Below are 87171 nucleotides of genomic sequence, written 5' to 3'. Positions count from 1 at the left end.
ACGTGTACGAATGCAGCGGATGTAGTCCGATGCAGGCGAACGCGTGTTGTGAGAGCAAGCAAACAACGATATGTGAAAATAGAGGAAGGCGGTCTCTTTCACTTCCGGACCTTTATTCGTTCCGTCCTATAATTGCAATTTTCTATCACCTTCCGGTAAAACAGAATCGTCAGAGCTGTTGCCGCGAACCATCCAAACGGCCATGCCATCCAGATTCCGATACTTCCAAACTTTGGTGTCAGCAAATGCGCAAACCCGATCCGCAAAATCAGGTCCGGAACCGTTGCCGCTACAAAATAGGCCATGGCCCCGGAGCCGCGGATAATACCATCTGTCATCAGCTTTATGGAAATCATAAAATACAGCGGCGATACGATCCGCAAAAATGACATTCCGGCATGGATTGCCTCTTCACTCTCCGCATTCAGGAACAATCCCATCATTCCCCGGCTGAACACAAAATACAGGATCACGAAAGGCAGCGCTGCAAATTCCGCCAGCTTTATCCCGGTTCGAAAGCCCAGGGACAGACGTGCCGGTTTTCCTGCGCCCAGATTCTGCGCCGTGTAGCTGGAAAGGCAGGAGCCAAGCGTCATGAAGGTGTTGATGGCAAAGGTATTTAACTTGATAGCTCCGGAGTACCCGGCTACTACAGCGGATCCATAGCTGTTCACGATTTCCTGCACAAACAGGTTTCCTACGCTTAACACACTCTGCTGCATAATGCTCGGCACTGCAATAGCAATGATCCGCCAGAGCAGACTTCTGTCAAACAGCGGTTGTCTCTCCAGTTCCCTGGTATATGCTGCAAGCCTGCGCCACAGCGTCAAAAATGCCAGCACAGCCGATAGGCCCTGCGCCAGGAAAGTGGCCCATGCCACACCGGCTACGCCCCACTGAAACTGTGCCACAAACAGATAATCCAGAAAAATATTTCCCAGAGAAGAACCGATCAAAAAATACAGCGGCGTTTTCGAATCACCAAGCGCGGTAAATATGCCGGTGCACACATTGTAAAACAGCAGAAAGCTCAGACCGTACACATAAACCTTCAGATACAGAACACCGTCTGCCATAATGTCTTCCGGTGTATGGATCCAGCGCATCATGGCTCCGCTGCAGAAATATCCAAATACACTGAGTACCACACTCAGCACAAGCACGGAAATAAATGCAGTCGATACCGCACGCCTGAGCCCTGCCTTATCTCCGGCTCCAAACAATCTGGAAATCACCACCGAAGCACCCAGATTCATGCCCACCGCAAAGGCCATGTAGATGATCGTAATCGGGTAGGATGCTCCCACCGCCCCAAGTGCCGATTCCCCCGCAAATTTTCCCGCGATCATGCTGTCCGCGATATTATAAAACTGCTGGAAGATCACACTGATCATCAGCGGCAGCAAAAAACGCCAGAGAATCTTATCCGGATGTTCCTTTGTCAAATCTGTGATCATTTGTATCCCTCCATCTCCTGGTTACTATTTACTTACATCATACCATACTATGCGCTCTGTTTCATTTGACATTTTGCCTTTATCCGATATAATAATTTCATTACATAACCATCGAGCGTAATCAATAAGGAGTGACATCATGGAATTACTGCAATTACGATACTTTCTGGTGGCGGCCCAGTATCAGCATATCACAAAAGCCGCCGAACATCTGCGTATCGCGCAGCCGGCTCTTTCCCAGTCAATCCACCGGCTGGAGGCAGAGCTTGGGGTTCCGCTTTTCACACGTCAGAACCGGAGCATTGAATTAAACGAAGAAGGTCGTTTTCTCCAGCAGCGGCTCATCCCCATCTTACACAGTCTGGACCTGATCCCGGAGGAACTTCAAAAGGGCAAATACCAGATGAACCACACCATCCATCTGCGCCTGCTGTCTGCTTCTTCCCTGATCACCAGCCGCATCATTGCCTACCGCAGTCTTCATCCGGAAGTAAGCTTCCAGCTCTATCAGAATCCGGATCAGGATGATAACTTTGATCTTTGCGTATCTGCACGGAGGGCTGATACTGTTTCAGAGCACAGTGCCCACAATGACTTTGCAGACGATGTCATGGTCATGCTGGAGGAGGAGCTCTACCTTGCCGTTCCAACTCATTCAGATTTTGGTCAGAAAACAACAATCCGCCTCTCTGAGACCAGAGACGCGGATTATATCTGCCTTGCCGGTTCCCGCCCTATCAGGCAGATTACCAACAGCTATTTTGAAGAGGAGGGATTTTCTCCTCATATTGTATTTGAAAGTGACACCACGGAATCGGTACGCAACCTGATCGCGGCCGGCATGGGAATCGGGTTCTGGCCCCAGCACTCCTGGGGTACCATCCCGGAAAAGCTGGCAGACTCCCCGGAACAGTTTCCGGTCCGGCTGCTTCATATTGAAGACCGCGTCTGCCGCCGCCAGATCACGCTGACCCGCTCTGAAAAAGGGCGGAACAATCCCGTTATCACGGATTTCTGTAATTTTCTTATGTGTCAGAAATAATCTGGGAACAGCTGCATTTTACAGCCCATTATAATGGCTGCCCTTCTGCTGGCTCGCTTTTAATCTGCTCAGGGCTCTCGCCATGGAGGCCCTGGACATATGGTACTCCCGGATGCTCTGCTTCTGACGGAGCTGTTCCTTTGCCCGCTCCAGTGCCTGGCGCGCCCGCACCTGATCGATGTCCTCGGGGCGCTCTGCCGTATCCACTACAACGGTCACACGGTTGTTGGCCACCTGGACAATGCCAAGTCCGACTACTGCCCGGTGCCAGTCTGTTTCCCCTGGAATGCGAAACCTAAGCTCGCCCTCCTGTGAAGCCAGAATCATCGCTTCCCGGTGCGGCAGGATGCCTACCTCTCCATCATGGGCCGGCACCACCAGTGCCTCACAGCTGCCATCATAAAATACATGGTCACTGGCTATGACCTTAAGCCAGAATGTCGACATGGCTTTTGCTCCCTTCTGTTTTGAACCGCCAGGATTCTTCCTGACGGTTTCTGTTCTGATTTCTGTTTTGGAATTTCATCTCATCCGTTTTCTGCGTTCTTTGCCATCTTATGCGCCTTCTCCACAACCTCATCAATGGTTCCGACATTGAAAAAGGCTGCTTCCGGATAGGCATCCATCTCTCCGGCAATGATGGCCTTAAAGCCGCGGACTGTTTCTTTTACCGGCACATATTTGCCCGGAATGCCGGTAAAGTTCTCAGCCACATGGAATGGCTGGGATAAGAATCTCTGAATTTTTCTGGCACGGCTTACTGTCAGCTTATCCTCATCCGAGAGCTCCTCCATACCCAGAATTGCGATGATATCCTGCAGCTCTTTGTATTTCTGAAGCATCTCCTTGACCTGGTTTGCTACCTGATAATGCTCTTTTCCTACAACATCCTCCTCCAGGATACGGGAAGAAGATTCCAGCGGATCCACGGCCGGATAGATACCCTGCTCCACAATCTTTCGGGAGAGTACCGTGGTGGCATCCAGATGCGCAAAGGTCGTTGCCGGAGCCGGATCCGTCAGATCATCGGCCGGTACATATACGGCCTGGACGGAAGTAACGGAACCATTTTTCGTGGAAGCGATCCGCTCCTGCAATTCGCCCAGATCAGTAGCCAGTGTCGGCTGGTATCCTACTGCGGACGGCATACGTCCAAGCAGTGCCGATACCTCGGAACCGGCCTGGATAAAACGGAAAATGTTATCAATGAACAGCAGTACATTCTGGTGCTCCACATCACGGAAATACTCTGCCATGGTAAGTCCGGTCTCAGCTACCCTCATTCTGGCACCCGGGGACTCATTCATCTGGCCGAATACCAGCGCGGTCTTTTTTAATACGCCAGATTCTCCCATCTCCGTCCACAGATCGTTTCCTTCACGGGAACGCTCACCGACACCGGTGAAAATGGAATAACCGCCATGCTCCGTTGCAATGTTGGTGATCAGCTCCTGGATCAGCACCGTCTTTCCGACACCGGCACCGCCAAACAGACCAATCTTACCGCCCTTGGCGTAGGGTGCCAGAAGATCAATGACCTTGATGCCGGTCTCCAGCATCTCCGCCACCGGACTCTGGTCCTCAAAAGAAGGCGGATCCCGGTGGATCACCCATTTCTGTTCTCCTTCCAGGCTTTCACCTCCATCAATGGTCTCGCCTAATACGTTAAACAGTCTTCCCAGTGTTTTCTCTCCCACCGGTACCTGAATACCGCTTCCGGTAGCCTCCACTTCCATATCACGGTGAAGTCCCTCGCTGGCGGAAAGCATCACACACCGGACCACATCTCCGCCGATGTGCTGGGCTACCTCCATCACGCAGCGCTTTCCCTGATTCTCTACGACCAGCGCATCCTGAATATGCGGAAGGTTTCCATCTTCAAAGGCCACATCTACCACAGGCCCCATGACCTGTATGATCTTTCCCTTGCTCATGACTTTCTCCTTATCTTATCCTGTTATCTCTTTTTCTTTCTCTGTGCCCTGGCACCTCCCACTACCTCGGTAATCTCCTGGGTAATGGCCGCCTGGCGCAGACGGTTATATTCCATAGACAGCTCTGAAAGCAGGGCCGCAGCATTGTCGCTTGCGGACTGCATTGCCATCATTCGTTCATTCTGTTCGCTGCAGAAGGACTCCACCAGCGCACCGAATATAAAACCTGTCACATAGTTCGGTACCACATGATCCATAACCGCCTCCGGTGAAGGTACCATGCGGATTTCCTCCTGATGAATGTCTGCCGGAATGGAAATGCCGCTGAAATTCTCTCTTTTTAACGGAAGAAGCTGTTCCATTCTGGTCTCCGTTTTCATACTGTTGATCATCTGGGTATACAGAATCCAGACCTCATCGACCCGGCCTTCCATGAAATCCTCAATCAGTGTGGACGCGATACAGCGTGCCCGGTGCATGGTCGGATTCTGGACCGTATAATGAAACTGCTCCTCAATCGGCAGCTGCCTGGATTCAAAATAAGCACGTCCAAGCTCACCCACCACATACAGGCGGTTGTTTTTCCCGGCTTCCATCCATTCCTGAGCCTGCTTTAACACATTATGGTTATAAGAACCGGCCAGGCCCTTATCTCCGGTTATGACCAGAAGACCGCGCACCCGCTTTTCCTTCGGAATTGTCTCCCGCGTGTCAAAATACGCATGCCGGGTATCCGGCATATGACGCAGGATCCTGTGGATCAGGCTCTGAAGTGTGTAAAAGTACGGCTCCGTATCTGCCAGAAGCTTTTTGCTCTTCTTCATCTTGGTGGAAGAGATCAGATACATGGCACTGGTGATCTTCCTGGTATCCTGAATACTCTTTATTCGGCTCTGGATCTCTCTTGCGTTTGCCATACTGCCTCCTTGAACTCTTTCGCAGCTGCAGTGATTTGCCCTGCAAGCTCATCACTCAAAGCCTTTTTCTCTTCCAGCTCTTTCCCGACCTCCGGATGATGGTTTGCAAACCATTCCAGCATGCTCATCTGAAACTCCTTGATCCGTTCTACAGCTACATCCAGCATCACGCGGTGGGTTGCCGCACAGAGGGTGATGACCTGCTCCTGCATAGACAGCGGACGTCCGAGTGGCTGCCTGAGCAGCTCCATCAGACGCTTTCCATAAGCCAGCTGTTCCTTGGTAGTTTCATCCAGATCTGAACTGAACTGGGTAAAGACCTCCATCTCACGGTACTGAGCCAGGTCAATACGGATACTTCCGCTGGCCTTCTTCATAGCCTTAGTCTGGGCCGCACCGCCCACACGGGATACAGACAATCCTACATTGACTGCCGGACGCTGACCGGAGAAGAACAGGTCACTTTCCAAAAAGATCTGTCCATCCGTGATGGAAATGACATTGGTCGGAATATACGCAGATACATCCCCCGCCTGTGTCTCAATGATCGGAAGCGCCGTAATGGAACCGCCGCCCAGTGCATCGCTTAAGCGACTGGACCGCTCCAGCAGTCTGGAGTGCAGATAAAACACATCACCCGGATATGCCTCACGTCCCGGAGAACGCTCCAGCAGCAGAGACAATGCACGGTAAGCAACTGCATGCTTGGACAGATCATCATAGACGATCAGCACATCTCTGCCCTGACGCATGAAAAACTCCGCCATGGCCGTACCTGCATACGGAGCAATATACTGAAGCGGTGCCGGATCACTGGCAGTAGACGCCATCACAATGGTGTAGTCCATGGCATCGTGTGTCTTTAAGGTATTGACCAGCTTGGCAATCGTGGAAGCCTTCTGGCCAATGGCCACATAGATGCAGATCACGCCCTTGCCCTTCTGGTTTAACATGGTGTCTACGGCAATGGACGTCTTACCGGTCTGACGGTCACCGATGATCAGCTCTCGCTGTCCGCGTCCGATCGGGAACATGGAATCAATCGCCAGAATACCGGTCTCCATCGGCTCGCTGACGGATTTGCGGTCTACAATACCGGGCGCTTCAGCCTCAACCGGAAGCCAGTCCTCCTCTTTCGCCGGTCCCAGACCATCGATCGGCTCACCCAGGGCATTGACCACACGCCCTAAAAACGCGTTTCCGACCGGAACACCGGCCCTCTTCTTCGTCCGGGTCACCCGGCTTCCCTCTACGATCTCCGTATCCTTTCCAAACAGGATGCAGCCGATCTCATTTTTCCGGATATCCTGTACCATGCCTTTTACGCCGCACTCGAATATCACGATTTCCCCGTACATGGCATGGTCGATGCCATAGACAATGGCAATGCCATCACCCACCCAGATGACGGTTCCGGTTTCCCGGATTTCCCCTGCGTGAGCGTCAAAATCTGCAATCTCTCCCTTTATGATGGAGATGATCTCCTGAGAACTGATTGTACTCATCTTCTGTCTCCTATCTATTTCCTTCGAACATCCGTCTGAGCTGTCCGCTCAGACTGTAGTCATATTCCACATCACCGGTCTGCAGCACAAAACCGCCGATCAGCTCTGGAGCCTCCTGCATGGACAGCTCCACGCTGTTCTTTCCGTATGTTTTGCACAGAAGCTCCTTCATGGCCTTGACTTCTGCCGCATCCGGTTCTGTCACATAGCGAAGCTTCGCGGAAAGAATCCCTGCCGCCTCGCGGCTCTTTTCATCCCGGATCCGGACCATACTCTCCATCTGGTCTATGCATCCGGCCTCACAGACTTTCTTTAGAAAATTCCGCATGATCCGGGAAAAGTCCGGGTTCTCAAACACCCGGTCAATGATGGTTTCCTTCCTGCTCTGCCGGATCACCGGACTTTCCAGAACCTGCGCAAGCTGCGGATTTTCCCTCAGAATGCATTCACACGTCCGGATCATAGTCTCCGGAAGCTTCAGCTCATACAACACGGTGCCGTAAAGTCTTGCCTGTTCAGTCATACTTTTCCCCCGTATCTGCCAGAAATGCAGCAAACCGTTTCCGGTCCGCTTCCTGGCCGCTGTTTTCCTTCAAAAGCTTCTCAGTCGCAGTCGCAGCCAGCTCCTTCGTCAGGCCCTGAAGCTCTCTTAACGTCTTTTCGCGCTCCAGACCGATCATCCGGTCAGCCTGCTCCAGTTTCTTTGCCGCATCGTCATCCGCCTGCCTCAGGATCTTTTCATATTCTGTTCTGCCCATCTTCTTCGCATCTTCCAGAATCCGGCCGGCCTGATCCTCTGCTTCCCGCAGGGAGCCTTCATACTGCTCTTTCAGCCGGATGGCCTCCTGCTTTTCACTTGCGGCATCATTTAAATCTGTTTCCACCTGTGCCTGCCGCTTTTCCATGATCTCCATCAACGGCTTCATAAGGAAATGTTTCAGGAACAGATACAGCACCAGAAGGTTGATGACCGTAAAGGCAATATTCCAAAAATTTATGTTTAACATAGTACCTGCCCTTCTCTGCTTCCGAATTTTTGATTATTTCAGGAAGAGAATGATCAGAAGGCCGATTACAAAGCCGTAAATTGCGGTAGCCTCTGCCAGCGCACAGCCAAGAAGAAGCGCCTTGGTGATCTTGCCGTCTGCCTCCGGCTGTCTTGCGATAGCGTCTACAGCCTTAGAGGTTGCAAGGCCGATTCCGATTCCTGCTCCGACACCTGTGATAACTGCTGCTGCTGCACCGATTGCGATTAATCCTGACATAATTCATTTCTCCTTTTCTCTCTCGTTTTAACCTTTTTACCAGCGGCCCGTTGCTTTTATGCTTATTCGACCGCCTCTTTTATATATAATGATGTGAGGAACACAAAGACGTAAGCCTGGATCACTCCATCAAATATATCGAAATATCCGCTGAACGGAAGCGGAACTACCACCGGAAGCAGATACTTGATCAGCGCCATGACAACAACGGCACCAAGCACGTTTCCGAACAACCGCATGCAAAGGGAAAGCGGCCGGATAAACAGCTCCAGTACATTGATCGGCGCAATGATCGGAATCGGCTCCGCAAAGCTTTTGAGCCATCCTTTTATGCCCCGTTTCCGGATTCCCGCTGCCTCCACCAGCACAATGCTCATCACTGCAAGGGAAGCCGTCACATTCAGATCCTTCGTCGGCGATTTGAAGCCCAGAAGCCCGATCATGTTCGCGATCGCAATATAAAGCATTACCGTGATCAGATACGGAATATACGCTTTTCCGTCTTCGCCGAGAAGATCCCCAAAGAAACGGTAGAGAAACGTAAAACCGCTTTCCAGAGCTGCCTGCTTCTTCCCGATGTTTCTCATCTTCAGGCCTTTCACCAGGATCAGCGAACCGATCATCATGATGGCCATAATGATCCAGGTAACCACCACTGATTCCAGCACCGGAATACCGCCAAACAAAGGAATGGTAAATACCGTGTTGCAGTTTAATTCCTCCATCAGGGATTCCACCAGCTTATCCATATACTCACACTCCTTTCTCTTTTGCTCTGTCCGTAATTATAAGCATCTATTTTTTTCTTATCAATTTTTATTTTCTTATCATCACATAACATTCACGTTATTAACTGAAATTTTGCACAATTTTCACATCCGCATGATGCAATATTGGGGATTTTTTCAAAAGATGTTTTGATTTCGTCAAAAAAACAGAAGCTGTATTTTCGCTCATTTTGAAAATACAGCTTCTGTTTTTCTATTTTTTGGTAATGTTTATCCCTTATGCTTCATCAATCGCGTGTCCGATATCATGGCGCATATATTTATTATCGAAATCAATCCACTCTGTCGCTTTATATGCATTGGCGCGGGCTTCTTTCAAGTTGGTGCCGGTTGCGGTCACGCCCAGCACGCGGCCGCCGTTTGTCACCACGCGGCCCTGCTCATCGAATTTGCTGCCTGCATGGAAGACATAGTAGCCATCCCTGTCTTTGAAGTTCTCCAGGCCACGGATCTCAAAGCCCTTCTCGTAATGCTCCGGATAGCCAGCGGATGCCAGAACAACACAGACTGCAGCGTTGTCCTCAAACTCCAGATCGATCTGATCCAGGGTACCGTCGATACAGGCCTCGAACAGATCCACCAGATCGTTCTTCATGCGCGGAAGCACAACCTGGGTCTCCGGGTCACCGAATCTTGCATTGTATTCCAGCACCTTCGGACCGTCTGCAGTCAGCATCAGACCAAAGAAGATGATGCCCTTGAACTCTCTTCCCTCTGTCTTCATGGCATCTACCGTCTTCTGGTAAATGTGTTCCCTGCAGAATGCATCCACCTGTGGAGTATAGAACGGACTTGGGGAGAAGGTTCCCATACCGCCGGTGTTCAGTCCCTGGTCGCCGTCCTTCGCGCGCTTGTGATCCTGGGCAGAGGTCATGATCTTGATGGTCTTTCCGTCTACGAAGGATAACACGGAAACTTCACGTCCGGTCATGAATTCCTCGATGACGATCTCATCCCCGGCAGAACCGAACTGCTTGTCCATCATCAGGGTCTTGACGCCTGCTTTTGCCTCTTCCAGATCCTTGCAGATCAGAACGCCCTTGCCCAGTGCCAGACCGTCTGCCTTTAATACGATCGGCATCTTTGCGGTTTCCAGATAAGCCAGTGCCTTTTCCGGGTCGTTGAAGGTCTCATATGCTGCGGTCGGAATGCCGTATTTTTTCATCAGGTCTTTAGAAAATGCCTTGGAACCCTCCAGAATTGCCGCGTTGGCTCTCGGACCAAAAGCACGCAGGCCTGCTGCCTCAAAGGCATCCACAGCGCCTGCTGCCAGCGGATCATCCGGCGCTACAACGGTTAAGTCGATCTCATGCTCTTTTGCGAATGCCACCAGTTTGTCAAATTCCATTACACCAATGTTTACACACTCTGCCACCTCTGCAATACCGGCATTGCCTGGTGCGCAGTACATTTTTTCCACCTTCGGACTCTTTGCCAGCTTCCATGCGATAGCGTGTTCTCTTCCGCCGCCGCCCACGATCAAAATTTTCATCTGCGTATTCCTCCTCACACCACAGACAGACCGGTATCTCGCCGGTCTGCCGTTATCGTTCTTTTTATTTTATCTTTTCATTCGCGATCAGGTCAATGGCCTGCGGAAGCAGCTTCCACTCTGCCTGCTCCATTACTCTGCGCTGCAGTGTCTCCGGAGTATCACCATCCTGTACTTCTACTGCTTTCTGCAGAAGGATAGGGCCGGTATCCATGCCACTGTCCACAAAATGAACCGTCGCGCCGGTTACCTTCACGCCGCGTGCCAATGCTGCCTCATGCACCTTCAGTCCATAATAACCCACGCCGCAGAAGGACGGGATCAGGGACGGATGGATATTGATGATCTTATGCTCATATTTCTCAATCATAGCTGCAGGGATCTTTACCAGAAAACCAGCCAGCACGATGAGATCTAAATGATATTCATCCACCTTTGCCAGAAATGCCTCGTTGAACGCATCGCGGCTCTCATAATCCTTCGGGGAAATGCACAGTGCCTCTACACCATGTTTTTTTGCCCGCTCCAGGGCATATGCGCCCGGATTGTTACTGATCACCACCGCAATTTCGGCATTGGTGATCTCGCCCGCATCTACCGCATCCAGAATTGCCTGCAGGTTGGTGCCGCCACCGGACACCATCACACCGACTCTTAACATAAGGTCACTCCCTTTTCCCCTGCCTCAATAGAACCGATCACATACGGCACATCGCCGGTAGCCTTAATCGCTTCCATGGTTTTTTCCACATCAGCCGGGTCCACGGCCACGATCATGCCAAGACCCATGTTAAAGGTATTGTACATCATCTCTTCTGCAATGTCGCCTTTCTCTGCCAGCATTTTGAAGATAGCCGGTACCTCATAGCTGTCCTTTTTGATCACTGCGCGGGTGCCTTCCTTTAACATACGCGGAACATTCTCATAGAAGCCGCCGCCGGTGATATGGCTGCATGCCTTCACGGTCACACCTGCGTTCTTGATACTCTTTAATGCCTTCACATAAATGCGGGTCGGAGCCAGAAGCGCCTCTCCCAGGGTCTTGCCCAGAGCGTCATAATAGGTATCCAGACCTTCTCTGGTCAGCTCTTTTTCAAATACCTTGCGCACCAGGGAAAATCCGTTGGAATGTACACCGGTGGAAGCCATGCCAATGAGTACATCGCCAGCCTGTAAATGCTCTCCGGTGATCATCTCTTTTTTATCGCAGACACCTACCGCAAATCCAGCCAGGTCGTAATCTTCCTCCGGCATCAGGCCCGGGTGCTCTGCAGTCTCTCCGCCAATGAGAGCAGCCTCAGACTGAAGGCAGCCTTCCGCAACGCCCTTTACGATATCCGCGATCTTCTCCGGATAGTTCTTGCCGCAGGCGATGTAATCCAGGAAGAATAACGGCTCGCCGCCTGCGCAGGCAATGTCGTTCACGCACATAGCAACGGCATCAATACCGATGGTGTCATGCTTATCCATGATGATGGCCAGCTTTACCTTCGTGCCGCAGCCATCGGTACCGGATAAAAGAACCGGCTCCTCCATGTTTTTGATCTTTGCCAGGGAGAACGCGCCGGAAAAACCGCCCAGTCCGCCTAACACTTCCTCACGCATGGTCTTTTTTACATGTTCCTTCATCAGTTCTACTGACTTGTATCCTGCCTCAATGTCTACTCCGGCTTTCTTGTAATCCATCTTTTTTTCCTCCGTGTATCAATCTTATTTCATCTGGGATAAATACTCTTTGTATCCGATGCTTTCCAGCTTGTCTGCCTTCTTCACCACATCATTTTTCATTTCTTCACTGTAGCTTTTCAGCTTTGCAAGCAGCTTTGCGTCTGAAGTTGCAAGGATCTTGGCTGCCAGAATGCCGGCATTGGCACCGCCGTTGATGGCTACCGTTGCAACCGGAATTCCGGACGGCATCTGCACGATGGAATAGAGAGAATCCACACCGCCCAGGTCAGAGGTCTTCATAGGAATGCCTACAACCGGCATCGGAAACAGCGCTGCGCACATTCCCGGCAGGTGTGCTGCCTTTCCGGCGCCTGCAATGATCACCTTGATTTCCTTTTCCTCTGCGCTCTTCGCCCACTCAAAAAAGATATCCGGCTCGCGGTGCGCGGAAATGATTGTCATCTCATAATCGATTCCGAATTTATCCAGAATCTCTGCTGCCTTTGCCATAACCGGCATGTCTGAATCACTGCCCATTACAATTCCTACTTTTGCCATTGTAAGATCTCCTTTATTTATCACTTTCTCTAATAAGTGCCACACGTATTAAAGCTGTTACTTATGAATATGATACTCGATTTTGTAAATGACGTCAATACGGAAATTTACCATAAAACAATCCTTATAAAAGCTGCTGCTTTGGTTGACTTTTTTCGGAAAATACGTTATTCTCGAATAGAAATAACGCTTGAGGGGGGATTTACAAATGATGAAAAGAAATCTTATGACAACACACATCTGCAGCAGTCAGACTGCATTTTATCACGAATTACAACAGCGCTTTCTTGCACTCTTACAGGAGCACAGCCTGCTGGGCGAGCAGGTATCACTATCCGCAAAAATGCTGAGTCCCGAGGAGGCAATCGGCATTCCGAAACGAAAAGATTTTCCGATCCTTTCAGGAAAGGATATCATGGTGCAGGCAGAATGTGCAGGCTGCCTCGGGCAGGCCTTTACAGACGCTCCGGCCGTATTTCACGGAACGCTGGAAGAGATCTGTGCACTGGATCTGATTCACAGCTCTCACAACCGCGGGATCTTTATCGCATCACTGAATGCAGTGATGAAGCATCTCGGCCTTGTGGAATGTACCGTACACTGTAAAAACGACACGCCGGAACTGTGTGCAGACGATGCACTACATTACATCAGGAGCCATTACGGGAATCCGAAGATTGCTCTGATCGGTTACCAGCCGGCGCTTCTTGAGCATCTGTCTGCTGCATTCCGGCTGCGCGCAGTCGACCTGAATCCGGAGCATATCGGTCAGACGCGCCATGAGATCCTGATCGAGGATGGAAACAGCGATGCCGTGCAGCAGGAGCTTTGTTCCTGGGCAGATCTGATCCTCTGCACCGGAAGCACAGTCTGTAACGGAACCATCATAAACTATCTGCCGCTACGGTCAAAAATCCTGTTTTACGGAACTTCCCTGGCCGGTGCGGCAAAGCTTATGGATCTGCCGCGTCTCTGCTTTGCAGACCGTTATCAGTAACCGGAGGCGTACACTACAGATCAGCCCTCCAGCTCTTCATTCAGTTTTTCTGTCCCCGCAGCCACAAACCGTCCGCTTTGGATCAGCGGAAGCTTCCGTCCGTCGCTGCACACTGCCGTGATATCGCCAAGCTCCGAATACGGAATGGTAATATCGGTGTGGCACCCGAAGTATGCCTTAGACACATCCTCTTTTCTTAAGAGAGAAATCTCATTATCTCTTGCAATGATTTCCTTACCATCCGGATTGTATACGGCAGAGTCTTCACTCCAGCTGTAGCAGGTATCTCCTACCGCAAAATGCGGACCGGTCTTCTCTGCAATCAGAATTGGGAATTTGTCCATGATGCCATACTTCTGTGCCACTGCGTAAGCCGTGGTATTGGTACCGATGGCAAATTCGCCCATAGGCAGGGTGTCATGGTTTTTTAAGATCTGCTGACGGATCAGCTTCCGTCCTTCCTCCGGATCTGCGAAATTATCACAGGAATAATCTGTGACCCTGCCATCCTTAAATTCCATGCGGAAGTTTTTAAACTGGAAATCTCCGATGTAAACCTGGCGCACATGGAGCAGGCCCTCGGTTCCGGCAAGCACCGGTGAAGTAAATACCTCTCCCACCGGAATATTCACATCTGCCACGCAGTTCTCAAAGTTTGTCTGCTTTTCCGGATCCGTCAGCGTATGCAGGAAAATCTTCATCTGTGTTTCATTGCCTGCCGCTGCGTTTCCGGTTACTGTCACATATTCTGCCTGATCCAGCACATCTACCAGATTCTGCTGGATTTTTTTGTACTCCTCATAATCCAGCGTATTGATACGGATGGTCTCGTGGAAGATTTCCGCAAAATCTCTGCCGATGGCCGGTACCGGGAAGGCAATGATGGTAAAGCTGGTCTCATCTCCGGGAATATACTGATTCACTACCGGCATGGCCTCGTTGGAATAGGCAATCTGCAGCTCCTCCTGCTTTTCGCTTAAGGAGTAAGCCTCCGGCTTGTTCAGCGGCTCAAAACCATCCTCGCCAAAGGTCTCCACCACTGCCGGTCCGGCATATTCTGCCGCCTGCTTCTTGCAGTTCTCGTAAGCGGTACGAAGCACAGCCAGTTTGCGCTCCTTGAATGCCTTATCCAGATAGATGGCCTGATCATAGCGGTGGTCGTAATCAAACTGCATATTGGCAGAAGTTCCGTGATAGCCAATCCTGCGGTTCGGACTCATAGTCACAGACCAGACCGCCGCGCGGTACAGGATCACCTCCAGTCCCATCTCCTCAAACTGACGGATGGCAGAGCGGATCATGCGCTCAAAGCCAAGCTCATAGCGGATGGACACCGTCTTTTTCTTTGAGAGATCGCGCCCCATCGTCTCAAACCCCTTACGGTAGCCTTCTGTATAGGTAGAAGCCATTTTCTCAATGGTTTCCTCCGGCAAGGAATTTAAGTAGGTAGCAATCTGTAACTCCGATTCGGAAATATACTCGCCAAACCGGTACAGATAACGCAGATCATTCAGATCAGACTCCTGAATGATATCCTTTGCAAAGCTTAATCCCGGATCGAGCTGCTCCCGGATACGGTAAGTCAGGGTCACATCGGTATAGTCGCTGAAGAACCAGTACAGCACATCCCGTACCGCGCGCGCCTGCGGCTCACCGTCCTCAAACATGTTGTAAATCTCGATCAGTGTTTCACACAGAATCGTAATATCGGTCAGCCTGCACTCGTACGCAAAGACAATTGCTGCCCGAAACTGTGCGTAAAAAGCAGAAAGCAGCGGACCAAGCTCTGCTCCCAGCATCCGCACCGCGTACGCCGGATCGGCATAGCTTTCTGCGTAATGCCCCGGCAGAATGTCTGCATAGAGATTGTGGTTTAACTGTTTCAGTTCTTCGAGGGTAAGTGCATCCAGATCCTCTCGCAGCTGTATTCTTGCCAGTTCCTCGATCTGGGAAGTAAATGCTGCCATCTGGTTAAAATAGCTGCGGTACGGCTCACCTACCCGCTCCTCGGACGGAATCTCCATGATCCGCTCTATGGCCAGATCATAGCGCTCCCTGATATTTGTATTTTCCTCATTCCATAATTCCTGATATTTCACCATATGTTATCACCTCTTTAAAACACACTCAGCACTCCAATCACCAGCATGCCCAGCCAGCAGAACAGTAAAATCCCGCTCACGATCGTCCCTGCACGCGCAAGAATGTAATTGACTTCCTTCATTTTCAGCGTTTTCACACCACAGATCACGGACTCCACAGAAAAAAGCAGGCTGGTCAGAGCCCAGGCTGCCACATCCGGTCCGCCGTTTCCCTGGTTCACAATACTTTTTCCCAGACTGAAGCCAAAACATACAAGCCCTACTGCAGCAAATCCCAGGCAGAAAAAGCTCTGCTTCGGCATCGGCTTACGAATATAGGATATGCGTTTTTTCTTATTTTTCATTTGCGTTTTCTCCTTCTGATCCGAACTTTCTGTACCATCCGGTGGGTGCAAAATCCCAGCATGCCGCCCAATGTATTCAAAAACAGGTCATCCACATCAAAGCTTCCCACCCGGAAGACCAACTGGGTCGTCTCAATGCACAGGCTCAGGCAGAAGCTGAACAAAAAGGTGTTATAAAACTTTTTACTCCTGCGACTGATGATCGGCAGAAAGAACCCGCACGGCATGAAGCCGACAACATTACCAACAATATTTAAAAGGAATGCTTCCACTCCCAGTTGTTTTCGATATTTATAAAAACGCCGTATTTCTTTGAACAGTTCCAGATTGTACGAGTACTCCCGCAGATCCGGATTGCGTCCAAAGGATTCCGCAAAAAACATAAAATAAACCAGCAAGGTCAGATAAGCAATAAAAAGCACCCAGCCCAGCTTCTGATTCCTGGTCGTATTTCTGATCATACTTTCCGACAAAACTCCTTTTTCCTCTAAGATGCTAATTAAGATCAAATCCGGCCCGCAACAACTCTGTTGCAAGCAAAGAGGCAGTCTCCGCCCGAAATTGTTGCAGAAACTGCCGCCCCCTGTATCTTTTCGTAATCCGTTTGCTCAGAGTGCCCGCAGTGCAGGCACTCTTTCGCTTTTTCAGTCTAAAATGTAATCTCACCCTTGCGCTTTAACAGCAGTCCGCCGCAGACAATGGACATAATCCCCACGGTCACACCGGTCACCAGAATGATGACACCAACTGCGATGCTGCACGCGCCGGTGCGCTGCATGGTTTTATAAACTTTTTCCATAAAGCTCTCCTTACTCTGCTGTGATACAGCACTGCAAAACCTGCTGATTACTTCTCTGCGCCATACTGCTCATAGTATGCGTCAATGGCTGCCTTTAAGGTATCATCGATGATGACTTTTCCTTTGTAAGGTTTGTTGTAAAGATGCTCTACGACATCTGCCATGGTTACGATGGCTGTGGTATGGAATCCGTATTTCTCCTCAATTTCCTTCAGTGCGGATTTGGTTCCCTTTCCGTGCTCCATACGGTCTACGGAAACAACCAGACCAAGCACGTTTACATCGCCCTGTGCTTTGATGATCGGCAGGGTCTCCTCGATAGAGGTGCCGGCTGTGGTTACATCCTCGATGATGACTACTTTATCTCCATCCTTGATCGGGCTGCCCAGCAAGATGCCCTTGTCTCCGTGATCTTTTACTTCCTTACGGTTAGAGCAGTAACGGATATCTGCGTCGTACAGCTCGCTGATGGACATGGTTGCTGCAACGGTTAACGGAATGCCCTTGTAAGCCGGTCCGAACAGTACATTGAAATCTGTGCCGAAGGTCTCTTTGATGGCACGCGCATAATACTGGCCGAGGCGGCGCAGCTGCGCGCCGGTGCGGTAGAAGCCGGTGTTTACGAAGAACGGGGTCTTACGACCGGATTTGGTTACAAAATCACCAAATTTCAGTACTTCGCAGTCAATCATAAATTCAATAAATTCTTTCTTGTAATCTTCCATGATTTCTCCTTCCAGGTCTGTCACTTACGGCAGAACCGTTCCCACATTTATTTTACACATCCGATCAGTTCGCGGATATCCTCTACCTTCTGCTTCTTCATGAAGTTTTCAATACCCTCCGTGATCTCCACGGTCGCATAAGGGTTGTAGAAGTTGGCGGTACCTACGGAAACCGCGGTTGCACCTGCCATGATAAACTCCAGCGCATCCTCTGCAGTCGCAATGCCGCCCATACCGATGATCGGAAGGCTCACAGCATTCGCCACCTGGTAAACCATACGGACAGCCACCGGCTTTACAGCCGGGCCGGACATGCCGCCGGTCTTATTGGCAATGGCAAAGGCCCTGCGGTTGATGTCGATCTTCATGCCGGTCAGGGTGTTGATGAGGGACAGTACATCCGCACCGCCTGCCTCCGCTGCCTTGGCCATAACGGTGATATCCGTTACGTTCGGGCTCAGCTTCATGATGACCGGCTGCTTTGCGTGCTTCTTTACTTCCCGGGTGATAGCCTCAACCGCTTTCGGATCCTGGCCAAAGGCAATGCCTCCTTCCTTGACGTTCGGACAGGAGATATTGATCTCTAACAGATCCACCGGCTCATCCGCCAGACGCTCCACCACTTCAATATAATCTTCCGTTGTCTTGCCGCAGACGTTCACGATGATCTTTGTGTCATACTGCTTTAAAAACGGGATATCTCGCTTTGCAAAGACATCAATGCCAGGGTTCTGCAGGCCGATGGCATTTAACATTCCACCGTATACTTCCGCGATACGCGGGGTCGGATTACCCGGCCACGGTACATTGGCCACACCCTTGGTCACAACTGCGCCAAGGCGGTTTAAATCTACAAACTCACTGTACTCGGCACCACTTCCGAAGGTTCCGGAGGCTGTCATGACCGGATTTTTTAATTCAACACCGGCAAGGTTCACTTTTGTGTTCATTACAGCTCCACCTCCTCTGCAGCAAAAACAGGGCCATCCTTGCAGATACGCTTATTGTGCACATGAGAATGCTCGTCAATGTCTTTGGACTTGCAGACACAGGCCAGGCACGCGCCGATTCCGCAGGCCATCTTTTCTTCCAGGGAAAGCCAGCACTCCATGCCGTGCTCAGCCGCATAAGCCTTTAAAGCACGCAGCATCGGGGTTGGTCCGCAGGCATAAATGATCTCGGCATCCAGTCCGTTTTCCCTGATGGCATCAATGACGTTGCCCTTCGTTCCGGCACTGCCGTCCTCGGTTGCTGCATACACCCTGCCGTACTGCTCAAATTCATCGTTTAAGAATAAAACATCACGGTAGCCCAGAACCATCTGTTTCTCACAGTTTAAGTTCTTTGCCAGTTCCAGCATCGGCGGGATACCAATACCGCCGCCGATAAGAAAAGCTTTCTTTTCCTTTAACGGGAAGCCGTTTCCGAGCGGTCCCATGATCTCGATATCATCTCCGGCCTGGTATGCGGAAAACTCTTTTGTTCCTGCACCCACCACACGGTATACGATGCGCAGTCTTCCCTGCTCTTTGTCTATCTCGCAAAGACTGATCGGGCGCGGAAGCACCTTGCTTTTGTCCTTCGTATATACAGAAATAAACTGCCCAGGCTTTGCAGCCTTCGCAATCTCATCTGCCTGGATCCACATGCTGCAGATATCGTCTGTCAAAGCTTCCTGGCTGACCACCTTTGCCGTAAGCTTTACCTTTTCCTTCTGAATCGTTTCCATACTCTTTCTTCTCTCTTTTCTGTTCTCTCTGCTCCCTTACAGTACGCTGTTGATATCAGCTACCATGTCGATGACAGCCTGTCTGGATGCCTCTGCGAAATGCTCTGCACCAAACTTTGCGTACTTCTCCTGGCGGTATGCCGCAATGATACCGCGGGAAGAGTTTACGACTGCGCCGAGTCCGTCCTCATTGAAGCAGTTCTTTAAGTCTTTTGCGGTGCCTCCCTGTGCGCCGTAGCCCGGTACCAGGAAGTAGGTCTTCGGCATGAGCTTTCTCAATACCGCACTCATCTCCGGATAGGTTGCACCAACCACTGCGCCTACATTGCTGTACGCGCCGTCCATGGAAGCCTCGCCCCACTCAACGACCTTGGCTGCTACATGCTCGTAAAGCGGTTTGCCGTCGATCAGTCTGTCCTGGAACTCTCCGCTGGACGGGTTTGAGGTCTTGACCAGCACGAAAATACCCTTGTCCTCTGCGTTGCAGACATCTACGAACGGCTTCACGCCATCGGTTCCCAGATACGGGTTTACGGTCAGGAAATCCGTATTGAATGCAGAGCAGATACTGTTTCCAACTTTTACCTTACCCAAATGCGCAGTTGCGTATGCGGCAGAGGTAGAGCCGATGTCGCCGCGCTTTGCATCGCCGATCACTACAAGTCCCTTCTCCTGGCAGTATTTCACAGTCTTGTCATACGCCTTCAGTCCCTCGATACCGAACTGCTCATACATGGCGATCTGCGGCTTCACGGACGGAATCAGATCCCAGGTGTGATCCACGATCTCCTTGTTGAAATTCCAGATGGCATCTGCCGCGCCCTCTAAGGTCTCTCCGAACTCTCCGAAGGACTTCTTTAAAATGTGCTCCGGGATATAATTTAACATTGGGTCCAATCCTACACAGATCGGTGCCTTTGTCTTCTGAATTTTCTCAATCAGTTTTTGAATCATGGATGGCTTCCTCCTTAAGTGTATGCGTAGCGCAATAATCTTTTGCTTCCTTTCAATATACCATATCCGCATAACCCTTTCAACCGAAAAACATGACTGGCCTCAAGATTTCTGCCTGCTTATGCAGGAAAGATACGCTCCAGCATGGCCTCAATCTTGTCGGCTTCGATCGGTTTAGACATGTGTCCGTTCATTCCGGCCGCAAGTGCCTTCTGTTTATCTTCCTCAAACGCGTTGGCTGTCATGGCTATGATCGGAATGTTGGCCTTACGGCTGTCTGCCAGGGTCCGGATCTCGCGGGTTGCCATATAACCATCCATCCTCGGCATCTGGATGTCCATAAAGATCAGGTCATACCGGCCGGCATCCGCCTGTTCCATGCGCATCACTGCGTCCGCTCCGTCTTCTACGGAATCTACGGTCAGGCCAAGCTCCTCCAGCATAACGGTAGCAATCTCACAGTTCAGCTCGTTATCCTCCACCAGAAGCACCCTTTTCCCCGCAAAACGCCGGTTTCTCTGAACGCTTTCTGGTTTTCTTTCTGTCCGGGACTGAGGGGCCAGCACAGCACGAAAATCTGACAAAAACAGCGGTTTGCTGACAAAGGCGGTCACTCCGGCCTCTCGCGCTTCGGTTTCAATATCTGCCCAGTCATAAACCGTCAGGATAATGATCGGAGCCTCGTTGCCGATCACGCGGCGGATACGGCGTACCGTTTCAATTCCATTCATGTCCGGCATCAGCCAGTCAATGATATAGACCTTAAAGGCCCGGGACTGCTCATATGCCTCTTTCGCACGCAGAACGGCTTCCCTGCCGGACGTGGTCCAGTCTGCCTCCAGCTCAATACTGCGCAGCATCTTGCTGATGCTCATGCAGGTATCTGTATCATCATCCACCACCAGGACCCGTGCTCCCTTCAGCTCCGGAAGCAGTTCACAGCGCACCGGCCTTCCGGACAGTCTGCACTCCAGTGTCACAGTAAACTCCGATCCCTTTCCCGGAGCACTTTTCAGCGTGATCGTACCACCCAGAAGATGAACGATATTCCGAGCAATGGCCATACCGAGACCGGTGCCCTGGATTCCGCTTTCCGTGGCAGTCCGTTCCCTTGAGAAGGAATCAAAAATGTGCTCCTGGAATTCCTTGGACATACCGATCCCGTTATCCCGGATGAAAAACTCATAGGTTGCCGTTTCCGCTTTCAGCCCCGGCTTTTCGCTGACGCGGATATTGATGATCCCGCCTGTCGGTGTAAATTTGATCGCGTTTCCGACAATATTTAACAGCACCTGATTCAGACGCAGCCTGTCGGTGATGATATCCTCGTGGATCACATCCTGGATATCGATGTAAAGCTCCAGCTGTTTTGCGTGAATACTGCCCTGGATGATGGAACGCAGGTCATGAAGAACATCCGGAAGATGGACCTCTGTCTGTTCGATCTTCACGCTTCCGCTCTCGATCCGGCTCATATCCAGTACATCATTGATAAGGCTTAACAGATGCTTTCCGGAGGTACTGATCTTCTTTAAGTAATCCTGTACCTGCGCCGTGTTATTGATGTGTGCTGCCGCCAATGCCGTAAATCCGATGATGGCATTCATCGGTGTGCGGATATCGTGGGACATATTGTTCAGGAATACCGTCTTCGCGCGGTTCGCATGCTCAGCTGCCGCCAGGGCGCTGCGGAGCGCCTGATCCTGCTCCCTGGCCTTTTCCTGCTCCTCCGTCACATCGCGCACTGCGACCAGAACAGCCGTGATCTGCCCCTGCCTGTCCCGTTTTTGAGGAACGATCAGAGTTAACAGCCAGGCTCCTTTTTCCGTCTGGGCTGTAAAGGACAGCGAAGCATGACCATCCAGCCGCGCTGCAACCGTAGCCATATCCGTAAATTCCAGGTAAGCTTTGCGGTATGGCTCCGCGATGAGCTCATTTACCTGTTCTGCACCCTTCAACACCTCAACGGTCTCTGTCCCCAGGTCCACCAGGGAAATGGAGGAATATGCCAGTCCCAGGGCATCAATGATCTGCAGACGCTTGTGCTCCCGTTCCAGATTTTCCTTCTCTGTATGGTTTTTACAGAGGACAAAAAACACATAAAGCAAAACCGCAAGCAGCACGTAGCCTCCGCAGACCACATTGCGTGCCATAAATGCCTGACCGGAAGGAATGAATACATAAAGCTCGTATTCACTTGTGTTCTGCCTGCTTCCGTACCACACCCGGCTGCCGGAATGCAGACAGACGATATTGCCGAAATCCGGCCGGTACTGCTCCCTGTAAAGCTCTCTGCATTCGCTTACCTGCTTTCCCAAAAGCTTTTCCACGTTTGTAGCCACGACCCTTGTCCTGTCACTGACTACAAGAGCTCCGTCCATCTGAAAATGAAAGCCTGCAAACAGGGTATCCATCGTCAGATCCCCGTTTTCCTGACTGATTTCTTCTTTCTCTATGTAAGTGATGAGCAGTCCCGGCGCATCCTGTCTGGCTACGGCAGCGAAATCATAAAGTATCCCCTCATTGCGCAAACGTGTGCTGTAGGTTTCCTCCGGATGCTTTAAGATATCACGCACATACGCCCCGCTGATCTGGTTTTCCCAGATTGGCATGGTATCTCCATTCTGGGAATTCTGCAGCACAACGCGCATATTTTCATCCAAAATCAGCACACCGCTCAGACGCTGGTCCTCCACATGCCGGTCCAGCTTTTCCTGATCCGGAATGCCCTCTGCCGCGATCACGCGGCTCAGCTCTGTGGATTTGTCAAGCAGGCGGATCAGGCTTTTTACCTTGTCATTGGTATTAAAATCCTCATAGCGCTGGATCCGGGCTCTGGCAAACGCAATGGTATTATCGACGGTGCACTGCAGCTTTCTCCTGTCCATGGCAGTAAGCAGGAAAAACAGCAGGATTCCGGTCACAGTCAGTACCAGGAACACAGCTCTTAAGACTCCTGTTATTTTCAGTTTTCTCATTTCCGTGCTCCTTTCCAGACTACTTTCGCTGCATCCAGTCCATATTTTTCCACGATCCTGGTAATGGTCCCGTCTGCTTCCATTGCTCTTAAGGTCTCTGTGAGTCTTTCTGCCAGGTCCTGATGTGTTCCTTTTTCAAAAGCCACGCCCAGTTCGGAAACATACGGACTTTCCTCCAGCAGACGGTAATTACCGTTTCCTCCCTTTACAAATGCCGTGATCATTGCCTCATGACCGGCGATCGCATCGACATATCCCTTTCGAAGTGCCGCAAACAATTCCTCCGTGGTAGAGAAACAGTTCACCTGTTTCAGCTGCGGGACTGGGGAATCGATTTCATGTAAAAACACTCCAGATGCCTTAGTGGTAGCCTGTGCTGCCGCGCGTTTTCCCTCCAGATCCTTCAGGGCATAGATCTGGCTGTCCGAGCGCACGGCCACCACCTGACGACTGTACAGATAAGGTCCCGCCCACTCATAGTCGTTCTCGCGTCCGTTCATGGTAAAGCAGCTCCACAGACAGTCCAGGCTTCCGTCTGCCAGAAGCCGTGCCTTCTCTTCCCACGGAATCATCTGAAACTCTGCCTGATATCCCATGCGGTTGAATGCCTCCGTTGCAAGTTCGATATCGATCCCGACATAATTTCCGTTTTCATCCACACTGGAATATGGTTCAAACGAATCGAATCCGATTTTCACAACCGCAGTTTTCTTTTCCGGTGTCAGACCATCCTTCCGTCTGCAGCTCTGCAAGGCTCCCGCCACAAGCAGCGCAAGAAGGCATGCCACAAGCAGCCATGCCGCTTTTTTATGTCCGGCCGGCCTTCCTCCGAATTCTTTCATTTTCTTTTTTCTTTCACGCATAGAACCGATCCCTTTCTTTGTCTTCCGGTCATACAGACACTATCACTCAAATTTCTGAGCTAAAAAAACAGCTTTCGGCATCTAAAACCACTCAGATGTCAAAAGCTGTATGATACTCTGCTTTATGGGCGATACAACGCTCATTATATCGGGATTTTATTTTTCTGTCCAGCATTTTTTACCATGTCAGATCAGTCCGGAAACCAACGGCACCACAATGACTGTCATGAGACCTGCCACAGCAATGGAAAGACTGCTCATTGCGCCCTCGACCTCGCCAAGCTCCAGAGCCTTGGCTGTTCCGATCGCGTGAGCGGAGGTTCCCAGTGCCAGGCCCCGGGCGATCGGCTCACGGATTTTCAGAATCTGAAAGAGCAGGTCTGCGATGATATTTCCGAAAATGCCCGTAATGATAATGCAGACTACTGTGATAGTCACAATACCACCAGCCTCTTCACTTACACCCATGCCGATTGCCGTGGTAATGGACTTCGGAAGGAAGGAAACATAGTGGATGTGTTCTACGCCAAACAGCGTACACAGGAGAAAAATGCTGCCTGCGCTGGCTGCCACACCCGAGGTAATGGCAACGATCACAGAAAGGAAATTCTTTTTTAACAGTTCCAGCTGTTTGTACAGGGGAATGGCCAGACAGACAGTGGACGGTGTCAGCAGATAGCTGATGTATTTTGCACTGTTATTATAGGAAGCATAATCCACATGCAAAAGCTTCAGCACCGCGATCACAATGACCACAGAAACCAGAAGCGGATTTAATATAGCCCATCCCACCTTCTTTTTGATCCATACACCTGCCAGGTATGCAGCCAGGCTGATCACAAAGCCAAAATAAAGAGATTCCTGTAAAAAGCTCATACTGTTTCCTCCTCTCCCGCACCTTTCGCGTCTTTCTTTTTCAGGACAGCAACCATCAGCTCAGTCACCTTTCCGGTCACACCCATGACCACCAGTGTAGAAACCAGGCAGGTCACGATCAGCGGAACCAGGATGGCCTTCATTTCATCGTAGCTCTCGATCAGTCCGACCGATGCCGGAATGAACAGGATCGGCATGATATCCAGAAGGAAATTACCGGTTGCCTCAATATCCTCCAGCTTTAGAAGTCCTGTACAGAGCAGGATCAGAAGCAGGAACAGTCCATATACACCGGCCGGAACCGGAAGCGGCAGGATTGCATTTAAAAATTCTCCGATCATCGTAATGCCAAAGATGATCGCTGATTCTTTGATATACTTCATGATTCATCCTTTCCGGTGATGCCAGCACTGCGTCACCGTCTTATAAATTTTCGTAAACAGTACTGTATTCTACCATCAGAAACAGAAAAGTCAATGCGCATTCTTGTATTCTTTATGTTTTTTTCCTATACTGGAGCTACAGACGATCAGAAGAAAAAATCTCATCAGGAGGTCTCTATGTACCCGAAGCTTTATATTAACTCAACCAATTTGCTCACCCAAAAGCAGCAGCAGGAAATCGCGGAGCTGACAACATTTTGCCGCCATCATGACGGCATTGACCTGTCCTATCCGTCAGAGGAAGAAGATCTCGCTCATTTTCTGGCCTATCTTCCGGACGGACATCTTGCTGCCTGTCTGGCCCTGATTCCCTACGAGGATGATCTGATGGAATGCAGCGCCTTCACCCATCCGGACGATCGGCAGCAGGGCTGTTTTACCAGGCTTCTTGAAGAAGCGCTCTCCCGGCATCCGGATACCGACCTGCTGTTTGCCGTCTCAGAAAATTGTCCGGATACCTTAAAAACGCTGGAGGCCCTGGATGCAGAGAAGGGTGCGGAAGAACACATCATGGAATGCAGCCTGAGCAGTTATCCCCACAATACTGCCAGCAACGGTCTCCGCAACCACCATCCATTTTCCATTACCCGGACTTCCGGCACGGAATATGCCCTTTCCTGTTCCGGTGTCCTCTGCGGCTTTGCCTCAGCTGAACCAGTCAGTGCCGACACGGTCTGCCTGCACCATGTGGAAATTGTCCCGGAATACCGCAACCGGGGATATGGAACAGCTTTTCTCCTGTTGCTCCTCCCGGCTCTTTCCAAAGAAAGCTTTCAGAAGGCTGTCCTCCAGGTATCCGGAGATAATGCCGCCGCCATTGCACTGTACAAAAAAACAGGGTTCTCTGTCACGAAAACCCTGTCCTACTACTTCTATTAAATGAAGAACAACTTACAGCTCCATGGCCTTTTCTGCAGCCAGATCAAACCAGTCTCTCTCCAGATACTCGATGGTGCCGTTGTCCACATGCTCGGCAACCTTCGGGTCGATCGGGAGTTTTGCCAGCACCGGAATGTTGTACTCCCTGGCAATTTCATCAATATGGCTTTCACCAAATACAGAAATCTTCTTGCCGCAGTCCGGGCACTCCAGGTAGCTCATGTTCTCTACCAGACCGATGATCGGAATGTTCATCTTCTGTGCCATCTTCACGGCCTTTGCCACGATCATGGAAACCAGCTCCTGCGGAGAGGTCACGATGATGATGCCATTCACCGGAAGGGACTGGAATACGGTTAACGGAACGTCACCGGTTCCCGGCGGCATATCCACAAACATATAGTCTACGTCTTCCCAGAGAGTCTCATTCCAGAACTGCTTCACTGCGCCTGCAATGACCGGACCTCTCCAGATGACCGGATCGGTATCATTGTCCAATAAGAGGTTGGCAGACATAATGTCGATACCCAGCGCAGAAGTTGCCGGAATCATCAGGTTGTCCTTGGTCATCATGACCATATTGTTATTCAGCCCAAACGCCTTGGGAATAGACGGACCGGTAATATCTGCATCCAGGATTGCTGTGTGTTTTCCCTTGCTGTTCATCTTCACTGCCATCATGGCAGTTACCAGGGATTTTCCTACACCGCCTTTACCGCTGACAACACCGATTACCTTCTTCACACTGCTTGCCGGGTTTAACGGCTCTAAAAAGCTTGTCTGCTCTGCTGTGCGGCTGCTGCAGGATTCGCCACAGGTACTGCAGTTATGGGTACAATTTTCGCTCATGTAAATTCCTCCAGTTTCTATACATTTAGTACATGTAAGCATACCACATTTCTCAGGAAAACAAAACCCTTGTATACAAAAATATCCTGTATCATGCAGCCTATATGATGTGCTTTCAAAAATATACCTTGTACGAGCATCAAAATCTGTTATAATATAGTTAATAATCTTACAATATTACACTGTTTTCAGAAATATCACACAAAAGCAACGAGGTATCTACGCAATGAATATGAATATGAACCCAAACAGTGAGCTGGTCCAGTCCGCTGTCAATGTCCCGAATCTCGTTCAGGTTCCGGACGCCCTCATCAGCCAGGCCAGAGAATTCCAGCAGGCCATGATGATGTACACCTGCGCCATCCGCGAGGTAAAAACCAAGCTGGAAGTTTTAAATGACGAGCTCTCCATAAAAAACCAGAGAAATCCCATCGAGATGATCAAATCCCGTGTCAAAAAGCCTATCAGCATCGTGGAAAAGCTGCAGAGGAGAAACCTTCCGGTCACTCTGGAATCCATGATGAACAATCTGGATGATGTAGCCGGTATCCGCGTCATCTGCTCCTTCGTCGATGACATCTATTCCGTTGCAAACATGCTGGTCAGCCAGGATGACATCACCGTCATTGCCATTAAGGACTATATCAAGAACCCAAAGCCCAACGGCTATCGCAGCTACCATCTCATCATTGAGATTCCGGTTTTCTTCTCCGAGGAGAAAAAGAATCTGCGGGTGGAGGTCCAGATTCGCACCATCGCCATGGATTTCTGGGCCAGCCTGGATCACCAGTTAAAATACAAAAAAGATATCGGAGCCGCTGCCGATGAGATCAGTGAGGATCTGCGCCAGTGCGCCGAAGTCATCGCCGCCACCGACCAGCACATGCTCCAGATCCGGAAGCGCATTGAGGAGCAAAGCATAAAACAAATAGCAATTATAGGACGGAACGAATAAAGGTCCGAAAGAGAAAGAGACCGCCTTCCTCTATTTTCCCATATCGTTGTTTGCTTGCTCTCACAACACGCGTTCGCCTGCATCGGACTGCATCCGTTGCATTCGTACACGTGTGTTCAAGATACAAACACCTGATATGCTGAAAATCCCGGAAAGCGGTCTCATTCACTTCCTACTGTATTGGCTCCACTACAAAAAAGTAACTGCAGCCCATATTAACTCTTTCATAAAAAGAAAACGCAGCCAGAACGCTACTATCAGATAAAAGCCGGATTACAGGCTTTTTATCATCAACGTTCTGGCTATGTTTATTAATGTAGAACAGCCAGTAAAGTAGAAGTTCCGGGGCGGTCATGCAGAACAAGCAGACACATTGGAATTTTCTTTGTGCGCGAGCATAGCGCCAGACCGGAGACCCTTGTCTGAGTGCGCAAAGCGCACGAGTTTGGGTCGCAGGTCTGGTAATAGGCGGCGGAGCGCACGAAGTACAAAATTCCACTCAGTGTCTGCGGTTCTGTATGACCGCCCCGGAACTTCGGACCTTATTTGGTTTTATGAATCAAATTTTTATTTCCGCACTTTCTGAATTTCTTCCCCCAGCTCCTTCGCGCTCTCTATCAGCCTGTCGAACGCGCCGTACTGGTACAGGTTCATCACAAAGATTCCAATCGGCACTGCGAGGATCATACCGGATATCCCGTGAATTTTAAAACCGATATACAAAAATACCAGTGTCCACAGCGGCGGCAGTCCCATAGAATCTCCTACGATTTTAGGCTGGATGATCTGGCGGGTGACCTGTGTCAGTACATAGAGAAGTGCCAATCCCGCAGCCAACGCATAATCTGCGGATAAAAGCTTGAAGACGGCCCATGGAATCAATATCGTTCCGGTTCCAAACAGAGGCAGGAAATCAAGGATTGCCACCAACACACCAAACAGGAACGCGTACCTGATCCCAAGTATCAGAAAACCAACGATCAGAATAGCTGCTACCACAAACATGATACGAAACTGTGCCAGAAAATATCCGCCGATCAGCTTCTTTACATCCGTTTTCAGATAATGCACATAGCCTTTTATACTGTCCGGGAGATGTTTTCTCCAGAATTCCATGATCTTATCCTGTTCCGCAATAAAAAAGTAAGACGAAAGAATCGTCACAACTACATTGACCAGTGCGTTCGGGATTCCTTTTGCAACATTTCCGGCTACTTCTACCGTCGGAGATGCAATTTTCTGTACAAGAAGGCTGGCTGCATGACCAATGTTTCCGGCCAGTTCCTGCCAGTTTGTCTGCACCTGTTCCGGCAGTCTGGAAAATAAGCTGGCAAAGCGGATGGAAATTTCCCGCAGATCTGCTGAAACCATGTCATACAATACCGGAAGATCTTTTGTCAGCTCCACAGCCTGTAAAATCAGCCTGGAGACAAGAAAATAACCGAGTCCGATAATCAAGGCCAGCACTGCGACCACAATCAGCACGGAGCTGTGTTTGCGTACCAGTTTCACCCGGCTTTCCAGAAAACGTACCAGCGGGTTGGCGATCATGGCAATGATCCAGCCGATCACAAAGGGCATGAAAAACTTTAAAAGCTTGGGCCCCAGCAGGCAGAGCAGCAGAATCTCCACCATCGGGATCACAATATTCAAAATCAAACGGGCATAACGTCTGTCCATACAATCACCTTCTTATTTCGTCCGTGACTGCTCTGCATTTTCATAATCACGGGCCAAAATCATGTCACACCGACTTTGTCGATGAGCTGATCGCTTTCATACTTTTCCCCGATATTTCCATTTTCATACCCAAAGATTGATCTACTCCGCCAGATATTTCTCCAGGAACGCAAACAGTGCTTCCATCTCCTCCCGCGTGCCAATGCTGATACGAAGATAATTAGAAAGCCTTGGCTGGTCAAAATAGCGCACATAAATCTGCTGCTGTTTCAGCGCCTCAAACAGCTTCTTTGCCGGAACCCGGTTATGAGAGGCAAAAATGAAGTTGGACATGGAGTCCGGGAAGGTAAATCCAAGCTCTGTCAGGCGGTTCTTTGACCATTCTCTGGTGTCGATAATCTTTTGGACCGTCTCCCGAAAATACGCGTCATCCTTCACGGTCTCCGTTCCCAGAATGATAGACGGCATATTCATGGTGTAGGAGTTATAGGAATATTTGACATCATTCAGCGCCTTGATCAGATCCGGATGACCGATGGCAAAGCCGATGCGCATACCGGCCATGGAACGGGATTTACTGAAGGTCTGTACCACCAGCAGGTTCTCGTACTTTGCAGTCAGTTCCAGAGCGGATTTTCCGCCAAAATCAATATATGCTTCATCTACGATCACCACCACGTCCTGATTGTGACGGATGATCTCCTCCACATTCTCTAACGATAACAGAAGACCGGTCGGTGCGTTCGGATTCGGGAAGATCACACCGCCATTTTCACGGTAATAGTCTTCCGGACGAATACAGAACTGTTTATCCAGAGCCGGAGTCTCAAAAGGAATGGCAAACAGATCAGCCCAGACCTTGTAGAAGGAATAGCTCACATCCGGGAATAACACCGGTTTATCGGAGTTAAAGAAGGTCAGAAAGCTCATCGCAATGACATCATCGGATCCAACTCCGACAAACACCTGATCATCGCCCACACCGTAATACTCTGCCAGCGCATGCACCAGATCGGATGCGGTCGGATCCGGATACTTGCGGAAGCGGTCGATATCCATATGTTTTAATGCCTCCGCCACCCCCGGCGCCGGCGGATATGGATTTTCATTGGTATTTAATTTAATCAGCCGGTCCCCCTTCGGTTGCTCTCCCGGTACATAAGGAACTACTTTACGAATATTACTCTCCCATGCTCTCATCTTCGTGTCCTCCTGTCTGTCGTTTTTCGTTCTTTAAAATCCGATTATTTCATCAGTCCATACTCTTTTGCCAACGCCTCAAATGCCGGCATGGAGCGCTCGATCTGCTCATATGATACGCAATAAGCAATACGAACGTAGCCCGGGCATGCAAAGGAGCTTCCCGGTACCAGAAGCAGATTGTGTTTCTGAGCCTGTGCACAGAACGCTTTATCATCCGCAACCGGAGCCTTCACAAACAGATAGAAAGCACCTTCCGGTCTGATACATTCAAAACCGTATTTCTTTAAGCTGTTATATAACAGATTCCTGTTTTTGTCATAAGCATCCAGATTCACAGCGGCCCCTTTCTCGATGCAGCGTTTGATCACCCGCTGGATCAGGGACGGAGCATTGACACATCCGATCACCCGGTTTGCGATGGTTGCCGCAGTAAAGACATCTCTGCTCTCTGTCAGCTCATCCGGGATGACCAGATAACCGATACGCTCGCCCGGAAGGGATAAAGACTTACTGTAAGAATAGCATACCACAGTGTTTGCGTAGTATTTTGTCACATATGGCACCACTGCCCCATCATAAGCCAGTTCCCGGTAAGGCTCATCGGAAATCAGCACGATCTCGGTTCCAAACTCCGCACTTTTTTCCCGAAGGATGTCTGCCAGTCTGGTCAGGGTTGCATCCGAATAAATAACACCGGTCGGATTATTTGGAGTATTGATGATGACAGCCTTGGTGCGTGCGGTAATCTTCCGGGCGAATTCTTCCAGATTCGGCTGGAAGTCCACAGTATTCGGAGATACCACTACCAGCTTTCCATCATAGTTGCGCACGTAGTTTCCATACTCAACAAAGTATGGAGCAAAGGTCATGACCTCATCTTCCGGATCCAGGATGGTCTTTAAGATAATATTCAGACCACTGGCAGCACCTACGGTCATCAGGATATTTCCCTGATGAAATTTTGTACCAAAACATCGGTTTAAATCGCAGGCGATGGTCTCGCGCACATCTTCATAACCGGAATTGCTCATATAACCGTGGATGAAGGTGGATTCCTCTTCCTTCAGTGTTTCGAGAATGGAATCTTCCACCTCCTGCGGCGCCGGTACGTTTGGGTTTCCAAGACTGAAATCATAAACATTTTCCGCACCGTAAATGGCTGCCAGGCGTTTTCCCTCTTCAAACATTACCCGGATCACAGAGTTATTCTGGACCAGCGGATTCATTTTTTTTGAAATCATTTCCATATCCTCCTCATCGCAGTATTTCATTTATATTACCAGCGGCTTGCCCGCAGATGGTAAAACAAAGCCATGATCCCGGTCAGGATCAGATAAAACCAGGTGGTCGTATTGGAAAACCAGGTGGTAAAAAAGGATAGCATCAGATATGCCGCAAACTGCGCATACAAAAGATATCCCAGTGGATTTCGCATCTCCCTAAGCTTCACGACCAGGATATAGGCAACAGCTCCCAGAATGCAGGAAAAAAGCAGCACTCCGATCCATCCAAAATCATAATAGGAATCGTAAAACAGAGTCAGAGTGGTCAGCTCGGTCTTATCCACATAAATCGGGAAATTGATCAGCTGCGGAAAGAAAAACTTCAGTCCGGACAATGCCCACAGCGGAAACAGTCCCTTCAGCCCAAAGCTGTGCCCGGGAAGTGCTTCCACCATGCAATTGAAATTGTCATAATTGTTTGCAATATAAATATATGGCTGACTGATAAAGATCGGCATGGATGCTCTCTTCATCTCAAAAATCCCGTTCAGATATTCAATATTGTGGCTTCTTGCCACAGTCAGGATCAGATAAAACGGAAGCAGCACCACGAAAAGTCCCAGAAGCCATCCCGGATGAAACAGTTTCTGCAGGGAAATATAGGTAAACGCCGCCAGCAGCACTGCAAATACCAGCTGAAAACGGGATACGCAGAGGATCGGGATCAGCAGGGAAATGCCCGTCATGACCAGTGCAGCGATGAGAAGCTTCTCACTGCCCCGTCCGTTTCGCATATGAATGTAGAGAACCGTCAGAGACGGGACCAGCACACAGGAGACTGTGAAATAATGAATTCCCGTGAGATGGAATTCCGAGTAGGCATGCGGAACTCCACGTAAAAGCAGCGGTACATAGCCCAGCACGACCGACTCTGTGATAAAGCAGACAAGTGAGACTGCAGTAAGAGCGCAGATCATGGTAAATACCGGCCTTGGATCTCCGGAGAAGCTTCTCCAGCGGCCATAACCATCGTATCCGGATCCATACGCCTGGACCAGAGCTTCAAACACCAGCCAGAAGCCTATGTACGCCAGGAACAGACAGAACCAGGTCATGCCTGACCAGTCCGTCTGTAAATTGCTCAGTTTCAGGCAAGCCAGTCCCTCGCCGCCCACCCAGAACAGAGAGAACAGACCACGCAGATGGATCAGATTCTTATATTTCCGGTAGTCCTCCATATAAAGCCAGATAGCCGATGCCAGAAGCAGAACGCCGGATACCAGATAGTGGTCAAACCGGGCAAGTATATAAGATGCCAGATAACAGATAAGATAAACTGCCATGATCGTCTCTCCTCATGTAAATGTGTTTTCTTCTTTTTATAAATGGCTGCCGCCCGCAATGCAGGTGACAGCCAGTAATTCTGATTTATGCCTGACCAGCCGCAAAGGCTTTCATGTACGCCTCAACCTCCGCTGCGGTTGCAAAGCTCATGGCCTTGTCTGCCACAGCCTGAAGCTCCTCAACGCTGTACCCGGTGATCAGCTTTCTGGAAAACAGGATTGCAGATGCACTCATGCTGAACTCATTCAGGCCAAAAGCCAGAAGCAGCGGAATCATCAGCGGATCACTTGCCGCTTCTCCGCACATGCCTACCATGATGCCGGCTTCTCGTCCGCAGGTGATAATGCGTTTGATGCTGCGCAGCACAGCCGGATTAAACGTGGAATACAGATAAGACACCTTATCATTTCCGCGATCCACGGACATGGTGTACTGGGTCAGGTCATTGGTTCCGATGCTGAAGAATGCTGCTTCCTTTGCAAATACATCTGCCATCAGGGATGCAGCCGCTGTCTCCACCATGATACCAACTTCTATATCTTTTTTATATGGGATGTTCTTTTCATCCAGTTCTTTCTTGATTTCTTCGATCAGAGCCTTTGCCTCGCGAAGCTCTTCGATACAGGTCACCATCGGCACCATGATCTTGATATTGCCATAAGCGCTGGCACGCAGCAGTGCGCGCAGCTGAGGTCTGTATACATCATCTTTGCGGTCCAGGCAGAAACGGATTGCACGGTAGCCCAGGAACGGATTTTCATCCCGGGTAAGACCCATATACGGAATTTCCTTGTCACCGCCGATGTCCAGCGTGCGGATGATAACCGGTTTTCCTTTCAGTCCTTCTGCCACCGCTTTATATGCCTCAAACTGCTCTTCCTCCGTCGGCATAGCCGTGCGGTCCATAAACAGAAATTCTGTACGGAACAGGCCTACACCCTCGCCGTCATACTGAAGAACCTTTTCCAGATCCTGTGGCTTTCCGATGTTGGCAACCAACTCAATGTGCACACCGTCCTTAGTCACGGTCGGCTTTCCAATGTACTGCTCCAGTTCCTTTTTCTCTTTCAGGAACTTTTCACGTTTGGCGGCAAACTCATCTACCACAGCCTGGTCCGGATCTACATAAACGATGCCTTCACTTCCATCTAATACGATCACATGACCATTCTCGACCTGGCTCATCAGATCTGGTACTGCTACTACTGCAGGAATCTCCAGCGCCCGGGCCAGGATCGCACTGTGGGAGGTCTTGCCCCCAAGTTCTGTGACAATGCCGGCTACATTTTCCGGTCTGATCCCTGCTGTCATGGACGGGGTAAGATCCTTCGCAACCAGGATGGTGCCTGCCGGAAGTGCTGCGATATCCACGCTCTCCAGGCCAAGCAGTTCCCGCTGCATACGCTCCTTGATATCACGCATGTCGGTTGCTCTCTGCTGCATCAGCTCGTCATCCATGGATGCAAACATATCCGCATAGGTGGTGCAGACCTGCTCGATCGCATATTCTGCGCAGATGCTTTCTCCGGTAATGGCCGTCTCAATCTCTCCGGTCAGCATCGGATCCATCAGAAGCATCATATGGCCCTGCATGATCTCTGCTTCCTTCTCCCCTACTCTGGTCGCAAGATCTGCCGCAAGCTCCTCGGTTTTCTTAAGCGTAGTGTCTAGCGCTCCCTTAAAACGCTCCACCTCGGCTGCTGCATCTGCTACAGCCTCCCGTCTGATCACCAGTTCTTTTTCTTCTACAATCACGGCGTTCCCAATGCCGATTCCGGAAGAAACATTTGTACCTTTTAACATGATACATCCTCCTTATTAATTATTGATTTGTATATGGAACCGCAGAACCAAATCTGCGGATCGCATCATTTTGATGTTCTTTTACTCCCCAAGACCGCTTTCGATCACACCAATGACCCCATCCAGGGCTTCCTGTTCATCCGGTCCGTCACAAATAAACTCCACCTCATCACCGCACTTGATGCAGGCACCCAGCACGCTGAGCACACTTTTCGCGTTAGATGTGGTGTTACCGGAATGAAATTTGATTGATGATTTGTACTTGATGGCTTCATTACATAATACCCCGGTCGGGCGAAGATGAAGTCCTGATACATTTTTGATAACAATTTTTCTGCTAACCATGTTATCCCTCTTTCTGTCAGCCGGCGTTTGCGCCGCTCGTCTCTGTGTCTTGTATTTTTGTATTGCTGTTTTCAGCAGCAGAATCTTCCTCATCTGCCTCTTCCTTATCTGCCGTTGTCTGCTCCAACTGGGCAGCAGGACCTCCCGCTGTCACTTCCACGCTGAATGCAGAAACCGACAGGAGTTTAAAGTTTTTGCCGAGACCACCCATATTCAGGGTGCCGGTATAGGTTCCCAGCTGCATGCCGGACAAATTCACCGTTGCCTTTAAGTCTGCCGGCTTGAGTGTGTTCAGATCTTCCTTCAATCCCTGAAGCTTCACTTCAATCCGCGCCGGAGACAGATGGTAATGATAATAATCTGCACCATTCTCCATGGAAATATCCGGCTCTCCCAGAGTTATGATCCTGGTGGTAAGCTGTTCGACCTTCAAACGAATGGTCACATTTGCATCATCTGTATTGGCCAGATTTACATCCTCCGGAAGATAATCGTTTAAATTAACGGTCACCACCTTATCCTGCGTTGCCCCGGCTACACTAAGTACCGAAGACGGTATCGTGATCTTATTAACGGATGCCAGGCTGTTCTTAAGCCCAAACACGGAAACACTCTTGATACTGCACTCCACACCCGTATACTGATAACCGGAAGCTGCTGTTCCTGTTACCTCGAAATCAAGCGGCAGATTCTTCACCTTGCTGACCTCCAGGCTGTACTGAATCTCTGCAGGACTTACGCGTACCCGGTCACTGACTGTAATCTCATTGCCGTTGGCATCATAAAATACCGGCTCAGCCGTTCCGTCTGTTCCACTTTCCAGTCCATTCACATTCAATTCGATCCCGACATGATTGATCAGGCCTACCTGAGAGGTTGGTCCCTCCACCATAACATGATCCGGAGTCAGGATTGCCTTATTGATCGCGTAATCCTCTGCCAGATTTCCGTAGGTATTCATGATCAGCGAAAACTGTTTGCTCTGCAGCTCTTCTGTCTGAATACGCACTACGCCCGGACGGCTCTCTGCGTTAGATATCAGTTCCTTGTTATTCAGTACTTCGATTTTGACCTGTACCGATCCGGTCACATCGTAAAGCTCAGCCAGATCTACATAGGCACGGAAATCGGAGGAACGGATCTTATATGCATCTTTGACGCGAACATCAAAATATACGGTCACCGTGTCTTTTCCGCCCAGTTCATAGGTTCTTCCTGCTTTGGTCAGCACCTGCTCGTTCACAATCTCCAGCGGGACCTCCTTGCTTCCGGTCACCTCCGGGTTTGAGACATTCACAACGACCAGCCACATAAAAAACGCCAGAAAACAGGAAAGAATCTTCAGTCCAAGATTATTTATCAGCTTTTCTTTCATTTCTGCGCTTTCCCTTCCAGATCTTTAACAGTGTTCCATTGGTTTCTTCCTGAGCTTCAGCCACTGCCAGTGCTTTTCGCAGCTCGTCTGCTGTCGCAACCTTTCTCAGTCCACCCTTTTCCACTACGGAAACTCGTCCGGTCTCCTCCGAAACTACTACAGTGATGCTGTCTGTCACCTCGCTGATACCGACTGCTGCACGGTGTCTGGTTCCCAGATCTTTGCTGATGGTCATATTGTCAGACAATGGCAGATAACAGGTTGCTGCCGTCACGCGGTTGCCGCGAATCACGACCGCACCATCATGAAGCGGAGTGTTATGTTCAAAAATATTGATCAGGAGCTGGCTGCTTACCAGTCCATTGATCTCAATGCCGGTACGTTCAATCTCTTTTAAGGAAACATTGCGCTCAATCACCATCAGGGCCCCCGTCTTTACCTTGGCCATCTCAAAGGTAGCCTTGACGATCTCATTGACCGTGCGGTCAGAAAAGCCCTGATTTTCCCGGTTGTCATCAAACGAAAACAGCTCAGAAATCAGATTCCGGCTTCCAAGCTGCTCCAGCGCCTTGCGCAGCTCCGGCTGGAATATGATCACCAGCGCCGTTACCGCGATACCGCCGGTTCTTCCAAGGATCCAGAGGATCGTGTCCCAGTGAAAGATTGCTGCCGCCACTGCAAACGCCATGATCATGGCAATGCCGCGCAGCAGATACCAGGCCTTGGTACTCTTGATCCATAAAAGCGCATAATAAACCAGGATCGTCAGGATGATGATCTCGGTAACATTTGAAAATGTAATTCTTGGCAAAAAGGAAATCCAGGAGCACATGCCCTGAAAAACCATCTCCAAATCCTGGAAAATGCCAGTCATACCTGGTCCTCTCTTTCTTAACTATATCCTCATCGTGTTCTGCCCACGACTCTGCGACAGTCCGCTGCGGCACTGCTGTATGCCGCCTGCCTACCTGCGCTCCTTGTAGTTTTCTGTTCCCCGGTCATGTCTGCCGCGCACGGGGTTGTTGATGCGCTGTACTTTTACATCTGTACGCGTAACTGCTACCTTGGGAACTGCTTTTACATAGTATACGTAATCATCATCCTCATATTGTACGTATTCTGTACGCGTGTAATCCACTGTGAACACAAAGAAATGATACAGCAGTGCCACCGCCAGGGAAAGCAGTGCTCCGATCAGAAGCTGCAGTACCGGCATGGATACATGAAACAGGAAATCTCCCACAAAGACTGCTGCCAGCTGTGCGATGGTTCCGGTCACAATGGCGATCTCCCATGCGTAATCCAGTGACATGTTGTGAAGCAGATACACGCAGAGGATCCCGACTGCGCACACCATGATCATGAGCATCATCTCCTGATTCAGCAGAAGATTTCGGATGATCTGCACAAATTTCTGGGTAATATCCACCGAGGTATCATTTGTCAGCAGGCCGGCATTCTGCTTGACATAGGAAATGATGAATGCGATCACCACTCCGCTTCCTACCGGTATCACAGTAAGAAGGCTTCCGGACAATCCTGCCAGAAGAGGCACTGCGAATGGGATTTTCAGTAAAAATGCCACAGGCGTCAGCACCAGCCAGAAGCTGTCCCCCGGCTGGAATCCGTAATACAGCAGGATCAGAATGATCAAGATGACTGCCGTAATAAGCGCAGTCTCCATAGATACGGCATAAATGTGCGCCAGCATGACTGCTCCCAGCATACACCCGATCGCACCATAGGGAAGAAACGCACTGAAAAGTGCCACCACTGCCATGGCCACGGGACCGGTAAGTTCTGTTTGGTAACCAATATTGCCATTCAGCAATGCCATAGCCACGAAGCTGTATATAAATTTGATAACACCGTTGACCGGTGTCGCGTATTTTCCGTAAAATGATTTCAGCCGTTCTTTAAGTACGAGAAATATCATCATAGCGGCTGCCCTCCTTTGTCAGTTCTCTGGTACGGTTCTGGACATCGTACCGTTTTTCCAGTCTTTTCAGCTTTGCAATATAAACCCGCATGCTGCGCCGTGCATATTCATAGCGCCTGCTGCTGACAAACCAGGTTATGATCAGATACAGGATCAGACCTGTCACATACAAAACAGCACCGGTTCTGACTGCAGCGATCACTGCATCCAGTTCCATCACATTCAGAAGCTGTTCCATGTTGGAAAGCACCCACATCATGGCACATAAAATGAAGCAGACCGTATAGGCAAAAAACGAGCGGAGCATCCGGCCGCTGATATAATCACTGCGGAAGTAGCGGCTTGCCGGAAAGATATGTTTCCTCTCATGTTTTTCAAACATGGCAATGCTTGTCATCAGTCTGATCTTGTCTTCATTCAGCATAAAGTCATTCTCCATCTTCTATCAAAACATAGTAACTTAGATTTTACCATAATTTTTCTGTCAATGCCACCATTCCATCTAGTTTTTTTCTGTATTTTCAGTATAACACAAAAATACCGCCATGTAAAACACGGCGGTATTCTGGTTCTTCATCTTGACTTGTAATTAACGATTTTATTCATCCACACTGTAGTTCGGAGCCTCTTTGGTGATGTGGATGTCATGCGGATGGCTCTCTTTCAGGGATGCTGCGGAAATCTTTACGAAACGTCCGGTCTCCTGTAAGGTCTGGATGTCTTTTGCTCCACAGTAGCCCATACCGGAACGGAGTCCACCAAGCATCTGGAATACGGTATCCTCTACCATGCCCTTGTATGCAACACGGCCCTCAACGCCTTCCGGAACCAGCTTCTTTGCATCAGACTGGAAATAGCGGTCCTTGCTGCCGTTCTCCATTGCTGCAATAGAGCCCATGCCACGGTATACTTTGTACTTTCTGCCCTGATACAGCTCGAAAGTTCCCGGGCTCTCGTCACATCCGGCAAACATGCTTCCCATCATGCAGACATTACCTCCAGCCGCAATGGCCTTTGTGATATCTCCGGAGTACTTAATACCGCCATCTGCGATGATCGGAATACCGTGCTCTTTTGCGACTGCATAACAGTCCATAACTGCAGTGATCTGCGGAACACCAATACCTGCAACCACACGGGTAGTACAGATTGAGCCAGGTCCGATACCAACCTTGACAGCATCCACGCCAGCCTCGATGAGAGCTTTGGTTGCTTCGCCGGTTGCTACATTACCTGCGATAACCTGCAGATCCGGATAAGCCTCCTTGATCATTCTGACACAGCGCAGTACATTCTCAGAATGTCCGTGAGCAGAATCGAGAACAACCACATCCACATGAGCCTTAACCAGTGCGCTGACACGTTCTAAAACATTTGCAGTAATACCAACGGCCGCGCCGCAGAGCAGGCGTCCCTGTTCGTCCTTTGCAGACAGCGGATATTTGATCTGTTTCTCGATATCCTTGATGGTGATAAGTCCCTTTAAATTGAAATCATCATCTACGATCGGAAGCTTCTCGACTCTTGCCTTTGCAAGAATGCGTTTTGCTTCGGTAAGGGTGATTCCCTCTTTCGCGGTAACCAGATGCTCAGAAGTCATACACTCCTTGATCTTTTTCGAGAAATCCTCCTCGAATTTCAAGTCACGGTTCGTGATAATACCAACCAGCTTGCGTCCCTCTGTGATCGGCACACCGGAGATGCGGAACTTTGCCATAAGCTCGTCTGCGTCTTTTAAGGTATGCTCCGGGGAGAGGAAAAACGGATCTGTGATGACACCATTCTCTGAACGTTTTACCTTATCTACTTCCTCTGCCTGTGCTTCAATTGACATGTTCTTGTGAATGATACCAATACCGCCCTGACGCGCCATGGCAATTGCCATACGGTGTTCTGTAACGGTATCCATACCCGCACTCATAAGTGGAATGTTCAGTTTGATTTTCTTGGTCAGATAGGTGGTTAAATCTACCTGATTCGGAATAACCTGTGAATAAGCCGGCACCAGGAGCACATCGTCAAACGTAATGCCCTCACCAATAATTGTACCCATTATTCGTTTCCTCTCTTTCTTTAGTTTTATGTTCATAAAGATTCCATGGCAATCGCATTTTTATTATTAGCTCAGCTAATATTTCATCGCTGTGGAATCTATTTGACTTATTAATTGCATATTGTAGCAAATTTCTGTCCGCTTGTCAAATACTTCTGCGAGGAAATTGTCCGCGTATATTTTTAGGCAAAAAAAGCAGGCGAAACCACCCCGATTGGAGTGATTCGCCTGTGCGTTTGTTGGATATTTCTTGCCAAAGATCCACTCGTGAACCCCGCGCTGACGCGCTCCATGTCTGCTGACGCAGACGGTTCACTCGTTAGTGGCGCATGAAAAATAAATGTCTGCTTCGCAGCCGCTTATTTTTCCTTTGCGCTCACTACATCATTCCGCCCATACCGCCGCCTGCCGGCATAGCCGGAGTCTCTTCCTTAATGTTAGCTACTACAGACTCAGTAGTCAGAAGGGTGGATGCCACGCTGGTTGCGTTCTGCAGTGCGCTTCTGGTTACCTTAGCCGGATCAAGGATACCGGCCTTTATCATGTCTACATACTCTTCCTTGTACGCATCAAAGCCAAAACCTACCGGAGACTCTTTTACCTTGTTAATGATAACAGAGCCCTCAAGACCTGCGTTTGCGGAGATATGGAACAGCGGAGCTTCCAGAGCTTTCAGGATAATCTTACCGCCGGTCTTCTCATCGCCCTCAAGAGCGTCTACTACAGACTTGATCTCCTGGGTTACATGTACATATGCAGAACCGCCGCCTGCGATGATACCTTCCTCAACTGCTGCTCTTGCTGCAGACAGCGCATCCTCCATACGGAGCTTTGCTTCCTTCATCTCAGTCTCGGTTGCAGCGCCAACGCGGATAACAGCTACACCGCCTGCCAGCTTTGCAAGACGCTCCTGCAGTTTTTCTTTATCGAACTCAGAAGTGGTCTCTGCGATCTGAGCACGGATCTGGGCAACTCTTGCAGCAATCTCTTCCTTGTTGCCGCAGCCGTCAACGATGATGGTGTTCTCCTTCTGTACTTTAACAGATTTCGCACGACCAAGCTGTTCCATGGTGGTATCTTTCAGTTCCAGACCAAGCTCCTCGGAGATAACAGTACCGCCGGTCAGGATAGCCAGGTCTTTTAACATCTCTTTTCTTCTGTCGCCATAGCCCGGTGCTTTCACACCCACAACAGTGAAGGTTCCTCTTAACTTGTTGACGATCAGGGTAGTCAGAGCCTCGCCCTCGATATCCTCTGCCACGATCAGCAGCTTGGAACCGGACTGTACAATCTGCTCCAGAATCGGAAGGATCTCCTGAATGTTGGAAATCTTCTTATCGGTAATCAGGATGTACGGGTCATCCAGATTTGCTTCCATCTTGTCCATATCGGTGCACATATAAGCGGACACATAACCACGGTCGAACTGCATACCTTCTACGAGGTCAAGCTCAGTCTTCATGGTCTTGGACTCCTCAATGGTGATAACGCCGTCCTTGGAAACCTTCTCCATAGCGTCTGCTACCATCTCGCCGACTTCATCGTCTGCTGCGGAAATAGATGCAACACGCGCGATGCTATCACGGCCGGAGATTGGCTGGCTCATCTTTGCGATTGCCTCAACAGCAGCCTCGGTTGCTTTCTTCATGCCCTTTCTTAATACGATCGGGTTAGCGCCTGCTGCCAGGTTCTTCATGCCTTCGTTGATCATAGCCTGAGCCAGAACGGTTGCGGTCGTGGTACCATCACCAGCTACATCGTTGGTCTTGGTAGCTACTTCCTTTACCAGCTGTGCACCCATGTTTTCAAATGGGTCTTCCAGCTCGATCTCTTTCGCGATGGTCACACCATCATTGGTGATGAGCGGAGCACCGAAAGACTTGTCAAGAACTACGTTTCTTCCTTTCGGTCCAAGGGTCACACGAACAGTATCTGCTAACTGATTTACGCCTGCTTCCAGAGCTTTTCTGGCTTCAACGCCATATTTAATCTGCTTTGCCATGATTCAAAATCCTCCAGTTTCTATCAATAATATATAGATATATCTTACTCGATTACTGCCAGAATATCATTCTGCTTTACAACAACGTACTTCTCATCATCAACCTCTACTTCGGTTCCGGAGTACTTGGAGTAGATAACCTTGTCACCTGCTTTTACCTGCATGGTGATCTCTTTTCCGTCAACCACACCGCCAGGTCCTACTGCTACAACCTCTGCCTGCTGCGGTTTCTCTTTTGCCTGGCCCGGAAGCACGATACCAGATTTGGTAGTCTCCTCTGCCACAAGCTGTTTTAATACAACCCGATCAAATAACGGTACTAATTTCATGGATAACTCCTCCTTACATCGAATCTATTTTTGTTGCGATCCACATATTGTGAACGAACGCTTTTCTTTTCGGGGACTCTTAAACCCCCTCTCTGATGTACATTACCATTTATAGCACGTGTTGTTAGCACTGTCAAGAGTTGAGTGCTAATTTTATCGAATTTTTATAACTTTCCCCTTTCTTTTTTATTCTCTTCGTATTAGAATTACTTTTATAAAGAATATTCGTAACTGGAGAGAAATGGAACCGGAACGAATGTTCAAAGAAAGGAGTACAGGGGTATGGCAAAAAAAGCTTTTGGAAAACTGGCAGCCCTCTTAACCATTGCAGGAGCTGCTGCAGCCGGCATTTCTTACCTGACGAAATACCGGTCTTTTAACAAGGAGCTGGATGAAGATTTCCACGATTTTGAGGATGAGGACGAAACCGAAGTGCCGGACAGTACCATGAGCCGCAACTATGTTTCCCTCCATGCAGATAAGGACGAGTTCCTGGTAGCCGCAGGCGACATGATGAACGCCGCCAAGGATGCTGCCAGTGCCGCAAAAAACATGGTAAAGGATGCTGCTGCTATCGTGGCCGATAACACCCGCGAGGCTGTCAGTGTTGCCAGAGACGGTGCGCAGAAAGCTGCCGCTTCAGCAGAAGATACCGTAGAAAAGGCTGAAAGCGCTGCTGAGGACGCTGTGATCAAAACTGCTGACGCCATGGAAAGTGCGGTGGAAGCCGTCTCCGATACCATGGAAGAAACCGCTGCAAAGCTGGAAGCCGCTGCTGATCAGGCAGAAGAGATTACTGTTGATGAGGAACCTGATGAAGAACCGGCTGAGAAACAGCCTGTTTCCGGCGAAGAGGTCTCTGCTACAACAGTCAGCGAAGACACAGAGGCTTAACATCATGCATAACGCAAGAAGCAGGACATGGAGTTTTCTTACTCTCCATATCCTGCTTCTTTTACATTTCTGAAAAATCTGCGTTCTGAATCCCCCAGCATGTTTTGAGAAGGTGTATGCCGTCTACGATCTGCTCCTCGCTCAGGCTTGCATACCCAAGCACCACAGTCGACGGGCGGTGGTTGTGTTCCGGGTGAATGAAATAGCTGTTCAGACCATAGACCCTGACTCCTGCTTCTGCCGCTTTCCGGATCAGTGCTTCCTCCGGCACGCCGTTTCTGGATGTCAGCAGAATATGAAGACCTGCATGCTCTCCACGTATCTCAAACTGTTTTCGCAGCGGTTCCACCTGCTCCAGCAAAAGATCATGCTTGGTTTTGTAGATCGCACGCATCCGGTTTAAATGCCGTTCAAAATGTCCTCCTGATAAAAACTGATACAAAATGTTCTGATCAATGCGTGACACCGTAGAAGCATAGAAAGAAGTCTGGCTGCGGTAACGGACTAAAAGTGAAAGCGGCAGTACCAGATAGCTGACACGGATAGCCGGCGCAATGCATTTGGAAAACGTGCCAAGATAAATCACCCTGCCATTCCGGTCCATGCCCTGAAGCGCCGGAATCGGCTTTCCGCGATACCGGAATTCACTGTCGTAATCATCCTCTATAATATAACGGTCCGGCGCCTCCTGGGCCCACTTTAAGAGCTCCTGTCTCCGCCCGACCGGCATAACGATTCCCGTCGGGAACTGATGAGATGGCATCACATAGGCCACATTTGCCCCGCATTCAGCCAAAAGCTCCGGCTCCATGCCATTTGCGTCCATCTCCACCGGGCAGACCTCATAGCCCAGGCTCTGGAAGACCCGGTAGGCCTGTTTGTAGGTCGGGTTTTCCATGGCGATCACGTGTCTTCCTTCGAGGATCTGGGACAGCAGCATCAGCAGATACTCACTTCCCGCACCTACAATAATCTGCTCCGGGCTGCAGTTGACACCGCGTGCCGAATGCAGATAGCTGCGTATTGCCTCCCGAAAGCCAGGTTCTCCCTGGTGATTTCCGGAATGAAACATCTCTTTGTTATCATCTACCAGAGTATTCCGGCTCAGCTTTCTCCACACATGGTATGGAAAGCTGTCCAGGTCAATGCCCCGCGGCGAAAAATCGACGCGCCAACCGGCATCCGGCTCTACGGTAGTCTCCATCTCGCCGGTGCCGGTTGCTCCGGTCTCCACCAGTTCCTCCAGATGACTGACAAAATAGCCGCGGCACGGCCGGGCTTCCATGTATCCCTCGGCAAGCAGCTGGTCATAGGCCATCTGCGTTGTGCTGCGGCTGACTTTCAAATGCTCCGCCAGCACCCGCGTGGATGGAAGCCGTTCCCCTGCTTTTAAGGAACCGTTTCGGATCTCCGCGCGGATGTGGGAGTATATCTGTTCATACAGTGGTTTTTTTGACCGGGAATCAAGCGGAATCAACAGTTCCATAATCCTATCCCCTAATCCAATCGATTATTTCTGAATCTTAAAGGAGCTCTTTAAGGAAACGATACGGTTAAACACCGGCTCGCCCGGCTTGCTGTCCTTGCAGTCCGCACAGAAGAAGCCATTGCGGACAAACTGGAAACTGTCATAAGCCTTTGCCTCTGCAAGAGCCGGCTCAACATAACAATTCTTTAAGATAGTCAGAGAGTTCGGGTTTAAGTTGAGGCTTCCATCCTCGTTTAACTTGCCCTTTTCCTCATCTACAATATTCTCATACAGGCGCACCTCAACCTGCTTTGCAGTCTCGGCTGCAACCCAGTGGATGGTGCCCTTTACCTTACGCTCACAGAAGCCGGAACCGCTCTTGGTAGCCGGATCGTAGGTTGCGTGTACGACCGTGATATTGCCGTTCTCATCCTTCTCAAAGCCTGTACAGGTTACAAAGTACGCACTCATAAGACGAACCTCATTGCCCGGGAACAGACGGAAGTATTTGCGCGGCGGTTCCTCCATAAAGTCCTCACGCTCAATATAGAGCTCTCTGCCGAACGGAACCATGCGGGAGCCAAGCTCCGGATTCTCCAGATTGTTCGGAACCTCGAGCATCTCTGTCTGGCCTTCCGGATAGTTGTCGATGACCAGCTTCACCGGATCCAGGATTGCCATCATGCGGGCCTTCTTTAATTTCAGATCCTCACGGATACAGTACTCCAGCATAGCATAGTCAACTGAGCTGTTTGCCTTGGATACGCCAACCAGGTCTACAAATTTGCGGATCGCTTCCGGAGTGTAGCCCCGTCTGCGCAGCGCAGCAATGGAAACCAGACGCGGATCATCCCAGCCGTCTACAATGCCGTCTTCAACAAGCTTCTTGATGTAACGCTTACCGGTGATCACGTTTGTCAGGTACAGCTTTGCAAACTCAATCTGACGCGGCGGATTCTCAAACTCACACTCGCGTACCACCCAGTCGTACAGCGGACGGTGGTCCTCAAACTCCAGGGTACAGATGGAATGGGTAATATGCTCAATGGCATCCTCGATCGGATGGGCAAAGTCATACATCGGGTAAATGCACCATGCATCGCCGGTGTTGTGGTGTGTCATACGGGCTACACGGTAGATGACCGGGTCTCTCATGTTGATATTCGGAGAAGCCATATCAATCTTGGCACGAAGCACCTTCTCACCATCCTGATACTTGCCCTCTTTCATTTCCTCAAAAAGCTTTAAGTTCTCCTCGATGCTGCGGTTGCGGTACGGGCTTTCCTTACCCGGGGTGGTGAAATCACCGCGATATTCCCGGATCTGATCCGCAGTCAGGTCACAGACGAAGGCTTTTCCTTTCTTTATAAGAAGAACCGCGCACTCGTACATCTGCTGGAAGTAGTTGGATGCGAAGAACAGTCTGTCTTCAAAGTCTGCGCCCAGCCACTTGACATCCGCCATGATAGACTCGACAAACTCGGTTTTTTCCTTGGTCGGGTTGGTATCATCAAATCTTAAGTTGAACTTGCCGCCGTATTTCTGGGCAAGACCGTAGTTTAATAAAATGGACTTTGCATGTCCGATATGCAGATAACCGTTCGGCTCCGGCGGGAAACGGGTCTGAACGTGATCGTAAACACCCTCCGCCAGATCTTTATCGATCTCCTGCTCAATAAAGTTCTTGGAAACAACATCTTTCTCTTCCGCTGTCTCTAAAACTTCTTTTTCTTTTTCCATCGTGAAGTCCTCCATACTGTTTGCGGGCGTCTTGCTTTATGCCGCATGATAATAACTTATCATAACACATTTCCCTGAAATGGGAAAGGGGGTAAATGGGTTCCAAATTTTTTTCATTTTTTTCAAAAATACTGTTGACATTCCGCAAATCCCATGCTATATTATACGAGGTTCGCTGCTGTGGCTCAGTCGGTAGAGCGTCGCATTGGTAGTGCGGAGGTCACGGGTCCGATTCCCGTCAGCAGCTCTCAAGAAGTCGAAGATCTTTGAAGTCAAAGATTTTCGACTTTTTTGTTTTTTTAAAAAAGGCTCTTATGCTGATTTTTATAAAATCTTTTTGCATAAGAGCCTTTTTCTCTTCCCTATTCCAGGATCTCATCCATCGTCAGGATTTCCATATCTGATTTTCCCTTCAGCTTAATACTGGTTCCCAGGGATGTTACACGGATACGTCCTTCCAGACAGTCTGCTACCTCGCGGGATATGAAAATCGTACGTGCCGGGGCATTTGCCTCCAGACGTGCCGAGGTATTGACCGTATCTCCGATGGCCGTGTAATCCATACGCTGCGGAGAACCGATATTTCCAACCACCGCATCTCCTACATGAACCCCGATGCCAAAGGATACGGTTCGCCCGTATTTTTCCATCAAGACTTTGGAAAGCTCATCGGAGCCCTGGCGCATATCTTCTGCCGCCCGGACAGCCTTCATCACATAGTCTTCCTGCGGAAGCGGAGCTCCCCAGAATGCCATGGCTGCATCGCCGATGAATTTGTCCAGTGTTCCTCCGTTTCGCATAATACAGTCCGCGATCAGAGTCAGATACTGATTTAAGATCTCTACCACCTCGGAAGGTATTAGTTTCTCAGACATGGTAGTAAAGCCGCGGATATCCACAAATAACACGGCAATGTTTACGACTCTCCCGCCTACCATCAGAGCCTCCGGATTGCCGCTGTCTAAAATCTCCTGCACGATCTGCGGTGCCACATACTTTTTGAACGTACTGGTCACCCGGTGCTTTTCGAGAGCTGCTATGATATAGCTACAAGTTTTCTATTTTTTTCGCGACAGATAATCCTCTATCTGCCCAACTATTGATATTAGCATAAAACAGCTGTAACATCAAATTATATTTTTCATTTTAAGTAACACTATCAGTCCTTTTCCCAACAGCGGCTTTTCCTAAACAGCCGGGTCAGCTCCGGATCCAGCTTTCCTTCTTTGTCTGCCATAATATCCAGGATTCCAAGTGCCTTTTCCACGGGCATGCCAGGCTTGTACGGCCGGTCATCTGCCACCAGCGCATCAAATATATCCAGGATCGTGATGATGCGCACCTCCATCGGGATCTGTTCTGCCATCAAATGCTTCGGATAACCGCTTCCGTTTAAAAGCTCGTGATGACTGACCGCCCATTCCCTTACATGGGACAGCTCTTTGGAGAAACGGATCTCAGAAAGCAGCTTGTCGGTGATGACCACATGACTTTCCATGACAGCACGTTCTTTTTCCGACAAAGTTCCCTTGCGGATCATAAGCATCTGAAATTCTTCCTCCTCAAGCCACGGCTTTTCGCTGCCATCCTCTTCCGTATAGGTTTTCTCACGGATTCGGCAGATCTCCTCCCGCAGATCGTCCGGGCAAAATCCGGCTGTATTGGCACGAAGAATGGTGTCCCCGGCCTGTTTTAATTCTTCCAGCCGCTTTTCCAGGGTTTCTCCGGAAATAGCTCCTTTTAAGCATGCAATCTGTGCCAGCAGGCGCATCTTCTCAAAGCGGTGCAGGATTTCGGACTTCTGCTCCGGCAGCAGTCTCGCCTCTTTATTCATGACCTCCAGCGGGATTACCAGCTTTCCGATATCGTGCAGCCAGACACTCATAAGAAGCTCGTGCCTGTGTTCCGCGTCAAACCATGGTTCCCTGCCCTCTGCTTTCGCCGTTTCATTGAGATGATCAATAAAATGACGTCCGTATTCCACCATATGGCGTGTATGACTTGCATTGTAAGGGGTTCTTTCGTCAACCGCGGAGGACATGACACGTACGAAGGATTCGAACAGCTCCTTGATGTTCTCAATATAAAGAACATTCTGAATGGTAATGGCTGCCTGGGAGGCTACAGATTCCACCGCCGGAATGATATCTGCCGGAAAAGCGCAGACATTCCCCGCTGCATCCATAGCGTTGATGAGCTGGATCACACCTAGACGCTCTCCCTGGCGGTTATGCATGGGAACTACCAGCATGGACTGGGTGTGATATCCGGTCATGGCATCATAACGGACCGGACCGGAGAAATCGTACTCCGTGGAGGTCCGCACATTTTCAATGCAGACAGTCCTGTTTTCCAGATAACACATGGCACAGACATTTTCCCTGCTCATCCTGACCGGAGGAAGATTTGGCTCCTTTCCATCCCCTCCCTCATAGGTGTGCATGGTATTGTTGCGCATGATCTTGAATCGCAGCACATCCCCGTCTGCCAGATAAAGAGTTCCGGCATCGGCATGGGTCAGTTCCATGATCCGGTTTAAGATCATCTCCAGCAGCCGGTTATAATCCTTTTCCGAAGAAATGGCTGTGCCGATCTCCAAAATGCTTTGCATTTCCTTTTGCGTCATAAGTAGCTCCTTCCGATTTTCAATTCAGGCTATTCTCCAAACCGTATTTTCGTCTTTCTATTGTCATCTGTCATTGCCATGTACCCTGAGAGCCATGCCTTCCCGCGCAAACAGACAGGCCGGATCCTGCGCCAGTGACATTTTCTCCTGCTCTCGCAGAAATGTATCCCGATAGCTCCGTTCATAATGCATGAAAAGCGCCTGCTGCGCTCCGCTTGCCTGACGCAGCTTCCGGCATCGTTCGATGGAACCATGTCCCCATCCCTGCCTGAGCATAAGCTCCGCCTCCGTGTAGCAGGCATCACAGATCAGCAGGTCACAGGCTGCGGCAAACTCTTTCAGCTTCTGAAGCATCGCATCGGTCAGCTCGCAGTCAAGCCCGTACACGACGCTGGCTGGCTCCGGCCCTTGCGTTGCCTCCTCCAGCCGGTATAAGATGCTCCCGCCCGGATGTACGCCACGGAGTGTCTGCACCCGGATCTGATCCTCCAGCAAAAATACATCTCCCGCCTGAATTTCATGAAACCGGACCAGAGCCGGAAGCTGATCTAACGGAAGCGGCCAGTAAGGCGGTCCAAACATCCGGCAGAGGCATTCTTTCAGACCTTTCTCTCCAAAACGTTCCCCATAAATATGGACTTCCATCTGCGGATCAAAAAGGAAGGAACAGCCATACAGCCCCATCAGATGATCCATATGGAAATGACTGAGCAGAAGATCCAGACGTCTGCGCTTTCCTTCTATCTGCCGCTTAAAGCTCCGGTCAAAATTTCCGATCCCGGTTCCGGCATCCAGGATCACCGTTTTGTCTTTTGTATGGACTGTCACGCAGGAGGTATTTCCCCCATATTCCTGATATTCCGGACCACATTCCGGCCCGGACCCGCGAACTCCCCAGACTCTCACCTGAAGTCCCATATCCGTTCTCCCTTCTGCCTTTCATACCGGCTTTCCATCCATATTCTTTCATTATAATCCATGATCCGTCCCAATGGAAGCCCGAAAACTTTATATTTTCCGGCACCGTGGGGCCTGCCGTTTCATACAGTACAGTAAAAAGCAATGAGGCGCAATATGGCTGAAAATGATACACATTACAATGGAACTTCTGATATAAGTGACAACGATGCGGCGGCTCCGCTTCCGGAGCTGGAAGAAGAAAAGGCAGTCTATCCAGACGATGCGGCAAACATCCCTGTGGCTCCGCTTCCGGATCCCGGTGAGGGCGGACCGGTCTATCCGGGAAACAGCACCCCTGGAGCCATCGGCGGAAACTGGGACTGGGACAATAACGGCAACAACCACTGGGGACATCACGGAAACAGCTGGGGCAACAGCTTCCTGCCTCTTACTCCCACGAACCCCGCAATTTCCCCGCGTTATTACGGACAGGTGCGGTTCTTAAATGCCTCCACCAACAGCTTTGCCGTCAACATCACCATTGATGGTACTGCGTATGCCATCAATTCCCGCTTCGGCACCATCTCGAACTATGACTGGATCTCAGATGGTTTCCATACGGTTACCGTTCGCCGTGCCTCCGGCATGCGTTCCGTGCTTCTTCGGCAGAACTTTCCGTTTACCGCTGGCAAAAAGGTAACTATGGTTCTGGTAGATTCTGCCTCCGGCGGTCTGGAAATGGTTCAGATTTCCGACACCGGCTGTAATACCCGTGCCTACAATACCGGCTGCTACCGCTTCGCCAACATGACCTACAGTGGCTCTCGGTATGATCTGCTGCTTTACGGCGGCGAAACCATATTCCGGAACGTGGCCTTCCAGACCGTTACCCCATATAAGCAGGCCATGGCCGGTACCTACCAGTTCTACGTAACAAGCTCAGGCAATTACTCCTTCCTGCGCGAGATTCCGATCATAGTCATTGGCTTTGGCGGCTCCGGCACCATTGCCGGAAACAATCAGGCAGAGGCACTGCTCTCCGCACAGATTGAAATTGTAGCCGGCCAGAATTATACCTCGTATCTGATCGGGAACACCTGGTCCGATATCGGTCTGCGGCTGCTGACCGTTGAGGATTCCTGATTTTTTTCACAAAAGAATGTGCCTTGGCACATCCTCGCGGAGCGTTTTTATATGATAGGACGTAATTTCCTATCATATGAAAAAGGCGCTCTGGCAGCAAATCACACTGCCAGAACGCCTTTTTCGCATTCTGTCTTCTATTATAGCCTTGCCAGCTTCTTTTCCATCAGCTCACCGTTGCTGCTGTAAATAACAGCATTTTCCCTGCTGATCTTTCCATCCTTAAACAGCTTTATGAGGCTGTTGTCCATGGTGATCATGCCTTCCTCCTGGGAGGTAGCGATGATATTGTCGATCTGGTGGATCTTGGACTCACGGATCAGGTTTCGGATCGCATTGTTAAAGAACATAACCTCAAAGGCAGGGACCACACCGCCCTCCACCTTCGGGATCAGCTGCTGGGAAACCACGGCCTGCATGACCATGGAGAGCTGTGCCCGCACCTGTTCCTGCTGTGCCGGCGGGAAACTGTCAATGATTCGGTCTATGGTGTTGGCCGCGCCGACTGTGTGCAGGGTAGAAATGACCAGATGACCGGTCTCTGCCGCAGTCAGTGCTGTCTTGATCGTTTCTTCATCGCGCATCTCACCAACCAGAATAACATCCGGTGCCTGACGGAGCGCTGCGCGAAGACCCGTCACGTAGCTTTCGGTATCCAGGCCGATCTCTCGCTGGGTAACAACACTCTGATTATGCCGGTGCAGGTACTCGATCGGATCCTCCAGCGTGATCACATGCACGTTGCGTGTCTTATTGATCTGGTCAATGATACAGGCCAACGTGGTACTCTTACCGCTTCCCGCAGGTCCCGTTACCAGAACAAAGCCCTTCGTCATACGGGAAATATCGATCACCACCTGAGGGATGTTCAGATTGCGAAAATCCGGCAAGTCAAATGTGATCACACGGATGATTGCAGCCAGAGAACCTCTCTGACGGAATACATTGACACGGAAACGAGAAACGCCCGGAAGTGCCATTGCAAAGTCATCGTCACCGCATTCCACAACATGATCCATGCTGCGGTTATTTGCCAGTGCGTAAATTTCCCGCACCATCTCTTCAATTTCTTTCGGAAAAATCTTTTCGTCACTCTGATACATGATCTTTCCGCCCACCTTCCAGGAAAGCGGCATGCCTGGGATCAGGAATATATCTGCCGCACCCTGTTCTACTGCATTGCGCAGTACATCTTCTGTAAACAAAGGCACTCCCTCCTGCTTTAATTGCCACTCCATACCGGAATGGACTGATCGATCTCATAGTCTTCCTGGTGATATACCTTCCAGGAAAGCACCTGATACGTTTTCTGTTCCCAGTCCAGCGCCAGTTCTACCCGGAGCGCCTGGCCTGCATTCATGGCCACATCGGTACAATAGGTGCCGGAAGCACTCTGCAGATATGGCATAAGACTGTCTTTGTCGCCCTTTAAGAGCGCCTGGTCTGCCAGCTGTAAAAATGCCTCTCCCGCTGCATCCGCGCGGTAGTATTCCTGCACCGAATCTGCGCTTCTGCGGGAAAGTGCGTCCTCCCGCTTTGCGTTGCCAAGGGACAATACACTGAATGTCACCAGGCAAAGCACAATAAAGATCAGGATCAGACTGGAACTTCCGATATTCGCTTTTCTTCTGATTTCCTGTTTTGCCATCTGTCTCATCCTCCGGATGTTTCCTGTGATCCTCCACCTGCTGTCCGGCCCGGTTCCTTGTTTTTCCCATTTGGCGTCCGCCTGGCTATGGTCTCACATATTTCGCTGCTTCCAGCACAAACAGTTCTTCGCCGCGTTCTCCGGCTTCCCGGATCACAATCTGAAGCTTTTGCATACCGGTATCCTGCACGGACTCTGTCAGGACACCCGTATAGACCGCCGCAGCAGGGTCTTGTGTCTCTTCCCAGTCTGCATTCCAGTAGCGGTCCTGCTTCCCATCCATGCGCTCATCTGAAAGCTTCCAGAGCTCTGTCTCCGACTGTGCCGCGCTGACAGCATGGTCACGCTCCCAGGCCAGACGGCTCATCCGGTCTGATTTTGCAAATGCAAGAATGCAGGTAGATGCGCAGAGCATAAAGAAAAATACGACTACCATCATTTCCATCAGGAAAATGCCGGAGCCGGAACCACTTCGTCTGTTCATTGCCCTGTCACCATCCTTCCGCTGCGCAGTGACAGCGTCAGGCTTGCGCCCCCTGTCCCAAGCGTTGTCACATGAAGCAGCCTGCCCTCCTGCGTTATCGTAAGGCCATCGCACTCGAGGATCTCAAGTCCGTCCGCCAGCCCAAGCCCGCTGTCTTCACAGGTAAACAGTTCCCGGATACTGCCTTCATAATAGTAGATCCAGGTAATGTAATCACCGCCCTCTATGGTTTCACGGATTTCAAGAACCGACTGTCCGTCTTCCGTTTTTACAGCCACTGCCTTATCCGCATCACCCTGGCGTACTTTGTTGGCCACATACTGGAGTGCTACACTGCCCGTGTAGGTCTGATCCATGCGGCTGCTGATATTTTCGTATACCTTGCTGCCTGCAAGCACCGTAAACAGCGCACACATAATGAAGACCAGAAACAGCAGCATGGTAAAGAGCACACTCATGGTCTGCCCGTCATTCCGATTACGGCTGCCATTCACTGTCTTCACCTCCTTTAGCAGGGATCACGGTGATATCCGGCATGATATTGGAAGCAAAACCACTGTAGAACACATTGTAGCGTTCCCGGTCGATCTGGATTCCATAATGCTCCTCCAGGTATTCCACGCTCGGCGGATAACGTCCTTCAATCGCATAACACTGTACAGAAGCCTGGCGGATCGCCTTGATCAGGGTATCAGAGCCCTCTGACCTTGCACGGCCCAGGAAGGAAAACACGCCGTTCACAAACAGGCCCATGACCGCGCCGAACACAATCACCGAGGCAATGCATCCGGCCAGGAACCGCTTATCCCATTTTTTTTTCATGTTCATCCCTCCGTCAGTCTCAGCCTACCCCCGCCAGGATTCCTGCCAGCGGAAGCATAACAGAAAGAAGGATCAGCCCGACTGCCACTGCCAGGACTGCCACCAGAGTAGGTTCCAGTCTTGCCACCATAGCATCAATGGAAGCATCTGCCTGCTGTTCATAGTCATCTGAAATTTCCTGCAGCACTTCGTCCATCTTACCGCTTCGCACACCTACTTTGATAAGCTGGATATGAAAGCTGCTGAACAGTCCGGATTCCTTCATGGCCTCATAATAGCCCTCACCCAGCTGCAGCTTTTCGCTGCAGACATCGATTTTTTCTGCCACCTTGCCATTGTCTACCAGCTCTCTTGCCAGCTCCATACCTTTATCCAGTTCCATACCGCTGCGAATGGTCAGTGCAAGCACTGCGGTGAAACGGCGGCCTGCAGCTGCCAGCGCTGTCTTGCTGTTTCGTTTCAGCCTCTCCATAAGCTTGTGGGCAATCGTCAATTCTTTTCCTGCGCCGGCCGCGATTGCCGCGATCAGGACTGCCACTGCCAGAAGTACAAACACCACCAGAGCTGCACCGCTTAAAATACCGCCAAGCCTGGAGGCCGCCTGGGAAAGCGGAGACATCTGTACACCAAGCTGTGCGTATACCTGCTCAAAAACCGGCATCACACGGGTGAACAGGACAAACAGTACAATCAGAAGCATGCCGACCATCATCACCGGATAGGTAATGGCATTGCGGATATTTTTCATCATGTAATATTCTTTTTCATAATAATCTGCCAGGGACTCCATCATCTGGTCCAGGGTACCACTCTGCTGTCCCAGCTTTGCCATGCGCACCACGTAGGGCGGAAATGCGCCGGTACGTTCCAGGGATTCAAAGAACGGATCCCCCAGCTCCACATCCTCACCCATGGTGTGAAGAAGCTTCTTTTCCTCTTCCGTCGGGGCATCCTCTGCCATCAGATAGAGCCCATCATCTAACGGGACTGCGGCCTTCAGCAGAATAGATATCTGAAGACAGAATGCCGACAGTTCCCGTCCGGAATAAACTTTCGCTGCCATCGTTCACTCCCCCTCTGTGTATCTTAATAGGTATATTTCGCCTGATAATTGGATCCGTTTCCAATGTACTGCCGGATAGACTCACTCTGTCCTCCTGAGGAAGCAAAGGTCGGGTCCATCAGAGACCAGTTGTGTCCGTCAAAGTAAATGAAGTTATCGACCCAGCCGATATTATCGATGTAAACATTGACCCATGCGTGATACAGCCCGCCGCTGTAGCCGATAACCAGTTTCGTCGGGATATCCTGAGAACGCAGCATTGCTGTCATCAGAGCTGCATAGTCAAAGCATATGCCTGTTTTCTGCGCCAGCACCTGGTCCACATTCGGAAGATAACCACTCTGTACCGAAGCAGCCTTGGCAGTGTCGTAGGTAATGTTGTTGATCACATAATTGTATACATTGGTGACCACGCCGATCGCATCTGCCGCAGAAGCCGCCAGCTCCGCGCCCTTGTTTACCGCAGCGCTTCCGTTTGAAAAGTTTACATACTGGTTCGGAGTTAAGAACGGTGCGAACTCATCCGCCAGACTGACCGATATATCCTGACTCATGACCTGGGCGTACTGGTTTCCGCTGACATTCTCAAAAATCTTGATCCTGTAGGTTCCGTTACCCTCTGTGAACGGGAACACCTCATAAGCATCCCGGGCATTCAGATCATAAGTATATGTGGTAGACTTGGCAATCTGGATCTTGATGCGGCTCTGTCCGCCGGTATACTTGATCATGACATAGCCATTGGAGGTATTGGAAGCATCGATCGTGGCACGGCCATTGCCATATGTCACACTGCCGCTTGCCACCGGAGTACGAACATCACTGCCGGCCGGCTTCTGATAAAGCGGTACTGCCTCGTCCTCAATGACTGCCAGTGTCTCTGCCGAATCCTCCACTCCCAAAGTTTCTGCTGCTTCCGAAGCGGAAGTTTCCTGCACCTTATCAGAATGCTCTGTGCCTGCCGGGGCACTGTTTCCTGCGCACCCGTAAAGCACTGCCGCAGTCAGAAGCACTGCAGTGCTGGTCCTGATGCTTTTTTTCTTCATCACAAACGCCTTCCTTTCCGGACTCCGTTTCTCAGTTCAGGCGCTGTCTCACAATCTCGTAAGCCAGCACACCGGCTGCCACCGAAGCATTTAAGGAGTCAATATCGCCTTTCATCGGAATGGATGCGATCATGTCACATTTTTCCCGGATCAGTTTGCCAACTCCGTTTCCTTCATTTCCAATGACCAGACCGATCGGTCCCTTCAGATTCAGACGGTACATGACTTCACCGCCCATATCCGCGCAGACAAACCAGAGGCCGCGTTTCTTTAAATCTTCCATGGTCTTGACCAGGTTCGTAACCTTTGCCACAGGTGTATAATTCAAAGCACCTGCGGAGGTCTTTGCTACTGTAGCGGTAAGACCTGCTGCCCGATGCTTCGGGATGATGACACCATGTGCGCCTGCCAGGTTCGCCGTACGGATGATCGCCCCAAGGTTATGCGGATCCTCAATGCCATCCAGCAGGAAGATAAACGGCGGTTCGCCCTTCTCCTCTGCTGCCTTTAAGATATCCTCCACCTCTGCGTACTCATAAGCTGCGGCATGGGCAATGACACCCTGATGCTTTCCGGTCTCGGACATCTGGTCCAGACGCTCTCTCGGCACAAAGCTGATGATGGTGTCTGCTTTTCTTGCTTCGCGGACAATGCTCTGGATGGGGCCATCCTTGCAGCCGTCCTGCACAAACAGCTTGTCAATGGTCTTTCCGGAACGGAATGCCTCCAGTACGGCATTCCTTCCTTCTATAGTCAGTTCTTCATATCTCATGAAAGTTCTCCAATCTTTTCGAGTCCGTCCCGGATCAGCTCCAGAAGACGGTTATGCTGTGCCTGCAGGTACAGATACCCTATCAGAGCTTCAAAGCCGGTAGCCATGCGGTAATCGATCATGGTAGCATGCTTGGCTGTAGTCGCGGACTTTGCGTTTCTTCCGCGTTTGTATACAGCCAGTTCCTCCTCCGTCAGATCATCCTGGATTGCTTTGATGATGTTGGCCTGGGTCTCTGCTTTTACCAGACTGGCACTTTTTTTATGCATCTTGTTGACCTGCATGCTGCCGTGGTTGATGACCTTCGTACGGATCAGCAGCTCATAGACTGCGTCTCCGATGTAGGCAAGTACTAACGGCGAGTAGGTCCGCGGATCCACCGTTTCCAGCTTCAGTGCCTTTGCGATGGCCTCCTCGATTTTTATGCTCTCTTCCATTTTACACCCTCTCTGGTATCTTCCAGCACGATGCCCATATCCAGAAGTTTCTGGCGGATCTCGTCGGCCAGGGCAAAATTCTTTTCTTTTCTCGCCTGCTGTCTTGCAGCGATCAGCTCCTCAACCTCGCTGTCAAGCACCTCCGCCTTGCGCTCTGTGATGATACCAAGAACATCGGAAAGTTTTTCGATGGTTCCTGCAAGCAGTTCTGCGTATGCCCTGGTGCTCTCCTCATTTGCTGTGCTGTTGGCCAGCTTTACCAGCTCAAAGATCGCGGAAACAGCATCTGCGGTATTGAAGTCATCATCCATAGCTGCCTCGAATTTTGCGACCAGCTCGTCCACGTTCTTCTTATTCTCCTGCTCTTCCTCAGTCAGCGCGTCGCCGGACACCTTGTTAAGAAGCTCTTTTAAGCGTTCTGCGCAGGTGATGATGCGCTCCAGTCCGTTTTTGGAAGCCTCCATAAGCTCTGCGCTGAAGTTGATCGGGCTGCGGTAATGCGCACTCAGCATGAAGAAGCGCAGCACCTGCAGATCATATTTCTCACCGATTTCACGGACGGTAAAGAAATTTCCGAGGGATTTGGACATCTTCTTGTTGTCGATATTTAAGAAGCCGTTGTGCATCCAGTAATTTGCGAAGGTCTTGCCGTTGGCTGCCTCAGACTGCGCGATCTCATTCTCGTGATGCGGGAAGATAAGGTCCTCACCGCCTGCATGGATATCGATCTGCTCACCCAGGTACTTCTTGGACATGACAGAGCACTCAATATGCCAGCCAGGACGGCCCTGGCACCATGGGGACTCCCAGTACGGCTCGCCTTCTTTTTTCGGCTTCCAGAGAACAAAATCGGACGGATCCTCCTTGTTTTCCTCACCGGTTACCTTCAGTTCACGAAAGCCTGACATCATTTCATCCAGGTTCTTATGGGAAAGCTTACCGTAGCCCTTGAAGGATTTTGTACGGAAATATACCGTACCGTCTGCTGCCACATAAGCATGCCCCTTGTCGATGAGGATCTGGATCATCTCCAGCATGCCGCCGATCTCCTGGGTTGCCTGTGGATGGGTGGTAGCCGGTTTTACGTTCATGTCGGCCATATCTTTTTTGCACTCTGCGATGTAGCGCTGGGAAATGGTGTCTGCATCTACCCCTTCCTCGATGGCTTTCTTGATGATCTTGTCATCCACGTCGGTGAAGTTGGAAACGTAATTAACATCGTAGCCTTTGTACTCAAAGTAACGGCGAACCGTATCAAAAATGATCATCGGACGCGCGTTTCCGATATGGATGAAGTTGTACACAGTCGGGCCGCATACATACATCTTTACCTTTCCAGGCTCTAACGGCACAAATTCTTCTTTTCTTCTGGTCAGTGTATTAAAAATCTTCATGTTATTCCTCCTTGTATTCCCCCCGTTCAGGGCTGTTTTCTTTCCTTTATGATTCTGCGTTTTTGCTGCCGCAACACCCCGGGCAGCCGCCGCAGCCGCCGCTGTAGGCGTCATCCCGGTACGCCATGCGGTCATCTGCCGCAAAGTCGCGCATGTGGGAAAGCAGGGTGATGGCCTGGGAAGAAATGCCCTCACCACTTCCGGTGAAGCCCAGCCCCTCCTCCGTAGTTGCCTTGACGCTCACCTGGTTTAACTCCAGATGCAGTGCCCCGGCAATATTTTCTGCCATCTGCGGCCGGTACGCCGCAAGCTTTGGCCGCTGGGCAATGATCGTGGCATCAATGTTCTCAATGACGTAACCCTCTGCCTCCAGAAGTGCTCCGACTTCCTTTAAGAGGGCTATACTGGATATTCCTTTATATTTTGGATCGGTATCCGGAAAATGCTGGCCGATATCTCCCAGCGCGGCTGCTCCCAGAAGGGCGTCCATAACTGCATGAACTAATACATCCGCGTCGGAATGCCCCAGAAGGCCCTTCTCATAAGGGACGGTAACTCCGCCCAGAATCAGATCACGTCCTTCTACCAGCTTATGGACATCGTATCCCTGTCCGATTCGCATAGTTGTTCTCTCCTTTATTAAGATCATTGCAGGATCATGCGGAGCTTTTTCTTGACACAGCGTACCCGCACTTCCTCCTGACAAAAACAGTTTTCTCCGTCCGCATGGACCGGCATCGGCTGGTCCACATGGATCACAGCCTCTTTGCAGCGATAAAAATGCACACCGCGCCGTCTGCCAAGATGTCCCCTGTAGGCATCAAACAAAACAGGGAACAGCCGAAGCTTGGAAGCTGTATGTGCCACGCAAAGTTCCAGTTCTCCATCATCACACACCGCCCTGGGAGCAAACAGGAAACCTCCGCCCTCACTGCCGTGATTATGCACGGAAACAAAATAAATATGGTTAAATTCTATACGCCGGACTCCGTCCAGGATCAGGTACCCACGCGAGGCCTTTGCGGTTACAAGCTGTTTGAGTCCCGCCAGGACATAGCGTCCTCTTCCAGGGATCTGTCGCAGACCTCCTCTTCCGTTCTTATCCAGAAGACGGTGGCAGACTGCAGCGTCAAACCCAATACCACTGCTGACCATAAAGCGGCTGTAAACCGGTTCCTCGTCCTCATAAGAAAGGATACCGTAATCCACCCTGCAGATCTCCGCAGGATTCAGGATGCGTTTCAGACACTTTCCGGGCTTTCCCGACAGCTTCAGCCCACGGGCCAGGTCATTGCCGTAACCAGTAGGAATATAGCCAAACGTCAGACGTTCACTGATGGCAAGGCCGTTTAAGACTTCATTCACGGTGCCGTCTCCCCCCACTGCCACGATCGTTGCCGGCTCCTGCATGTCTGCAGTCAGCGCAGCCGCTATACGTCTGGCATCGCCGGGTTCTTCCGTCTGGTAGGCCTCATACCGGATTCCGGATCTGATGATCTGGCGTTCCAGTTTTCTCCATATTTTTTCTCCCCGCCCGCCATGGGCGTTCGGGTTTACGATAAAATAGTACATGGGCACCTCCCGCATTTGTAACTGCAAAGCAGTTACCCATACATTATTACCTATAAGTATATCATAAAACCCAAAAATCTCCTACGGAATTTTGTATAAAAATAGATTCAATTCCGACAATCAAAAAAGAATGTGCCTTGGCACATTCTTTTTCATTTATTTTTTAACCGGTAACCTTCTGTCTTTCCGCTCTATGGCTAAGTACATAGGCATTGCCATATACAAACTGGTACATGACGTAAGCCAGCACCATGGCACCGGTGACATCGACCACCGAATGCTGTTTCAAAAATACAGTGGACATGCAGATAGCCACCATGATGATAAATGAGCTCCGGCGGACCCATTTGTGATTTCTCAGGCGTTCGCTGTTCATAACACTGATATGGACCCCTAACGAATTATATACATGAATGCTTGGAAATACATTGGCCGGTGTATCACTGTTATGGATCATCTGTACCAGATAGCAGAAAACATTCTTGTTCGGATCCACCTCCACACGCAGGTCTGTGCCATTCGGATAGAAGGTGCAGATCATCATGCTGATGGTCATACCGATAAACAGGAAGGTACACAACCGGAAATAATCCTGCTTATCTGTAAAAAAGAAATACAGAACTGCGCCGGAAACATAAAAAAACCAGATCATGTAAGGAACGATAAAGTACTCACTAAACGGAATCACATCGTCCAATGCCACATGCATGATCTTGTAATTGTCCGTGATCACGCTCTCCAGCCAGAAGAAATATGGAAGATACAAAAGAATGTAGCCGCAGACCCAGATATGTCCGTATTTTTTTAACAGTTTCTTCACTTGACTTTCCTTTCAAAACGTTTCATTCAGCTTTTTCGGATTATAACACACTCATTTTCAGGTTACAAGGGATTTTAGAAAAATTTAGTATATAAAAACAGATTCAGGAAAACAAAAAGAAGTTCCGGAAAATCCAGAACTTCAGTTAAAGTAGCGGAAGGGAGATTTGAACTCTCGACACCACGGGTATGAACCGTGTGCTCTAGCCAACTGAGCTATTCCGCCATATTCGGTTTATATGGGGCCTATAGGGCTCGAACCTATGACCCTCTGCTTGTAAGGCAGATGCTCTCCCAGCTGAGCTAAGACCCCATATTACGTCTCAAGATGTCTCACTTGCGACTGCTCCGATAGTTTACCTTGTTTTTTCCGATATGTCAAGCATTATTTTACATTTCTTTCTATTTTTTGCTTATATCATGGCGCGGTATTCACTTTTCCAGGTTTCCACCAGTTTCCGGGCAGCCTTTTCTCCATCCTCTGCCCCATTGCAAAACCAGGTTTCCACCTGCTTTACCTGGTCAGACTGTGCCGCTTTTTCCCTGGCAGCCAGGAACTGCTCCTCCCACGCATTCCGCTCCTCCTGCGTGATGACTGCACGGAAGCGCTCTCCTAACGCGATGCGGCTGTCCAGCTTTTCAATCCAGTAAAGGCTCCTCAAGCACTCACGGCTGCCGCTCCGGTTATAGGCCTTTTCATAGGCTTCGGCAGCTCTGGCAAACAGGAACATGCGGCCGTAGCAGGCACCCAGATTATTCCAGACAGCGGCAGCCAGCTCATCCGATCCCGTCTCCTCCTGCAGATCATCCAGGATTTCCTGATAAAGCCGGACTGCCTTTCCGTACTGGCGCATACCAAACAATGCGTCTGCCTTAAGCTTTTTCATCTCCGCAGGCAGCTGTTTCCGGTAGCCGCTTAAGGTCTGCCTGTACTCCGATATCTCGTTCTGGGAATAATAATCGCTTTCCTGAAGGAGAAAGATCAGCATTTCATCCGGATCTTCCCCGCTTTTTTTCCAGTTTTCCAGCTTCAGGGCCAGAAATCCCATATTCAGTTCCTCCCGCAGAAAATCCAGCAGGCGTTCATTGACCAGACAATCCATTACCAGAAGCGGATAATGGTAGATCACATAGGCCAGCTCCTGGGAAGAATACATATGCATTCCCAGAAAACTCACGTAATATGGATTTTTCACTTTTTCCGATCTGCATAATCTCAAACTCATAGCATAACCTCTTGTACAACTTTAGCTCCCGTAGCTGGGAACAATTCCCCGAAACCAAGATCGGTCAGAACGATCCGCATCGTCTTTTCATCCAGGAAGGAAACCTCCACCCGTACCCTCGTAGTCTTTTCCGGACGTTTCGGAAAATTCTCCAGCATCAGCGTGACCGTCCTCTTCTTTTTGGAATCAAACGGCGTGATTTCAAGTTCCACTGCATTCTGCTTCTCCGGGATCACCTCCAGCATACCTCCGCTCTCTCTCCAACTGTCTCCGGCAGCCGCCAGCGTTACCGCAGTGTCCTGGCCCTTATGCAGCACCTGCATGGTAACAGAAGCTTTCAGGTGTCCCTCACAGATCATCGCATACGGGTAGGAAGTCTGTGGACGGAGATGGTCTGCGGCGCACAGGGCTGCACCCTTGGCAAACACGGCTGTCTCCATATAGACACGGCGTTTTGTGCAGAGCAGCTTCATGAAATCTTCGGCCCACTCCCGCTTTTCAAACCCTTTTCCCATCAGAAAGACCGCAGAATACAGCTTCCGCTGCATCAGCCGTTCCGCACAGGTACAGAGAATCTTATCTCCCAGCTTTGCCCCGGACGGAGTTTCCAGGATATCCAGGCTGAAGCTTTCCTCTATCCGCTCAAACTCAGCTAAAACCGCATTCTGCTTCAACCCCCGCTGTACTTTCAGTTCATAGTAGCGCAGCTCCTGCTCGGACAGATCAAACAACCCGACGTTTCCGCTCCAGATTTCTTTTTTCTGGCTGAGCATATAGTAGATCAGACCTTCCGTATGCCCGATGACGCGTATACGGGCCCGGTCCACACCAAGCTTTTCTCCGCAGGAATACAGCGCCTCTGTCAGGCGTTCATCCAGGCTGCGCACGGTAAACACCAGCTCCTGAAAGCCGGCTTCCGTGCCCAGATTTTTCTGAACCTGCCAAAGTACCCGTTCCAGGAACCGTTCCAGAAGCTCCACAGCGGTATAGCGGATGCCTTCCAGTGTCGCAGTGCCTTCTTTTAAAACCAGCTTTACCAGTTTATCCGTCAGGCTTCCTTCGCCTCTTAAGGTCTGGGCATAAGCATCTTCCCCTACCGACCAGGTGCCGGAAACCTTGTGACGGCAGAGTACCGTGGGAAAGGTCCATGTTTTCTCTTCATCATTGCAGTTTACCTGCGTATATTCATCGCACAGGTCTATGCCTGCTACCAATTCATTCATATCGTTCCTCTATGTTAATGTAAACAGAGACTCCATGGCAGCATGATCCGTCATGTACTTCTCCATCTTTTCTTTAAGCTTCTGCCCATCTTTTTCAGCAAAACAGCGGCTCATGTCGTTAAGCGCCGCAAACCGGCTCAGCTGGCTGTTTGTCTGGGAACCGTCGTAGGAAAGCCGTCCCTCATCCGTCTTCTTTCCTCCGTCTGTTCCGTTTTCATATACCTCATATTCCAGCACCTCTCCCTCAAACAGAACATGCTGATGGATGTAAATGCCGGGATATACCTTCACAAACTCTGCGTTGTGGCTTGCCTCCTCTCCCGGAAGCACCCGGATTTTCAGCTGAGGCCTTATCTCCCTGCTGCCCCGGTACTCAATGGTGATCTGGTCCATCACGGAATCCGGCATCGGAATATGGCGTCCAAGCTGGTGAAAATATGCAAAGATCCGGCCTTCCTCCAGAAGCTCCTCCACCATGGCAGCGGCCAGTTCTTTTTGTTTTCCGGTCAGCGCCTCCTGCTGACTGTACCACAGGGTCAGCGCAAGCAGATAAATGGTAGGGATCCGTTTTTTATCCGCAGTTTCCTGAACTGCGTCTTCCAGATAGGTAAATACCAGATCCTTTGTCGGACGGTTTTTCAGGAAATAATCACAGGACTTCATAGTGAAATAAGCCCTGGACACCAGGTCACTGACCTGCTTTCCGCTCCTGTAGCAGTCATACACCGGATCCAGATATTCTGTCTCACCGCTAAACATCATCTGTGCCAGAAGACGCTCCGGAAGATCGTAAAGCTCCACATGCTCTGCCTCACTCTGCATGAGAAGTCTGTACATCTGCTCCGAAGTTCCGTTAAAGTGCTCGCACAGATAGTCCAGCACAGCTCCATCCCACTGATTCTCTGTAAAAAGCTCCCAGGAGAGCTTTAACAGGGTATCGTCCGATTCCGGCTGATGTTTTAAGATCATCTGACTGCACAGCTCCAGAAGCTCCTGTTCCTTTGCACCGCTCCAGCCAAATTCCTTTACTATGGAAAAGGCTTCCGGAACGTTTCCCGAAAGGATCAGCATACGGATCAGCTTTCCCCGTTTCTCCCGCGACAGCATTTCCGGCTTCAGCTGGTTCCGGTAATCCAGAACAGCTGCCGTATTCTCCTCCACGTTCTGACGCCGGCTGTCATAATCCAGCAGGCTTTCCAGCAGCTTTTCCCGGAATAAAGGATGCAGGTTCAGTTCCGTCAGCCCCCGCCTTAAAACGCGGCGGTCTGTCATGCTCTGCGGGTCATCCTTCACAATTGCGCTGCAGCGTTCCAGAAGAAGCATAGGCTGCTCCGGAGAGATATCGTAACAGCGTTCCTCCAGTTCTTTGCTGTTTTCCATCATAGCCTGCTGTTTCCGGTAGGAAACATCCGTATAACGATTTCCGTATTCATCCTGGAACAAAAGAACCGGATGACTGGAAAAAAGCGGCGCATAAGCCACGCTGTCCCTGACCACGAACACATCCTCACGGTCCAGTTCCTCATAGCATACCACAACATAACGGATTCTTTTGTCAGATACCGTAATCCGATAAGATTTTAGGATAGCCGGAAGCACCCGGGCCACCTGCTCATCGATCATTTCTTTATATAATACATGCTGATACAGCGTCACCAGACGGCTGTTCACACGGGAACGCAGAAGCTGTTCCATGGTAAACTGTTCGATGTCCCGCTCATACTGCCGGTACAGCGTAGATTCCGGATTCATAAATCTCACAATATTGCCGTACAGCACCTCACGGTTAGCCGTGTCCATGGATTTCTCGTAGGAGAAATATAAAAGCACCTCTTTCGGGAGCAGATACGGATAATCCTCAGGAAGCGCATACAGGTAATATTCGTACAGGCGGGTCAGGCTGATGCCCTCCTCCAGTGCTTTTTTATACCAGTGAAAATATTTTTTATCGCGGCAGTCCGCCTTGATCAGGATGCTGCAGACTGCGTTCAGGATCTCCGGTTCCGGATACTGCTGATACAGCATCATAAAGAATCGCAGGAGCAGCTTTCCTCCATACTTTTTTGAGGGGGCAAATCCTGCAGTCCTGCAGGCAAAAGCTTGATCCATCAGCTTCCGCTTCGCAGCAAACATCAGCACCTGCACTTCAAAATCAGAAAGTCCTGTGAGAAGCTCCGGACACTGCTGATACAGTTTCCACACCCTGACATACAGGTACGGACTACGGCTTCCGTTCTCAAATTCCAAACGGAGCTCTGCCAGATTCCCGTCCTCTTTTTCAGACTCCGCGTTCTGGTCTTCTTCACTCAGCTGGTTCAGCAGATAACGGTGAAGCTGCTCATATTCCGGGCGGTATTTCCGCACCGCTGCCGCCTCTTCCTGACTGCTTTTAAGGAGCTCCTTTGCGCCTTCTGCATCTCCCTCCAGAATCAGAAGATCTGCCTGATACAGACTCACCGCGAGGCTCTCGCCATACTGGCTGCGGATGACTTCCAGCTGTTGCTTCAGCTGATTCAGCATCAGTGCCTCCCCGTATAGTCCAAGCTCGTATTCCAGACGCAGCTCCAGATATTTGCCGACAGCTTCGCGCCGGCCATATCCCGCGCGGTTTTTCAGCTCTTCACCTGTCAGGACCTCCACCGGAACACAGATTCTCTGACGCATGGACGTGATCCAGACTGCTCCGAGATTTCGACCCTGATGAAGATGCATTCCGTCAATGCGGTAAAGGATCTCACAATGGTCATCCTGAAAATCTGCTTCTGTAAATACCGTCTGCGGCAGATTGATAAAATCTCCGTCCGCATGCACCTCAAACCGCACATGTCCCCAGGTACTGCGATCCACGCGGATAACACCGCCCGTGCCTGTCTGTGGGTTTTCCAGGCTGCGCACCGCGGTGTCTATCTTTAATTCCACCGGCTTTTTCACGTTCATGCCGATCAGAAACTCTTCCAGTTCACACTGACGGTCCGGCCTTCCCTTTAAGCCATCATACAGCGCCCGGACATGAAGATCCTGTAAAAACGGCGCTTCCGTAAAATCCCGGTACTCAAACAGACGTTTTGCAAACTCTCCGTCAGCCTGCACCAGCCTTGCAAAATCTTCCGGCTGCTTTAGCCCTGCCAGGATCTTTCCTACCGGATCCGGCTCCACGGCAAAAGAATATGGCAGCTTTTTTTCGCCGCCATTGGTCACCAGCTCAAATACTCCCTCGATTTTATCTCCGTCTGACAAGGTACGGCAGTCCACCTCATAAAAGATACGGTTCCGGTTTCCCCCGAAAGAATTTCCCAGCACCCGCACACACGGATGAGAGGAATATACCAGACCTTTCACAAAGCAGCCATAACGGTCTGCCACATAAAGTTCTTTTCTGCATACCTGCCCGGCTGTCACCGTGCCCTCACAGGTTTCCGGAAGGATAAGGATCTCCGGAACTTCCGCATCCACGATGCCTTTTGCCAGTCGGTTAATTTTTTCTCTCATAGTACCCTCTTATTTTTTGTCATACATGGCATTAGTTTAGCATAATTTCACTTGATTTAAAAGGTTTAAATTGGTATGATTAATAAAAACTTGTAGAATGAAAGAGGTCCGTTTCCATGTTGTCTGAACCGATGACACTGTACAAACTGATGAATTTATATATGCTCAAAAAAGTGAATTTCCCGCTGACCAACGCACAGCTGACAGATTTTTTCCTGCAGCATGAATATGCCAGCTACTTTACGCTCCAGCAGGCTCTTGGGGAGCTGAAGGATTCCGGACTCATTCACGCCGAGTCCACCCACAGCACCACCCGCTATGAGATCACCAGGGAGGGGGAGGAAACCTTAACCTTTTTTGAGAATAACATTTCCCCGGCCATCATCGAGGATATGGACACCTATTTAAAAGAAAACCGTCTCCGGCTGCGCAACGAGGTCAGCCTGGTTTCCGACTACTACAAGTCCACCAGCCAGGATTACATCGTTCACTGCGAGGTGCGGGAAGGCCGTTCGCCTCTCATTGAGCTGAACTTATCGGTTCCGGACCGTGAACAGGCCGCTGCCATGAGCTCCCGCTGGGAACATAAAAGCAAAGAAATCTATTCCTTTATTATGAAATCTTTAATGAGCGAAGAGGAGACCTGACCGGTCTCCTCTTCTTTGTTTTTTGTTTTGATTATTTCTCATCATATCCGTTCGGATTGTTCTTCTGCCATCTCCAGGAATCCTCACACATCTCCCGGATACCGTATTTTGCCTTCCAGCCAAGCTCCCGCTCTGCCTTGGAGGAATCTGCGTAACACTGCGGCACATCGCCTGCGCGGCGCTCCTTAAAGACATAGTTGATTTTTAAGTTGTTGGCCTCCTCAAAGGCATTGATGACATCTAACACGCTATAGCCAACACCGGTTCCCAGATTGTAGATCCAGACTCCGCCCTGCTCCTTTGACAGCTTGTCCAGGGCCTTTACATGACCGTCTGCCAGGTCTACAACGTGGATGTAGTCACGGACGCAGGTTCCGTCCGGAGTGTCGTAGTCATTGCCAAAGACGCCAAGACATACCAGCTTGCCCACAGCCACCTGCGTGATATACGGGAGCAGATTGTTCGGGATACCCTTCGGGTTCTCTCCGATACGGCCGGATTTATGAGCTCCGATCGGGTTAAAGTAACGTAAGAGCATCACCTTCCATTCCGGATCTGCAGTATGAAGGTCAGTCAGGATCTGCTCGAGCATGCCCTTGGTGCGTCCGTAAGGATTGGTGATCTCACCCTTCGGACATTCCTCGGTGATCGGAACAAATGCAGGATTGCCGTATACAGTTGCGGAAGAACTGAACACAATGCTCTTGCAGCCGTGACGGCGCATCACATCGCAGAGGATCAGGGTTCCGGTAATGTTGTTGTGATAATATTCCAATGGCTTGTATACAGACTCACCAACAGCCTTTAAGCCTGCAAAATGAATGACCGCGTCTATTTTTTCATTCTGGAACACAGAATCCAGTGCCGGCTCGTCCAGAAGATCTACCTCGTAAAAGGTCAGCTTCTTTCCGGTGATCTCCTCCACACGGTTTAAGGATTCCCGGCAGGAATTGCAGAGGTTGTCCACGACAACCACATCGTAGCCGGCATTTAAAAGTTCAACGCAGGTGTGGCTTCCGATATAGCCGGCACCGCCTGTAACTAAAATTGTAGACATAATAACGCCCTCCTTTGGCTGATGGTTCTTCTTTCACAGGTCCGCTGCCTGTAAAACCAAATGCTTTCCCATACATTATATATGGGAAAGCACCTGAACACAATGCAATTTTCTTGCGATTTATGTGATTATTATTTCATTCTGTGCTGTTTCCAAATGCTCACCCAGTTTTTTCAGTGCCCGCTTCTCAATCCTGGATACATAGGATCGGGAAATACCAAGCTGCCCGGCGATTTCTCTCTGGGTACAGGGCTTCACCCCGAAAAGGCCATAACGCAGCTTCACCACCGACTGTTCCTGGGGCTTTAAGCAGCATGAAAAGGCTTCGTACAGCTCCCGGATATCCTGATCCAGGATCAGATTTTCCAGCACCTCTTTTGTCTCCAGCTCAATGACATCTACCAGGCTGACCGATTCCCCGTCTTTATCCACTCCGATCGGCTCAAACAGCGACACCTCCCGGCTGTATTTCTTTCCGGCACGGAACATCATAAGGATTTCATTCTCGATGCACTTTGCCGCATAGGTAGCCAGGCGGCTTCCCCGTTCCGGGTGAAAGGTATTCACCGCCTTGATCAGACCAATGGTCCCCACCGAAAGCAGATCATCCTGTTCATAATCCGTTCCCTGATATTTCTTGGCCACATGTGCCACCAGCCTCAAATTCCGTTCGATCAGGATATCACGTGCCTCGCGGTCCCCCTCCTGTAAGCGTTCCAGGCAGGCCCGTTCCTCTCCAGGTGTCAACGGCTTTGGAAATGTCTGCAAAGAAAAAGCCACCCTGAAGCTTTCTTATGATAGTTTATGCTTCGGTAGCTTTTCCAGTGCGCAGGTGGCGCGTCCGAGTTTATCCTGTTCTAAAATATATCCAGATCCAGTCCGTTCACTACCGGACCCTCATATCCGGCATGTTTGATCTCCTGTAAGATAGCTTCGTTTCTGCGGGTCATCTCAGCCTCCACATCCACGGTATTATCCTGGATTTCCATATGGTAAATCCGATGATAGGTAACGAGAAGCTTCGGCTGTGCCTTGCCGGCAATCTTCGCCAGATCAACACTTAAGGTGTGAACCTCCCGATGGTATTTCTGCCACTTCGGCTCCCTTGCAGAAAGACCTGCAGTATACTCCACCTCATGCAGAAGAATGTCACAGTCCTTTGCCTTCTCTGCTACGATTTCCAGAGGCGCGGTATCTCCGCTGATAACGATGACCCTATCCGGTGTAGTAAACTTAAAGCCATAGCTTTCCAGTGTGCCGTGGCTGACCGGAAATGCCTCTACAGTGACACGGTCATCCTGGTAAATGATGCCGGACTGAATTTCCTTTGCATCTACTTTATAGCCCTCTTCATTTGCCTTCTCAAAACCATTGATCCGAAAATCAATATCTACCGCATAGGCTTTCTCAATATGGTCAGTCATCTCACGGATGCCTTTGGGGCCAAAGACCCTGAGCGGTTCTTTTCGTTCCAGCACCCATGGGGTGAAGATCAGGTCAGCATAACCTGCCGTGTGATCGGTGTGCAGATGGGTACAGAAGGCTACAGTCAGACGGTCCGGACGCAGCGCGTCAATCCCCTTCTGATATGCCTTTGCCGCCTGGCGCACCACGCCTGGTCCAAAATCTACAAGATAAGAACGGTCTCCCACCACGACGGCCGTGGACGGACCGCTGGCATTCGGACACGCATTCGGAGTGCCCGTGCCGAGAAGTACAAGTTTTGTTTCCATCATGATAATGCTCTCCAATCCCGATTTTCTTAGTTTTCCTCCACATGCTTAATGGAGATTCCGCTGAATCCGTAAAAAACACTGAACAGCGGAGTTAAATACAGCAGGAACAGATACGGAAAGAACACAGACCATGCCACTCCCAGGGTTCCTGCCATGTATACACAATAGCCATGCCATGGGATCATAGGACCGGACAGGGTCCCTGCGTCCTCTAAGGTTCTGGATAAGATCTCCGGGGCAACCTTTCTTGCCCTGAACAGCAGCTTCATCATATTTCCGGTCAGCACATGAGACATCGGCTGGGAGCAGCTGATGAGGCTGGTCACATAACCAACCAGAAGACTGGCAAGGATCAGGCTTCCATCACTGTTGATGCGTCCGGTAATGGCATTTAAGATATTGCCCAGAACGCCCAGGCGGTCTAACATGCCGCCCATGCCGACTGCGAAGCAGATGATGGCCACATACTGCAGCATGCTGCTCATACCGCCGCGGTTTAAGATGGTCTTTAAGATTGCTTCCTCAATCTGGGTGCTGTAGCCGTTATAAGCCACGCGGATGATGCTTTGCAGGGCTGCACCCTGATAAAAAAAGGATACCGCGCCTGCACAGACTGCGGAAAGGCCCAGGGAAACGATCGCATTGACTTTCAAAAGCAGCAGCACAATGATCACAGCAGCCGGAAGCATCGTCAGAAAGCCAAGTTTAAACTCACTCTGGAGCGCATCGATATACACCAGCAGATTGCCTTCCTCATAACCACCGGAGGTCTGGCTGATACCAAGGATCGTAAACAGCACAAGGCTGATGGCAAAGGTCGGCAGCGTGGTCCAGAGCATGGAACGGACGTGGTCATTTAATTTTGCACCAGCCACAGCCGGAGCCAGGTTCGTGGTGTCAGACAGCGGGCTCAGTTTATCGCCAAACATGGCACCGCAGATGACTGCTCCGGCTACCATGCCCGGATGAATGCCCATGGCGTTGCCGATCGCCATCATGGCAACACCGGCGCTTCCCACAGAACCGTAGGAGGTTCCGGTCACCAGGCTCAATACTGCACAGAAAATCAAAGTCAGCGGCAAAAGCCAGGTTGGATCGATCAGCTTTAAGCCGCCTACAATAATGGATGCTATGGTCCCGCTCTGCAGCCAGGTTCCGATCATGACACCAATGGACATCAACAGACACAGCGTCGGCACGACTACGCGGATGGCGTCATAAGCTCCGCCCACCACATGATCGTAATCAATCTTTAATACTTTACAGAACAGATAGATGATGATCCAGCTGAAAAACAGGCCGATCATCGGCCCTCCCGTTTTCAGCCGAATGCAGACTGCTACAGATCCGATGATCAGCAGCAGCAGTAAAAGTGACTGCGGCATATTCAATTGCTTTTCTTCACTCATGATAACAACTTCCCCTCTTCCCTACTTTTTTCTATATTTTGCGATTCCGTTACATGGTTCAGATACCGCGCGTTTTTCAGCAATTCAACGCGTTAAATTGCTGATATTGTTTCATTATACAGAATTTCCAGGAAAATTGCAAGTGTTGTTGCTGTGACAAAAAAGCCGGACAAAAAAGCCGATATCGATTCTTCTGGAAATCCGGCACATTCTATGATATCCTGTACTTAATGAGAATCATCTTGCATTCCGACACTAAGGGGATTTTCTCCTGCGTGAAAGGTCCGCTTCTATATTCCGTATTCTGCCGTGCGCTTTTGCGCCCGCATGCCTGCGCATATGCCGCAGTCTGCCAGATCACAGAACTTTAAGCCGTGCCTTTTCGGGGTGCGGCTTTTTCTCTTAATACACAGTTACAGGAGGACTTATGGAAACACGCGTTGCTGTTATGAGTATCATTGTGGAAAATCCGGATTCCGTAGAAAAGCTGAATGCCATGCTGCATGAGTATGGTCCGTATATTATCGGAAGAATGGGTATTCCTTACCGTCCGAAGCACATCAGCATCGTATCCATCGCCATGGACGCGCCGCAGGATACGATCTCCGCTCTGGCCGGAAAGCTTGGGAATCTGGACGGAGTCAGCGTCAAGACCGCCTACTCCAATGTGATCGGATGACGGACTTGTTTGCCCTCGTTGACCTTCTGGCGGAGCGTCACGCCCTGACGCACGAAGAATACCGTGCGCTTGTGAAAGGTCAGACACCGGAACTGGCGGCCTATGCCGCCAAAAAGGCTGATTCCCTGCGCCGCGAAATCTACGGAACTGATATCTACGTCCGCGGGCTCATTGAAATCGGAAACTACTGCAAAAATGACTGCATCTACTGCGGTATCCGCAAATCCAACACCAATTGTGACCGATATCAGCTTACCCGGGAGCAGATTCTGGAATGCTGTAAGGAAGGCTGGGATTTAGGCTTTCGCACCTTTGTGCTCCAGGGCGGGGAAGGCATTGTGCCGATTCATGAGGTCTGTGAGCTTGTTGGTGAGATCAAGTCACGCTACCCGAACTGCGCCGTCACCTTATCCTTAGGAGAATACTCCCGGGCAGATTATCAGGATATGTTCGATGCCGGAGCCGACCGTTATCTGCTCCGCCATGAGACGGCCGACAAGGCCCATTACGAACAGCTGCATCCTTCTTTCATGTCCTTTGACAACCGGATGCGCTGCCTGCGGGACTTAAAAGAGATCGGCTACCAGGTTGGCTGCGGCTTTATGGTCGGCTCCCCTTACCAGACCCCGGACTGTATCGCCACAGATCTGAAATTTATTGAAGACTTCGATCCGGAGATGTGCGGCATTGGCCCGTTCATTCCCCAGAAGGATACCCCGTTCCGGGATATGCCGGCGGGAACCGCAGACCAGACCATCTATCTGCTCTCCCTCATCCGGCTCATCAAACCAAATATCCTGCTTCCTGCCACCACAGCCCTGGGGACGATTGACCCTCTCGGCAGGGAAAAAGGAATTCAGGCGGGTGCCAACGTCGTCATGCCGAACCTCTCTCTGGTGTCGGAACGTAAAAAATACGCCCTCTACGACAACAAGATCTGCACCGGAGACGAATCCGCCCAGTGCCGCTCCTGCCTGAACCGCCGCATGGAATCCATCGGCTACTCCATTGTCACCTCCCGGGGTGACATTATAAAATAGGAATTTACAATCTGACGGAAGGTTGCAGTAACCTGCTTCCGACTGCAAAGAAAGGAAAACAATACTATGGCTATCTACAACCCAAAATCCTTAAAGGCAGAGGAATTCATCAACCATGAGGAAATCCTCGACACCATCCGCTATGCGGAAGAAAACAAACACAATCTGGTCCTGATTGATGAGATTCTGGCAAAAGCCAAACCGGTCAAAAGTGCCGACGGCACCCAGACCCACTGTGCCGGACTCTCCCACCGGGAGGCATCGGTGCTGCTGGCCTGCGACATTCCGGAAAAGGTTGCAAAGATGTACGAGCTGGCTGAGGAGATCAAGCAGGCCTTCTACGGCAACCGCATCGTCATGTTTGCCCCGCTCTATCTCTCCAACTACTGCGTCAACGGCTGTGTGTACTGCCCGTATCATATGAAAAACAAACACATTGCCCGCATCAAGCTTACCCAGGAAGAGATCAGACGCGAGGTCGTTGCCCTGCAGGATATGGGTCACAAGCGCCTGGCCATTGAAGCCGGGGAGGACCCGGTCAATAGCCCGATCGAGTACATTCTGGAATCCATCAAAACAATCTATTCCATCCATCATAAAAACGGTGACATCCGCCGCGTGAACGTCAACATTGCCGCGACCACCGTGGAAAACTACCGAAAACTAAAGGAAGCCGGCATCGGCACCTACATCCTGTTTCAGGAGACCTACAACAAAAAGAGCTATCTGGAGCTGCATCCGACCGGACCGAAGCACGACTACGATTACCACACCGAGGCCATGGACCGCGCCATGGAGGGCGGCATTGACGATGTGGGCCTGGGCGTTTTATTCGGTCTGGAGGGTTACCAGTATGAGTTTGCCGGACTGATGATGCATGCGGAGCACCTGGAAGCCGTGCACGGCGTCGGCCCGCACACCATCAGTGTTCCGCGCGTAAAGCATGCTGATGATATTGACCCGGATGCCTTTGACAACAGCCTGGCCGATGATATTTTTGAGAAGATCGCGGCCTGCATCCGCATTGCCGTTCCCTACACCGGCATGATCATCTCCACCCGCGAGAGCCAGGAGGTCCGTGAGAAGATGCTGCAGCTTGGAGTCTCCCAGATCAGCGGTGCTTCCAGAACCTCTGTGGGCGGCTACTGTGAGGAGGAGCGCCCGCATGATTCTGAACAGTTTGATGTATCAGACCAGCGCTCCTTAGACGAGGTGGTGGACTGGCTGATGCAGCTGGGCTTTATTCCATCCTTCTGCACCGCCTGCTACCGCGAAGGCCGTACCGGTGACCGCTTCATGAGCCTGTGCAAGAACGGCCAGATCTTAAACTGCTGCCATCCGAACGCCCTGATGACCCTGACGGAATACCTGGTGGATTACGCCAGTGAGGAGACAAAAAAGCACGGATTTGAACTGATTGAAAAGGAACTGAAAAAGATTCCGAAGGAAAAGGTGCGCGAGATCGCTCGGAAAAATATTGAGGACATCAAGGCATCCAACCACCGGGATTTCCGGTTCTGAATTAAGAAAAGAGGACACAACTATGGGATTGAATGATAAAGTATCCGCCGAGCGGGTTCACATCGGCTTCTTCGGCCTGCGAAACGCCGGAAAATCCAGCGTAGTGAACGCTGTGACCGGCCAGAGCTTATCCCTTGTCTCGGAAACCAAGGGTACCACTACCGACCCGGTACAGAAAGCCATGGAGCTTCTGCCCATCGGCCCGGTGGTTATCATCGACACTCCGGGAATCGACGATGTGGGAACCCTGGGCGAAATGCGTGTAAAACGCGCCATGCAGGTTCTGGACAAAACCGACATTGCCATTCTGGTTGTGGATGCCGAAAAGGGACTGCAGCAGGCCGACCAGGAGCTGCTAACACTTTTTGCAGAAAAGAAAATTCCACATATTACCGTGTACAACAAATCTGACCTGCTTGCCACTGTGCCGTCCCGGCCGGAAAAGCAGCAGGAAAAGAATGATGCGATCTATGTCAGCGCGAAAAGTGGAGATCAGATCTACGAACTGAAGGAACGAATCGGCGCACTGACCAAGGCTGCATCCGCAAAAGCCGATGAAAAACGTATCGTGGCAGACCTGATCCAGCCGGAGGATGTGGTGGTACTGGTAGTCCCGATTGACTCCGCGGCACCAAAAGGGCGTCTGATCCTGCCCCAGCAGCAGACCATCCGCGATGTGCTGGAATCCGGCGCTATCTCGGTAGTCACAAGAGAAACCGAGCTTCCGCAAACCCTGCGGGCTCTTGGCAAGAAACCAGCTCTGGTTATCACTGATTCCCAGGCCTTCCAAAAAGTAAACGCAGATACCCCGGCAGATGTACCGCTCACCTCCTTCTCCATCCTCTTTGCCCGCTATAAAGGAGATTTGAAAGAAGCTGTGCACGGGGCCGCTCAGCTTGACAAGCTGCAAAACGGTGATACGGTACTGATTTCCGAGGGCTGCACCCATCACCGTCAGTGCGGCGATATCGGAACCGTAAAGCTGCCGAACTGGATCCGGAACTATACCGGAAAGGAGTTAAGCTTCGAATTCACTTCCGGAGGGGAATTTCCGGAAGATCTGTCACCCTATGCGCTGGTGGTGCACTGCGGCGGTTGTATGCTAAATGATCGGGAAATGAAGGCACGGATCGCCCGCGCAGTCGCACAAAATGTGCCGATCACCAACTACGGGATCTGCATCGCGCAGGTGCACGGGATCCTGAGACGGTCCGTGGAGATGTTTGGCGACGTGTCAGCAGAATTGCAATAAAAATTTAAATGAATAGCTAATAAGGTCCGAAGTTCCGGTGCAGTCATGCAGAACCGCAGACACTGAGTGGAATTTTGTACTTCGTGCGCTCCGCCGCCGGTTGTCTCCCCTGCGACCTAAACTCGCACGCCTTGCGTGCTCAGACAAAGGTCTCCGGGGAGTCGCTATGCTCGCGCACGAAGAAAATTCCAATGTGTCTGCTTGTTCTGCATGACTGCACCAGAACTTCTGCTTTACTGGCTATGCCAGGATAATAAATAACGCAGTCAGAATGCTGCTGATAAAAAACCTGTAAGTCTGGCTTTTTATAGTAACGTTCTGGCTGCGTTTATTATTATCGTAGAATAACCAATACAGTAGAAGGTTCGGTCAGGCCCTACAGAATCAGCAGATGCGTTGGAATTTTCTTCATGAGCGAGCATAGCGCCAGACCGGAGAGCATTGTCTGAGCGTGCAGCGCACGCGAGTTTTGCTCGCAGGTCTGGCAACAGGCAGCGGAGCGAATGAAGTACAAAATTTCACAGCATCTGCTGATTCTGTAGGGTCTGACCGAACCTTCGGACCTTATTGGTTATTCTCTAAATTGCAATTTTAATATCCGTAGAACACCTGCGTGATCGGGGAACTTTTATCCAGGATCAGGGTGTTGTTTCCGTTCTTTAAGGATGCTTTTGCTGCATCGAGGGAACGGACAAAATTATAAAAATCTGCCTTACTGGCGTCGTTATAAGCATTGGAGAGGATCTGCATGTACTGGGCCTCGCCCTCGGCTTTGATCTTCTCAGCCTCGGCATTGGCCTCTGACTTCATGACAGAGACCTCTTTTGTGGTATCATTCTTAATTTTCTGAGCGGAGGAATTACCCTGGGCTGTGTAGGATGCCGCAATGTTGTTGCGCTCTGAAATCATGCGGTCGTACACGGACTGCTTGTTATCGTCCGGCATATCCAGGGACTTGGTCTCTACGGCAAGAACCGCAATGCCGTAGCCATCCAGGGAACCGCCGATATTGTCTTTGATATCTTCTGCCAGCTTTCCGTCACGGTTCTCGATGATTTCCGTCTGATCCATATTGGAAATGACGGACTTCATGGAAGAAAAGACCGATGCCGCGATGCGGGACTGGGCCTGGGCCACCTGGCCGTTTAAGTGACGGGTAAACAGTACCGGGTCTGAAATCTTCCAGAGAACGAACGCATCCGCGATCATGCTCTTTTTGTCTTTGGTAATAACATCTGATTTCGGGATATCATAAATCTGAAGTGCTTTCGGAATTGGTGCACTTGTCTGTATAAATGGAATTTTTACAGATACTCCGGGAGTTTCCACTACACGGACGATCTCACCAAACTGGCGCACGATCATATACTCATCCGGATAGGTAATAACCAGGGAATTTCCCAAAACAAACAATGCTGCAATGAGAATCAGGCCGCTGAAGGCTTTTGCTATTTTTTTCATGACGAACTTCCTCCTTCCGTTTCCTACTGCGCATTCGCAGCGCCAGTCTCTCCGGCATGACCGGCACTGCCGCCGCCCGCCTGGCTGGCACTGTTTCCGTCTGTGTTTGCATTGCTGCTTCCAGTTCCTGCCGCTCCGTTTCCTGCTGCTCCTTTGTCTGCGGACTGCATCGCGGAAGTAAAGCTGTCAAGGGGCAGCATCTTCTGGGTGCCGCTCTCATCCACAATGTAAACCTTCATGGACGGAAGCACATCCTCCATGGTCTCGTAGAACATACGCTGCTTCGTGATCAGCGGATACTTGCTGTACTCCGTATACATCTGCTCAAAACGCGCCACCTGGCCCTGGGCCTCGTTGATGCGGGCTTCCTTTTCCGCCTCCGCATTCTTGATGATCTGGTCGCACTCTGCCTCTGCCTGCGGGATCTTCTCATTACGGTCCTTGTTGGCGTTGTTGATGGCCGTCTCCTTGCCCTGCTTCGCGTTTTCTACATTTTTAAACGCACTTAAGACTTCCTCCGTTGGCGGGAAAGCATCCTGAATGGTAATGTTAACCACAGAAAGCCCGATATCTTCTGAGATCATGCGGTTAGTCAGCTTTTCCTTGATTTCTGACTGGATCAGCGCTTTTCCGGTGGTAATGACATCGTCTACATTGTAAATGCCGACTGTATCACGGATATAGGACTGCGCCAGCATCTTCAGGGTAGCCTCCGGATCCGAAGACGCATACAGATATTTTACCGGATCATTCACCATGTATTCCAGATAAAAATCCGTATTCACAAAGTTGAAATCCTTGGTGATCATGATGGATTCCTCATCCACCGACTCGCCGGTTTCCTGTACATAGCCGATCGGCATGCCCTTGATGCCCTTGGAAACCATGGTTACGTTCTGGATAAACGGAATCTTAAAATGCAGTCCTGCCTGGGATTCCGCCTGGGGACTTCCAAGAGTTGTCACCACCGCATAGTTTTCCTCGTCCAGAACATAATAGCTGTTAATGCCCGCAACAGCCAGAGCCACCACCGCAACAGCCACTCCGGTATTGCGGAACAGGCGGAGCTTCTTCTTTTTATTTTTTACCGGATTGCCGTCGGAATCAAACCGCTCCGGCTCATGATTCTGCGAGCCACCCTCATTGCCATTTTGCCGGTTCTGGTTTTCGCCACCGGACTGCTGCTTCTGCCACTGGTTCTTCTGCTGCTTCTGTCTCAGCTGTTCTTCCATCTGCCTGCGCAGATGCTCAAACAGATCCTGACCTCCAAATGGATTCTGATTCATGAAATACCCCCTTACATTGTATCAGTTCTGTATTAGAATGATGTTTTTTCTTGTCAGTTTATTAACAAGTATAGCATAGAATTTTTCATATGGATACCAAATATGTGATTTCCAATAAAATACAGATGAAAAAGTCCGGGACTTTCTAATCCCAGACTTTTCATTTTTTGCTTTATTCCGTTTTCACAGCATCCTCTACCCACACACCGTTTTCATCCATATAATAATATTTTCCCGGCTCTGTCATGACCCAGCCGGTCTGCATCACGCCACTTTTGTCGGCGTAGTACCAGTTGTCGTTCCAGACGAACCAGCCGGTGGCCAGCTCGCCGGTTTCACCCAGGTAATAGCGGTTTCCGTCCCGCTCCTGCCAGCCGGTGAGGCGGTAGCCCTGGTCATCGAGCAGGTACCAGTTGGCTTCGATGCGCTGCCAGCCTGCACCGAGGTAACTGCCGTCCTCAGACTGGTAGCGGCTTCCTTCCAGATAGTTTCGCCACTTGCCATCGGTATAGCCGATCACCTGTGCCGCGCGGTAATCTGCATCCGGTGAACCTACCCAGGAACCGGCTTTCACATAGGCCTGTTCGCTGACCTTTGGAGTAGCCCTCACCACAAAAAAGTAGGTGTGCAGGTCATCCATGTAGGCGCTGAAATCACAGGAGGTTTCCCCGGTACGCTTTGTCATGACACACTCGGATTCTTCCATGCTTTCATCGTCAAAATCCACCTTACGCCAGTTCTCCTCATCCCGGTCCACATTATCTGCTATGTACAATTTTACCTGATACTCATGGGTTTTTGCGACAGAGGACCATTTGCCGGTGGTATCGGTCTCCCACCAGACATGAGCCGGGGTGCCAAGATATACGGTTTCTACAGCTTTGTCAGATGCGCAGGACGGAAACTGCGGTGTGGTCGCCAGAAGAACAGCGGCGGCAGCCACAATCCATCGTTTAAAAACCTTTTTCATACATTCACGCTCCTTCCTCTACTCACTCCGCAGCGCATCGATCGGGTTCAGCTTTGCAGCGCGGCTTGCCGGCATATACCCAAACAGCAGGCCGATTCCCACCGATACACTAAAGGACACGATCACGGCCATCGGGGTTGGCGTCGCGGTTAGCCCGGCCAGTGCTCCAATGGTGGAGGTGGCAATGCTTCCCAGCAGAATTCCGATCACGCCGCCCAGGGAACTGGTCACCGCCGCTTCGATCACAAACTGCTGCATGATGACGCTCCGCTTTGCTCCCAGTGCCTTGCGGATGCCAATTTCTCTTGTCCGCTCCGTGACGGACACCAGCATGATGTTCATAACGCCCACGCCTGCCACCAGCAGGGAGATTCCGGCAATGCCGCCCAGGCCTGCCGATACCATAGCAATCATGCTGTTTAACGAATCCAGCATCTCACTCATAGCCGTGACTGTATACAAATCTTCATTTTTGAATTTTTCATAAAGGAAATTTTCGATCAGGATCTTGCCTTCCGTTGCCGCGGACAGATCACGGATTGTAAAGGTATAGTTGTTGATGCTGGCATTGCGGGCCATCTTGATCGCGCAGCTGTAGGGCATGAACAGAAAATCATCAGTGCCGCCCTCTTCCAGGTCATCGTCCTGCTGTTCCACCACACCCACAATCTGAAACGCATATCCGTTTACCTTGATGGTCTCGCCGTAAGCCTTCTCTGCACTTCCGTAAAGCTCATCTGCCACATAAGCACCGATCACGCAAACCTTGTGCCGCGCGGTAATATCAGCATACTGGATGTTGCGCCCATAAACCAGCGTCCAGTCCTTGATGCCGAGATAATCCTCACTGACGCCGCTCACGGATGTAGACGTCATGGAATCCGTGCCGTTTTTCACGGTGGCGCTGATGCTTACCATAGGCGTCATATGATCGAAACTCTCGGTATTTTCATCATAAAAATCATACATTTCATCCACCGACACCGACCGGGACGGAAGATTGACCATGTTGACGGTGATCTGATTGGTGCCGAGACTTGCAAAGTTTTCTGTCATGTAGGACATGTAGGCGTTCACCAGACTTACCAGAATGATAACCGAAGCCACGCCGATGATAATGCCCAGCATTGTCAGAAAGGAGCGCATCTTGTTGCTCCAGATACTCTTGATGGCCAGCTTAAATGATTGCAGCATAGTCTTTCACATCTCCGTTAAAATTGATCTTTCCATCGTGGATCCGCACCACATGCTTTGCCTCCAGGGCAATGGAATTGTCATGGGTGATCATGACGATGGTGTTTCCTTCTTCGTTGAGTTCCTTCAGAAAATTTAATACTTCGCGGCTGGTTTTGGAGTCCAGCGCACCAGTTGGCTCATCTGCCAGGATCAGGGACGGATTTCCCGCCAGCGCCCTCGCAATGGACACACGCTGCTGCTGTCCGCCGGATAGCTGGTTTGGCATGTTCTTCCATTTTTCTGCCAGTCCGACCCGCTCCAGAGAACGCATTGCGCGCTCCCGCCGCTCCTCCGCCGGAACCTTCGCGTACAGAAGCGGAAGCTCCACATTTTCCAGAAGATTAGACTTCGGGAGCAGGTTATACTGCTGGAAGATGAAGCCGATCATCCGGTTGCGGATGTCTGCCAACTGGTCATCGCTCATCTGATCCACATCCTCGCCGCCCAGCAGATAACTGCCGGAGGTGGGTACATCCAGCGCGCCGATGATGTTCATGAGAGTGGATTTTCCGCTGCCAGACTTACCAACAATCGCCACGAACTCGCCGCGGTTGATGGTAAGAGAGATGCCGTCGTTGGCACAGACTTGCTCATCTCCCATATGATATATTTTGTATATGTCTTTTAATTCAATCAGAGGTTCTGCCATCTGTACTCTCCTTTACGGCATTCCGCCGCCACCGCGGTTTCCGCCATTTCCACTACCGCGGTTGCCTCCGTTTCCTTTCTGCCAGCCATTTCCGCCGTCAGGGGCGCCTCCCATACCGTCAGGACCACCCATGCCGCTCATCTGGAACATATCGGTGCTGGTATTGCCGGACGCGGAATCCACATAGATCTCATCGCCTTCGGAAAGACCGCTTGTGATCTGCACATAATCATCATTGCTGATTCCGGTCTCCACTTCCACTGCCTTAAATCCGGCCGGTACATTGCCCTGCTGCCCGGTCACGCTGTCATCCTTCACATACACGCGGTTGCCACGCATCAGGGAATCCACCGGAATCATCAGCGCATTGTCTACCTGATCCAGGATGATAGTTCCATCCACATTCATGCCCGGAAGCAGGTCTCCCACCTCATCCAGGGTCACAGTGACCGGATAGTTGGTAACGCCGTTTGACTGGGAACTCTCCAGACTGATGTTGGTGACCTTTCCGGTGAAGGTCTTTCCCTCAATGGCATCCGCCGTAATGTTAACTGTCTGACCCACCTTCACGCGGCCCACATCCAGCTCATCCACAGACATCTCGAATGTCACCTCCGACAGATCGTAGATGACTGCCAGAGTCGAAGTCGAGCTGCTGGAGCTTCGATCAATCTTGTCTCCTGCCTTCACGTTCTTGGTGATGACCTGACCGGAGATCGGCGCGGTAATGGTGTAGTTATCGTAGGTTTCTTGCTTATTATCAGCGTTGCTCTGAGCCGACTCGATTTTCTCCTGGGCCTGATCCACAGCATCCTGATAGGAATCCAGAATATCTTTCACATCCTTGCTCTTAATGCAAAACAGCGGCGTGCCGGAGGTCACATAATCACCCTCATGCACCAGAAGCGCCTCCACCTCCAGGCTGCCGTTTCCGGTAATGGATGCCTTCATGGTGGTATCGGTCATGGCCTCAAAAGTACCCTCACTGCAGCAGACAAATTCACCGATGGTAACGGTGGCACTGTGGGATGTGGTCAGACCGCCCGGGTTTTCCACCTCCATGGTCACGTAGCGGACGATGCGCCCGCCATCCAGCACCTCATCCATGTTGCTGACAGCGGTAACCACGCCCATAAGCTGCTCCTCGGTGTCGGTCAGTGTAACCATGGCCTGACTTCCCGCCGGGACGACCGCCGCTTCCCCTGTCAGAAACGGAACCTTCAGCTTCATAGTCTGATCATTGTAAAGCTCCGCCAGATCCGTGTTGGAGCCCACCTTGTCCCCCACCTCGATATTTATTTTTTTAATAAATCCGGTGCGAGTAGACTTATAAGTATTGCCACTGTAATCGCTGACCGCCTCCTGATAATCCTCCAACGCCTGCTGATAGCTCTTGTTGGCACGGGCCAGGGAATTTTCTGAGGATTTCAGATCTGACTCTACAGAGGAAGCATCGATCTGATAAAGCACCTGCCCTTCCGTTACCTGATCTCCCTCCTCAAAATCCGCCGTCAGCACAGTTCCCTCCACCAGAGAAGTAATGGTATAGGTATCTTTTGGAGAAATGGTGCCAGAGGAAGTCAGTTCCGAAGTCAGGGTTCCCAGAGTAGCGGCAGCTGTCTTCTGCTCTCCAGCTTTTGCGCTGGCCATTTTCACCTTTGCGCTGTGGCTGTGCCAGAACAGACCGCCGGCCGCAAGGACTGCCACTCCTGCGGCGATCAGCAGCACACGCTTCTTTTTATTTTTACCACTGAGCTGTTTTCCTTTTTTTCCAGATGCTTTTCCTGCATTTCCAGAACCGCTCGCTCCGCCTGTTCCATTTTTTCCTTCATAGTCCGCTGCAGATGGTGCCTTTCCGAATTTCTCAGATAATTTTTCAAACATGTCCGGCCTCCCTTAATCTTCCACGTAATCCACAACGGTGTAGGTCGCATCGCCGTTGGAATTTTCACTCTTCTCACAGATCAGTGTTACCCGGTCTCCCACACGAATGGAACCGTAGACAGAGAAGGCAAACTGCATCTCGGAACTGCTCAGATTATATTCCTGTCCGTCATCCAATGTAATGGAGGTCGGCGTCATGACATCACTGGAGCTGTAATAAATATTCTCCACGGTTCCGCGCACAGCGCAGCGGCCGGACTGTACATCCTCATCCGCAATATAAGCCCATATGGTCTTTGCCGTCTGGTTATAGTAAATCACCACATAACTGCTGGAAACATAGCTTTTCAGAGCTTCGTAGCTGGAAGCATCTCCGTTTACAAAAATGCTGGCCTCCTGCACATTGAAGGGAACATAATCGCCAATCTGGGAACCTTTCGTTACCAGTTTCGGTCCCTTCAGATTCGTATCCGCAAGTCCCAGCGGGTTTACCTCGCCATCGGAGTTCAACTCACATCCAAGCACGATCGCATAAGCCTTACCTGTGGTCTTGGAATCGGTCTTTAACAGGTTATAAAACAGGTTGATACAGTCAGAACGGTTTAACACCTCGTTCGGCTGCCGGTCAAGATTTTCATTTAATTCCAGAGTGTAAAACTTTGCCATGCGGGCACTGGAAAGGCTGCTGCCGAAATCTTCACTGGTGTAACCGAGAAGCGCCAGAATACCACGTGCCGCCTCCTGCAGCGTAATGGACTGATCCGGCTTATATAGGCCACCCAGATAACCGGTTATCCAGTTCTGTTCTGCCGCAATCCGGATGCTGGACGCATACTGGGCTGTGGCCGGAACATCTGCATAAACCGACACGCTGCTGGTGGCTGGCAGATAATCCCGATAGGTGGAGGCCTTTACCAGCATATTTGCAAACTCCGCCCGGGTCACCGGATCGTTCAGGCCAGTACTGGTATTGTTCATAATGCCGGCAATGCCGACTACCTTTCTCCGGTAATCCATATTATTATCTGCCGCGAGTACGATCATGTCCGGCATGACTGCCATGCCAAATGTGGCTCCCGCCATCACGGCCGCAAGCTCTCTCATCCTCATAATTTGCTCCTCTCAGAATCGTTTTCCGTCTTTTCGTTTTTATAAACATAACAGGCGAATGTGTTGATTTTGTGAGAAAAGCATGTGGAGTTTGTGAGGAAATTGCAATTATAGGACGGAACGAATAAAGGTCCAGAAGTGAAAGAGACCGCTTTCCTCTATTTTCACATATCGTTGTTTGCTTGCTCTCACAACACGTGTTCGCCTGCATCGGACTACATCCGCTGCATTCGTACACGTGTGTTCAAGATGCAAACACCTGATATGCTGAAAATCCCGGAAAGCGATCTCATTCACTTCCTGCTGTATCGGCTCCGCTACAAAAATAACAATGACTGCGTTATTTATTATCTCAGAACAGCCAGTACAGCAGAAGTTCCGGAAAATGCTTGCAGCGCCTTTGCAAACATGATATGTTATAGACAAAGCAGAAATATTCTTTTAAACCGCATTGGTCATGGTGTATTTGGTTACAGCCTGCGGTTCTCTCATTTCTATGGTAATGCCATTCTGAATTATCTACTGGAATTTTTCTTTGCTTGAACACCCAACTATCAACACAAAGGAATTCCAGAATGATAAAGAAAAGCAGAATGGGATTCCGGCATAAGGAAGGAGATTGCCTATGGCAAAAAACACATTGACCACTGCATTTGATCAGACCGAAAAGGATCTAAAATACCCCATTCCGGTACGCGCCTACAAAGACCGGATCTTTCGGATGATCTTTAAGGAAAAGCGGGCGCTTCTGGCACTTTATAATGCAATGAATGACACCGCATATCAGGATCCGGAAGAGCTAGTCATCACGACTCTGGAAAACGCCATTTATCTTGGCATGAAAAACGATGTATCCTTTATGATCTGCGACCGGCTGTTTCTGTATGAACACCAGTCCACGAAAAATCCAAACATGCCGCTTCGCAATCTGTTGTATGTGGCAGATCTTTACTCGGTACTGACAAAAGACATGTTTTTGTATGGAGAACTTCCGGTAGCAATCCCGGAGCCTCGTTTTGTGGTATTTTACAACGGAGAACAGAAAATGGAGGA

Annotated in this window: 82 protein-coding genes, 3 tRNA genes and 1 pseudogene; 13 read left to right on the top strand and 73 right to left on the bottom strand. The window is 50.3% G+C overall.

Annotated elements, in window-relative coordinates:
- Positions 1–98: 98 nt before the first annotated feature.
- On the bottom strand, positions 99–1457 hold the full coding sequence (locus tag ACMP1L_RS03370; protein ID WP_418452008.1) for an MATE family efflux transporter: 1359 nt from the start codon (positions 1455–1457) through the stop codon (positions 99–101).
- A gap of 139 nt (positions 1458–1596) precedes the next feature.
- Between ACMP1L_RS03370 and ACMP1L_RS03365 the strand changes: the two genes are divergently transcribed.
- Positions 1597–2499: a LysR family transcriptional regulator gene (locus tag ACMP1L_RS03365; RefSeq protein WP_118732165.1), complete on the top strand. Its 903-nt coding sequence runs from the start codon at positions 1597–1599 to the stop codon at positions 2497–2499.
- Between the two features lie 18 nt (positions 2500–2517).
- On the opposite strand, the gene atpC is transcribed toward ACMP1L_RS03365, so the two are convergent.
- From atpC to purE, 12 genes are all read right to left on the bottom strand, one after another.
- Positions 2518–2946 carry an ATP synthase F1 subunit epsilon gene (gene atpC / locus ACMP1L_RS03360; RefSeq protein ID WP_177303450.1) on the bottom strand — a complete coding sequence of 143 codons (429 nt, stop codon included), beginning with the start codon at positions 2944–2946 and terminating at the stop codon, positions 2518–2520.
- A gap of 80 nt (positions 2947–3026) precedes the next feature.
- Positions 3027–4433 (bottom strand): F0F1 ATP synthase subunit beta, encoded by a 1407-nt coding sequence (gene atpD / locus ACMP1L_RS03355; RefSeq protein WP_418452007.1) that lies wholly within the window; start codon positions 4431–4433, stop codon positions 3027–3029.
- A 23-nt stretch (positions 4434–4456) separates the two neighbouring features.
- Positions 4457–5350 carry an ATP synthase F1 subunit gamma gene (atpG, locus tag ACMP1L_RS03350; protein ID WP_118534379.1) on the bottom strand — a complete coding sequence of 298 codons (894 nt, stop codon included), beginning with the start codon at positions 5348–5350 and terminating at the stop codon, positions 4457–4459.
- On the bottom strand, positions 5317–6855 hold the full coding sequence (atpA, locus tag ACMP1L_RS03345) for a F0F1 ATP synthase subunit alpha (RefSeq protein ID WP_118534380.1): 1539 nt from the start codon (positions 6853–6855) through the stop codon (positions 5317–5319). Before atpA ends, atpG begins: the two co-directional genes overlap by 34 nt.
- Positions 6856–6865: 10 nt before the next feature.
- Positions 6866–7378, bottom strand: a complete 513-nt coding sequence (gene atpH, locus ACMP1L_RS03340; RefSeq protein WP_418452006.1) for an ATP synthase F1 subunit delta — start codon at positions 7376–7378, stop codon at positions 6866–6868.
- Entirely contained in the window at positions 7371–7862 is a 492-nt protein-coding gene (atpF, locus tag ACMP1L_RS03335) for a F0F1 ATP synthase subunit B (RefSeq protein ID WP_118534382.1), read from the bottom strand. The genes atpH and atpF overlap by 8 nt, the downstream gene beginning before the upstream one ends.
- 33 nt (positions 7863–7895) lie before the next feature.
- Positions 7896–8120: an ATP synthase F0 subunit C gene (gene atpE / locus ACMP1L_RS03330; protein WP_118534383.1), complete on the bottom strand. Its 225-nt coding sequence runs from the start codon at positions 8118–8120 to the stop codon at positions 7896–7898.
- Between the two features lie 62 nt (positions 8121–8182).
- Entirely contained in the window at positions 8183–8869 is a 687-nt protein-coding gene (locus tag ACMP1L_RS03325; RefSeq protein ID WP_118732160.1) for a F0F1 ATP synthase subunit A, read from the bottom strand.
- 256 nt (positions 8870–9125) lie between these two features.
- On the bottom strand, positions 9126–10400 hold the full coding sequence (gene purD / locus ACMP1L_RS03320; protein ID WP_177303445.1) for a phosphoribosylamine--glycine ligase: 1275 nt from the start codon (positions 10398–10400) through the stop codon (positions 9126–9128).
- Positions 10401–10464: 64 nt separating this feature from the next.
- Entirely contained in the window at positions 10465–11061 is a 597-nt protein-coding gene (gene purN / locus ACMP1L_RS03315; protein WP_177303444.1) for a phosphoribosylglycinamide formyltransferase, read from the bottom strand.
- A complete protein-coding gene (purM, locus tag ACMP1L_RS03310; RefSeq protein ID WP_118534387.1) occupies positions 11055–12086 on the bottom strand; it encodes a phosphoribosylformylglycinamidine cyclo-ligase in 1032 nt (343 codons plus the stop codon). The genes purN and purM overlap by 7 nt, the downstream gene beginning before the upstream one ends.
- Positions 12087–12110: 24 nt before the next feature.
- Entirely contained in the window at positions 12111–12626 is a 516-nt protein-coding gene (gene purE, locus ACMP1L_RS03305; protein ID WP_118732158.1) for a 5-(carboxyamino)imidazole ribonucleotide mutase, read from the bottom strand.
- Positions 12627–12834: 208 nt separating this feature from the next.
- On the opposite strand from purE, the gene ACMP1L_RS03300 reads away from it, so the two are divergent.
- Positions 12835–13623 carry a Rossmann-like domain-containing protein gene (locus tag ACMP1L_RS03300; protein WP_418452005.1) on the top strand — a complete coding sequence of 263 codons (789 nt, stop codon included), beginning with the start codon at positions 12835–12837 and terminating at the stop codon, positions 13621–13623.
- A 20-nt stretch (positions 13624–13643) separates the two neighbouring features.
- On the opposite strand, the gene ACMP1L_RS03295 is transcribed toward ACMP1L_RS03300, so the two are convergent.
- From ACMP1L_RS03295 to ACMP1L_RS03240, 12 genes are all read right to left on the bottom strand, one after another.
- Positions 13644–15725, bottom strand: coding sequence for an aminopeptidase (locus tag ACMP1L_RS03295; RefSeq protein WP_177303443.1), 2082 nt, complete (start codon positions 15723–15725; stop codon positions 13644–13646).
- A 14-nt stretch (positions 15726–15739) separates the two neighbouring features.
- On the bottom strand, positions 15740–16069 hold the full coding sequence (locus ACMP1L_RS03290; protein ID WP_177303442.1) for a calcium:proton exchanger: 330 nt from the start codon (positions 16067–16069) through the stop codon (positions 15740–15742).
- Entirely contained in the window at positions 16066–16530 is a 465-nt protein-coding gene (locus ACMP1L_RS03285) for a VanZ family protein (protein WP_177303441.1), read from the bottom strand. Before ACMP1L_RS03285 ends, ACMP1L_RS03290 begins: the two co-directional genes overlap by 4 nt.
- Positions 16531–16718: 188 nt before the next feature.
- Positions 16719–16868 carry a hypothetical protein gene (locus ACMP1L_RS03280; protein WP_177303440.1) on the bottom strand — a complete coding sequence of 50 codons (150 nt, stop codon included), beginning with the start codon at positions 16866–16868 and terminating at the stop codon, positions 16719–16721.
- Between the two features lie 47 nt (positions 16869–16915).
- The gene (gene pyrE, locus ACMP1L_RS03275; RefSeq protein ID WP_418452004.1) at positions 16916–17593 is read right to left on the bottom strand and encodes an orotate phosphoribosyltransferase; all 678 of its coding nucleotides are present in this window, start codon (positions 17591–17593) and stop codon (positions 16916–16918) included.
- Between the two features lie 47 nt (positions 17594–17640).
- The gene (locus ACMP1L_RS03270) at positions 17641–18543 is read right to left on the bottom strand and encodes a dihydroorotate dehydrogenase (protein ID WP_418452003.1); all 903 of its coding nucleotides are present in this window, start codon (positions 18541–18543) and stop codon (positions 17641–17643) included.
- Positions 18543–19322 (bottom strand): dihydroorotate dehydrogenase electron transfer subunit, encoded by a 780-nt coding sequence (locus tag ACMP1L_RS03265; protein WP_118732153.1) that lies wholly within the window; start codon positions 19320–19322, stop codon positions 18543–18545. Before ACMP1L_RS03265 ends, ACMP1L_RS03270 begins: the two co-directional genes overlap by 1 nt.
- A 36-nt stretch (positions 19323–19358) precedes the next feature.
- Positions 19359–20276, bottom strand: coding sequence for an orotidine-5'-phosphate decarboxylase (gene pyrF, locus ACMP1L_RS03260; protein WP_177303438.1), 918 nt, complete (start codon positions 20274–20276; stop codon positions 19359–19361).
- A 119-nt stretch (positions 20277–20395) separates the two neighbouring features.
- On the bottom strand, positions 20396–23254 hold the full coding sequence (locus ACMP1L_RS03255) for a response regulator (RefSeq protein ID WP_418452002.1): 2859 nt from the start codon (positions 23252–23254) through the stop codon (positions 20396–20398).
- Positions 23251–24117, bottom strand: coding sequence for a substrate-binding periplasmic protein (locus ACMP1L_RS03250; protein WP_418452001.1), 867 nt, complete (start codon positions 24115–24117; stop codon positions 23251–23253). The genes ACMP1L_RS03255 and ACMP1L_RS03250 overlap by 4 nt, the downstream gene beginning before the upstream one ends.
- A 186-nt stretch (positions 24118–24303) precedes the next feature.
- Entirely contained in the window at positions 24304–24993 is a 690-nt protein-coding gene (locus tag ACMP1L_RS03245) for an LrgB family protein (RefSeq protein ID WP_177303436.1), read from the bottom strand.
- Positions 24990–25376, bottom strand: coding sequence for a CidA/LrgA family protein (locus ACMP1L_RS03240; protein WP_118732149.1), 387 nt, complete (start codon positions 25374–25376; stop codon positions 24990–24992). Before ACMP1L_RS03240 ends, ACMP1L_RS03245 begins: the two co-directional genes overlap by 4 nt.
- A 177-nt stretch (positions 25377–25553) precedes the next feature.
- Here ACMP1L_RS03240 and ACMP1L_RS03235 point away from each other — a divergent pair, with 177 nt between their 5' ends.
- Positions 25554–26315, top strand: coding sequence for a GNAT family N-acetyltransferase (locus ACMP1L_RS03235; protein WP_418452000.1), 762 nt, complete (start codon positions 25554–25556; stop codon positions 26313–26315).
- Between the two features lie 12 nt (positions 26316–26327).
- Here the strand turns inward: ACMP1L_RS03235 and ACMP1L_RS03230 are convergent, their stop codons facing one another.
- On the bottom strand, positions 26328–27164 hold the full coding sequence (locus ACMP1L_RS03230; RefSeq protein WP_118732147.1) for an Mrp/NBP35 family ATP-binding protein: 837 nt from the start codon (positions 27162–27164) through the stop codon (positions 26328–26330).
- A 226-nt stretch (positions 27165–27390) separates the two neighbouring features.
- Between ACMP1L_RS03230 and ACMP1L_RS03225 the strand changes: the two genes are divergently transcribed.
- Complete coding sequence (locus tag ACMP1L_RS03225; protein ID WP_418451999.1) at positions 27391–28119, top strand: GTP pyrophosphokinase; 729 nt, start codon at positions 27391–27393, stop codon at positions 28117–28119.
- A gap of 567 nt (positions 28120–28686) precedes the next feature.
- Here the strand turns inward: ACMP1L_RS03225 and ytvI are convergent.
- The 13 genes from ytvI to ACMP1L_RS03160 all read right to left on the bottom strand — a co-directional run bounded on the left by ytvI (position 28687) and on the right by ACMP1L_RS03160 (position 43415).
- A complete protein-coding gene (gene ytvI, locus ACMP1L_RS03220) occupies positions 28687–29799 on the bottom strand; it encodes a sporulation integral membrane protein YtvI (RefSeq protein ID WP_418451998.1) in 1113 nt (370 codons plus the stop codon).
- A gap of 141 nt (positions 29800–29940) precedes the next feature.
- Positions 29941–30999 carry a histidinol-phosphate transaminase gene (gene hisC / locus ACMP1L_RS03215; protein ID WP_418451997.1) on the bottom strand — a complete coding sequence of 353 codons (1059 nt, stop codon included), beginning with the start codon at positions 30997–30999 and terminating at the stop codon, positions 29941–29943.
- A gap of 44 nt (positions 31000–31043) precedes the next feature.
- Complete coding sequence (locus ACMP1L_RS03210; RefSeq protein WP_418451996.1) at positions 31044–32243, bottom strand: pyridoxal phosphate-dependent aminotransferase; 1200 nt, start codon at positions 32241–32243, stop codon at positions 31044–31046.
- A gap of 35 nt (positions 32244–32278) precedes the next feature.
- Complete coding sequence (locus ACMP1L_RS03205) at positions 32279–33568, bottom strand: O-antigen polymerase (RefSeq protein ID WP_418451995.1); 1290 nt, start codon at positions 33566–33568, stop codon at positions 32279–32281.
- Between the two features lie 85 nt (positions 33569–33653).
- Entirely contained in the window at positions 33654–35372 is a 1719-nt protein-coding gene (ptsP, locus tag ACMP1L_RS03200; protein WP_177303319.1) for a phosphoenolpyruvate--protein phosphotransferase, read from the bottom strand.
- Between the two features lie 81 nt (positions 35373–35453).
- Positions 35454–35717: an HPr family phosphocarrier protein gene (locus ACMP1L_RS03195; protein ID WP_118733344.1), complete on the bottom strand. Its 264-nt coding sequence runs from the start codon at positions 35715–35717 to the stop codon at positions 35454–35456.
- A 16-nt stretch (positions 35718–35733) separates the two neighbouring features.
- Positions 35734–37092, bottom strand: coding sequence for a CdaR family protein (locus ACMP1L_RS03190; protein ID WP_418451994.1), 1359 nt, complete (start codon positions 37090–37092; stop codon positions 35734–35736).
- Positions 37070–37966 (bottom strand): diadenylate cyclase CdaA, encoded by an 897-nt coding sequence (gene cdaA, locus ACMP1L_RS03185; protein ID WP_177303317.1) that lies wholly within the window; start codon positions 37964–37966, stop codon positions 37070–37072. Before cdaA ends, ACMP1L_RS03190 begins: the two co-directional genes overlap by 23 nt.
- 90 nt (positions 37967–38056) lie before the next feature.
- Positions 38057–39031: an ABC transporter permease gene (locus ACMP1L_RS03180; protein ID WP_177303316.1), complete on the bottom strand. Its 975-nt coding sequence runs from the start codon at positions 39029–39031 to the stop codon at positions 38057–38059.
- Complete coding sequence (locus ACMP1L_RS03175) at positions 39009–39455, bottom strand: hypothetical protein (RefSeq protein ID WP_177303315.1); 447 nt, start codon at positions 39453–39455, stop codon at positions 39009–39011. The genes ACMP1L_RS03180 and ACMP1L_RS03175 overlap by 23 nt, the downstream gene beginning before the upstream one ends.
- A gap of 174 nt (positions 39456–39629) precedes the next feature.
- On the bottom strand, positions 39630–41084 hold the full coding sequence (guaB, locus tag ACMP1L_RS03170; protein ID WP_418451993.1) for an IMP dehydrogenase: 1455 nt from the start codon (positions 41082–41084) through the stop codon (positions 39630–39632).
- 379 nt (positions 41085–41463) lie between these two features.
- The gene (groL, locus tag ACMP1L_RS03165) at positions 41464–43086 is read right to left on the bottom strand and encodes a chaperonin GroEL (protein WP_418451992.1); all 1623 of its coding nucleotides are present in this window, start codon (positions 43084–43086) and stop codon (positions 41464–41466) included.
- Between the two features lie 44 nt (positions 43087–43130).
- Complete coding sequence (locus ACMP1L_RS03160) at positions 43131–43415, bottom strand: co-chaperone GroES (RefSeq protein ID WP_118733338.1); 285 nt, start codon at positions 43413–43415, stop codon at positions 43131–43133.
- A 282-nt stretch (positions 43416–43697) separates the two neighbouring features.
- Between ACMP1L_RS03160 and ACMP1L_RS03155 the strand changes: the two genes are divergently transcribed.
- Positions 43698–44309, top strand: coding sequence for a hypothetical protein (locus ACMP1L_RS03155; RefSeq protein WP_418451991.1), 612 nt, complete (start codon positions 43698–43700; stop codon positions 44307–44309).
- Between the two features lie 61 nt (positions 44310–44370).
- On the opposite strand, the gene pdxR is transcribed toward ACMP1L_RS03155, so the two are convergent.
- The gene (gene pdxR, locus ACMP1L_RS03150) at positions 44371–45795 is read right to left on the bottom strand and encodes a MocR-like pyridoxine biosynthesis transcription factor PdxR (protein WP_418451990.1); all 1425 of its coding nucleotides are present in this window, start codon (positions 45793–45795) and stop codon (positions 44371–44373) included.
- Between the two features lie 24 nt (positions 45796–45819).
- A complete protein-coding gene (locus tag ACMP1L_RS03145) occupies positions 45820–47517 on the bottom strand; it encodes a glutamine--tRNA ligase/YqeY domain fusion protein (protein ID WP_118733335.1) in 1698 nt (565 codons plus the stop codon).
- A gap of 174 nt (positions 47518–47691) precedes the next feature.
- Here ACMP1L_RS03145 and ACMP1L_RS03140 point away from each other — a divergent pair.
- Positions 47692–47764 (top strand) — tRNA-Thr (locus ACMP1L_RS03140).
- A 115-nt stretch (positions 47765–47879) separates the two neighbouring features.
- Here ACMP1L_RS03140 and ACMP1L_RS03135 read toward each other — a convergent pair.
- The 3 genes from ACMP1L_RS03135 to ACMP1L_RS03125 form a co-directional block, all read right to left on the bottom strand.
- Entirely contained in the window at positions 47880–48533 is a 654-nt protein-coding gene (locus ACMP1L_RS03135) for an adenylate/guanylate cyclase domain-containing protein (protein ID WP_418451989.1), read from the bottom strand.
- A 143-nt stretch (positions 48534–48676) separates the two neighbouring features.
- Entirely contained in the window at positions 48677–50143 is a 1467-nt protein-coding gene (locus tag ACMP1L_RS03130; RefSeq protein WP_418451988.1) for an HD domain-containing phosphohydrolase, read from the bottom strand.
- Positions 50144–50206: 63 nt separating this feature from the next.
- A complete protein-coding gene (locus tag ACMP1L_RS03125; protein WP_418451987.1) occupies positions 50207–51061 on the bottom strand; it encodes an MBL fold metallo-hydrolase in 855 nt (284 codons plus the stop codon).
- Between the two features lie 156 nt (positions 51062–51217).
- Here ACMP1L_RS03125 and ACMP1L_RS03120 point away from each other — a divergent pair, with 156 nt between their 5' ends.
- Positions 51218–52186, top strand: coding sequence for a DUF4397 domain-containing protein (locus tag ACMP1L_RS03120; RefSeq protein WP_418451986.1), 969 nt, complete (start codon positions 51218–51220; stop codon positions 52184–52186).
- 140 nt (positions 52187–52326) lie between these two features.
- On the opposite strand, the gene ACMP1L_RS03115 is transcribed toward ACMP1L_RS03120, so the two are convergent.
- The 18 genes from ACMP1L_RS03115 to ACMP1L_RS03030 form a co-directional block, all read right to left on the bottom strand.
- Positions 52327–53424: a type IV pilus twitching motility protein PilT gene (locus tag ACMP1L_RS03115; RefSeq protein WP_475544513.1), complete on the bottom strand. Its 1098-nt coding sequence runs from the start codon at positions 53422–53424 to the stop codon at positions 52327–52329.
- Positions 53409–53834: a short-chain dehydrogenase gene (locus tag ACMP1L_RS03110; protein ID WP_177303307.1), complete on the bottom strand. Its 426-nt coding sequence runs from the start codon at positions 53832–53834 to the stop codon at positions 53409–53411. Before ACMP1L_RS03110 ends, ACMP1L_RS03115 begins: the two co-directional genes overlap by 16 nt.
- Positions 53835–53919: 85 nt before the next feature.
- Entirely contained in the window at positions 53920–54318 is a 399-nt protein-coding gene (locus ACMP1L_RS03105) for a hypothetical protein (RefSeq protein ID WP_177303306.1), read from the bottom strand.
- On the bottom strand, positions 54315–54776 hold the full coding sequence (locus ACMP1L_RS03100) for a DUF4860 domain-containing protein (protein ID WP_118733352.1): 462 nt from the start codon (positions 54774–54776) through the stop codon (positions 54315–54317). The genes ACMP1L_RS03105 and ACMP1L_RS03100 overlap by 4 nt, the downstream gene beginning before the upstream one ends.
- A 19-nt stretch (positions 54777–54795) precedes the next feature.
- Positions 54796–55146: a hypothetical protein gene (locus ACMP1L_RS03095; protein WP_118733329.1), complete on the bottom strand. Its 351-nt coding sequence runs from the start codon at positions 55144–55146 to the stop codon at positions 54796–54798.
- A gap of 13 nt (positions 55147–55159) precedes the next feature.
- Positions 55160–56203, bottom strand: coding sequence for a type II secretion system F family protein (locus ACMP1L_RS03090; protein WP_418451985.1), 1044 nt, complete (start codon positions 56201–56203; stop codon positions 55160–55162).
- A 23-nt stretch (positions 56204–56226) separates the two neighbouring features.
- Positions 56227–57249 (bottom strand): transglutaminase-like domain-containing protein, encoded by a 1023-nt coding sequence (locus tag ACMP1L_RS03085; RefSeq protein ID WP_118733327.1) that lies wholly within the window; start codon positions 57247–57249, stop codon positions 56227–56229.
- 31 nt (positions 57250–57280) lie between these two features.
- Positions 57281–58021: a 23S rRNA (guanosine(2251)-2'-O)-methyltransferase RlmB gene (gene rlmB / locus ACMP1L_RS03080; protein ID WP_118733326.1), complete on the bottom strand. Its 741-nt coding sequence runs from the start codon at positions 58019–58021 to the stop codon at positions 57281–57283.
- Positions 58018–58458 (bottom strand): Mini-ribonuclease 3, encoded by a 441-nt coding sequence (locus ACMP1L_RS03075; protein ID WP_118733325.1) that lies wholly within the window; start codon positions 58456–58458, stop codon positions 58018–58020. The genes rlmB and ACMP1L_RS03075 overlap by 4 nt, the downstream gene beginning before the upstream one ends.
- Positions 58443–59852, bottom strand: a complete 1410-nt coding sequence (gene cysS, locus ACMP1L_RS03070) for a cysteine--tRNA ligase (RefSeq protein ID WP_418451984.1) — start codon at positions 59850–59852, stop codon at positions 58443–58445. Before cysS ends, ACMP1L_RS03075 begins: the two co-directional genes overlap by 16 nt.
- A 46-nt stretch (positions 59853–59898) precedes the next feature.
- Complete coding sequence (gene ispF / locus ACMP1L_RS03065; RefSeq protein ID WP_177303302.1) at positions 59899–60474, bottom strand: 2-C-methyl-D-erythritol 2,4-cyclodiphosphate synthase; 576 nt, start codon at positions 60472–60474, stop codon at positions 59899–59901.
- A 23-nt stretch (positions 60475–60497) separates the two neighbouring features.
- A complete protein-coding gene (locus ACMP1L_RS03060; RefSeq protein ID WP_177303301.1) occupies positions 60498–61424 on the bottom strand; it encodes a diacylglycerol/lipid kinase family protein in 927 nt (308 codons plus the stop codon).
- 163 nt (positions 61425–61587) lie between these two features.
- Complete coding sequence (locus ACMP1L_RS03055) at positions 61588–62244, bottom strand: phosphatase PAP2 family protein (RefSeq protein ID WP_118733321.1); 657 nt, start codon at positions 62242–62244, stop codon at positions 61588–61590.
- Positions 62245–62395: 151 nt separating this feature from the next.
- Positions 62396–62469 (bottom strand) — tRNA-Met (locus ACMP1L_RS03050).
- A 14-nt stretch (positions 62470–62483) separates the two neighbouring features.
- Positions 62484–62556: transfer RNA gene (locus ACMP1L_RS03045), tRNA-Val, on the bottom strand.
- Positions 62557–62656: 100 nt separating this feature from the next.
- Positions 62657–63469, bottom strand: a complete 813-nt coding sequence (locus ACMP1L_RS03040) for a tetratricopeptide repeat protein (protein WP_418451983.1) — start codon at positions 63467–63469, stop codon at positions 62657–62659.
- The gene (locus ACMP1L_RS03035) at positions 63466–64692 is read right to left on the bottom strand and encodes a DUF5716 family protein (RefSeq protein ID WP_418451982.1); all 1227 of its coding nucleotides are present in this window, start codon (positions 64690–64692) and stop codon (positions 63466–63468) included. The genes ACMP1L_RS03040 and ACMP1L_RS03035 overlap by 4 nt, the downstream gene beginning before the upstream one ends.
- Positions 64693–64701: 9 nt before the next feature.
- Entirely contained in the window at positions 64702–68181 is a 3480-nt protein-coding gene (locus ACMP1L_RS03030) for a DUF5717 family protein (RefSeq protein ID WP_418451981.1), read from the bottom strand.
- Between the two features lie 116 nt (positions 68182–68297).
- Here ACMP1L_RS03030 and ACMP1L_RS03025 point away from each other — a divergent pair, with 116 nt between their 5' ends.
- A complete protein-coding gene (locus ACMP1L_RS03025) occupies positions 68298–68828 on the top strand; it encodes a DUF4364 family protein (RefSeq protein WP_118733317.1) in 531 nt (176 codons plus the stop codon).
- Positions 68829–68859: 31 nt separating this feature from the next.
- On the opposite strand, the gene galE is transcribed toward ACMP1L_RS03025, so the two are convergent.
- The 4 genes from galE to nhaC form a co-directional block, all read right to left on the bottom strand.
- Positions 68860–69885, bottom strand: a complete 1026-nt coding sequence (gene galE / locus ACMP1L_RS03020; protein WP_118733316.1) for a UDP-glucose 4-epimerase GalE — start codon at positions 69883–69885, stop codon at positions 68860–68862.
- A 120-nt stretch (positions 69886–70005) separates the two neighbouring features.
- Positions 70006–70653, bottom strand: coding sequence for an RNA polymerase sporulation sigma factor SigK (gene sigK / locus ACMP1L_RS03015; RefSeq protein WP_177303295.1), 648 nt, complete (start codon positions 70651–70653; stop codon positions 70006–70008).
- 89 nt (positions 70654–70742) lie between these two features.
- On the bottom strand, positions 70743–71621 hold the full coding sequence (locus ACMP1L_RS03010) for an MBL fold metallo-hydrolase (RefSeq protein WP_418451980.1): 879 nt from the start codon (positions 71619–71621) through the stop codon (positions 70743–70745).
- Between the two features lie 26 nt (positions 71622–71647).
- The gene (gene nhaC, locus ACMP1L_RS03005; protein WP_418451979.1) at positions 71648–73030 is read right to left on the bottom strand and encodes a Na+/H+ antiporter NhaC; all 1383 of its coding nucleotides are present in this window, start codon (positions 73028–73030) and stop codon (positions 71648–71650) included.
- A gap of 427 nt (positions 73031–73457) precedes the next feature.
- Between nhaC and ACMP1L_RS03000 the strand changes: the two genes are divergently transcribed.
- From ACMP1L_RS03000 to hydF, 4 genes are all read left to right on the top strand, one after another.
- Positions 73458–73709, top strand: coding sequence for a TM1266 family iron-only hydrogenase system putative regulator (locus ACMP1L_RS03000; protein WP_118529770.1), 252 nt, complete (start codon positions 73458–73460; stop codon positions 73707–73709).
- Entirely contained in the window at positions 73706–74749 is a 1044-nt protein-coding gene (gene hydE, locus ACMP1L_RS02995; RefSeq protein WP_418451978.1) for a [FeFe] hydrogenase H-cluster radical SAM maturase HydE, read from the top strand. Before ACMP1L_RS03000 ends, hydE begins: the two co-directional genes overlap by 4 nt.
- A 66-nt stretch (positions 74750–74815) precedes the next feature.
- Positions 74816–76270, top strand: a complete 1455-nt coding sequence (gene hydG / locus ACMP1L_RS02990; RefSeq protein WP_475544512.1) for a [FeFe] hydrogenase H-cluster radical SAM maturase HydG — start codon at positions 74816–74818, stop codon at positions 76268–76270.
- A 22-nt stretch (positions 76271–76292) separates the two neighbouring features.
- Entirely contained in the window at positions 76293–77522 is a 1230-nt protein-coding gene (hydF, locus tag ACMP1L_RS02985; protein WP_418451977.1) for a [FeFe] hydrogenase H-cluster maturation GTPase HydF, read from the top strand.
- 591 nt (positions 77523–78113) lie between these two features.
- On the opposite strand, the gene hflC is transcribed toward hydF, so the two are convergent.
- The 7 genes from hflC to ACMP1L_RS02950 all read right to left on the bottom strand — a co-directional run bounded on the left by hflC (position 78114) and on the right by ACMP1L_RS02950 (position 86118).
- The gene (gene hflC, locus ACMP1L_RS02980; RefSeq protein ID WP_118733310.1) at positions 78114–78983 is read right to left on the bottom strand and encodes a protease modulator HflC; all 870 of its coding nucleotides are present in this window, start codon (positions 78981–78983) and stop codon (positions 78114–78116) included.
- 23 nt (positions 78984–79006) lie between these two features.
- The gene (hflK, locus tag ACMP1L_RS02975) at positions 79007–80269 is read right to left on the bottom strand and encodes an FtsH protease activity modulator HflK (protein ID WP_418451976.1); all 1263 of its coding nucleotides are present in this window, start codon (positions 80267–80269) and stop codon (positions 79007–79009) included.
- A gap of 172 nt (positions 80270–80441) precedes the next feature.
- Positions 80442–81239 carry a hypothetical protein gene (locus ACMP1L_RS02970; RefSeq protein ID WP_118733309.1) on the bottom strand — a complete coding sequence of 266 codons (798 nt, stop codon included), beginning with the start codon at positions 81237–81239 and terminating at the stop codon, positions 80442–80444.
- A gap of 18 nt (positions 81240–81257) precedes the next feature.
- On the bottom strand, positions 81258–82433 hold the full coding sequence (locus ACMP1L_RS02965) for an ABC transporter permease (protein ID WP_418451975.1): 1176 nt from the start codon (positions 82431–82433) through the stop codon (positions 81258–81260).
- Entirely contained in the window at positions 82417–83124 is a 708-nt protein-coding gene (locus tag ACMP1L_RS02960; protein WP_418451974.1) for an ABC transporter ATP-binding protein, read from the bottom strand. Before ACMP1L_RS02960 ends, ACMP1L_RS02965 begins: the two co-directional genes overlap by 17 nt.
- 12 nt (positions 83125–83136) lie before the next feature.
- Positions 83137–85008, bottom strand: a complete 1872-nt coding sequence (locus ACMP1L_RS02955; protein WP_418451973.1) for an efflux RND transporter periplasmic adaptor subunit — start codon at positions 85006–85008, stop codon at positions 83137–83139.
- A gap of 12 nt (positions 85009–85020) precedes the next feature.
- On the bottom strand, positions 85021–86118 hold the full coding sequence (locus tag ACMP1L_RS02950; RefSeq protein WP_418451972.1) for an S-layer homology domain-containing protein: 1098 nt from the start codon (positions 86116–86118) through the stop codon (positions 85021–85023).
- Between the two features lie 625 nt (positions 86119–86743).
- Here ACMP1L_RS02950 and ACMP1L_RS02945 point away from each other — a divergent pair.
- Positions 86744–87171, top strand: a pseudogene (locus tag ACMP1L_RS02945) (hypothetical protein); the annotation flags it as partial.

It is taken from the genome of Ventrimonas sp. (assembly GCF_048380235.1).
Lineage (GTDB): Bacteria > Bacillota > Clostridia > Lachnospirales > Lachnospiraceae > Brotaphodocola.
The sequence above is the reverse complement of the archived record's forward strand: the minus strand, read 5'-3'. Positions and strand labels throughout refer to the sequence as shown.

Bases quoted from the DNA above. Each gene is read 5' to 3' on its own strand.
- ACMP1L_RS03115 (WP_475544513.1), bottom strand. From the start codon at position 53,424: ATGGAGTGGCAATTAAAGCAGGAGGGAGTGCCTTTGTTTACAGAAGAT.
- ACMP1L_RS03370 (WP_418452008.1), bottom strand. From the start codon at position 1,457: ATGATCACAGATTTGACAAAGGAACATCCGGATAAGATTCTCTGGCGT.
- ACMP1L_RS03235 (WP_418452000.1), top strand. From the start codon at position 25,554: ATGTACCCGAAGCTTTATATTAACTCAACCAATTTGCTCACCCAAAAG.
- atpE (WP_118534383.1), bottom strand. From the start codon at position 8,120: ATGTCAGGATTAATCGCAATCGGTGCAGCAGCAGCAGTTATCACAGGT.
- ACMP1L_RS03000 (WP_118529770.1), top strand. From the start codon at position 73,458: ATGGAAACACGCGTTGCTGTTATGAGTATCATTGTGGAAAATCCGGAT.
- ACMP1L_RS02965 (WP_418451975.1), bottom strand. From the start codon at position 82,433: ATGCTGCAATCATTTAAGCTGGCCATCAAGAGTATCTGGAGCAACAAG.
- purM (WP_118534387.1), bottom strand. From the start codon at position 12,086: ATGGATTACAAGAAAGCCGGAGTAGACATTGAGGCAGGATACAAGTCA.
- ACMP1L_RS03060 (WP_177303301.1), bottom strand. From the start codon at position 61,424: ATGTACTATTTTATCGTAAACCCGAACGCCCATGGCGGGCGGGGAGAA.
- ACMP1L_RS03190 (WP_418451994.1), bottom strand. From the start codon at position 37,092: ATGAAAGAAAAGCTGATAAATAATCTTGGACTGAAGATTCTTTCCTGT.
- ACMP1L_RS03250 (WP_418452001.1), bottom strand. From the start codon at position 24,117: ATGCGTGAAAGAAAAAAGAAAATGAAAGAATTCGGAGGAAGGCCGGCC.
- ACMP1L_RS03180 (WP_177303316.1), bottom strand. From the start codon at position 39,031: ATGATGATATTTCTCGTACTTAAAGAACGGCTGAAATCATTTTACGGA.
- ACMP1L_RS02950 (WP_418451972.1), bottom strand. From the start codon at position 86,118: ATGAGGATGAGAGAGCTTGCGGCCGTGATGGCGGGAGCCACATTTGGC.
- atpG (WP_118534379.1), bottom strand. From the start codon at position 5,350: ATGGCAAACGCAAGAGAGATCCAGAGCCGAATAAAGAGTATTCAGGAT.
- ACMP1L_RS02970 (WP_118733309.1), bottom strand. From the start codon at position 81,239: ATGAAAAAGGTTTTTAAACGATGGATTGTGGCTGCCGCCGCTGTTCTT.
- ACMP1L_RS03025 (WP_118733317.1), top strand. From the start codon at position 68,298: ATGTTGTCTGAACCGATGACACTGTACAAACTGATGAATTTATATATG.
- pyrE (WP_418452004.1), bottom strand. From the start codon at position 17,593: ATGGAAGATTACAAGAAAGAATTTATTGAATTTATGATTGACTGCGAA.
- ACMP1L_RS03105 (WP_177303306.1), bottom strand. From the start codon at position 54,318: ATGAACAGACGAAGTGGTTCCGGCTCCGGCATTTTCCTGATGGAAATG.
- ACMP1L_RS03155 (WP_418451991.1), top strand. From the start codon at position 43,698: ATGGCAAAAAAAGCTTTTGGAAAACTGGCAGCCCTCTTAACCATTGCA.
- ACMP1L_RS03240 (WP_118732149.1), bottom strand. From the start codon at position 25,376: ATGAAGTATATCAAAGAATCAGCGATCATCTTTGGCATTACGATGATC.
- ACMP1L_RS03125 (WP_418451987.1), bottom strand. From the start codon at position 51,061: ATGGGACTTCAGGTGAGAGTCTGGGGAGTTCGCGGGTCCGGGCCGGAA.
- ACMP1L_RS03035 (WP_418451982.1), bottom strand. From the start codon at position 64,692: ATGAATGAATTGGTAGCAGGCATAGACCTGTGCGATGAATATACGCAG.
- atpH (WP_418452006.1), bottom strand. From the start codon at position 7,378: ATGACTGAACAGGCAAGACTTTACGGCACCGTGTTGTATGAGCTGAAG.
- ACMP1L_RS03160 (WP_118733338.1), bottom strand. From the start codon at position 43,415: ATGAAATTAGTACCGTTATTTGATCGGGTTGTATTAAAACAGCTTGTG.
- ACMP1L_RS03270 (WP_418452003.1), bottom strand. From the start codon at position 18,543: ATGAACACAAAAGTGAACCTTGCCGGTGTTGAATTAAAAAATCCGGTC.
- ACMP1L_RS03145 (WP_118733335.1), bottom strand. From the start codon at position 47,517: ATGGAAAAAGAAAAAGAAGTTTTAGAGACAGCGGAAGAGAAAGATGTT.
- ACMP1L_RS02960 (WP_418451974.1), bottom strand. From the start codon at position 83,124: ATGGCAGAACCTCTGATTGAATTAAAAGACATATACAAAATATATCAT.
- groL (WP_418451992.1), bottom strand. From the start codon at position 43,086: ATGGCAAAGCAGATTAAATATGGCGTTGAAGCCAGAAAAGCTCTGGAA.
- ACMP1L_RS03295 (WP_177303443.1), bottom strand. From the start codon at position 15,725: ATGGTGAAATATCAGGAATTATGGAATGAGGAAAATACAAATATCAGG.
- atpA (WP_118534380.1), bottom strand. From the start codon at position 6,855: ATGAGTACAATCAGTTCTCAGGAGATCATCTCCATCATAAAGGGAGAG.
- nhaC (WP_418451979.1), bottom strand. From the start codon at position 73,030: ATGAGTGAAGAAAAGCAATTGAATATGCCGCAGTCACTTTTACTGCTG.
- galE (WP_118733316.1), bottom strand. From the start codon at position 69,885: ATGTCTACAATTTTAGTTACAGGCGGTGCCGGCTATATCGGAAGCCAC.
- hisC (WP_418451997.1), bottom strand. From the start codon at position 30,999: ATGAGAGCATGGGAGAGTAATATTCGTAAAGTAGTTCCTTATGTACCG.
- ACMP1L_RS03205 (WP_418451995.1), bottom strand. From the start codon at position 33,568: ATGGCAGTTTATCTTATCTGTTATCTGGCATCTTATATACTTGCCCGG.
- ACMP1L_RS03175 (WP_177303315.1), bottom strand. From the start codon at position 39,455: ATGCTGAATGAAGACAAGATCAGACTGATGACAAGCATTGCCATGTTT.
- ACMP1L_RS03030 (WP_418451981.1), bottom strand. From the start codon at position 68,181: ATGAGAGAAAAAATTAACCGACTGGCAAAAGGCATCGTGGATGCGGAA.
- ACMP1L_RS02955 (WP_418451973.1), bottom strand. From the start codon at position 85,008: ATGTTTGAAAAATTATCTGAGAAATTCGGAAAGGCACCATCTGCAGCG.
- ACMP1L_RS03090 (WP_418451985.1), bottom strand. From the start codon at position 56,203: ATGGCAGCGAAAGTTTATTCCGGACGGGAACTGTCGGCATTCTGTCTT.
- ACMP1L_RS03195 (WP_118733344.1), bottom strand. From the start codon at position 35,717: ATGGTTAGCAGAAAAATTGTTATCAAAAATGTATCAGGACTTCATCTT.
- ispF (WP_177303302.1), bottom strand. From the start codon at position 60,474: ATGCGAATCGGACAGGGATACGATGTCCATAAGCTGGTAGAAGGACGT.
- cysS (WP_418451984.1), bottom strand. From the start codon at position 59,852: ATGAAGATTTTTAATACACTGACCAGAAGAAAAGAAGAATTTGTGCCG.
- ACMP1L_RS03010 (WP_418451980.1), bottom strand. From the start codon at position 71,621: ATGATGGAAACAAAACTTGTACTTCTCGGCACGGGCACTCCGAATGCG.
- purD (WP_177303445.1), bottom strand. From the start codon at position 10,400: ATGAAAATTTTGATCGTGGGCGGCGGCGGAAGAGAACACGCTATCGCA.
- ACMP1L_RS03095 (WP_118733329.1), bottom strand. From the start codon at position 55,146: ATGAACATGAAAAAAAAATGGGATAAGCGGTTCCTGGCCGGATGCATT.
- ACMP1L_RS03225 (WP_418451999.1), top strand. From the start codon at position 27,391: ATGAATATGAATATGAACCCAAACAGTGAGCTGGTCCAGTCCGCTGTC.
- ACMP1L_RS03110 (WP_177303307.1), bottom strand. From the start codon at position 53,834: ATGGCAAAACAGGAAATCAGAAGAAAAGCGAATATCGGAAGTTCCAGT.
- ACMP1L_RS03300 (WP_418452005.1), top strand. From the start codon at position 12,835: ATGATGAAAAGAAATCTTATGACAACACACATCTGCAGCAGTCAGACT.
- ACMP1L_RS03130 (WP_418451988.1), bottom strand. From the start codon at position 50,143: ATGACGCAAAAGGAAATGCAAAGCATTTTGGAGATCGGCACAGCCATT.
- ACMP1L_RS03245 (WP_177303436.1), bottom strand. From the start codon at position 24,993: ATGAGCTTTTTACAGGAATCTCTTTATTTTGGCTTTGTGATCAGCCTG.
- pyrF (WP_177303438.1), bottom strand. From the start codon at position 20,276: ATGATTCAAAAACTGATTGAGAAAATTCAGAAGACAAAGGCACCGATC.
- ACMP1L_RS03085 (WP_118733327.1), bottom strand. From the start codon at position 57,249: ATGAAGAAAAAAAGCATCAGGACCAGCACTGCAGTGCTTCTGACTGCG.
- hflC (WP_118733310.1), bottom strand. From the start codon at position 78,983: ATGAAAAAAATAGCAAAAGCCTTCAGCGGCCTGATTCTCATTGCAGCA.
- cdaA (WP_177303317.1), bottom strand. From the start codon at position 37,966: ATGACTGGCATTTTCCAGGATTTGGAGATGGTTTTTCAGGGCATGTGC.
- atpD (WP_418452007.1), bottom strand. From the start codon at position 4,433: ATGAGCAAGGGAAAGATCATACAGGTCATGGGGCCTGTGGTAGATGTG.
- ACMP1L_RS03100 (WP_118733352.1), bottom strand. From the start codon at position 54,776: ATGAGTGTGCTCTTTACCATGCTGCTGTTTCTGGTCTTCATTATGTGT.
- hydG (WP_475544512.1), top strand. From the start codon at position 74,816: ATGGCTATCTACAACCCAAAATCCTTAAAGGCAGAGGAATTCATCAAC.
- atpF (WP_118534382.1), bottom strand. From the start codon at position 7,862: ATGTTAAACATAAATTTTTGGAATATTGCCTTTACGGTCATCAACCTT.
- atpC (WP_177303450.1), bottom strand. From the start codon at position 2,946: ATGTCGACATTCTGGCTTAAGGTCATAGCCAGTGACCATGTATTTTAT.
- rlmB (WP_118733326.1), bottom strand. From the start codon at position 58,021: ATGAGATATGAAGAACTGACTATAGAAGGAAGGAATGCCGTACTGGAG.
- ACMP1L_RS03265 (WP_118732153.1), bottom strand. From the start codon at position 19,322: ATGGAAACGATTCAGAAGGAAAAGGTAAAGCTTACGGCAAAGGTGGTC.
- ACMP1L_RS03120 (WP_418451986.1), top strand. From the start codon at position 51,218: ATGGCTGAAAATGATACACATTACAATGGAACTTCTGATATAAGTGAC.
- ACMP1L_RS03290 (WP_177303442.1), bottom strand. From the start codon at position 16,069: ATGAAAAATAAGAAAAAACGCATATCCTATATTCGTAAGCCGATGCCG.
- ACMP1L_RS03255 (WP_418452002.1), bottom strand. From the start codon at position 23,254: ATGAGAAAACTGAAAATAACAGGAGTCTTAAGAGCTGTGTTCCTGGTA.
- hflK (WP_418451976.1), bottom strand. From the start codon at position 80,269: ATGAATCAGAATCCATTTGGAGGTCAGGATCTGTTTGAGCATCTGCGC.
- ACMP1L_RS03280 (WP_177303440.1), bottom strand. From the start codon at position 16,868: ATGGAAAAAGTTTATAAAACCATGCAGCGCACCGGCGCGTGCAGCATC.
- guaB (WP_418451993.1), bottom strand. From the start codon at position 41,084: ATGGGTACAATTATTGGTGAGGGCATTACGTTTGACGATGTGCTCCTG.
- ACMP1L_RS03365 (WP_118732165.1), top strand. From the start codon at position 1,597: ATGGAATTACTGCAATTACGATACTTTCTGGTGGCGGCCCAGTATCAG.
- ACMP1L_RS03285 (WP_177303441.1), bottom strand. From the start codon at position 16,530: ATGATCAGAAATACGACCAGGAATCAGAAGCTGGGCTGGGTGCTTTTT.
- ACMP1L_RS03325 (WP_118732160.1), bottom strand. From the start codon at position 8,869: ATGGATAAGCTGGTGGAATCCCTGATGGAGGAATTAAACTGCAACACG.
- ACMP1L_RS03230 (WP_118732147.1), bottom strand. From the start codon at position 27,164: ATGAGCGAAAATTGTACCCATAACTGCAGTACCTGTGGCGAATCCTGC.
- hydF (WP_418451977.1), top strand. From the start codon at position 76,293: ATGGGATTGAATGATAAAGTATCCGCCGAGCGGGTTCACATCGGCTTC.
- ACMP1L_RS03040 (WP_418451983.1), bottom strand. From the start codon at position 63,469: ATGAGTTTGAGATTATGCAGATCGGAAAAAGTGAAAAATCCATATTAC.
- hydE (WP_418451978.1), top strand. From the start codon at position 73,706: ATGACGGACTTGTTTGCCCTCGTTGACCTTCTGGCGGAGCGTCACGCC.
- ACMP1L_RS03210 (WP_418451996.1), bottom strand. From the start codon at position 32,243: ATGATTTCAAAAAAAATGAATCCGCTGGTCCAGAATAACTCTGTGATC.
- pdxR (WP_418451990.1), bottom strand. From the start codon at position 45,795: ATGGAACTGTTGATTCCGCTTGATTCCCGGTCAAAAAAACCACTGTAT.
- ptsP (WP_177303319.1), bottom strand. From the start codon at position 35,372: ATGTTAAAAGGTACAAATGTTTCTTCCGGAATCGGCATTGGGAACGCC.
- ytvI (WP_418451998.1), bottom strand. From the start codon at position 29,799: ATGGACAGACGTTATGCCCGTTTGATTTTGAATATTGTGATCCCGATG.
- purE (WP_118732158.1), bottom strand. From the start codon at position 12,626: ATGGCAAAAGTAGGAATTGTAATGGGCAGTGATTCAGACATGCCGGTT.
- purN (WP_177303444.1), bottom strand. From the start codon at position 11,061: ATGTTAAGAGTCGGTGTGATGGTGTCCGGTGGCGGCACCAACCTGCAG.
- ACMP1L_RS03075 (WP_118733325.1), bottom strand. From the start codon at position 58,458: ATGGAAGAGAGCATAAAAATCGAGGAGGCCATCGCAAAGGCACTGAAG.